The sequence below is a fragment of the Streptomyces sp. NEAU-sy36 genome, from assembly GCF_013423905.1.
GTDB lineage: Bacteria > Actinomycetota > Actinomycetes > Streptomycetales > Streptomycetaceae > Streptomyces > Streptomyces misionensis.
In genome coordinates, this window is record NZ_CP058977.1 from 3,707,746 (window position 1) to 3,821,741 (window position 113,996).

Below are 113,996 nucleotides of genomic sequence, written 5' to 3' on the forward strand. Positions count from 1 at the left end.
GGTCAGGGCTCGAAGCGCCGGGTCGAGAGCGACACCCCGGGACGCGGCCTCCGCGACGGAGGCCCCGGTGCCGGCAGCCGGGGCCGGCTCGCTGACGGCGGTCTGGCGTCGGCCGAAGATACCCATGATCGTGAGCCCTTTCCCATCCGATTGCTCTGTGCTGTCAAGATGTCGCCGGGGCGCCGCCCCGATCGGTGACCCGGCCCGAGGCGAACGCGGTCGACGGTGGAGCCACGTACGAACGGAACGCGCGTGCCGTTCCGCGCCCGCGTCGGGCGACCCCCGGTGAGGGGTTACTGCGGTGGCGTGGGCGTGTCGTGGGTGCGGTACATCGCCTGTACGTCCAACTCCAGCTGGACGGTCGGTCCGACGACGGCGATACCGCGGGCGAGCATGGAGCGCCAGTTGAGAGTGAAGTCCTCCCGGTGGAGTTCGGCCTTCGCGAGGGCCGCGCAGCGCAGTTCCTGCTCGTAGCCCCCGTTGATCGATCCGAGGTAGGTGGTGTCGAGGCCGACGGAGCGGCTGGTGCCGTGCATGGTGAGGGTGCCGTGCAGGGTCCACTTGGAGCCGCCGCGGTGGGCGAACCGGGTGCTGGTGAAGTCGATGTACGGGTAGCGTTCGACGTCCAGGAAGTCGGCGGAACGCAGGTGGTTGTCGCGGGTGTTGTTGCCCGTCGTGACGCTGGAGGCGTCGATGCGAACCGCCACCTGGGAGTCGGCCATGTTCGGAGCGACGCGGATGCTGCCCTGGAAACGGGTGAACCGCCCGTGGACATGAGCCATGCCCACGTGTTTGGCGATGAACCGGATCGCGGTGTGCGGAGGGTCGAACAGCCAGGTACCGGCTGTCGGGAGTTCCATCTGGCGGGCGGGCTGGAGCGTGATGCGCGCGGCCGGCAGAGCCACCCCGGCCGCGATGTCGAGGTTCTCGCGGGCGGGGGACAGGCCCTCGGCCGCGATCATCACGCTGTAGGAGCCGGGTGGCAGCGTCGCTATGAAGTAGCCGTGGGGGTCGGTGGTGCCACGCGTCGCGACCCGGTGGCTGTCCAGCGCGGTCACGGTGACCTCGGCCCCGCCCATGGGCTGCCCCATGGGATCGAGCACCTCGAAGCCGAAGGCCCCGGCACCGGGCGGCAGGGGGACCGAGATGCTCGACACGCCACCGGAGGCACCACCCGAACGCCGACGACGGAGCAGCCCGAGAGCCATGGAGTTCACCCTTCTTCCCCTGCGTCCCGGTCACGCGACTCGCTCGGAGTTCTTGCATTCGCGGTCGCCAGGAATCGTCGACGACAGGAGGACGGACGCAAAGCCAGTAGTTCGCCGACGATCATAAAGCCCTCCGCGAGCAGTTCACTCGAGTCTGTGTGGAAGCCGCGCAAGCTGCTTGGGGGCGGGTGCGAGGCCACATATCGGTACATCGGCCGGCCATATCGCCACAGCTCGATTGGTTGCTTTGCGGAAAAGCTGTGGTGAAGGACACGGGAATGGGCCCGGATATTCACAAGCGGTCTGCGGTTTCCTCACGGACCTGACACAGAACTCGCCGCGCCGAGCACCAGGGGGAGGGTGGGCAGGTCCCCGCAATTCACACTGCACATCATGTCGCGGAGCCGCAGCGCACAGTCGCGATTTTCTTCTGCCGCCGGCCAGTGCGCGCCGCCTCGACGGGCAAGTCCAACTCCCGCACGTATCCGGTTTCATACTCCGAATTCCACCGAGCGGCCCCGCCGTTGACACCTCATCAGGAGCAGTTAGCGCGGGTGTTCATGCGGCTGCTTGAGGCGAATACGCGCGGATCTGCCACGCCGTTGGTGCGGCGCGGGATTCCCGCGTCGGCGCGCGAGGCCGGAAGCGCGATCTGACGCGGGATGCGCCTGCTCCGGTTCCGTCCCTCGTCTCAGGGGAGGGGCACGCCGCGCGCGGCGACCCACAGCTCGTACCACTCCTCGTGCGTGAGGTCCGGCTCGCGCAGGGCCGCGTCCCGGCAGGCGGCGATGCGTTCGGGCCGGGCCGTGCCGATGACCGGTGCGATGCCCGCCGGGTGGCGTTGCAGCCACCACAGCAGGACGGTCTGCGGTGTGGTCCCCTTGCGCCGGGCGAGATCCGTGACGAGTCGGCACACCGCCGAGTCCGGGTCGGCGGTGAGGCTGCCCCGGGCGAGCGGTCCCCAGGCCTGGAGCCGGATGCCCTGGGCCGCGCAGTGTTCCAGCGTGCCGGCCGCGAAGCCGTGCCCGGCGCCGGCCGGCGTGTTGAACAGGACACCCGCCTCCACCCAGTCCCGCCGGGCAAGGCTCATCTCCAGCTGGTCGACGACCAGCGGAACGCTTAGACGGGCCTGGAGGGACGCGATCTGCGGGCCGCTCATGTTCGAGACGCCGAACTGCCGGACCAGCCCCTGGGCGTGCAGGGACGTCAGGGCCCCGGCGATGTCGTCGGGGTCGGCGAGAGGGTCCGGCCGGTGCAGCAGGAGGACGTCCAGGGCGTCCGTGCGCAACCGGACGAGACTCTCCTCGACCCGCCGCAGGATGCTCGCCCCCCGCAGGTCGTAGTGTCCGGGCCGCTCGCCGTCGGGCAGCCGGATGCCGCATTTTCCCTGGAGGACGATGCGCCGGCGCAGCCCGGGCGTCCGGGCGAGTACCTCGCCGAAGACGGCCTCCGACTTGCCGTACCGGTAGATGTCGGCGTGGTCGAACGCCGTGATCCCGGCGGCCAGGGCCGCCTCGATCGCGGTCTCGGCGTGCCGGATGTCCTCGGACGTGTACGGCCGGCTGTCCCAGCCGCCGCCCAGGCCCATGCAGCCGTACACCAGCCGGTGCGCGCGTATGTCGGTCTCTGCTGCCATCGGAAGTCTCCGCGGAGGTGGGGTGGCGTGGGGTGGGGGCGGTCAGGCGGGAAGGGTGTCGGCCAGCATCCCGGCGACGGCCAGGACCGGCAGCTGGGTGTTGGCGGCGGGGACGGTCGGCAGGACGGAGGCGTCGGCGATCCGGAGGTTCGGCACGCCGTGGACCGCTCCCTGCCCGTCGACCACCGCCCGTGGGTCGTCCGCCGGGCCCACGGCGCAGGTCCCGACGGGGTGCCAGTAGGTGCCCACCCGTCCGCGCAGGTCCGCGTCGGACAGGGTGTGGGCCGGTGTCGCGTCCGTCGGAGCCGCAAGCGGCCGCAGCGCCGCCGCCAGGTCCGCCACCTTCCTGAGCCCCGAGCGCAGCACCGCCACGTCGCGGCCTTCGGGGTCCGTCAGGAACCCGGGGTCGATGACGGGGGGTTCGAGCGGATCGGCCGAGCGCAGCCGGACCTGTCCACGGGAGACCGGCTTCATCAGGAAGGCGGAGATCCCGGCCTCGTACCGCCCCGGCGGCAGCTTGCCGAACAGCGGCGGGCCGGCCGTGGGCAGCAGGTGCAGGTCCCAGGCCCCGTCCGGGCAGTACTCGCTGGCGGCCCGGACCAGCATCCGGCTGACGTACAGCTCTCCGCGCGCTTCCTTGGCCGCCAGGCGCGCGTTCAGCTCGGGCGTGGGGGACAGCGGCACGAAGACACCCGGTTGGTCGGACAGGTTGGCGCCGACGCCCGGCAGGTCCGTCTCGCACCGGACGCCGATCTCCTTCAGGTGCGCGGCCGGACCGATGCCGCTGCGCAGGAGCACGGCGGGGGAGCCGTAGGTGCCGCAGGCCAGTACGTAGGTGCGCGCCACCAGGGTCGTCCGCTCGCCGTCCACGACGACCTGCGCGCCGCGGACCCGGCCCTGGCGCACCACCAGCCGGTCCACCAGGGCGCGGTCGAGGACCGTCAAGTTGGGCCGTGCCCGGGTCGCCGGGTCCAGGTAGGCGAAGGCGGCGTTGAAACGCAGCCCGTCCACCGCGTTGAGCAGGGGGCGCCCGTGGCCGGGCGGACCGGGGGTGCCCATGTCCACTTCCGGATAACCGAGTTCGCCCGCCGCCGTCAGAGCGGCCGAGGCCCACGCGGAGAGTTCCTCGTCGGGCCCGGCGCGCAGGCCCATCCGGTCCACGGCTTCGCGCCGGTACGGCTCCAGTGCCCGGGCCGACCACCGGTCACCTCCCGCGCGCGTCCACTCGGCGTGGTCGGCGAGCGAACCCCAGGTGTTCCAGGCGCCGTTGATGCAGGAGGAACCGCCGAGGACCCGGGCCCTGATGCGGTAGAACGCGGTGTGCCGCTCCCACACGTCGTCCCGCGGCAGGGCGCGCGCGTCGAGCAGTTTCCGCGGCCAGCGCTCCTGCTCCGGCCCGTAGTCGGGGCCTGCCTCCACGAGGCACACCGAACGGCCGGGGTCCTCGCTGAGGCGGGCCGCCAGGACGCACCCGGCCACTCCGCCGCCGAGAACGACGACGTCGTGGCCGGACGGAATGGGTGATCTTGTCATGGTCGCTCCGTTGTGGTGTGGGCGCCCGGGGCGGGCGGGAGGTCCGCGCCCGGCCCCGGGCAGGTCGTGCGGCCGTGACCGCCGTTCGGCGCGGATCGCGGCTCCCGGCGTCCACCGGAATCGGGCCCGGACCCGAGGCCGACGCGGGGCGCGGGGCCGGACACGTCCGGGTGGTCCGGGCCGCGGTGGCCGAGGGGGGCCGGGCGCGGGGTCAGCCGGCCGGGGTGGCTGCGAACGCCGGTGCCAGCAGGCGCGCCCCCTCGCGGACTCCCCGGACGGTGATCTTCTCGACGGCGGGCAGTGCCGCCAGCAACTCACCGGTGAGACAGGCGTTCGTCGGCCGGGAGGCATAGCGCGTGCGCGCCCGCGGTACCGGCGTCACCAGGTCCGCCGGCACCCGCAGCGCCCGCGCGATGACGCCGGCCCACTCGGCCCGGGAGACGCGGTCGGGGCCGCCCAGGTGCAGCACCGGGGGCAGCGGCTCCCCGGCGTGCAGGAGTGCCGTCGTCACCTCCGCGACGTCGTCCACGAGCACCGGTGTCGTCCATTGGTCGTCGGGCGCCTCGACCGGTTCCCCCCGGCGCAGACGGTGGGCGCAGGCGGCGAAGAAGTTCAGCCACTTGCCCGCGTCGGCCGGTTCGTGGCCGTAGACCAGGCTGACCCGCAGGGCCACGGCCCGCGGCGACGCGGCGAGCAGGGCCCGCTCCGCCGCCAGCTTCGCCCGGCCGTAGGCGTTGGCCGGTGACACGGCTGTGTGCTCGGTGTTGTGGGGCGAGCGGCCGTCGAAGACGTTGTCGGTGGAGATCATGACGATCCGCGCGTCCGGCGCCAGGGCGGCGAAGGAGACCGCCACGCCGACATGCGCGGCCCGCGCCTCGTCCGGGTGGTCCTCGCACCAGGTGACGTCGGACGGCCCGTGCACGAGGACGACCCGGTCGGGGCGCAGCCGGCCGAGCAGTCTGCGGCCGGCGCGCGCATCGGTGGCGTCCAGCGCGCACCAGCGGGCCCCGTACGCCTCCACGGGCAGGGCGGGCGGGCGGCGCGAGACGAGCGTGACACGACCGCCCGCCGACGCGAGCCGCCGGGCAATCCCGGTGCCGACCAGTCCGCTGCCCACGACGAGCGTGCCGCCGGCGCTCACGACGCCTCCCGCGCGAAGGGCACCGGCGTGCGCTCCGCCAGCAGCCGGCCCATGCCGATCAACCCGTGGTCGTCGTCGGCGGCCCCGAGCGAGACCATCGCGTCGATCTGTTCCGGACCGAGGCCGAAGCAGCCCAGCCGCGCCAACTCGGCCACCAGCAGCCGCCGGTACGGCTCGCCCACCGCCAGGGCGAACCCGCCCATCAGGATGTAGCGGCACACCCCTATCGACGCGAACACCCCGCCGATCGCCTGGGCGAGCGCGGTCAGGGTGCCGCGCAGCACCTCGGTGGCGAAGGGATCGCCCGCGCGCACCGCCTCGGCGACGGCCCGGTTGTCGATGTGCTCGGCGCGGCCCTCGCACAGGGCGCCCAGGCCGGAGCGGCCGAAGGCGGACGCGTCGGCCCGTGCGGCCCGGCGCGTCGCGGCCAGCACACCCCGGCCGGAGGCGATCGCCCCCAGGTGCCCGCGGCCCCCGCAGTCACACAGCGGCGCGTCGGGGGACGTGTCGCACACCCAGTGGCCCAGCTCGCCGCCGTGGCCGTCGGCGTCGAGGAGGACCTCGCCACCGCGGAACACCTTGTTGCCGATGCCGGAGCTGACGGTGAGCAGACAGAAGTCCCCCGGTTCACCGGCGGCATACCGCCAGGCCGCCGCCGTCAGGTCGTTCACCACGACGGCCGGTGCGCCGGTGCGCTTCGTCAGCAGTTCGCCGAGCGGCAACGGTTCCCCGCGCCGCCCCCAGACGGTGGGGGCGGCCAGCACCAGCCCGGCCGCCGTGATCGGCCCGGCGAACGCCACGCCGAGGGCCCGGGGCGGCCGCCCGCCCGTGTGCGCGGCCGTCTCGCGGACGATCTGCTCCACCACCCGCCGTTGCAGCACGGGCACCGGTGCGCCGGGGTCACGGTGCATGCCGTCGACCGGCATCCTGCGCACCCGGGACAGCGTTCCCGTCGTGGGATCGTAGGTGCCCACCCGCAGCGTGGTGCCGCCCACGTCGAACACGGTGAACCCCTCCTCAGCCGGCACGCCGCTCACCCAGTTCCTCCTCGAACACGAGCAGCCGCAGGTCTTGGTCACCGTCGTTGAGCAGACCGTGCTCGCCGTGGGGGTCGTTGACGACGACGTCGCCCGGGCCCACCCGGAACTCCGCGCCGTCCCGGTACATCAGGCCGGCGCCGTCGAGCACCACGTAGGTCTCGCGGTCGGCTCCGTGCCGGTGCCGGCCGATGGAGGTGCCCGGCGGCAGCACGGCCAGGTCGACGAAGTCCGCGCCAGGGCCGCCGGGCCGGCGGGCGAAGAGGCGGTGGGCGAGGATCGTGCCGAGACCGCCGTGGTCCCGTTCCTTACCGGTCAGCAGGTCACGCAGATTCACCACGGTCTCAGGCATCGCGCCGCTCCCCGTCCGCCGCCAGCGCCCGCAGCGCGGTCCGCAGCACGGCCTCGGGCACGTCCGCCAGCTCCTCCACGAAGGCCGCCTTGCCGATGCCCGTCGGCACGACGAGGTGCAGTTTGCGGCCCCGGCGCTGCCAGGAGGCGCGCAGGGCCTGGGTCATCAGCTCCGGTGTGCACGTGCCGGGGTCGAAGACCGGCAGCCCGATCCGCCGCAGCAGCCGGACGACCCGCTCGCAGGTCTCCTCGTCCGCGAGCCCGAGCAGCCGCGCCAGGTGCGCGGAGAGCGCCATGTCGACGGCGACCGCCTCGCCGTGCTCCAGCCGGTGCCCGCCCGCCGTCTCGACGACCGGGCTGAAGGTGTGGCCGAAGTCGACCAGCCGGGCCAGCTCGTGTTCCTGGAGGTTGGGGCAGAGCTCCTCCATCATCAGCCGCATCGAGGTGCGCAGGATGTACGTCTCCAGCTCCCCGTGCGAGTGGTCCGGACGGTCGCCCCCGGAGCGCCGGAAGGCGTCGGGGTGCCGCTCCAGCGCCGCGAACAGGTCCGCGTCCAGGATCACGGCCATCTTCACGATCTCGGCGAGCCCGCAGCGTATCTCCCGGTGCGGCAGCGTGGAGAGGAACGCCGGGTCGTTCAGGGAGGCGTGCGCCGGGTGGTAGGCGCCGAACATGTTCTTCGTCTGCAGGGCGTTGACGCCGGTCTTGACACCCACACCGACGTCCACCTGGCCCACCAGGGTGGTGTTGACCTTGATGTAGCGGATGCCCCGGGCGTAGATCGACGCGGCGAACCCGACCACGTCGGCGACGATGCCGCCGCCGACGGCGACCATCACCCCGTGCCGGTCCAGCCCGTCCGCCTTGGCGAGCGCGCAGACGTGCTCCACCGCGGCGAGCGTCTTGTGGTGCTCGCCCGTGGGGACGACGTGCAGGGTCCACTGGCCGGGCCGGGTGCGGGCGCTCAGGTAGGCGCGCAGCCGGTCGCCGTGGAGCCGGTCGACGGTCGGGCTGACGAACACCACCGCCCGGCGGCCCTGCACCGCGTTCGCGAGCAGGTCGTTGTGCGGATCGAGCACGCCGGTGGCGAGGTCGACCCGGTAGTGCGTACCGTCCGGTGCCGTCAAGTCGAAGCCGCCGGGGTCCTCGCTGACCCCCGCCGGCAGATGGGCGACCCGATCAAGAACCTGGCCTGACATCTCTCTCCTCAGTCTTGTCACGATGCCGTCGCAGGTCCGCGAACACCCGCGCCAGCGCGGCCACGAGGGGCCGGCCGGGCAGGTCCTCCAGCGGTACGGGACGGCCCTGCGCGTCACTCACGGGCAGCCGCCAGTTGGGGTGCACCGAGGACGTGCCGGGGATGTTCTGGGGTCTGCGGTCGCCGGTCGCGTCCGGCAGCCACACGCCGAGCAGACGCGCCGGGGTGCGGCACAGGAAGCGGTGCAGCGCGACGACGTCACCGTCCGGGTCGGGCAGCAGCCCGAGCCGCTCCAGCTCGGCCAGCCAGCCGTCGCGCTCGGCGGCGACCGCGGCCTTCTCCTCCTCTTCCGGGCGGGTCAACAGGCCCAGCCGGGAGCGGAGTTCGACCTGCTCGCCGCTGAGCCACGCGGCGGTCGTCGGCAGGTCGTGCGTGGTCAGGGTGGCAAGGCAGTCGCGCCGCCACCGGTCCGGCGGCAGCGGCCCGTGCCGGCCGTGCGAGCCGCCGAGGTACTCGAAACGCTGCACCGACGTGCCGAGGACGCCGCGTTCGTCGAGCGCGGTGCGCACGGACTCCTCGACCGTGCCCAGGTCCTCGCCGATGACGGCCGCACCGGCCCGGTGCGCCTCCAGCATCAGCACGCCCAGCATCGCCTCGGCGTCGTAGCGGACATACGTGCCCTCGGACGGCGGCCGCCCCTCGGGCACCCACCACAGGCGGAACAGGCCCATCACGTGGTCGATGCGCAGGGCGCCCGCGTGCCGCAGCCCGGCACGCAGCAGCGCGGCGAGCGGCCGGTAGCCGGACGCGGCGAGCCCGTCGGGGCGCCACGGCGGCTGGTCCCAGTCCTGACCGCGCGGGTTGAAGTCGTCCGGCGGCGCGCCGACGCTCATCCCGAGGGCGAGACAGTCCTGGAGGGCCCAGGTGTCGGCGCCCTCGCGGGCGACCCCGACCGCCAAGTCGTGGATCAGGCCGATCCCCATCCCGGCGTCCCGCGCCGCCGCCTGCGCGGCGGCCAGCTGCTCGTCGGTGATCCAGGCGAGCCAGCGGTGGAAGTCCACCTCGGCGGCCAGTTCCTCGCGGGCGCGGGCCACGGCCGCGGAGCGCGGGTCGCGCAGCCCGGCCGGCCAGGACCGCCAGGCACCGCCGTGCACCCCGGCCAGCGCGCACCAGGTCGCGAAGTCGGTCAGGTCCTGTCCCTCGCGTGCGCTGAACTCGGCGAACGCGGCGGCCCGTCGGGGGGACAGCGGCACCCGGTGCACCGCCCGCAGCGCCTCGTGCTTGAGCGCGCGCACCGTCTCCCGGTCGATGAGCGCCTCGCCGCGCAGCACCCCGTCGTTCAGGGCGCGGGCCCGCCCGGCGCAGTGGTCGGCGGTCCGCCGCTGCTCACCGGTGAGGAAGGCGTACTCCGGGACGGCCTCCACCCGCACGTGCAGGGGGTCCGGGTACCGGCGGGAACTCGGCCGGTACGGCGACGGGTCGGGCAGCGGACCCGGCTCGACGGCGTGCAACGGGCCGAGCTGCACGAAGTCCGCCCCGAGCGCGCGCCCCGACCAGGACGCCAGGTCCACCAGGTCGCCCAGGTCGCCCATGCCCCAGGAACGGCGTGAGAGGACCGAGTACAGCTGGACGAGGAACCCCCAGTGCCGTCCGGGCGGCACGGACAGCCGTTCCGGTACGACGAGCAGGGGCGCGCGGTCGTGGCGTCCCGCGGCCGTGGCGTGCAGGACGTGCCGGCCGATCGGCAGCGAGCCGGACAGGGGAGCGGTGCCGCCCCCTTCCAGTTCCACCTCGCAGCGCGCGCCCCGGGGCACGCCGAGCCGCGGCAGGACGCCCCCGCGCACGACGACGCACTCGGGCAGCAGCCGGTCCGCCGTGCGTGCGCGGTGGGCCGCGAGGGCGGCGCGGGCCGCGGCCTCGCCGGTCGCGTCCACGCCGCACGCGGCGAGCACGGCCACGAGGGTGTCCGGGGCCACCTCGATCCGGTGCCCCCGGTCCGTGGTGTAGGCGGTCGATATCCCGTGGGCGCGGGCCAGTTCCCGCAGGGTCGTGGTCATGGCGTGCGCTCCGCCGTGCCGAAGAGGCGTTCCAGGACGACGGCGACGCCGTCCTCGTCGTTGCCGGGCGCGATCTCGTCGGCCATCGCCCGCAGCGCCGGGTGCGCGTTGCCGACGGCCACGCCGTGCGCGGCCCAGGACAGCAGCGGTATGTCGTTGGGCATGTCGCCGAACGCGATGGTCTCGGCCGCCTCGAACCCGAGGAGCCGCGCCGCCCGTGCCACCCCGGCCGCCTTGGTGGTGCCGGGCGGGAGGACCTCCACCATGCCCTGCACCGAGTGCACGACGGTGACCTCGTCCCCGCACAGCCGCCGTGCGACGGCCTCGACCTCGTCCTCCGGCACGCTCGTGTGGTGCAGGACCAGCTTGTCGATGGGGTCCGTCCACAGCAGCCGGCGGTCGGTGGTGACGTCCCAGCCGTGCCGGACGCGCTCGCCGAACCGGGGAGTGACCTTGAAGCGGCTCTCCGGCGGTGCGGTCACGACGCCCAGTTCCAGGGGGCCCAGCGCGGCCTCGACGCGTTCGACGACCCGGCGCGCCAGGTCCAGGTCGAGCGAGGCCGAACTCAGCAGCCGGTCGGCGCCGGCGTCGTAGAGCTGGGCCCCCTGGCCGCACACCGCGATCCCCCGGTAGCCGAGGGCGGCCAGATACTGCTTGCAGGCGGCGGCGGGCCGGCCGGTGACGACGAGATGGCGGGCCCCTGCCGCGGCCGCCGCGGCCAGGGCGCGCAGGGTGCGCTCGGAGACGGTCGCGTCGCCGCGCAGCAGCGTGCCGTCGAGGTCGGTCGCCACCAGCCGGAACGGGGGCGCCGCGGCCGCGGCGCCGACCGGGACGGTGTCCCAGGTGACGCGGCCGGAGGCCAGGGTCACCATGACGACCAGTCGCTGCCCGACGGGCGGCCCCGCCACGACACCCCGGAAGACGCCCTCGCCCGCCGGGGCCAGGGGCGCCAGCACGATGCCGCTGCCCGTCGGCACGGCCTCGTCCGAGGCGATGGCCTCCGCCGGGGACTCCAGCTCGGACCGGGTGCCGCCGGCACCGGGCACGGCCACCTCCACGTGCCGGGCCGCCGGGTGCCGGTACTCCACGTGCAGGCGGCCGGAGCCGTCCTGACGCGTTCGGCACCGCCCGCGGACGCGTGCGGCCCAGTCGTCCCGCCCGGCCTCGCGCGCGGTCTCCGCGCACCGGGCGAAGTCGGCCCGCGCGTAGGCGGCCTCGAAGAGACGCTCGTAGGCCGCGTCGTCGAGCGGGGCACAGCGGCCGTAGGCCGCCGTGTCGCCCAGCGCCTCGGCGGAGCGGACCACGGCCTGCCGGTGGCGGACCCAGTCGGCGGCGGGCAGGGCGTCGAACCAGCCGTACCGGATCGCGTCCTCGGCGGGGAACGGCGCGGGCCGTCCCCGCAGCAGGCCGGCGAAGGCCGCGAGGCGCCGGCCCGCGCTGCCCGCCCAGGTGAACCCCCGGGCCAGCGCCCGGGAGTTCGCGGACAGCCGGGCGTAGTGGTCGGGGGCCGCGCGCCGCAGGGCCGCGGCCTGGCGTATGCGCTCGGCGAGGGCGCGGGTGAGGTCCTGGTCGTCGTCGCGGAAGGATCCGGGCAGCGAGAACCCGGTGGCCCGCGGGTCGTCCGGTGGCAGGGCGTGCCCGAAGTGCGCCGTGACGCTCTGTGCGGTCGCGATCGGCACCGCGCCGCACGCCATGGCCTCCGCCTGGGCGATGAGGAACCCGTCGAGTTCGAACTTCGAGGGGAAGACGCAGAAGTCGGCGCAGGCGGCCTGCTCGAACAGGGTGTCCTCGTCGGCCAGCCGCCAGTCCAGGTGGATCCGGCCGGGGTGGCGGTCGGCGATGCTCTGGAAGTACGCGTTGCCGACGGGCGCCTGCTGCCCGCCCCCGCTGGTGGAGAGGCGCAGGACGAAGACGGCCTCCGTGCCGCCCGTCAGGACCTCGTCGACGGCGCGGAGCAGCTCCAACTGCCCCTTGTGGTGCACCGCGTAGCGGGCCGCGTGGTAGAAGACGGGCAGGCCGGGGTCGAGATCCAGGGAGCGCAGCACCGCCGTCCGGTCGACGGCCCTCGGATCACGCGCCAGCCAGCTGTCGGATATGCCGCAGCCCCCCACGAACAGCTTGTGCGCCTGCTCGCGCAGCATCCGGGACACGGGCAGCGTCCGGAAGAGGGATTCGAACGGGGTGTCCCGGAAGGTGCTGTAGTGGTCCCGCTGGCCCGGCGAGACGAAGTCCACCAGATCGGCGTGGGCCAGCACGAGCGGCAGGAACGCGACGTGGTCCGGCCCGTACTCCATGTGCATCCGGGTGCCGGCCAGCACCCGGGCCATCATGGCCTGCGGGCTGTCCTCGGCGGGCAGCGGGTCCTCGAACGCGTCCAGGTCCGCCCGCACGCCGAACAGGTCGAGCAGCCGTTCCACCTGGGGGCGGTACACCTTCTGCGTGACAGGCGCGTTGGCCGCGACCGTGCTCACCGTCCGCAGCGAGGGATCGCCCGCGAACAGCGGCGGCAGCAGGTAGTGGTAGTACGGCTCGAAGCCGTGCACCACCGCCTCCTCACCCCGCAGGTACCGCTGGATGAAGTGGGCCCCCGCGACCTGGAACACCAGCGGCTTGAAGTGGCTGAGGTCCCTGCCCTCGGTGCCGGGCGGCGGATACAGCCGGTCCGGCAGCAGGTCCAGGAAGGCGTCGGAGAGGAAGTACACGTCCACGCCGTCCAGCCGCAACCGGTGAGCCCGGGTGGTCAGTTCCAGGGTGATCTCGGCCGGACGGCCGGGCCACACCTTGGGGTCGAGCACCAGGGGAACCCGGTGTTCGTGCGCGTAGGGCAGTTCCTCGATCGGGTGGTCGCGCCGCAGCGCGCCGAGGAGTCCGTGCGCGGGCGTGACCAGCGAGACGCGGTGCCCGCGCGCGGCGTACTCGCGCGACAGGTTCCACACCAGCGGCGAAAGCCCGCCGCGCATCAGGCGGTTGTCGAACCCGCCGCACTCGAAGGCGAAGTGGATGATGTGCATGCGGCTCACCGGACCGGGACGGCGCGCGCAGTGGCCGCGCGCAGTTCCGCCAGATCGATGAACTCGGTGTGGGTGCCCACGCTGCCGCACACGAACGCACCGGCCACCGAGCCGGCCAGCACGCACTCCTCCAGCTCCCGGCCCTCGAACAGGGAGTGCAGGAACGCGGTGACGAACGCGTCACCGGCGCCGTTGGTGTCCACGACCGGCCGCTCGGGGCGTACGGCGGGGAAGTGGCGGATCCGGTCGTCGCCGCGTTCCAGCAGGTGGCAGCCGTCGGCCCCGTCGGTGGCGACCACGAACCGGGCCCGGCCCTCCTCGACGACCGCACGCATGACGGCGGGCAGCCGGTCGTGGACCGCCGCCGCGCTGAGGAAGACGTAGTCGGAGTTCAGCGCGTAGTGCCGGTGGTACGGGTTGCGCCCGTCCCAGTCGTGCAGATCGGTGGAGCTGGTCACGCCGAGACGGTGGATGTCCTCGTACATGTCCTGGTTGTGGCCGGTGATCGACAGGTGGACGTGGCCGGACCGCTCCAGGTGGGGCAGGTAGAAGTCGCGGGGCAGCCGGAGATCGGCCGGGTGCCGGCCGTCGTAGAAGGAGAAGCGGCGGCCCCGCGGGTCCACCAGGTTCGCCGAGCGCGGCGTGCCGTGCGGCGAGACCAGATGGCTGAAGTCGAGGCCGACGCGGGCGTAGTGCTCCAGCACCATGCGGCCCTGCGGGTCGTCGCCGAGGAAGTCGATGAACTTCGTCCGCAGGCCCAGCGCGTGCCAGCCGAGGGCCACGCCGTTGCCGGTGTGGCCGACGTAGTCCCGCAGGGGCTCCACGAAGACGGAGTCGCCCGGTGGTACGCGCAGTTCGTCCACGCGGACGATGGTGTCCACGCCGACCCCGCCGACCACGAGGACGTCGTGGTCGACGGGACGCCCCCCGGTCGCGGGGCGGTGGTGTTCCGTCAGGGTCATGCGCGCACTCCTTCGGCAACCTGCTGGATGTGTCCGTCCTCCAGGACGACCGCCCCGTCGATGTCGGCGCCGGGCGGGATCACCGCACCGGGCAGCACCACGCTGCGCCGGACCCGCGCCCCCGCGCCGACCCGCACACCGGGGAAGAGCACGCTGTCCGCCACCAGCCCGGCGTTGACGAGGTCCGACGGGACCACCGACGCGTGCACCCCGGGAGCGTCACCGACCCAGCGCCGCCCGACCGCGGGCCGCACCGTCCGGGGCATCAGCGCCACGGGCAGCGGCGGCCGCGGGCCCGAGGCGAGGGCCAGGTGCGCCCGGTGGTAGCGCTCGACGGTGCCGATGTCCTCCCAGTGGCCGTGCACCTCGTGGCCGCGGATGTGCTCCCCGGCCGCGAGCATCGCCGGGATCACGTCACGGCTGATGTCGTGCTGCCAGTCGGTGCCGTCCAGTTCGGTCAGACAGCGGCGCAGCACGGCGGCGTCGAAGACGCAGAAGGCGGCGAACACCAGGTCCGAGGTGGGGTTCTCGGGCTTCTCCGTGAACTCGGTGAGCCGGCCGCCGTCGTCGAAGCGGACCATGCCGAACAGGTGCACCCAGCGCGGGTCGATGCGCTGGTAGGCGATCGTCAGGGCCGCGCCCGAGGCCCGGTGCTCCGCGACCAGCGGCCCGTAGTCGTACCGGTAGACGTGGTCGGCGTGCAGGACGAGGACCTGCTCGGTGTCCTCGGTGAAGACGTACTCGGCCTTGCGGATCAGGGCGTCGGCGGTGCCGCGCTCCAGCGGCCAGGTGCGCCGCGGCAGGCTTTCGGGCAGCTCCCGGCCACGGTAGGCGGCGTCGTACGGCCCGAAGTGCACCCGGAAGCCCGGCCCGGTGTTCCACACCCGGTGCAGGTCGTCCATCAGCAGCCGCTCCTCGTACTGGGACAGGAGCAGCACCTCCGGCAGGCCCGACGCGCGGGCGTTGGCCAGGCTGAAGTCGATCAGCCGGCAGGTGCCGCCGTAGGGGACCAGGGGTTTGAGCCGGCCCGTGCCGAGCGGACCCATGCGGCGTCCCTCGCCGCCCGCGAGCAGCACCGCGCGCACGGTACGCAGGTCAGTCATGACGCACCTCGTCCCAGGTCACCCGGCCGGAGGACAGGGTGAGCAGCAGCCGGCCGTCGGCGCTCGGAGCCGCACCCGCGAAGACGCCGGGCCCGGTGCGTTCCAGGGCGCGCACCTCGGGCACGTCCCTGCCCGAGGCGCGCCGTGCCTCGACGACCTCCACCCGTTCGGCGTGCGGCAGCCGGTACTCCAGGCGTCCGTCGGGCAGGAGGCGGGAGCGCTCGCGCAGCCGGGTGCTCTCCTGCTCGGGCACCGCCCCGGGGAGGCGTGCGAGGACCCGCTCGCAGGTGTCGAAGTCTGCTCGCCGCCACGCGGCGCGGAACATCCGCACGGCCGCGTCGGCGTCGAAGGGGGCGCGGCGCTCGAAGGCGGCGATGTCCCCGTGCTCGACCGCGGCGGCGGGCGTGACGCGGTCGTCGTCGAGCAGGTCGAACCAGCCCTGGCGCAGCGCCAGTTCGGTGGACAGGGGCGCGGGGCGGCCCTCCCACAGGCGGGCGAAGGCCGCCAGGTGCAGGTCGGCGCAGTGTTCCCAGGTGAAGGCGCGGGCGACCGCAGCGGCGCGCTCGGACAGTTCGCGGTAGCGGCCGGGATCGTCCGACCACAGGGCCGCCGCCTGCCGGACGCGGTCGGCGAGGGCGGCGGTGAGCAGTTCGTCGTCCTCCGCGAAGGACCGGTTCACCGCGAAACCGGTGGTGGTGCCGGGGCCGTCGGCGTGCCGGAAGTGCTCCATGCCGCGCTGGTCCGTGGCGATCGGCACCGCCCCGACGGCCATGGCCTCGCCCTGGGCGATCAGGAAGGTGTCCATCTCGAACTTGGAGGGGAACAGCGCGAAGTCCGAGGCGGCGGCCAGCGAGAAGACACGCGCCTCCGGCACGCGCTCCCACTCGAAGTGCAGCCGGCCCGGGTGGCGGGCGGCGACCTCGTGGAACCAGGGGTCGTCGATGCCGTTGCCGGAGATGCAGCGGATGACGAAGTTGGCCGCCAGGCCCTCGCTCAGCACCCGGTCCACGGCCCGCATCAGCTCGATCTGGCCCTTGTGGTGCACGGCGTAACGGGCGTTGTGGAAGAACGTCGGCAGCGTCGGGTCGAGTCCGAGGCCGCCGAGCACCTCCGCCCGGTCCACCGCGGCGGGGTCCCAGGCCAGCCACTGGTCCGAGATGGCGCAGCCGCCGACGAACATCTTGTGGGCGTTGCGGCGCACCACGTCGGCGATCGGCAGCCGCCTGAAGAGCGCCTCGAAGGGCGTGTCGCGAAAGCCCGCGTAGAAGTCCAGCTGACCGGGGGAGAGGAAGTCGATCAGGTCGGAGTGGTCGGCGGTCAGCTCGTAGATCGCCACATGGTCGGGCGGATAGGTGTAGTGCAGGTGCGTGCGCTGCTGGTACTGCACGACCGCCGCGGGAACGTCGGGTTCGGGGTCCGGGCCGGGCAGCTCGACGTCCGCGCCGAGCAGCCGGAGCAGCCCCTCGACCTCGGGCGCGTACACCTTCTTGGCGATGGGCATGTTGCTCTGCACGTTGCTGACGACGAGCTTCGTCGGGTCCGCGCGCAGCGCGGCCGGCAGCAGGTAGTGGTAGTACGGCTCGTGCGCGTGGACGACGGCCTTCTCGTCGCCGAACCAGGCGCGCAGGAAGCGCACGCTGTCCGCCTGGAAGACCAGCGGCTTGAAGAAGACCAGGTCCCGGCCCTTGGCGGAGTACGGCGGGTAGAAGGTGTCCGGCAGCCGGTTCAGGTAGTCGTTGGCGAGGAAGTACAGGTCCACGCCCTCCAGGCGGATGCGGTGCGCGGTGGTGCGCAGCGCCAGGTCCACCTGCTCCGGGAAGCCCTGCCAGACGCGGGGGTCGAGGGCCACCGGGAGCGTGTGGACGTCCTCGTAGGGCAGGTCCTCCACCTCGTAGCGCCGGCGCAGGTCGTCGAGCCTGCCGTGCGCGGGGGTGACGATGGAGACGGTGTGGCCGCGGGCGGCGAACGTCCTGGACAGGTTCCACAGGTACACGGACGTGCCACCCTGCAGGAAGGTGTGGTCGAATCCGCAGCATTCGAAGTAGGTCTCGATGATGTGCATGCGGGGCGCGTTCACGACGGTCATGTCCTCGCGGGGGTCGTCGGGGCGGGGGAGGCCAGCGCGAGCGCGTGGCGCAGATCGATCGCGGCGTGGTAGGTGCGGGCGTGGTCGTGGTTGTAGGCCAGCTCGTGCAGGAGGCGGCGCAGGTACAGCAGCCGGCGCAGCGGGCTGTCCGGGGCGGGCCCGAGCAGCAGGCGCAGGACGTGTTCGCGCCAGGCGTCGGCGGTGCCGAAGACCCGTTCCAGCACGGCCCGTCCCGAGGGCGGCAGGCCGGACGCGCCGTCCAGGGAGCCGTTCATGGTCTCGGCCGAGTCGATGCCGAGCCGGCGGGCGCTCTCGAAGGCGGCTTCGTCGGCCGCGAAGTACTCCAGTGCGCGCTGCACGGCGACGAGGTCCTGCAGCGGTGACTGCGCGGCGTAGCCGGGGCCGTCCGCGGGCAGGGCGGGCGTGGACAGGTCGATCACGCTCATCCGCCAGGCGCCGTCGCCCTCTTCGGCGCACAGCAGATGGGACAGGTGCAGGTCACCGTGGCAGGGACCGGCCCCCGCAGCCGTCGGCAGGCCGGCGAACCGGGTCCGCAGATGCAGCAGTTCGCGCTCCAGGGCGTCGAAGGCGGCGCGCCGGGGGGCGTGCGGGCCGGGCGCGTCGGCGCCGGCCAGCGTGTGCAGCCGGGCCGCCGCCGCGGCCAGGGCGTCGGCCACCGGGTAGCCGGCGGCCGGGCCGCCCAGCCGCGCCGCCAGGTCCTGGTGGAAGGCGCGCAGGAAGGCCCCCGCGGCGCTCAGCGCGTCCTCCAGCGGACGCAGGTGCCCGCGTACCAGCCGGTCCGGCACGGTGGCGTCGGTGAGCCTCGGCCACAGCGAGCGCAGGTTCTCCCGCAGCGGCGCGTCGATGCCGTGCCCGGCCGCGTGCCGGTACAGCACGCCCACCGGGTGCCGGGTGCCGTGCACGGGGTCGGTGTACGTCCAGTCGCCCGCCCATTCGGGGGTGCGCCCGGTGCCGGTCATCAGCCGCAGTACCTCGGGCTCGTGGATCGCCTCGTCCAGCCGCCGGTAGGTCTTGTGGACGTACGGCGCGCCGCCGATGCCGACCAGCGACAGCGCGTTGGAGGACCAGCCCTGGTCGAAGGGCAGCCACCGTACTTCTCCGGCCGGTGCGGAGGGCGCCCGCCGGAAGTCGAGGCGGCCGCCGCGCGTGGTGCGCAGCCGGGCACCGGCGAGCACACGGCGTACGGCCGCGAGCCCGAAGGTGCCGTCGCCGCGGGCCTCGGCGAGCGCGCCCGACGGCTCCCGGTGCACGGGGACGAAGATCCGCTCGCCGGCGGCCGGGCCATCGACGGCGGCCACGATCAGCAGCAGTTCGTGCGGGCCCAGTTCGGCGTGGTCGACCGCTTCGTAGCGCCGGGCGGCGCGCAGGTCGCGCGGCAGCCACGACGCGCTGCGCAGCAGGGATTCGAGATGGTCGTCGCGGATCACTGGTGAGATCAACTCCCGGTCATTTCGTAGGCGTTGACGCCGCGCCGCCACACGGTCAGGGCGAGGGCGAGGGCCCCGGCCGTCACCAGCGGCAGCCACACCACCAGCCCCGTGGCACCGGTCAGCAGGTAGACGCAGGGCACGTAGGAGGTGAAGGCGAAGGGCAGCACCCAGGTCAGCAGGGCGCGCAGCGAGGGGTGGTAGATGTCCAGCGGATAGGCGGCGAACTCGGACACCTGGTTCGCCGCGTACATCGACGGCAGACTGGTCACGGTCCAGAACGACAGCGAGGCGAACAGCAGCTTCACCGAGGTGTGGATCAGCGCGCCGCACAGCACCAGCAAGGGGGCGACGGCCCACTGCAACATGGTGGGACGCAGGTGGAGTTCGCTGCCGGACCAGCCCACCAGCACCGCGCCCACGGCCAGTTCGCCGAGTCCGTCGGGGTGGAAGAAGCGCTCGGACAGCAGCGAGAACAGCGGGTTCACGGGCCGGATCAGATAGCGGTAGAACTCGCCGCGCTGGACCAGCTTGCGGCCCAGCTCCCACAACTGGTCGGTGAACAGGTGGTCCAGGCCGCGCGGGAGCAGGGAGAACCCCAGCAGGAACAGCACCTCGTGGTAGCTCCAGCCGCCCACCGAGGGGACCTGCCGGAACACCAGCCCCACCACCGCCGTCTGCAGGCCGACGCGGACCAGGAAGGCCCCCGCGCCGAGCGCGAAGTCCATGCGGTACGCGCTCAGCCGGTGCAGCCCGACCCCGCCGAGGAAGAAGGCCAGCCGCACATGGCGCCACACCGTGCCGGTCATCCGCCGAGCACCTCCAGACGGCTCAGCGAGGCTCGCCACAGCAGGGCGCTCAGCACCGTGAGCCCGGCCACCCAGCCGATCTGCCGGCCGAGCACGTCGGCCGCGCCGGCGAACCCGTCGTAGCGGCCGAGCAGCAGGGTGAGCGGTCCGTCGACCATGCCGCGGAAGGGCAGCGCGGCGGCCAGGGCCGCGAGCGGGCCCGGCATCAGCGCGAGGGGCACCAGCTGCCCCGCGAAGAACGCGACCACGCTCTGCTTCACCATCCGTACCCCCCAGGTGTTCGTGGTGACGAACCCCGTCATCCCGGTCAGCAGGTTCACCAGGAAGGCGAGCAGCACGGAGAGCACGGTGGACACGAGGAACAGCAGGACGTCCACGGGCCGGGGCACGGTGAGCGGCACCACCAGCGCGAACAGGGCCAGTACGGGGACGCCGACCAGGACCGCGTTGGCCGCCACGACCGGCAGGCAGGCGAAGAACCGCACCACCGGGTAGCTGACCGGCCGCACCAGCATGACCGCGACGTCGCCGCGGTAGACCTCGGCCGCGACCTCGTCGTCCACCCGGTTGGCGTGCAGGATCTGCAGCACCTGCGCCATCAGCAGATAGGTGGTGACGCTCTCGGCGGTGAAGCCCCCCGGTCCGCCGCCGGGCGGCGAGCCCGCGTACACGGCCCGCCACAGGAAGACGGTGACCGCGGCACCGGCCGCGGCGGTGATCCCGGTGGTCACGAACGTCGAGCGGTACTGGAGCAGGGACTGCAGGCCGCCGGTGGCGAAGGGCAGGTAGTGCCGGGCGCGCGCGGTCGGCGGCACGCCCCGAAGCCCCCGCGGCGCGGGTCGCCCGCTCATGCCGCGCCCTCCTCGGCCGCGCCGGGGACCCCGGCCGGGGCCGGCTCGCTGCGCCCGACGCCGTAGATCCGGCGCAGGACGTCCTCCAGATCCGGTTCGGGCGCGTAGCAGTCCGCCAGGTCGAAGTGTTCGAGCAGGAAGGCGAGCACCTGCCGCGAGGTGAACCGGTCGACGGGGTACTCGACCCTGATGCGGCCGTCCTCCGCCGCGAAGGCGCCGACGCCGGGCAGCCCCTGCTCGATCCGGGCACAGGCGAGCGCGGGCCCCGCACCGCCCCGGTGGTCGAATACGACGCAGCGCCGCTCGGCGGTGCGCAGCAGGTCGCGGATGCTGCCCTGGTGCACCACCCGTCCCCGGTCCACCACCAGGGCGCTGTCGCAGATCGCGGCGATGTCCGTGATGTCGTGGCTGGTGAGGACGACGGTCGTGCCCAGTTCCCGGTGGACGTGGTTGACCAGGTGCCGTACCGCGTCCTTGAGCACCATGTCCAGGCCGATGGTCGGCTCGTCCCAGAACACGACCGCCGGGTCGTGCAGCAGGCTCGCCGCGATCTCGGCCCGCATCCGCTGTCCCAGGCTCAGCTGGCGCACGGGTGTGGTGCCGAGGGCGTCGATGTCCAGCAGGTCCCGGTACAGGGCGAGGTTGCGCCGGTACACCGCGTCGGGGACGTCGTAGATCCGCCGCAGGATGCGGAAGGAGTCCGGCACCGACAGGTCCCACCACAGCTGGCTGCGCTGGCCGAACACGACGCCGATGCCGCGGGCGTTGGCCTGCCGGTGCCGGTAGGGCTCGATGCCGCGGACGAGACAGCGCCCGCGGGTGGGCGTCATGATGCCGGTGAGCATCTTGATGGTGGTGGACTTGCCCGCCCCGTTGGCGCCGATGTACGCCGTCTTCGAGCCCGCCGGGATCGTGAAGGAGACGTCGTCGACCGCACGGACGATCCGGTGCCGCCGGGTGAACAGGGTGGACAGACTGCCGGCCAGGCCCGGCTTGCGCTCGGTCAGCCGGAACTCCTTGACGAGGTTCTCCGCGACGATCACGCCAGCACCCGCTCCATCGCGCGCTCCAGGAGGCCCACGCCCTCGTCGAGCAGCGGCTCGTCGACGGTGAACGGAGGCGCGAGGCGCAGGATGTGACCGCCGAGGGCCACCCTGAGCCCCATGTCGAGGGCGGTGGCGTACACGGCGCGGGCGAGGTGCGGCGCCGGGGTGCGGCTTCGCCGGTCCGTGACGAACTCCAGCCCGTACAGCAGCCCCAGGCCACGCACGTCACCGAGGTTCTCGAAGCGGGCCGCGAGGGCGGACAGCCGGTCGTGGAGCAGTTCGCCGAGCACGCGGACGCGTTCGACGAGACGGTCGCGTTCGACGACCTCCAGGGTGGCCCGCGCGGCCGCGATGCCGAGCGGATTGCCCGCGTACGTCGACGCGTAGGCCCCGGCCCCCGAGGCCGCCGGATGGTGCAGCAGGTCCGCCCGCCCGGCCAGCACCGCGAAGGGGAACCCGCTGGCCAGTCCCTTCGACAGGGTGACCAGATCGGGCTCGATGCCGAACTGCTCGCTCGCCAGGAACGTTCCCGTCCGGCCGCCGCCGGTGAGCACCTCGTCGGCGACGAGCAGCACCCCGTTGGCGCGGCAGGCGTCGGCTATCTGCTCCCAGTAGCCGGGCGGCGGCACGACGACGCCGGCGGCGCCGAGCACGGGCTCGAAGACCAGGGCGGAGATGTTCGGCTTGTCGGCGATGTGTCTGCGCACCAGCGACGCGCAGCGCAGTCCGCACGAGGGATGGGTGAGCTCCAGCGGACAGCGGTAGCAGTACGCCGAGTACCCGAGGACCGAGTTGCCGGCGAAGGCCTGGTGACCGACGTCCCAGTGCACGAGCATCCGGGCGCCCGTGGTCTTGCCGTGGAAGCCGCCGCGCAGGGCGCCGATCCGGTTGCGGCCCGGCTCGGCGGTCGCCTGCACCACGCGCAGCGCGGCCTCGACGACCTCCGCTCCGGTGGAGAACAGGGCGTAGGTGTCGAGCCGTTCGGGCAGCAGCCGGGCCAGCAGTTCCAGCAGCGCGGCCCGGTCGGGCGTGGCCGAGTCGTGCACGTTCCACAGCCGCCGGGCCTGCGCGGTCAGTGCTTCCACGACCTCGGGGTGCCCGTGGCCCAGGGACTGGGTCAGGGTGCCCGCCGCGAAGTCCAGGTACTGGTTCCCGTCGAGATCGGTGAGGACCGGGCCGCGCCCCGAGGCGAAGACCCGGCGTCCCACGGCCGCTTCCTCCGAGGCGCCCGGCGCCAGATGCCCGGCCTCACGCTCCAGCCGTTCCAGCTGGTGCCGACCTGTCACTGCTGCTCCCCATGCTCGGTGCCGGGCTGCGCCCCCTGCGGGAGAACTCCGGCCAGGACGGCTCCGACCGGGGAACCGCCCGCACTGTGAACTGCCGTGCTGAACGCCGTCGTTGAGCGGCGCCGGAAGCGAGTCAAACATCAACCCGACGGAGTCTGCAAGGAATTGCTGAAACTTTCAGAGTGGTCTTGCGGTTCGGGTGCAGCCTCTGCTTGAGTCGAGATCAGCTCACCCGGTGACACCGCGACTTCCGTTCGAGGAGAGATCCGTGAGACCTCAGCCCCCAACCCCTCCGCGACGCCGGTGGCCGGCGTGAAAGCCCTCGTTCTGGCGGGCGGCACCGGCAGCAGACTGCGGCCGTTCACCCACACCCGCGCCAAACAGCTCCTGCCCCTCGCCAACAGGCCGGTGGTGCACTACGCCCTCCAGGCGATAGCCGACGCCGGCATCGAGGAGGTGGGCGTGGTGGTCGGCTCGCGCGCCGAAGACCTCCGCCAGGCGGTGGGGGACGGGTCCGCCTTCGGGCTGCGCGTCACCTACCTGCACCAGGCGCGGCCCCTGGGCCTCGCGCACGCGGTACTGATCGCCCGCGACTTCCTGGCCGACGACGACTTCCTGCTGTACCTCGGGGACAACTACCTGGAGGACGGCGTGGCCGATTTCGTCCGGCGCGCGCGGGCGGGCCGGGACGCCGCGCGGTTGCTGGTCACCCCGGTGCCCGACCCCACCGCCTTCGGTGTCGCGCAGGTCGACGCCGAAGGCCTGGTGCGCGGCCTGGAGGAGAAACCGGACCGGCCCCGCAGCGACCTCGCCCTGATCGGGGTCTACGCCTTCACCTCCGCGGTGCACGAGGCGGTGCGCGCCATCCGCCCCTCCGCGCGGGGCGAGCTGGAGATCACCCACGCGGTGCAGTGGATGGTCGACCAGGGCCTCGCCGTCCGCGCGCAGACCACCACCCGGCCGTGGCGCGACACCGGCAGCGTGGACGACCTGCTGGAGGCCAACCGGCACGTCCTGGACCGGATGGAGGGGCGCGTCGAGGGCAAGGTCGATCCGCACAGCGTCCTGGTCGGCCGGGTCCAGGTGGCCGAGGGCGCCGTGGTCAGGGGGTCGCGGATCGTCGGCCCCGTCGTCGTCGGAGCGGGTGCCGTCATCAGCAACTCCAGCATCGGCCCGTACACCGCGGTCGCCGAGGACTGCCGGATCGAGGACAGCGCGATCGAGTTCTCGGTGCTTCTGCGGGGCGCGTCCGTGGAGGGCGCCTGCCGCATCGAGGGGTCGCTGATCGGCCGCGAAGCGGTCGTCGCCCCGGCGCCCCGCCTTCCCCACGCCCACCGTCTCGTCATCGGAGACCACAGCAAGGTGCATCTCATCTCATGACGTCCCGCATCCTCGTCACCGGCGGAGCCGGCTTCATCGGCTCCGCCTACGTCCGCGCGCTCCTCGGCCGGTCGGGGCCCCCGGGCGCCACGGTCACCGTCCTGGACAAGCTCACCTACGCGGGCAGCCTCGCCCGCCTGGACCCCGTCCGCGGCCATCCGCGGCTGTCCTTCGTACGCGGCGACGTGTGCGACGCCGCGACGGTGGGACGGCTGGTGGCCGGGCACGACGAGATCGTCCACTTCGCGGCGGAGTCGCACGTGGACCGCTCCATCGAGGACGGCTCGGCGTTCACCCGCACCAATGTGCTGGGCACCCAGACCCTGCTGGACGCGGCCCTGCGGTACGGGGTGCGCACGTTCGTCCAGGTCTCCACCGACGAGGTCTACGGCTCGGTGCCCGAGGGCGCCGCGCGGGAGGAGGACCGGCTCCGGCCCAGCTCGCCGTACGCCGCCTCGAAGGCCGCGGCCGACCTCCTCGCGCTCGCCCAGCACCGCACCCACGGCCTGGACGTGCGGGTGACCCGGTGTTCCAACAACTTCGGTCCCTTCCAGCATCCGGAGAAGGTCGTCCCGCGCTTCGTGGTCACCCTGCTGACCGGCGGTGACCTGCCGGTGTACGGCGACGGGCGGCAGGTGCGCGACTGGTTGCACGTGGACGACCACGTCCGGGCGCTGGAGCTGGTGCGGACGGCGGGACGGCCGGGGGAGACGTACAACATCGGCGGCGGCACCTCGCTGACCAACCTCGACCTCGCGCACCGCCTGCTCGGTCTGTGCGGCGCCGGCCCCGAACGCGTCAGGCACGTCACGGACCGCAAGGGCCACGACCGCCGTTACGCGGTGGACCACGGCAAGATCAGCGCCGAACTCGGGTACCGGCCCGCTGTCGCCTTCGAGGAGGCGCTGGCGGGCACGGTGGACTGGTATCGGCGTCACCGCTCGTGGTGGGAGCCGCTGCTCGTGGCGGCGTGAGCGGTGGCGGGACGCGAAGAGGGGTGGCCCCAACGTCCCGCGGCCGGTCGTGCGGCACTCCGGCCCGTACGGCCGGGCGCGTCGGGATGCGCCCGGCGCATCCCGCGGCCGCGGGCCGGAGTTCGTTGAAGGTAACACCGCTGAAATGCTTGCGAAAGAGCTTTCACACGTTCTTCCCCACCTCTCGCTGGGACAACTCCTGTTCCGACGAGAGGGGTTGACCGAAGGTAAGGGGAGCCGTACGGTCTCGACCGAAAATTCTTGCAGCAAGAATCAGCGAACGGCTGTCTCTGGCACGGCGCGTTGTCAATGAGGCTGTTCTCCGGATCACCCCACTTCCGAACTGGAGACACCAATGGCCAGAAAGACCGTGGCCGCTGCACTCGCCCTCTTGGCGGGAGCCGCTGCGGCCGTCACGGCACCGACGCCGGCGCAGGCGAGCGCGCCCGGCGGCAAGGACGTCACCGCGGTGATGTTCGAGTGGAACTTCGCCTCCGTCGCGAAGGCGTGCACCGACGAACTGGGCCCCGACGGTTACGGGTACGTCCAGGTCTCCCCACCCAACGAGCACATACAGGGCACCTCCTGGTGGACCGCCTACCAGCCCGTCAGCTACAAGATCGGCACCAAGCTGGGCGACCGCTCGGCCTTCAAGAGCATGGTGGACACCTGTCACGCGGCGGGCGTGAAGGTGGTCGCCGACACCGTGATCAACCACATGGCCAACGCCTCCGGCACGGGCACCGCCGGCTCGTCGTTCAGCAAGTACGACTATCCCGGCACGTACTCCGCCGCCGACATGGACGACTGCACGACGACCATCACCGACTACACGAACCGCTGGCAGGTCCAGCACTGTGAGATGGGCGGCCTGCCCGACCTCGACACGGGGGAGGAGTACGTCCGCAAGACCATCGCGGGCTACCTGAACGACCTGCTCTCCCTCGGCGTCGACGGCTTCCGCATCGACGCGGCCAAGCACATCGCCGAGGACGACCTCGCCAACATCAAGTCCCGGCTCACCAACCCGAACGTCTACTGGAAGCAGGAGACCATCGGGGCCGCCGGCGAGGCGGTGCAGCCGCCGGAGTACTACAACACCGGCGACGTCCAGGAGTTCCACTACGCCTACGACCTCAAGCGGGTCTTCACCAGCGAGAAGCTCGCGGAGCTGAGCAACTTCGGCGAGGCGTGGGGCTATGTCTCCAGCGACAAGGCGTCCGTCTTCGTCACCAACCACGACACCGAGCGCAGCGGAGGCACCCTCACCTACAAGGACGGCGCCGCCTACACCCTGGCGCACGTCTTCATGCTGGCCTGGCCCTACGGCTCGCCGGACGTGCACTCCGGCTACGAGTTCACCGACAACAACGCCGGCGGCCCGAACAATGGGCAGGTGAACGCCTGTTACACCGACGGCTGGAAGTGCCAGCACGCCTGGCGCGAGATCGCGAGCATGGTCAAGTTCCGCAACACGGCCGCCGGTACCGCGGTGACCAACTGGTGGGACGACGGCGACAACGCGATCGCCTTCGGCCGCGGCGACAAGGCGTACGTCGTCATCAACCACGAGGGCTCCGCGCTCAGCCACACCTTCCAGACCTCCCTGCCCGCCGGCGGCTACTGCGACGTGCAGAGCGGCAAGAGCGTCACGGTCGACTCCAACGGGCGGTTCACCGCGACGCTGGGCGCCAACTCGGCCCTCGCCCTGTACGTGGGGGCGAAGAGCTGCGACACCACCACACCCCCCGCCAGCCCGGCCCCGGCCACCGGGGCCTCGTTCAACGTCAACGCCACCACACAGTGGGGCCAGAACATCTACGTCGTCGGCGACATCCCCGCCCTCGGCGCCTGGAACACCGCCAACGCCCTGAAGCTGGACCCGGCTTCCTACCCCACCTGGAAGCTCGACGTACCGCTGCCCGCGGGCACGTCGTTCGCGTACAAGTACATCCGCAAGGACGCCTCCGGCAACGTCACCTGGGAGAGCGGGGCCAACCGCACGGCCACCGTTCCCTCCAGCGGCGAGGTCGCGCTGAACGACACCTGGCGCAGCTGACCGCCGTACCGCCCCCGTGACCGCGGCCGCCGACCACAGACCGGCGGCCGCCGTCCGACAGGACCGCCCGGCCCGCATCCCGGTGCCGGGCGGTCGCGTGCCCCGCCGCACGGCGCAGCCCCGTCCTTGCCCGCACCCGAGATCCCGAGGAGATGCGTCAACGTGGTCGGCAGAACCCGGCACCGCCCCACCGTCCTGGCCGTCGCGCTCGCCGCGGCCCTGTTGCCGCCGGCACCCCGGGCCGCGGCCGCGGGACCACCCGCACCGCCCTCGGACCGGCGGCTCGCCCAGGAGCCGGCCCGACCGGCCGCGAGCAGGGAACAGTTCTACCTGCTGCTGCCCGACCGGTTCGCCAACGGCTCACCGGCCGACGACCGGGGCGGGCTGACCGGCGACCGCACGGTCACCGGATACGACCCCACCGACAAGAACTTCTTCCAGGGCGGCGACCTGCGGGGCGTCATCGACCACCTCGACTACATCAAGGGCCTCGGCACCACCGCCATCTGGCTCGCGCCCGTGTTCGAGAACAAGCCGGTGTCGGTCCGCGACGGCAAGGAGACGGCCAACTACCACGGGTACGCCGTCACCGACTTCACCCGGGTGGACCCCCACTTCGGCACCGAGGCCGACCTGTCGGAGCTGATCGACAAGGCCCACGCCAAGGGCATGAAGGTCTTCTTCGACGTCATCACCAACCACACCGCCGACACCATCGACTACGCCGAGAAGCGGTACGGGTACCGCAGCAAGGGCGCCTACCCGTACCTGGACACCGAGGGCCGCCCCTTCGACGACAGCGCCGGCATGCGTCCGACCGACGCCGCGGGCGCCCCCTACACCCCGCGGGTCTCCACCGCCCCGCAGGACCGCAAGGCGCCCGACTGGCTGAACGACCCGGCCATGTACCACAACCGCGGCGACTCCACCTTCGCCGGCGAAAGCGCCCTGTACGGCGACTTCATGGGCATGGACGACCTGTGGACCGAGCGGCCCGAGGTCGTCCACGGCATGGAGCGGATCTACGAGAAGTGGGTCCGCGACTTCGGGGTGGACGGCTTCCGGGTCGACACCGCGAAGAACGTCGACATGCCGTTCTGGACCCAGTGGGCCACCGCCCTCGACCGGTACGCGGCGCGGCACGGACGCCGGCACTTCTTCCTCTTCGCCGAGGCATTCTCGGCCGACGCCTCCGTCACCGCCCCCTACGTCACCCAGGGCCGGCTCGACGCGACGCTCGACTTCCCGTTCCAGGCCGCGGCCCGCAACTTCGCCTCACGCGGCGGCCCCGCCGACGACCTCGCCCACGTCTTCGCGCAGGACTACCGCTACAGCACGGACAAGACCAACGCCTACAGCGAGGTCACCTTCCTCGGCAGCCACGACATGGGCCGCATCGGCGGCTTCGTCGCCCAGGACAACCCCGGCACGAGCGACGCCGGCCTGCTGCGGCGCGACCGCCTGGCCCACGAGGTGCTGTTCCTCTCCCGTGGCAATCCGGTGATCTACTCCGGTGACGAGCAGGGCTTCACCGGCGCCGGCGGGGACGTGGACGCCCGGCAGACCATGTTCGCCTCCAAGGTCCCCGACTACCTCGCCGACGACGAGATCGGCACCGATCGCACGGCGGCCTCCGACGCCTACGACCCGCACCACCCGCTGTACCGCGCGATCGCTGCGCTGTCCCGGCTCACCCGGGACAACCCCGCGCTGCGCGACGGCGTCCAGACCGAGCGCCTCGCCGAGGGTTCCGTCTACGCCTTCTCCCGCACCGACGTCCGCCGAGGACGCGACTACCTGGTGGCGTTCAACAACGCGACCGAGGACAGGACCGTCACCCTGCCCACCGGCTCGACCGGCACGCCGTACCGCGCGCTGTACGGCACCACGGGCGAAGTGCGCAGCGACGCCGACGGCAGGGCCACCGTGACCGTCCCGGCCCTGTCGACGGTCGTGTACCGGGCGACCCGCCCGCTCGCCCCGCCCGCCACCCGGCCCGCCCTCACGCTCCACGCCCCCGACGCGGGCGCCACCGGCACCGTCGAGATCTCCGCCGACGTCACCGGCGGCGGACACAACCGGGTCGTCTTCGCCGCCCAGACGGGCGACGGCGCCTGGCGCACCCTCGGCACCGCCGACCACGCCCCCTACCGGATCACCCAGAACATCGCCGCCTCGGTCCCGGCGGGCACCCCGCTGCGCTACAAGGCGGTCGTCGTCGACAGCGCCGGCCGGACCGCGAGCGACCTCGCCGCGAGCACCTCCGGCCAGGCACCGGTGGCGCCCCGGCCGACGGCGCAGCGCCACTGGGCGGTCGTCCACTACCGGCGCGCGGACGGCGACTACACGGGACTGCGGCTGCGGACGGCCGACGGACGCACCGCCGACTTCGACGGCCGGGACGCCTACGGCGCCTTCGCCTGGTTCACCCCGCCGGCGGGGGCCGGCGACATCTCCTTCACCGTGCAGAAGGACGGCGGCGCCGACGGCCCCGAGCGCACCCTCGACGTCGCCGCGGCACCGGAAGCCTGGACCGAACAGGGCAGCACGAACGTGACCACCACCCGTCCCGCCGACGCCTATCCGGCGCAGGACCCGACGAAGGCGATCATCCACTACCACCGCCCCGACGGCGACTACGACGGCTGGGGGCTGCACGCCTGGACCGGGGCGGCGAACCCGCCGGAGTGGAACGACCCCGTCCAGCCGGTGGGCCGGGACTCCTTCGGCCTGGTCTTCGAGGTGCCGCTCACCGACCGCGCCGATTCCCTCAGCTACATCCTGCACCGCAAGGAGGACAAGGACGTCCCCGCGGACGAGACCCTCGACTTCTCCCTCTACGGCCACGAGGTGTGGCGCGTGGCCGGGGACCCCGCCTACCTCACCCCTTCCCTCGGCGGCGCGTTCGGCCTGGACCTCGGCACCTCCGCCGCGACCTGGCTGGACGACACCACCGTCGTCTGGCGGGGCACCGGCGCCGGAGTCGCCGGCCAGCAGCTCGTGTACGCGCCGGACGGCGGCATCACCCTCCGGCACGGGTCCCTGTCGGACGAGGGACGGTGGCTGCGCCTGGTCCCGGCCCGGCTGACGGACGAACAGCTGGCCGCCCACCCGGAGTTCGCCGGTTTCCAGGCCTACACCGTCGACCCGCGCGACCGCGGCCGGATCGCCGAGGCCCGCGCGAGCCGCCAGGTGATCGCCACCCAGCGCGGCGAGGACGGCGCCCTGCTCGGCGCCACCACCGTGCACCCGGCCCCCACCGAGCCCGCAGCACACCGACCGAAGAGAAAGAGCCGCATGTGACCGCATCACCCACCACCCGGGGCGAGACCGGCCGCCGTCCGAGACGCCCGGCCGCCGTGCCCCGCTCGGCCGGCGTCGCCGTGGCCGCCGCCCTGCTCGCCACGGCCCTGCACATCGCCCAGCCGGCGAACGCGACGGACCGGCCCCCCGCCCCGCCGTCGAACGCCGCGCTGGCGGCGGTGCCGGCCCGGCACGACACGACCCGCGAGCAGTTCTACTTCCTGCTGCCCGACCGGTTCGCCAACGGCTCGACCGCCAACGACCGAGGAGGCCTCACCGGCGACCGCACGGTCACCGGCTACGACCCGACGGACAAGGGCTTCTACCAGGGCGGCGACCTCCAGGGACTGATCAGGAAGCTCGACTACGTCAAGGGCCTCGGCACCACCGCCATCTGGCTGGCCCCGATCTTCAAGAACAAACCCGTGCAGGGCAACGGCGAGAGCGCCGGCTACCACGGCTACTGGATCACCGACTTCACCCGCGTCGACCCGCACTTCGGCACCAACGCCGACCTCGCCGAACTCATCCGCAAGGCCCACGCGAAGGGCATGAAGGTCTTCTTCGACGTCATCACCAACCACACCGCCGACACCATCACCTACGCGGAGAAGACCTTCGGCTACCGCAGCAAGGGCGCCTATCCCTACCTCGACACCGACGGACGGCCCTTCGACGACAGCAAGGGCATGCACAAGGTCGACGCCCGCGGCCTCCCCTACACCCCGCAGATCGCTCCGGCCGAGCGGAACGCCAAGGTCCCGGCGTGGCTGAACGACCCGACGATGTACCACGACCGCGGTGACTCCACCTTCGTCGGCGAGAGCACCGAGTACGGCGACCACACCGGCCTGGACGACCTGTGGACCGAACGGCCCGAGGTCGTCCACGGCATGGAGCGGATCTACGAGAAGTGGGTCCGGGACTTCCGCGTCGACGGGTTCCGCGTCGACACCGTCCGCAACGTCGACATGCCGTTCTGGACCCAGTGGGCGACCGCGCTCGACGCCTACGCCGCGAAACGCGGGCGGAAGAACTTCTTCGTCTTCGGCGAGACCCTGTCCTCCGACCCCGCCGTCACCTCGCCCTACGTACGGCAGGGCCGCCTGGACGCCACGCTGGACTTCCCGCTCCAGGACGCGATCCGCCAGTACGCCTCCCAGGGCGCGGCGGCCGGCCGGCTCGCCGACGTCTTCGCGCAGGACTACCGCTACACCACCGACAAGGCCAACGCCTACGAGGAGGTGACCTTCCTCGGCAACCACGACATGGGCCGCATCGGCGGGTTCCTGCGCAAGGACCACCCGAAGGCCGACGACGCCGAACTGCTGCGCCGGGACCGCTTCGCCCACGAGGTGCTGTTCCTCTCCCGTGGCAACCCGGTGATCTACTCCGGTGACGAGCAGGGCTTCACCGGCGCCGGCGGCGACAAGGACGCCCGGCAGACCATGTTCGCCTCCAAGGTCCCCGACTACCTCGCCGACGACGAGATCGGCACCGACCGCACGGCGGCCTCCGACGCCTACGACCCGCGCCACCCGCTGTACCGCGCGATCGCCGCGCTGTCCCGGCTCACCCGGGACAACCCCGCGCTGCGCGACGGCGTCCAGACCGAGCGCCTCGCCCAGGACTCGGTGTACGCGTTCTCGCGCACGGACACCCGCCGGCGCGGCGACTACCTGGTCGCGTGCAACAACGCCGCCGAGGCAAGGACCGTGACGATCCCGACCGGCTCCGCCGGGATGACCTACCGCGGTCTGTACGGCACCACCGCCACGGTGACCAGCGCGACCGACACCACGGTGACCGTCACCGTCCCCGCGCTCTCCGCCATGGTGCTGAAGGCGGCACGGCGGCTCCCCGCTCCGACCACCTCGCCGGCCCTGACGCTGCGGGCCCCCGCGCCGGGCGCGAGCGGGGACGCCGACGTCGTGGCGGACGTGAGCGGCGGCGGCCTGAACCGCGTCGTCTTCGCGGCCCAGATCGGCAAGGGCCCGTGGCACACCCTCGGCAGCGCCGACCACGCCCCCTACCGCGTCACCCAGCACCTGCCCGACACGGTGCGGGAGGGCACCCGGCTGCGCTACAAGGCCGTCGCGGTCGATCTCGCGGGCCGCACGGCGAGCGCACTCGCCACGACCACGGCGGGCCGGACACCGGTGGCACAACCGCCGAGCGCCGTGCACCGCGACTACGCCGTCGTGCACTACCGGCGCGCCGACGGCGACTACACCGGCTGGAGCCTCGCGACCCCCGGTGGCTCCGCCGAGTTCACCGGGCGCGACGCCTACGGCGCGTTCGCCTGGGTCAAGCCGGACGACGGCGCGAAGAAGGTGGCGTACACGGTCACCCGGAACGGCACCGCCGACGGCCCCCGGCGCACCGTCGACCTGGACAGGACCGGAGAGGTCTGGATCCGGCAGGGCGACGACGGCCAGTCGGACACGGCGCCGCCGGGGACGTACCCGTCCCCCGACCCCGCCAAGGCGGTGATCCACTACCACCGGACCGACGGCGACTACGACGGCTGGGGCCTGCACACCTGGACCGGCGCCAAGAACCCCACCGACTGGTCGGCCCCGCTCCAGCCGGTGGAGAAGGACTCCTTCGGCGTGACCTTCGAGGTACCGCTGGCCGACGGCGCCACGTCGCTCAGCTACATCGTCCACAAGGGGGACGAGAAGGACGTCGCCGCCGACCGGTCCCTGGTCTTCGGCACGTACGGCAAGGAGGTCTGGCTGATCGGCGGTGACACGGACTACCTGCTGCCGACGGTGGGCGGCGCGCCCGAACTGGACCTGGGCACGGCGCACGCGCGGTGGATCGACGCGGACACCGTCGTGTGGAAGGTGAAGGCCACCGACGCCACCAGCCAGCAGCTCGTGTACGCCCCGCGCGGGGGCATCACCGTCCGCGACGGGGCGCTGTCCGATGAGGGCCACTGGCTGCGCCTGGTCCCCACCGCGCTGACGGACGCCCAGAAGGCCGCCCATCCGGAACTCGCGGACCACCCGGCGTTCACCGTCGACCCGCGCGACCGCGACCGCGTCCCCGCCGCACGGAGCAGCGCACAGCTCATCGCCACCCAACGGGCGGACAACGGCGCCCTCCTCGCCGCCACCGGGGTACAGCTGCCCTGACCGGCAACCGACTTGCCGCAACCCGCGCGCAAGTCTCGGCAAGAATCTGCAGAACGGGGGCCGGCCACCGCCCCGCAGCGCGCTCATGACGCCGGGGAGTCTGCCCCACTGCCGCGAAACGGCCCTGCGTCCCGGCACCTCCGGGATGCAGGGCCTTCTCTTTACCGTCGGGTCGCAGACCGTCAAGTCGACTGGTCAAAAGGCCAGTTGACGCCACCGTCAGGCATCGGCACACGCGGGTAACGGGAACATCACACTCGTGGAATCGTGGAGAAAACTGCTTGCAGTGTCTTTCGCAAGATATTTCAGTCTTGTTATCTTCAACTCGCGCCCGGACGCCGTCCGTTGGGACAGACGGCACCTCCGGCCCTCTTCAAGGGTGATCCGGGCTTCCACCTCAAGGAGTTCCTATGCGACGTGGCGTATCGATCGCCGCCGTTGTCACCGTGGTCGCACTCACCGCCTCTGCCTGCGGTGGTTCGAGCGGCGATTCGTCGAGCAAGCCGAAGGACCCCAAGGACATCGCCGGGACGATCACCTACTGGGACACCTCGGACGCGGCGACCGAAGCCCCGACGTACAAGGCCCTGATCAAGCAGTTCGAGGCCAAGTACCCCAAGATCAAGGTGAACTACCAGAACGTCCCGTTCACCGACGTCGAGCAGAAGTTCAAGTCGGCAGCCAAGAGCGGCAAGGGCGCACCCGACGTCGTCCGCACCGACGTGGGGCTGATGGCCGAGTACGCCGAACTGGGCTACATCGCCCCGCTCGACGGCACCCCGGCACTGAAGGACACCGGTGACTTCAGCTCCGTGGCGATGAACACCACCCGGTACAAGGGCAAGACCTACGGCGTTCCGTCGGTCACCGACACCCTGGGCCTGCTGTACAACAAGAAGCTGCTGAAGAAGGCCGGCATCGCCGAACCCCCGGCCACCTGGGACGAGTTCATCGCCGACGCCAAGACCGTCAAGCAGAAGACGGGCGCCTACGGCACCTACCTCAACCCCGACTCCTACTTCCTGCTCCCGCTGCTCTACAGCAACGGCGCCGACCTCGCCGACCCCGCGGCCAAGAAGATCACCATCAGCGACGCGGCCGCCGTCCAGGCGCTCACCACGGCGAAGAAGATCAACGACGAGGCGTCGATGAAGGTCGACTTCGCCAACGCCTACCAGAACATGCAGACCGCCTTCAAGAACGGCAAGGTCGCCATGCTGGTCCAGGGACCGTGGTCGGTGAGCGACGACTTCACCGGCACCGCGTTCAGCGGCGACAAGAACAACCTCGGCTTCGCGCCCGTCCCGGCCGGTGCGGGGGGCAAGGCGCAGTCCCCGACCGGCGGACACGACCTCACGGTCTACCAGGGCTCGTCGAACCTGCCGGCCAGCTACCTGTTCACGCAGTTCATGACGTCCACGCAGAGCCAGATCGCGATCGCCAAGGGCACCGGCACCCTGCCGACCCGCAAGTCGGCGTACACCGCGGAGGTCACCGCGGACGCCAAGATCGCGGGATTCAAGCCGATCCTGGAGCAGACGGCGCGGGCCCGTGTGGCCCTCCCGCAGGTCGGATCGCTCTTCACCCCCCTCGCGCAGAACTACGTGAAGATCCTCCAGGGCGACGAGTCGGTCAAGAACGGCCTGGACGCCACCGCCAAGCAGTTCCAGCAGCTCCTGCCCGGCTACTCCGTCGGCTGAGCCACGGCGCGCGCCGGCCCGGCGGCAACCGAAGGACACGCAGCCCCGGGGACCGATTTCCCCGCTGCCGCCCCGACCGGGGCATCCCCGGGGCTGCGGAACCACCCGACTTCGTCAGCGAAAGAGCCGATGAGTATGACGACCGCAACGAGCACCGGAAAGACCGAAGAGACGGCACCTGGCCACGAGCAACCACGCCGCACACGTGGCACGGCACTCCGGCGTGCGTGGGACAAGTACTGGTACGCGTGGGCCATGGTGGCCCCGGTCGCCATCGTCATCACCCTGCTGGTCCTGTATCCGCTGGGATACGGCTTCTACCAGTCGCTGACCAACGCCAACGAGTCGAACGTCGCCACGACCATCGGCGCCTTCCACCGCCCGGCGACCTACCACTTCGTCGGCCTGCACAACTACACGCACGTCCTGTCGGGCGCGGACGGGGACTTCTACCCGCGGCTGTGGTGGACGGTCGTGTGGACGGTCTCCTGCGTCGTCTTCCAGGTCGGCATAGGGATGGGCCTCGCGGTCCTCCTCAACCGCAAGATGCGCCTGCGCGGCTTCTACCGCGCCATGCTGATCCTGCCCTGGGCCGTGCCCTCCTTCATCGGCGTCTTCGCCTGGCGCCTGATGCTCAACTCCCAGTACGGCGTCTTCAACGACCTCATCCAGGCGGTCGGCCTGCCCGCGCAGAACTGGCTCGGCTCCCCCCTGGCCCAGAAGATCGCCGTCATCATGGTGAACGTCTGGATCGGCATCCCCTTCAACATGGTCGCCCTGCTCGGCGGGCTGCAGTCCATCCCCAAGGAGCTCTACGAGGCGGCCGAGATGGACGGCGCGTCGCCCTTCCAACGCTTCCTCAACGTCACCCTCCCCGGACTGCGACCGGTGTCGAACACCGTGATCCTGCTGGGCTGCATCTGGACGTTCAACATGTTCAACGTCATCTACCTGCTGCTGGGCAACAACACGACCGGCGACACCGACATCCTCGTCACCTTCGCCTTCCACAAGGCGTTCAACGGGATCTCGGACTACGCGGGAGCAGCCACCTACGGCATCCTCATCCTCGCCCTCCTGCTGGCCTTCTCGACCTTCTACCGCCGCAGCACCCTGAAGTCCGAGCAGGCGTAAGGAGCCCCTGCCATGACCGCAGCAACGCATCAGACCACCGCCGCGCCCAGCGGCACCCCCCGCCGCCCCGCCCCGGCCGCCGCCCTGCCCCGCAAGGTGCGCGGCCGTCAGGAGCGCGGCCCCTGGGCCTCCGTGGCCCTGCACGTCACGATGGCCACCGCCACCCTGATCGCGGCCTTCCCCGTCGTGTGGGTCCTGTTCATCTCGCTGGGCCCCAAGAACGCCTGGCAGCAGCCGGGCGACGTGTTCAAGCACCTCAGCCTCCACAACTACGGCGACGTGCTGGCCCACTCGGACCTGCTCACGTGGTTCCTGAACACCGTCATCGTGGCCGCCGGCACCACGGCGCTCGGCGTCTTCCTCGCGGCGACCGCGGGCTACGCCGTCTCCCGGATGACCTTCCCGGGCAGCCGGCAGCTGATGTGGACGTTCCTGGTCACCCAGATGTTCCCGAGCATCGTGCTGATCGTGCCGCTGTACCTGCTCATGTCCGAACTGCACCTGCTCGACAACTACCTCGGGCTGATCCTCGCCTACGCGACCACGGCGGTGCCGTTCTGCGCCTGGATGATGAAGGGCTACTTCGACACCATCCCCAAGGAGATCGACGAGGCCGGCCGGGTGGACGGCCTCACCCCCTTCGGCACCTTCTGGCGGCTGATCGTGCCGCTGGCCAGGCCGGGCCTCGCGGTCACCGCCTTCTACAGCTTCCTCACCGCCTGGGGCGAGGTCGCCTACGCGACGCAGTTCATGCAGTCCGACCACTACACACTCGCCGTCGGCATCCGCACCTTCGCCCAGGACCAGCGGCCCGACTGGGCGTGGACCTCGGCCACCGCGATCATCATCACCATCCCGGCCGCCCTCGTGTTCATGCTCGTGCAGCGCAGTCTCGTCTCCGGACTGACCGCCGGCGGCACCAAGTCGTGACCGGCGCCACACCCCCCGGAGCCCTCACCTCGCCCACCGGGAAAGCGACCCGCCCCCCGCACTCCTCAAGGGAATCCATGACTCAGCACGTCACCGACACAGTCGCCACCCGAACCCCCGCCGACGCCTCCGGGCGCCCGGAGTGGTGGCGCGACGCGGTCATCTACCAGGTGTACCCGCGCAGTTTCGCCGACAGCAACGGCGACGGCATCGGCGACCTGCCCGGCATCCGCGCGCGCCTGCCCTACCTGAAGGAACTCGGCGTCGACGCGGTGTGGCTGTCACCGTTCTACGCCTCCCCGCAGGCCGACGGGGGTTACGACGTCGCCGACTACCGGGCCGTGGACCCGATGTTCGGCACGCTCACCGACGCCGACGACCTGATCCGCGACGCCCACGCGCTGGGCCTCAGGATCATCGTCGACCTCGTGCCCAACCACTGCTCGAACCAGCACGAGTGGTTCCGGCAGGCGCTGCGCGAGGGCCCCGGCTCCCCGCTGCGCGGGCGCTTCCACTTCCGTCCCGGCAAGGGCGCCGACGGCGAACTGCCGCCCAACGACTGGGAGTCCATCTTCGGTGGACCCGCCTGGACCCGGGTCACCGAACCGGACGGTTCCCCCGGCGAGTGGTACCTGCACCTGTTCGCCCCCGAACAGCCCGACTTCAACTGGGACCATCCGGCCGTCCAGGACGAGTTCCGCTCCATCCTGCGCTTCTGGCTCGACATGGGCATCGACGGCTTCCGCGTCGACGTCGCCCACGGCCTGGTCAAGGCGGCCGGGCTGCCGGACGTCGGCCACGACGGACAGGTCAAGCTGCTCGGGACACAGGCCGTGCCGTACTTCGACCAGGACGGCGTCCACGAGATCTACCGCAGCTGGCGGCGCGTCCTCGACGAGTACCCGGGCGAGCGCATCGCCGTCGCCGAGGCGTGGACACCGACCGTGGAGCGCAGCGCCCTGTACCTGCGCCCGGACGAACTGCACCAGGCGTTCAACTTCGACTACCTCGGCACCGGCTGGAACGCGGCCGAGCTGCGCGAGGTCATCGACCGCTCGCTGGGCGCCATGAACGCGGTGCACGCGCCGGCGACCTGGGTGCTGTCCAACCACGACGTGGTACGCCACAGCACGCGTCTGGCGGACGGCGACGCGGCGCGGGGGCTGCGCAGGGCGCGCGCCGCCACCCTGCTGATGCTCGCGCTCCCCGGCTCCGCCTACGTCTACCAGGGCGAGGAACTCGGTCTGCCCGAGGTCGTCGACCTGCCCGACGAGGTCCGCCAGGACCCCGCCTTCTTCCGCAGCTCCGGCCAGGACGGCACCCGCGACGGCTGCCGGGTGCCCCTGCCGTGGTCCGGACAGGCGCCCCCGTTCGGCTTCGGCCCCGCCGAGCACGGGCCCAGCTGGCTGCCGCAACCGGCGGACTGGGGCCGCCTGACCGTGGAGGCCCAGCAGGGCGACGGCACCTCCACCCTGGAGTTCTACCGCAGGGCCCTCGCCGTCCGCCGGGAGCACCCGGCCCTGGGCGCGGGCCGGCGGATCGCCTGGCTGGACGCCCCGGAGGGGGTGCTCGCCTTCCGCCGCGACAGCGGGAGCGGCTCGTTCGTCTGCACGGTCAACCTGACCGGGTCGCCCGTCGCGCTGCCCACCCCGGGCACGCTGCTGCTCGCGTCGGCCGACGTGGAGTCCGGCACACCGACGACCGTCCTGCCCGTCGACTGCGCCGTCTGGTGGTCCCTCTGACATGCGGCCGGTACAGTCCGTTCCCGTGACCATCCGGCTCGCCGACATCGCCGTGCAGGCGGGGGTGAGCGAGGCGACGGTCAGCCGCGTGCTCAACGGAAAGCCCAGTGTCGCCGCCGGCACCCGGCAATCCGTCCTGGCCGCCCTGGACGTCCTCGGATACGAACGCCCGTTACGGCTGCGGCAGCGCAGCGAGGGCCTGGTCGGCCTCATCACCCCGGAACTGGAGAACCCCATCTTCCCGGCGCTCGCCCAGGTCATCGGGCAGGCGCTGACCCGGCAGGGCTACACGCCGGTCCTGGCCACCCAGACTCCTGGCGGGTCCACCGAGGACGAGCTGACGGAGATGCTGGTCGACCGGGCGGTGGCGGGCATCATCTACGTCTCCGGGCTGCACGCGGACACCACCGCCGACATGGAGCGCTACGGGCGCCTGCGAACCGAGGGCGTGCCGTTCGTCCTCGTGGACGGCTTCTCGCCGAAGGTGCAGGCCCCGTTCATCTCGCCCGACGACCGGGCGGCGATGACCCTGGCGGTGGCCCACCTGGTCTCGCTGGGCCACACCCGCGTCGGCCTCGCCGTGGGACCGCAGCGGTTCGTCCCCGTGCAGCGCAAGATCGAGGGCTTCGTACGGGCGATGCAGGAGCAGCTGGGCATGCCGACGGGCGCCGTGCGGTCGGAGCTGATCCAGCACTCCCTGTACAGCCTGGAAGGGGGCCAGGCCGCCGCCACGGCTCTGCTCGGACGCGGTTGCACGGCGGTGGTCTGCGCCAGCGACATGATGGCGCTGGGGGCGGTCCGGGCGGCCCGGCAACACGGCCTGCGCGTTCCCCGGGACTTCTCCGTCGTCGGATTCGACGACTCGACCCTGGTCGCCTTCACCGATCCGCCGCTGACCACCATCCGCAAGCCGGTGCCCGCGATGGGCCAGGCCGCGGTGCGCACGCTGCTGGAGGAGATCAGCGGGACACCGGCGCCGCACAGCGAGTTCGTGTTCATGCCGGAGCTGGTGGTGCGCGGCTCCACGGCCTCGGTTCCCCGGCGGCGCCCCGCACCGGCCGAGCCCCCCACCGGGACATGAGCCAGGTGCCGCTCGGCCGGTCCCATGCCCTCGGCAGGGGCGCGTCCGCCCTGGCGCAGGCCGCGGCAGGCCGGCGCGGCATCGGCCACTCGGGCGGCCGCTCCCCGCACCCGGCCCTGCGGCCCCGACGGCCGGCGCGAGCCGGTGCGGGACGGCGGGCGTCGTCGTCACTTGACGGAACCACCGGTGATGCCGGCGGCGATGTACTTCTGGGCGAGGACGAGCAGGACCGCCGCGGGGATCGCGGCGAGGACGGAGGCGGCCATGACCGAGCCCCAGTCGCCGACGTGCGCGCCGATGTACTGGTAGATGCCGAGGGTGACCGGTTTGACGTGGTCGGTGGTGTTGAGGGTGAGCGCGAACATGAAGTCGCTCCACGCGTACAGGAACGAGAACAGCCCTGCGGTGATCAGCGAGTTGCGGCTCATCGGCAGCACGACCCGGACGAAGGTGCGCATCCGGCCGGCTCCGTCCACCTCGGCCGCCTCGATGACCTCGCGCGGGATGGCCACCATGAAGGACCGCATCAGCACGATCGCGAAGGGGATGCCCAGAGAGGCGTCGGCCAGCATCAGACCGAAGTAGGAGTTGACCAGGCCGAGGTCCACGTACGTGCTGTACAGCGCGTTGGCGATGACGATGCCCGGCACCATCTGTGTGATCAGGGTGCCGAACACCACAGTCCGCGCGCCGCGCAGCCTGAACTGCGCGAGGCCGTAGGCGGCGGGCGCGGAGAACGCCAGACAGATCACGACGGCGCCGAGCGCGACGACGAGCGAGGTCAGCAGATGGCCGCCCTGCTCGGTCAGCGCCGAGGAGAAGCCGGACAGGTCCAGGCCGTGCGGAACCGCGTCCACCTCCAGCAGCCCGGAATCGGGTTGCAGCGCGGTGTTGACCATCCAGTACAGCGGGAACAGCATCACGCACAGGATGAGGAGGCCGACGGCCGTCGTGCCCCAGCGGCGCTTCGGCCTGCCGGCGGCCCCGGTGGCGTGAGGGGTGGTCGCCATGCCCGTCACTTCCCTTCGTTGCGGTTGGCCCGCAGGTAGAACACCGCGAACACGGCGGAGATCAGGACCAGGACGTTGCCGACCACGGCGCCGGCCCCGAAGTCCAGTTGGACGAAGGAGGCCTGGTAGGTCAGCGTGCCCAGGGTCTGTGTGGAGTCGGCGGGACCGCCGTCGGTGAGCGCCAGCACCAGGTCGAGGATCTTGACGGTGGACATGAAGCCCAGCACGAGCACGACGGTGATGACGGGCTTCAGCAGCGGCAGCGTGACCGAGCGGAAGGTGCGCCAGGCCGAGGCTCCGTCGAGCGCGGCGGCCTCGTGGACCTCACGCGGAAGTTCCTGGAGGCCGCCGTAGAGGATCACCGTGTTGAACGGGATGCCGATCCAGATGTTCACCAGGATCACGGCGAGCAGCGCCATGTGGGTACTGGTCAGCCAGGGCGTGTGACCGATGCCGAACAGCCCGAGGAAGGAGTTCAGCACACCGGTGTCCTGGTCCAGGATGCGCCGCCAGACGATGCCCGAGACGACCATGGGCACCAGCCAGGGCAGCAGCATCAGCGCGCGCAGCACACCGCCCAGCGGGAATCTGCGGTTGAAGAACACCGCCAGGCCCAGGCCGATGCAGAACTGCCCGACCAGCGAGCCGATCGTGAAGACGATCGTCTGCCACAGGGCCTTGCCGAACAGGTCGTCGCCGAAGACGGTGCGCCAGTTGTCCAGGCCGTTGAAGGGGGCCTTGCCGGTGAAGAAGGTCGAGGGCGTGTAGTGCTGGAAGCTCATCACGATGTTGCGGACGAGCGGGTAGCCGAAGAACAGCAGCATGAACAGCACGGCGGGGGCCACGAAGCCCCACTGCGCGAGTGTGCGCCGCCGGCGGGCGCGGTCCGGGTCGGGGGCGGCTTCGGCGGTGCTGCCGAGGGCCGCGGGGCCCGCGACGGTGGTGGTGGACACGGTGGTTGCCTCACTTCCCGCTCTCGACGCGCGCCTGCGCGTGCTTCAGTGCCGCCGCGGAGGACTGGCCGGTGAGCGCCGACTGGAACGCGCTCTGCAGGGCGAGGGAGATCGTGGTCCAGCCGGAGCCGGCCTTGGCGGTGCGCGAGCGCGCCACCGCGGCCTGGTCCGCCAGCGAGCTGAGCGAGGGGACCTTCTTGCGCCAGACGGCGGCGGCCTTCCGGTTGGCCGGGATCATCCAGCTGTTGAGCGCGTAGGTCACCTCCTCCTGCTCGCTCGTCAGGCAGTTGACGATCTTCGCGGATGTCTTCTCGCGCGCGGTGTCACCGATGTCCGGGATGGTCAGCTCACCGCCGCCCAGCGGGCCGACGGAGTCGTCCCCGGCCCGGGGGACGGGAATCCGCGCGATGCCCCAGTGCAGGTTCTTCTTGGTGTTGAGGGTCTCGACCTGCCATGGACCATTGATCATCATGGCGGCGTTCCCGGCCATGAACTGGTCGTTGACGTCGGCCTGGGTCCAGTTGATCGTCGACTTCGACAGCGAGCCGTCGGACAGCAGCGACTTCCAGTAGTCGAGCGCCTGGACGACCCGCGGGCCGTCGAGGCGGGTCTCGTCACCGCCGTTGGACCACATGAACGGCGTGAACTGGTAGACGCCGTCCTCCGCCCCGCCCGCGCTCAGGGCGATGCCGTACCGGTGGCCCCGGGTGAGTTTCCTGGCCGTCTCGCGCATCTCGTCCCACGTGGTCGGCACCCTGGCACCGGCCTTTTCGAGGACGTCCTTGTTGTAGAAGAGCGCGAGCGTGTTCACCGTGCGTGCCGCGCCGTAGTACGTGCCCTTGTAGGAGCCGTAGCCGACGATGCCCTGCGGCACGTCGGTGGTGTCGACGCCCAGTTTCCTCAGGTCCATCAGACCGCCGGTCTCCGCGAAGGCTGGCATCTCGGAGCCGTCGAACTGGATGATGTCCGGCAGCGACTTGGAGGACGCCATCCGCAGCGACTTGGTCATGACCTGGTCGGCCGGGACGGACTGCTGCCGGACGGTGACGCCGAGCCGCTTGCCGCAGCGTTCGAGGGCCGCCGCGTCCCAGCTGTGGTACGAGTCGTCCGTCGACGAGTTCAGGACGGTGTACACGCCGGGGTCGCGGGACTGGCCACAGCCGGCCAGCGCGGCGCCGGCCACGACCGCCGAGACGACGGTGAGCGCGACGAGGACGGGTCGGCGGACCCGTCGGCGACGGGGCCACGGTCCGTTCGGTGGGTGTGCTGTCACGATGTTGCCCTTGGGTGGGAGGGGCGCCGGATCCGGTGCACGCCGTGCCTTTCGGGGCGGCGGAGCGCAGGCGGGCCAGAGGCCCTGGACGCGGTTCCGGCGGACGCGCGTCCGTGGGGGTGGGTCGCTCCGTGCCCGGCGCGGTGGCGCGGAACACGGAACGGTCGGTGCGGACAGTCGCCGAGGAGACGGTCCGCGGCGAACCGGTCGAGGTGCTCAGAGGTGGTCCCGCGCGTGGCGGCGTCGACGGGGGAGTGCCTCGACGGCGGAAGCGTCCCCGAACAGCGCCCGCACGCCGTCCACGGCCTGCCGGCCGACGCTCGACAGGCCGTATGAGGGCCTGTCCTCCAGGATGGTGTTGAAGCGCTTCGACAAATTCGACATGTGCGGCTCTTGCTTTCGCGCAGTCCGGAGATGTTGCCGGACGGTTTGTTTGGTGGGATGACTAATACGCCACCAGGTCGCCCGCGCGCTAGACCTCTGCGGTCGCCTCTTGCTTCGCGGCTCGCCGTGCAGCAAGGTGTCGCCTGCACAATCAAGCCTCTTCAGAGCCTTCGTGGCGATGCCTGTGTCCCGGCTCGACAGCCTCCGCACCCCTGGGGAAGATCATGAAGTTCACCGACGGCTTCTGGCGTGTTCGCGATGGCGTACACATCGACTACGCCATCGACGTGCGTGACGTCCGCGTGGAGTCGAAGCGCATCACTGCCCATGCCGCAGTGCAACGCGTGACGCGGAGGGGTGACACGCTCAACGCGCCGCTCATCTCCGTCGACTGCTTCTCGCCCGCCGAGGGCGTCATCGGCGTCCGCCTCACCCACCACTCCGGCAAGCGGCGCACCGGCCCCGACTTCACCCTCGGCGGCGACGAGGGCGGTGCGGGGGAGGTGCGCGCCGAAGGCGATGTCACCGAGCTGATCAGCGGCCCGCTCAGCCTGCGCCTGGACCGCTCCGCCCCGTTCGCGCTGAGCTTTCGCGACGCCGACGGCCGCGAACTGACCCGGGCGGGCGACAAGGGTGCCGCCTTCGCCACCACCGACCGGGGCGAGCACCACATGGTGGCCAAGCTCGCGCTCGGCGTCGGCGAGCAGGTCTACGGCCTCGGCGAACGCTTCACCCCGTTCGTCAAGAACGGACAGGTCGTCGACATGTGGCAGGCCGACGGCGGCACCAGCAGCGAGCAGGCGTACAAGAACATCCCGTTCTACCTCTCCTCACGCGGTTACGGCATCTTCGTCAACCACCCCGGCAGGGTCTCCTTCGAGGTCGGCTCGGAATCCGTCGGCCAGGTCCAGTTCAGCGTCGAGGACCAGAGCCTGGAGTACTACGTCGTCGCCGGTCCCACCCCCAAGGACGTCCTCAGCCGCTACACGGGGCTCACCGGGCGCCCGGCCCTGCCGCCGGCCTGGTCCTTCGGCCTCTGGCTGACCACCTCCTTCACCACCTCCTACGACGAGGCGACGGTGATGTCGTTCGTCGACGGCATGACCGAGCGCGGCATCCCCCTGTCCGTGTTCCATTTCGACTGCTTCTGGATGCGCGAGTACCAGTGGTGCGACTTCCGGTGGGACCCGGACGTCTTCCCCGACCCCGAGGGCATGCTGGCCCGGCTGAAGGCCAAGGGCCTGCGGATCAGCGTGTGGATCAACCCGTACATCGCCCAGAAGTCCCCGCTGTTCGACGAGGCCGCCGAACTGGGGCACCTGGTGCGCCGCGCCGACGGCGACGTGTGGCAGTGGGACCTGTGGCAGGCGGGCATGGCCCTGGTGGACTTCACCAGTCCCGAGGCCCGCGCCTGGTTCCAGTCGAAGCTCAAGCCGCTGCTGGACCAGGGCGTCGACTGCTTCAAGACCGACTTCGGCGAGCGCATCCCCACCGATGTCGTCTGGCACGACGGCTCGGACCCCGAGCGGATGCACAACTACTACACCGAGCTGTACAACAAGACCGTCTTCGACCTCCTGGAGAAGGAACGCGGGCAGGGCGAGGCGGTGCTGTTCGCCCGCTCCGCGACCGCGGGCGGCCAGCAGTACCCCGTGCACTGGGGCGGCGACTGCTGGTCCTCGTTCGAGGCCATGGCCGAGTCACTGCGCGGCGGACTGTCGCTGTCGCTGAGCGGCTTCGGCTTCTGGAGCCACGACATCGGCGGCTTCGAAGGCACCCCCGACGCCTCGGTGTTCAAGCGCTGGCTGGCCTTCGGCCTGCTCTCCTCGCACAGCCGTCTGCACGGCTCCTCCTCCTACCGCGTGCCGTGGGAGTTCGGCGAGGAGGCCGTCGACGTCGCCCGCCGCTTCACCCTGCTCAAGCACCGTCTGATGCCGTACCTGTACGGTGCCGCCGTCGAGGCCCACCGCACGGGCGTGCCGTCGATGCGCCCGATGGTGCTGGAGTTCCCCGGCGACCCGGCCTGCCGCCCGCTGGACCGTCAGTACATGCTCGGCGCCGATCTGCTGGTCGCCCCGGTCTTCACCGAAGACGGCGAGGTCGAGGTCTACTTGCCCGGGGGCGTCTGGACACAACTGCTCACCGGCGAGACGGTCACCGGCCCGGCCTGGCGCATCGAGCGCCACGGTTACGACAGCCTCCCGCTGTACGTCCGCGAGGGAGCCGTCCTGCCGCTGGCCGCCGACGGCCGGCGACCCGACGGCGACTGGCTGGACGGCATCACGCTGCTGGTGCACCCGACCACCGAGCACGGTGACGAGCGAACCGTGACCGTCCCGGACCAGTCCGGCGCCACCAGCGCCACCTTCCGCCTCCGCTGGGAAGGGGACGCCCTGCGCGTCACCGCGGAGGGCACCGACAAGCCCTTCACCGTCCAGGTCGCCGGCGGCCCGAGCGCCACCGGAACCGGCCGGGTCACGGTGTCGCCGGCCTGACGTGACCGGCAGGCTGAAGTAGTCGAAGCGCTTCGACAGTCATGGACACACGCATCTAGCTGGTACTAAGGTGGAATCGTCCTTTCTGTTTCCCCGTCGGATCACGTGTCCTGTCGAAGCGTTTCGTAGAGCCTGGAGAGCCGGTTGGTCACTCTCGCAGAGGTCGCCCAGCACGCCGGGGTTTCGGCGAGCACGGTGAGCTATGTCCTCAGCGGCAAGCGGTCCATCTCCGCGGGGACCCGGGAGAGGGTCGAGCGGAGCATCCGGGCCCTGGGCTACCACCCGAACGCGGGTGCCCGCGCGTTGGCCAGCAACCGGTCGAACATCATCGCCCTCATGATCCCCCTGCGTACGGACATGTACGTCCCGGTGATGATGGAGATCGCCACCGCCGTGGCGACCACCGCCCGGACCCATGGCTACGACATCCTTCTGCTCACCGGCGAGGAGGGCGCCGACGCGGTGCGCCGGGTCACCGGCAGCGGCCTCGCCGACGCGATGATCCTCATGGACGTCGAACTCGACGACGACCGGCTGCCCTTGCTGCGGGCGACCGAGCAGCCCTCCGTGCTGATCGGTATGCCCGCCGACACCGCCGGCGTGACCTGCGTCGATCTCGACTGGAGCGCGACGGGCGCGCTCTGCGTCGAGCACCTGGCGAAGCTCGGCCACCGGGACGTCGCCGTCATCGGCGAGGCCCCCGCCGTCTACGAGCGGCACACCGGCTTCGCCGAACGCACCCTCGACGGCCTCCGCTCGCGGGCACGCGAACTCGGCCTGAAGGTACTGCACCGCCCCTGGGAAGGCGGTTACGACGCCATGGCGGTGACCCTGTCCCGGATCTTCGACGAGCGCCCGCGCACCACGGGCTTCGTCGTGCAGAACGAGTCCGCGGTGGAGCCCCTGCTCGCCGCGCTGAGCCGCCAGGGGCGGGCCGTGCCCGAGGACGTGTCGGTGGTCGCCGTCTGCCCCGAGCAGGTCGCCGTCCAGGCCTCGGTACGGCTCACCTCGGTCGCCGTCCCCGCCCAGGAGATGGGCCGGCACGCGGTCGAGCTCCTGGTGGGCAAACTCGACGGGCGCGAGACGGAGGACGCGGTGCTCATCGCACCCGAGCTGACCGTCCGGGCCAGCTCGGGACCGGCGCCGGCCGCGCCCTGAGCCTTCCACCGGAATCGGCAGGGCGGCGTCCCGGATCGCCTCCAGCGGGAACCCGCCTCCCAGACGGGCCGCTCCTCATGGACGTGGCGACGGCGCGGAGCCGGCGGGACATGGGTCCGGGCAGGGCCATCCCCGACTCCGGGACCGCTGCCCGCGAACCCGCGGCGCGATGCTTCACGGAGGCCCAGCCGGCCTGCGGGCCACCTGTGCAGCGGCGAACAGACCGAAGGACCGCGCCGGTTGAGGTGCGGTCCTTCGACGTGCCCCGCCTCGGCTCAGACAGGGCTCACCCACGTCATGCCAGTGAGAACTTCTGGGCCGCGGAGCCGTTGCAGTCCCAGATCTGGAGGCGGGTGCCGTTCGCGGTGGCACCCGACGGGGAGTCGATGCACCGGCCGGTGGTCGGATTGGACATCGAGCCGTCGGCGTTGGCGACCCAGTTCTGGTAGCCGCCGCCGTTGCAGTTGGCCAACTGGAGCTTCGTACCGGCCGCGTTCACACCGCCCGCGATGTCCAGGCACTTGCCCAGCGTGCGCAGGGTCTGGCCGTTCCAGGTCCACTTCTGGTCGAGCGACGTGGCCTGCTGGCAGTCCCACAGCTGGACCGCGGTGCCGTCGCCGCCGGTGTCGTCACCCGCCACGTCCACGCACTTGCCGCCCGGTCCGTAGATCGGGGTGCCGATGGCGAACTGCTGGGCGGCGGAGCCGTTGCAGTCCCAGATCTGGAGGCGGGTGCCGTTCGCGGTGGCACCCGACGGGGAGTCGATGCACCGGCCGCTGGTCGGGTTCCGCAGCGAACCGTCCGGTTGCCGCACCCAGTTCTGGTAGCCGCCGCCGTTGCAGTTGGCGAGTTGGAGCTTCGTGCCGGCGGCGCTGTTGCCGCCCGCGATGTCCAGGCACTTGCCGAGGGTCTGCAGGGTCTGGCCGCTCCAGGTCCAGTGCTGGTCCTTGGCCGCCGACTGGCAGTCCCAGAGCTGGACCGCGGTGCCGTCGCCGCCGGTGTCGTCGCCCGCCACGTCCACGCACTTGCCGCCGGGTCCGGTGATCGTCTGACCGCTCACCGAGCCGCCGCCGCCACCGCCACCGCCTCCGGAGCCGGGCGCCTTGTTGTAGACGGCCACCGAGTCGATGACCAGCTTGCCGCCGGACACCGTGGACGCGTTCGGGCCCCCGCCGAAGGCGTCCGGGAAGCCGCCGCCGATCGCCAGGTCGTAGATGATGAAGAAGGGGTGGTCGACCGCGTCGGACCAGGTCGTGGCGTCCACCTGGTTGGCGTTGATCGTGTAGAAGTTGTTCCCGTCGAGGTAGAACCTGATCTGCTCCGGCGACATGGAGCGGTCGATCTCCACCGCGTAGTCGTGGAAGCCGGTCTGGCAGCCCGAACAGGCGCGTTCACCCGAGCCGATGCCGGTCGACTCGTTGCACGGCCCACCCGGGTTCACACCGCAGTGCAGGGTGCTGAAGACGGAGCTGCGGCCGTTGATGTCCTCCATGACGTCGATCTCGCCGGACTTCGGCCAGGTCACACCGTCCCGCAGCGGCGCGCCGAGCATCCAGAACGCCGGCCAGTAGCCCGCGCCGTTGGCGGTGGTGACGTTGGGCTGCTGGAGGACGGACTCCATGCGTACGACACCGCCCGCCGGGGCGCCGAAGCTCGCCGACTGTGTCTCCACGCGCCCGGAGGTCCATCCGCTGCGCGCGTCGGAACCCGAGTGCAGGGCCTGGAGCACCAGATGACCCTGACCGTCGTAGTAGACGTTCGAGGTGCTGTTGGTCATCGTCTCGATCTCACCGGTGCCGAAGTTGCTGCCCGGCCCGGTGTCGTACTTCCACAGGTTCTGATCGATGCCGGTGCCGGACGCACCGTTGAAGTCGTCGCTCCAGGTGAGTGTGAAGCCCGACGGTGCCGGGGGCACGGCAGCCTGGGCGTTCAGTGTCGTGCTGACGGTGGCCGCCACCGTCAGCACGACGACGGGAAGCAGAGAGAGCGCTCTCTTCCACCTGCGGCGCGGTGCCCTTCCAGGGGGTGATTGCATAGGTCTGGCCTCCGAGGAATCACATGATCGCGTTCTGTTCGCTGTGTCACCCTGGTGATCTCCATCAACGGTGAGCAGCGCACGCGCCCTTGCGGATCCGGATGACGGCGAACGGGGCGACGGTCGGTGCCTGGGCTGCCGTCGACAGGCAGACCCGCAGCGGACGGCCGGGCTGTCGTCTCCAACCGGCGGATGCATCACCAACTCGGGTGATTTTTAGCGGTGTTGAGCCATGTGGAGTTCTGTGCGAAGCAGACGGTATTGGCCCAGACCAGCACCGTCAAGGCTGCGCAGCGTACTGGGAACGGCTTGGGTGCTTAAGTCCGTGGTTCGCCAAGCGGAGGGGCGTTCGGCCTGTTCGGACGGTGCGGCCGGAAATGGGGACGGCCGCACCGTAAAGCCCGGGAAAGGCGGCGTTGGCGGCTGCTCGCTCGATGCGCGGTCAGTGTCCGGTGAGGCGGGCCGTCAGGCGGGACAGCAGCGCGACGGCCTCGCTGAGCCGCTGCTTCTCGTCAGGGTCGAAGGTCTCGCGAATGGCGGCGCCCAAGGCGCCTGCGCGGGCGGCGCGTTCCCGCCGGAGGCGGGAGCGGCCGGCGTCGGTGACGTGCAGCAGGAGTTTCCGGCCGTCCTCGGGGTGCTGCTCGCCGTGGACCAGGCCGTCGGCGGTGAGGTCCTTGACCGACTTGGCGGCCGACTGGTGCGTGACACCGCGCAGGCGGGCGAGTTCGGCCGTGGTCAAGGGGCCGTCGCGGTCGAGGAATCCGAGAATGGCGGCCTCGCCGGGCGGCATGGTGTCCACGGTCCGCACCGCCCGGACCAGCTCACCGAGTGACCGTCGAAGCTCCTCGGCCAGCGCGTCTTCGTCCATGGGGTCATCGTAGCCGCCTATGCCACACTCAGTTGTACAGTTAAGTTGTACAACCAGGTTCAATAATGAGAGAAGGGCATGCCAGTCATGGAGCTCACCAAGTTCGGTCATGCGTGTGTGCGGCTCGAGAAGGACGGGCGCCGCCTGGTCATCGACCCGGGCGGCCTGACCGATCCGAGGGCGCTGGAAGGCGCCGATGCCGTGCTCGTGACGCACGAGCACTTCGACCACTTCTCGGAGGAGGTGCTGCGCCGGGCCGCCGCGGCGCGTCCGGGTCTGCGTATCTGGGCCAACTCGTCCGTCGCGAAGCGGCTGGACGGCCTGGGCGCGCGGGTCACCGCCACCGGCGAGGGGGACGCCTTCGGCGCGGCGGGCTTCGACGTCACGGTCCACGGGGCCTGGCACGCGGTCATCCACCCGGATGTCCCGCGCGTCCCGAACGTGGGCTTCCTGGTGGACGGTGCCCTCTTCCACCCCGGCGACGCCCTCACCGTCCCCGGGGCCTCGGTCGGCACGCTGCTGCTGCCGGTGCACGCCCCCTGGTCCACCGTCGGCGATCTGATCGACTACCTGCGCGAGGTCGCTCCCCGCGACGCCTACGCCGTACACGACGGCGCCCTCAACGACATCGGCACCACCATGGTCGAGGGCTTCCTCGGTGAGCGGGGTCCCGGGGTCCCGGCCCGCTACCACCGCCTGGCCCCGGACACGAGCGTCCGCATCGACTGAGGGCCGCCGACCGCCACCGGCGACGGCACGGCGCCTGGATGCTTGCGAACGCGGGCATTTTCGGTCTGCGGAAGGATTGGACGGCGGGTTCGGCGCGGTGTTCCCCTCACGGAGCACCGCCCTTGAGGAATCGACTCTGGAGTACGCCATGATCGCCGCTCGTCTGCACGCCTGGGACACCGCACCCGACCTGGAGGAGACCGGGCTTCCGGGGCCGCCGTTGCAGGGCGAGGTGATCGTGGAAGTCGAGGCCGCCGCCGTCACCCACCTGGACCTCACCGTCATGACCGGCACCTTCACGCACCGGCCCGCGCTGCCGTTCACCCCCGGCACCGCGGGTGTCGGAACCGTCGTCGAGGGCGACGCCGCGCTGCTCGGCCGGCGGGTGCTGGTGCGAGGCGGTGGCATCGGCCTGGAGCGGGACGGTACCTGGGCCGAGCGGGTCGGCGTCCCGGTCGACGCGCTCCGCGAGGTCCCCCGGGAGGCCGACGCCGCGCTCGCCGCCACCTGTTACTCGCCGATGACCACCGCGTGGGCCGCCGTGGAGGAGGTGGGCCGGATCGGCGGGGGAGAGCGGGTCCTGGTCACCGGCGCGGCCGGCGCCGTCGGCTCGCTCTGCGTGCAACTGGCCGCCCGGGCCGGGGCGTACGTCGTAGCCGTGGTCCGGGACGAGGACGCGGCCGGTGCCGTACCCGACGCGGCGCACGAGGTGCTGGTCCGCCCGGCCGGGGCAGAGGTCACGGTCGAAGGGGAGGCCGACGTCCTGCTCGACACCGTCGGCGGGGACACCGTCCCGGGCTTTCTGGGAGCCATGCGGCCCGGCGGGCGGGCGGTTCTGATCGGCTATGTGGCCGGTACCACGCTCCGTGTCGACCTGCCCACGCTGATGTCCCGGGACGTCGCCCTGCTGCCGATGAACATGGTGCGCCGCCACGTCCCCGCCGAGGTGTTCGACCGGCTGCTGGGGGACCTGACCGACGGCCGGCTCGCCCTCCGCACCACCGCCCTGCCCTTCGCGCGGATGGCGGATGCGGTGGAGACCCGTCGGAAGGGGGGAGGCCGGGGCACCATCGCGGTGCTGATGTGAAGTCGTCAGGTGGCGGCCGGGAAGGGGCGGTTGCCGGGGCGGGGGGCCGGAACGAACGGCGGCCCGGACACATGCGCGTGTCCGGGCCGTTTCGTCTGGTCGGCACTGGCGCCGAGGTCGTCGTGTCAGGCGGAGGGGGTCGGTGATGTGGTGGGGGCCGGGCCGCCGCCGGGTGCGCCCTGGCCGTCGTTCGTGGCGCTCGGGTCGACCGCCATGGTGAGGTGGCCGATGACGCCGCGCTCGATGTGCTTCTTGTCGTAGACGAGTTCGAGCAGGCCGCCCTGCGTGCCGGTTTTCGGGTAGATCGAGTCCTGGTCGAGGGTGACGCGTGTGACGGTGTTCGCCGAGTAGGGGGCGGTGTCCGAGGTGGCTTTCACCGCGGCCTCGGAGAAGTAGAACTGCCCGGTGTGGCAGGTGCGTCCGCCGGTGTAGCCGTCGGAGGTCCGGGAGCCGCCGGTGTGGACCTTGGTGTGGATGTGGACGGCGCGGCCGGTGTACCAGCCGGGGAAGACGGTCCGGAAGGTGACGAAACCCTGGTGGTCGGTCATCTGGATGCCGCGCAGCCAGGTGAGGTCGTCGGTCGGGGTCGCGTGGCCGCCCCCGCCGCCCGGACCGCCGGGACCGCCCGGGCCGTCCGGAGGCGCCGTCGGCGTGCCGGAGGGCGGCGGACCAGGAGGCGTACCGCCGCCGTTGCCGGTCCGGGTGTAGCCGGAGTAGACGCCGGACGCGTCGCAGTGCCAGATCTCGACGGCCGAGTTGCGGATGGGCTCGCAGGTCGCGCTGTCCACGGCGCGCAGTACGAGGAGGAGCGGGATTCCGGTGCGGTCCTCGACCACGTTCCTCCGGAAGAGTTCGTAGTCGATGTAGTAGGGGCCCTCGATCTGCTCCGTGGTCAGCGACATGCAGGCACTGGACGCGGAAGCGGCCGCCTTCACCGCGCCGAGGGTGTCGGCGCCGGCGGCGCCGCGGTCGGCGGCGCTCGCGACGGCCCCCGCCCCGCTGAGGGCGACGGCGCCGGCCGCACCGCCCAGGACCAGCATGCGGCGGCGGGACACCAACCGGGAGACGAGGGCGTTGTCAGGCTCTTCGGCAGAGGATCTCGACATGCGCATGACGGTAGGAACGCTGTCTGTGAGCCCCATGGGGAACAGTCTGTGAGCCTCATGTGAACCATGCGCCCTAACAGGCCAACCCCTGGCCGGATCGCTGGTAGGCCGGTACTGGTCCGGCCAAGGACCGCGACGGCCGGAAAGTCAGGCGCGTTCCGCCCCGGTCGTCTTCCCGGCGTCCGCGGCCCGGGAGCGACGGCGGTTCAGCAGGGCGCTTCCCCCGATCACCAGACCGATGGCGACGACCTTGGCGGCCCCGTAGTACCCGGTCGCCAACTCCTCCGGCGTGCCGGGCAGTCGCAACCAGACCCATGCCGCCGCGAGAGCACCGAAGACCATCAGTGCGACGGCTCCCCACGCCCCGAGGTCCGCCCACCACGGCACGGGACCATGGCCCTGTTCGTCGTTCCGCTCGACGTCCCTGGCGGTCACGTACGCCCTCCCCTTCTCGTATGGTGACGATCACCGGGGAAGACGTACGGCCGGTGCGGGAGGTTCACCAGGGACGGCGCCGGCCGCCCCGAGGATCACCACCGGTGGCCGTCTCGGCACCATCCCGGCGGGGGGACCGGCTGTTCCGCCCTCGGCCGATACCGTCAAAGGAACCGTCGGAGCGGGGTGACCGCGGCTTCCTTCGCGCGTTGCAGCACTGCCCGCTGTCTCCATCGCGCGGCGTCGATCTCCGCACTCCGCTCCACGTCCGCCTCGTAGTCCCGGTCGAGAGCGGCGGTGAACGTCTCGTCCAGGACCGCGAGCATGACCTCTTCGTCGTGGTCCATGGACCGGCGGTTGAAGTTGGTGGACCCGACGAGCGAGGCGACCGAGTCCACGGTGATGATCTTGGCGTGCATCATGGTCGGCTGGTACTGGCGGATGTGCACACCGGCCCGCAACAGCCGTGTGTAGTGGTGTTGGCCCGCGAGCTGGCAGGCACGCTGGTCGGTGTGGGGCCCGGGCAGCAGGATCTCGACCCGCACCCCGCGCCGAGCGGTGTCGCACAGCAGGTCGACGAAATAGGTGTCGGGGGCGAAGTAGGCGGTGGCCAGCCGGAAGCGTTCCTCGGCGGAGGTGAGCATGACGCGGATGAGGGTCTGCATGTCCTGCCAGCCGATGCTCGCGGAGCCGCGCACCACCTGCACCACCGACGAGCCGGTCTGCGGGTGTTCCGTGAAGCGGTCGCGCTCGTCGAAGAGTTCGTCGTGGCACTCCGCCCAGTTCTGTGCGAACGCCGCCGCGATGCCGTCCACGGCCGGACCGCTCACCTGTACATGGGTGTCGCGCCACTCGGCGGGGTTGCGGGCGTCACCGCACCATTCCTCCGCGATGCCGACCCCGCCGGTGAAGGCGGTCTGCTCGTCGACCACGAGGGCCTTGCGGTGGCAGCGGTGGTTCTGTTTGAACGGTGACAGCCACAGGGGCTTGCGGAACCAGGCCACCTGCACGCCCGCGGTACTCATGAGGTCGAGCAGCCGTCGCTCGATCTCCTTGGCGCCGAAGCCGTCGAGCAGCAGTCGCACGCGCACCCCCGCGCGGGCACGGTCGGCCAGGGCGGCGGCGAAGTCGTGGGCGATCTGACCCCGCCAGTACACGAACGTCATCATGTCGATGGTGTGCCGGGCCGCGCGGATCGCCCCGAGCATCGCGGGGAAGATCTCGTCTCCGTTGCGCAGGGGCGTCAGGGCGTTGCCTTCGGTGGCGGCCACGCCGATCAGCCGTTCCAGCCGGCGGCGCAGCCGCTGCTTGCGCGCCGCCGCGTCGGGTATGGCACAGCGAGCGGAGGGTGCTGCTACATCGTCGACCATCACGCCGGATCCCCTACCAGGCCGTAGAACAGAACGTCAGGGGCTGCCGGACGGAGCCCGACAAGCGGATGCCCGTCCGGCACCGCCTTACTCCAGCGCGGGTACACCAAGCGGTTCAGCCCTGCTTGGGCGCCGTGACGGGCATCAGACGCAGGGTGAAGGAGTGACCGGCCGGGTCGGCGTATCCGCGTTCCTCGTACGGCCCCGCCGGGTCCTTCGTGTCGATCGGTCGGCCCCCGAGTCCCACCACCCGCCGCTCGGCCTCGTCCATGTCCTCGACCAGGAAGACCAGATGGGCCTGGAGGGAGTTCTCCGGGCGCGGCCAGCTGGGCGACGTGGCGTTCACGTCACGGCGGAAGGCCAGCCGTACCCCGTCGGCACCACGGATCTCCACGAGGTTGGCGGAGGCACCCGTCTGCTCGCCTTCCAGCAACTCCCTGTAGAACACCGAGAGTTTCTCGGGCTCGGCGCAGTCGAGGACCACGAAGCCCGCCTTCACCAAAGTCATGCTTCCTCCCGTGGGATGGTCTGCCTCTGCGGATATCCCCGGTTGCCGGATTCAGTCGGCGGCGGGCCCGGGCGCCCTCACGGGTGCCGGATCGTTCCTTGCGCCGAGATCCGCGCGGCGTGCGGGCCGAAGTCCTCTTCCGACATGCCGGAGACGAGGTCGATCGCTTCGCCCCCCGGCTCTGGAGTGCCGGGTGCCACGATCCGGGTCGGACGCAGCTGCCCCGAGACGTAGCCGCCGTCGGCGCGGAGGGTCACCTGGAGCACGCCACTGGTCGACAGCGTGCCGCCGAGCCCGAGCACCCCGTAACCGGTGAAGTTGCCGAGGCTGTAGGCGATCAGCCTGCCTTTGTAGAACTCCATGCCCCGCATCACGTGCGGGCCGCTGCCCACGACGAGGTCGGCCCCGGCGTCGATCACCGCGTGGCTGAAGCGGTAGCCGTCGCCCCGGTTCTCGCCGAGGAAGTACTCGGTGCCGGGCTCCACGTGGGTGCGGTCCGAGCCCTCCGCGCCGGCGTGCATGGTGACGATCACGATGTCCGCCATCTTCGCGGCGCGCGCGGTGAGTTGCCGAGCGGCGGGGATGTCCGTGATGTCGTTCGCCCCGTGGTCGGGCGCGAAGCCGATGAGCGCGACCCTGATCCCGCGCACCCGCTGCACGGTGATCTGGCCCAGGCGGCCGGTGTACAGCAGGTTCGCCGAGCGCAACGCGGCGAACGTCTCGCGCCGACCCTCCGCGCCGAAGTCGTCGATGTGATTGTTCGCCGTGTTCATGGCCGTGAACCCGGCCTTCTTGAGCAGGTGTCCATAGGACGGCGGGACGCGGAACGCGAAGCAGTTCGGGCCCTCGATGGAGTCGCACTTGCTGGAGCCGCCGGTGGTGAGCGTGCCCTCCAGGTTTCCGAGCACCACGTCCCCGGTGAGCAGTTCTTCGACGGGGTCGAAGAACGAGGCGCCGTCGTCCGGCGGCAGGTCGTCCGGCAGCGAACCCATCACGACGTCGCCCACGGCGGCGATCCGCACGTCGCCCGCGGGGCGCGGCGGGGCAGCTGCGCCGAGCGACGTGGTCGCCCGCGTGGGGGCCTGGGGAGAGCGGACGGATGCCGGGTGCCCGGCGCCGCCGCGGGACACGAGGGCCGCGATGACGACCACCGCGGCGGTCCCGGACAGGAAGAGGGTGAACGGGCGGCGTCCCGGCCGCCGCCGTTCGCGCCGCTGTCGAGGGCACTGACCGCCGGACGTGATCACCGGCTCATGCTACGGAGCGGCCACGCGCTCCTGGCGCAGTGTCACCCACCGGCGTGTTTCGGTATGTCCCGATGTCGATACGTCCCAATGAGACAAGTGTCCCACTGGGAAATGTGTCCCACTGGGACACGAGGGGTTATCGTGACGGCATGACGGCAACGGAGCCCCCCACCGCCACCACCGAGGACCGGCGACGGCGCAAGGCGCGGAAGACGCGTGAGGCGCTGGCCACCGCCGCGGTCGAGCTGATCCTCGAACGCGGTCTCGCCGCCACCACGGTGGAGGCCATCGCCGAGCGGGCCGACGTGACCCGCCGGACCTTCAGCCGGTACTTCACCGGCAAGGAGGACGCTGCCCTCGACTTCGTCCGCGGTGACGGCGACCGCATCAACGCCCTCCTGCGGGAGCGCCCCGCCGCCGAACCTCCCCTGCCGGCCTACCGCGCAGCCGTACGCGACTGGCTCGCCGACCGTGAGAACCCCGCCTGGCACGTCCGGCCCCGGATGCGCCGGCTGCTGGCCCTCGTGGACAGCGAACCCGCCCTTTTCGCCGCGTACGAACGCATCCGGGTCGACGCCCAGGAGGAGTCGATCCGCATCATCGCCGAACGGCTCGACACCGATGACGTACGGGACGTACGCCCCGCCGTCGTGGTCGACGCCGCCGCCGGAGTCCTCACCGCCGCGCTGCGCCTGTGGGCGCGGGGCGCGCCGGACGACGACTCCGCCGCCGCAGACCTCGCCGCCCTGGTGGAGCGGGCCTACGACGCCCTGACCTCGGAGGCCGCCCGAGCGGCCGCCGACCGCAACAGCGAAGAGTGAAGGCACCATGAGCACTGTCTCGAACACCGAACACCCGACCGAGTTCGCCGGGCGCCGCGCCCTGGTGACCGGTTCCGCCTCCGGCATCGGCCTGGCCACCGCCCGCCGGCTCGGCGCCGGCGGCGCCGCGGTGGTCATCGCCGACCACAACGAGGAAGGCGCCGCGAAGGCCGCCGCCGAACTGAAGGCCGAGGGCGTCGAGGCCGCCGCCGTCCGGCTGGACGTCACCTCGCCCGAGTCGGTCGCCGCCGCCGTCGCCTTCACCGTCGACACCTTCGGCGGCCTCGACCTGGCCGTGAACAACGCCGGTATCGGCGGCCCGAGCGCGCCCACCGGCGAGTACGACATCGAGGCCTACGACCGCGTCGTACGCACCAACCTCGACGGCGTCTTCTACTCCCTGCGCCACGAACTGCCCGCCATCGAGGCCACCGGCAACGGCGGCGCGATCGTCAACGTCGCCTCCATCCTCGGCTCGGTCGGCTTCGCCGGCTCCGCCGCCTACGTCGCCGCCAAGCACGGCGTGGTCGGTCTGACCAAGACCGCCGCCGCCGAGTACGCGGCCAAGAACATCCGCGTCAACGCCGTGGGCCCCGGCTTCATAGAGACCCCGCTGCTCCAGGGGATGGACCGGACGGCGTACGACGGCCTGGTCGCGCTGCACCCCGCCGGCCGACTCGGCCGCCCCGAGGAGGTCGCGGAACTCGTCGCCTTCCTGCTGTCCGACCGCGCCTCGTTCGTGGCCGGCGGCTACCACCTCGTCGACGGCGCCTACACCGCCCTCTGAGCCCCGGAAAGGAGCCGTACGCCATGAAGGCACTGCAGTACCGCACCGTCGGCGCCGCCCCCGAGGTGGTCACCGTCCCCGACCCCGAGCCCGGCCCCGGCCAGGTCCTCCTGAAGGTCACCGCGGCCGGCGTCTGCCACTCCGACATCGCGGTGATGAGCTGGCCCGCCGAGAACTTCCCCTACCCGCTGCCGCTGACCCTCGGGCACGAGGGCGTGGGCACCGTCGCCGCACTGGGCGCCGGCGTCACCGGGCTCGGCGAGGGCGACGCCGTCGCCGTCTACGGCCCCTGGGGCTGCGGCAACTGCGCCAAGTGCGCGGAGGGCAAGGAGAACTACTGCCTGCGCGCCGCCGAGCTGGGCATCATGCCGCCCGGCCTCGGCTCCCCGGGCTCGATGGCCGAGTACATGATCGTCGACGATCCCCGGCACCTGGTGCCGCTGGAGGGCCTGGACCCGGTGGCGGCCGTACCGCTGACCGACGCGGGCCTCACGCCCTACCACGCGATCAAGCGTTCGCTGCCCAAGCTGGTCGCCGGCTCCACGGCCGTCGTCATCGGCACCGGCGGGCTCGGCCACGTCGCCATCCAGCTGCTGCGCGCCATGACCCCGGCCCGGGTCATCGCCCTGGACGTCACCGAGGACAAGCTCGAACTGGCCCGCTCCGTCGGCGCCCACGAGGCCGTGCTCTCCGACGCCGAGGCCGCGGGGAAGGTCCGCGACCTGACCTCCGGCACCGGCGCGCAGGCGGTCTTCGACTTCGTCGGCGTGGAGCCGACCGTCCGCACCGCGGCCGCCGTCGCCGGTGTCGAGGCGGACGTCACCCTCGTCGGCATCGGCGGTGCCGCGCTGCCCGTCGGCTTCGGCCTGCTGCCCTTCGAGGTCTCGGTCACCGCTCCCTACTGGGGCACCCGCGCCGAACTCATCGAGGTGCTCGCGCTGGCCCGTTCCGGCGCCGTGTCGGTGCACACCGAGACGTTCTCGCTCGACGACGCCCCGATCGCCTACGAGCGGCTGCACGCCGGCACGATCAACGGCCGCGCGGTGATCCTCCCCAACGGCTGACCACCGCGTCCCGGCCCGGCCACCGCATCCGTCCTCACCCGCGGTGGCCGGGCCGGTGTGCGTGCACCCGTGCGGACTCGGGACGGCCGGGAGGCGGCCCACCACGTGCCACGCCGGAGCCGTGGAGCGCCGCTTCCCCGCGGTGCCCGCGTGTGCGAGTGCGTCGCCGAGGATGTCCCGCAGCGCGGGGGAGGGGCAGCGTGACGGCGGTGACGGCGGACCGCCCGTCCGGGCTCGGGGCGATGCGGCGGAAGACGCCGCGCCGGTCGGCAGAGGGTGTCATGTAGGTTCGGTTCGGTGCCGCGCGCTGATCCGCGCACGGTGCTCTCCGGCCGCTGCGGTGCCGGTGTCCGGATGCGAGGGAGGTGCGGCGGTGGCCGAGCAGAAGCAGAACGGTGGCGGGACCGTCGGGGCCGCCGCCGAGCGGACCATCCGCGTACGCAACCCGCGCGGGCAGGGAGAACGGCTGCGCGAGGAGATCCTGCGGGCCGCCGGGGGGCTGCTGGAGCAGGTGGGCAGCGAGGACGCCCTGTCGCTGCGTGCCGTGGCCCGGGAGGTCGGCATCGCCACCCCGAGCATCTACCGCCACTTCTCCGACAAGACGGAACTGGTGTGGGCGGTGCTGGCGGAGCACTACGAGCGGCTGGCCGGGATCATGTCCGAGGCCGACGGCTCGGCGCCCGCGGACGACCAGCTCGCACGGCTGCGCTCCCAGCTGACCGCCTACTGTCGATTCGCTATCGCGAATCCGGCGAAGTACCGCCTGATGTGCGAGACCTGGCAGACGCCGGTGGACGAGGAGCGCCTGCACGGCCACCCCGCGGGGCTGCTCCTGCGCGGCCTGAGCCGGGCGCTCACCGCGTGCGAGGAGGCCGGCTGGCGAGTGCGGGGTACCCGCGCGGACGCCCCGTACATGCTGTGGTGCGCGCTGCACGGCAGGATCACCCTGTGGCAGGTGATGCCGCGCCGCAAGGACCCCGCCCGGCTCGACCGGTTCGTCGACGAACTGCTCGACCTTCTGCTGGAGCGCTGACCGGCACCGCCCCGCACGCCCCTGGCGGGCGTGTGTCCCAGCGGCCGCGTCCCTGGTCGACGCCTGTGCGGGCAGTCACGTCTCCCGGTCGGCGCGCCCCGCAGCGCGCCCCTTGCCGGGCGCGCCTCTGAGGCTGAGCGCACTTCCCTGACCAGTGCTTTCTCCGGCCGTGTATCCGCGGCGGGGCGGTCCTGGCGGCGCCGCACACCGGTCCGCCGGATTTTCTTCACTTTTTCTGACGTCCGGACGGCGCCACACCCTAGGGATACAGCTGTAAGCTAACAACTGTTATCCAACGTGTTCTCCCCCCAAGGAGCGGCATGACCACCGCAGCACTTCCCGCGCTTCCCACTCAGCCGCCCTCCGGTTGCCCCTTCGACCCCCCGGAGGGGCTGGCCCGGCTGCGGATCGAGGAACCCCTGTCGAAGGTCGCCCTGGACGACGGCGGCTGGGCCTGGCTGGCCACGCGCTACGCGGACGTCCGGGCGATCCTCGGCGACGCGCGCTTCAGCTCCGACACCTCCACCCCCGGCTATCCGGTCAGCGGCATGACCGGCGGCGGGCCGCGTCCCGGCGCCACCCGCGGCTTCATCCGCATGGACCCGCCCGAGCACACCAGGCTGCGCCGCATGGTCACCCGCGACTTCATGGTCAAGCGGGTCGAGGCCCTGCGCCCGACCCTGCAGAAGCTCACCGACGAGCTGTGCGACGCCATGGAGCGCACCGACCGTTCCGAGCACCCCGTCGACCTGGTCAAGGCCCTGGCACTGCCGTTGCCGTCGCTCGCCATCAGCCTGCTGCTGGGCGTGCCGTACGAGGACCACGACACCTTCCAGCGGCTGACCGGCGCCCTGCTCGCCCGGGAGATCCCCGAGGAGGAGCGCGGCGCGGCCCGCACCGAGCTGCTCGCCTACATCGACAACCTGGTCGGGACGAAGAAGGCCGAGCCGGGCGACGACATCCTCAGCCGCCTGATCACCGAGCAGTACGACAAGGGCGAGCTGACCCACGAGGACCTCGTCGCGTTCGCCGTGCTGCTGCTGGTCGCCGGACACGAGACGACGGCCAACATGATCGGCCTGAGCGCCCTGACCCTGATGCTCGACCGGGAGACCGCCGACCGGCTGCGCGAGGACCCCTCCCTCATCCGCGGCGCCGTGGAGGAGCTGCTGCGCTTCCACAGCATCATCCGCAACGGTCCGCGCCGCGCGGCCCTGGAGGACGTCGAGGTCGGCGGGCAGCTCATCCGCAAGGGCGAGGGCGTCATCGTCGCCGTGCCCTCCGCCAACCGCGACGAGGACACCTTCCCCGACGCCGGCCGGCTCGACATCAGCCGCCCCAACGCCCAGCACCACGTGGCCTTCGGCTACGGCATCCACCAGTGCCTGGGCCAGGCCCTGGCCCGCGCCGAGTTGCAGGTGGTCATCACCACCCTGCTGCGCCGCTTCCCCGGGATGCGTCCCGCCGTGCCGGTCGAGGAGATCCCCTTCCGCACCGACATGGTCATCTACGGCTGCCACGCGCTGCCGGTCACCTGGTGACCGGATCCCCCGAACCCCCAGGGATCACGACTCCCCCCACACAGAAGGAAACACCGATGAAGATCACCGTCGACGAAGCGAAGTGCTGCGGCGCCGGCCAGTGTGTGCTGGTCGCCCCCGAGGTCTTCGACCAGCGTGACGAGGACGGCATCGTCGTCCTGCTGAACGCCTCTCCGGACGCCGCGCAGCACGCCGCGGTCCGCGAGGCCGCCACCATCTGCCCGGCCGCGGCCATCCAGGTGCGCGAATGAGCACCGCCCGCCCCCGCATCGCCGTCGTCGGCGCCGCCGCGGCCGGGCTGGCCGCGGCGGAGGGGCTGCGACGCCTGGGCTGGGACGGGGAGATCACCCTCGTCGGCGACGAGCCCCACCTGCCCTACGACCGCCCGCCGCTGTCCAAGCAGGTCCTCTCCGGCGCCTGGGAGCCCGAGCGCACCGCGCTGCGGGACACCACGCAGATCACCGACCTGGAACTCGACCTGCGACTGGGCACCCGTGCCAGTGCCTACGACCCGGGACGGCGCACGCTCACCCTGGACGGCGAGGGACAGACGGTCCTGCGGTGTGCCGGCGTCATCGCCGCCACCGGTGTGACACCCCGCGCCCTGCCCGGCACCGCAGGGGTCCGAGGCGTGCACGTCCTGCGCACCCTGGACGACGCGCTCCGCCTGCGCGAGCGCCTGGCCACGCCCGGCCGGCGGCTCGCCGTCGTCGGCAGCGGCGTGCTCGGCGCCGAGGCCGCCGCCGTGGCGCGCACCCTCGGTCACGACGTGGCCCTCGTCGGCACCCAGGACACCCCCATGCGGCGGGTGCTGGGCGCGGAGGTCGCAGGACTCCTCGCCGAGGCCCACCGCGCCCACGGTGTCACCCTGCACACGGGGGCGGTCACCGGCGTCACCGAGCGGTCCGGACGGGTGAGCGGCGTCGTCCTCGCCGACGGCACCGTCGTGGAGGCCGACGACGTCCTCCTCGCCATCGGCTCCGTTCCCGCCGTCGACTGGCTGCGCGGGCCCGGCGCCGAGGCGGCGGGCCTGGACCTGTCCGACGGCCTCGGCTGCGACGAGTTCTGCGCCGCGGCCCCCGGGCTGTACGGCGCGGGCGACGTGGCCCGCTGGTACCACCCCGTGCTGCGGCGGCACCTGCGGATCGAGCACCGCATGAACGCCAGCGAGCAGGGCCTGGCCGCCGCCCGTAATCTGCTGGCCGAGCTGGACCCCGAACGCTTCGGCGAACGCCGCCCGTTCGTTCCGGTGCCCTACTTCTGGTCCGACCAGTACAGCCTGAAGCTCCAGGCGTACGGCGTCCTGGCCGACGCGGAGCGGGTCCAGGTGCTGCGTCTCGACAAGGACCCGCTGCGGCTGGCCGCGCTGTACGGCACGCCCGACCACGCCACCGGAGCCCTGGCCATCGGTCTGCCGCCACGCCGGGCCAGGTCCCTGCGCGCACTGGTCGCCACGCCGTCGCCCTGGCCGGAGGCCACCGCACGGCTGGCCGAGGCAGTGGAGGGATGAGCCCTTGAGCAGGGCTCCGGCTCGGGGCGGCCGTGGAATCGGTCAGACGCTGAGCAGGGAGTCGTCCTGCGGACGGGCGCCGGGCAGACGGTGGCGGGCGGCGATGAGCGCGGCGTCGACATCACGGGTTCCGGTCGCCACGCACAGGGTGTAGGCGACGTCGTCCATGCGCTGGCGCACCTCGGGGCTGCCGTCTTCGGCGTGCAGTATCCGCAGCGTCTCGTACTGCTCGACCAGGTTCTTCAGTACGGCGGGGTGTGCCATGAGCATCGGGGGTCTCCCTCATCACCACGAATCACTTGGTAACTACAGCGACCCTTGTGCCCCCGCTCCCGGCCGCCATTCCCGTGGAATTCGGCAACGGCGGCCGGGGCGTCGTGGCCGGGAAAGCGGAAGCCATCAACGCGGACGGTCAGGGTAAGCGGTAGTGACCCAACCGTTCGCACGAAAGTGGTGCCCTGCCATGGCCGAGACACGTGACGTCGTCGAGCTCATCCTTCAAGACCACCGGCGCATGGAGGACCTGTTCCGCCTGATGCGCAGCGTCGAAGCCGACCGGGCCGCCGCGCTGCGCGAGTTCGCGGACCTGCTGATCGCCCACGCGCTGGCCGAGGAGGCCAAGGTCTATCCCGCCCTGAAGCGCTACAAGGACATCGACGACGAAGAGGTCGAACACGGCGAGCACGAGCACGACGAGGGCAACAAGGCGCTGCTGGACCTCCTGGAGGTGGAGGAGGTCGGCTCGGAGGAGTGGGACTCCAAGCTGGAGGCACTGGTGGAAGCCGTCACCCACCACGCCGACGAGGAGGAACGCACCATCCTCAACGGCGCGCGCGAGAACGTGGCGATGGAGCGGCGCGAGGAACTGGGAGCGGCGTTCACGCAGGAGCGCGAGCGCCAACTGAAGGCCGGCTGCGGCTCGCTCGACAACGTACGCGACATCGTCGGTTCCTGACCAGGCTCGGGGCGAAGGCCAGCTCGTAGCCGAGCCCCTGGGTCCGGTGATTGGGGTCGCCGGGCCGGGGCACCCTGCGTCCATGGAGGACAGCCGGCCGACCCGCGCTTTCGTACTGGGCGGCGGCGGTGCCCTCGGCGCCTACGAGATCGGCATGCTGAAGGCACTGTTCGCCGCCGCCGTGCACCCGGACCTCGTCGTCGGCACCTCCGTCGGCGCGATCAACGGTGCCGCCGTCGCCGCCGATCCGTCACAGGATTCGGTGGCCCGGCTCGCCGACCTGTGGACCGGCCTGGGGCGCGCCGGTGTGTTCTCCGGATCACTGCTCGGGCGGCTGGGCACGGCCGTACGCAGCGGCACCCACCTCTACCAGCCCACGCCGCTGCGCGAACTGCTCGCTTCGCACCTGCCGGTGAGCCGGATCGAGGATCTGGCCCTGCCGTACCAGTGCGCGGCGGCGAGCATCGAACGGGCCGCCGAGCACTGGTTCACCGCCGGCCCGCTGGTGGACGCCGTGCTCGCCTCCTGCGCGGTGCCCGGTCTGCTGCCGCCCGTCCGGCTCGACGGCGAGCACTTCGTCGACGGCGGCCTGGTCGACAGCATCCCCGTCGGTCGTGCGGTGGCCCTCGGCGCGACCGAGGTGTACGTCCTGCAGGTCGGCCGCGTCGAGCGGGCCCTCTCTCCGCCGCGGGCTCCCTGGCAGGTGGCGCTGGTGGCGTTCGAGATCGCTCGCAGGCACCGGTTCGCCCGCGACATGGCGGACCTGCCGCCCGGCGTCACGGTCCGCGTGCTGCCGTCGGGCTCGGGCCCCGACGAGGGCACCGCCGGCCTGCGGCAGTTGCGGTACCGCACCTTCGGCCGGACCGCCGAGCGCATCGAGCGTGCCTACGCGGCCTCCTCCCGGTACCTGGAGACAGTGCTCGGTGCGCCCGACGGCGCGTCGTGATCGGCATACGTCCGCGCAGTCGTCTCCCGGCTCGGCCGGCCGGCGCGATGGTCACCGGACTGCGCCGTACGACCACCATCGTGCTGCTGCTCGCCCTCGTGCCCGTGGTGGCCGCGATCCTCGTCGCCGCGTGCGTGCTGTGCGTGCCGTTCTCCCTCCCCGCGCGCGGCGCCTGGCGGCCCGTGCGGATCACGGCCTTCGCCCTGCTGTACCTCCTGGTGGACGCGGCGGCGCTGGTGGCCGCCGCCGGTCTGTGGGCGAGACGGCTGCCGGGCAGACGGGAGCGCGCTGAGCGGCGCCTCGTGGCCGCCGAGGACGCGTACGCCGCCCTGGAGCGGGTGCTGCGACTGCTGCGGCGCGCGGCCACACGGATCTTCGGGCTCCGGTTGGAGGTGACGCCCCCGCTGCCGGGCCCCGTGCGGCACGCCGCGCCCGTCCTGGTCTTCGTGCGGCACGCGGGCGTCGGCGACTCCTTCCTCCTGCTGCAGACCCTGCTCAGCCAGGCCGGGCTGCGGCCGCACACCGTCCTGAAGCGGGCTCTGCGCGCCGACCCCGCGCTCGACGTCCTCGTCGGACGGGTCCCCCACTGCTTCCTACCGCCCCTCCACGGACGGGCCGAGGACGAGATAGGGGAGCTGGCGGCCGGACTCCGCCCGGGCGACGCGCTCGTGCTCTTCCCGGAGGGCGGCAACTTCACACCGCGCCGCCGCCGGCGCGCCATCGCCTCCCTGCGCCGCCGGGGGCTGCCGCGCCGGGCCTCCCGCGCGGAACGCATGCACCATGTCCTGCCGCCCCGGGACGGCGGGGCCCTCGCCGCGATCGCCGCCGCGCCGACGGCCGACGTGGTCTTCGTCGCACACACGGGGCTCGACGTCCTCCACTCGGCACGCACCGTGTGGAGCCGGCTGCCGCTGCGGGACGCGGTGCGGGCACGCTGGTGGCGCGTACCCGCGAGCCGGATTCCCGAGGGCGAGGACGCCCGCAGCAAGTGGCTGCTCGCGCAGTGGGCCCGTGTGGACCGCTGGATCGCCGATCACGCGGACCCGGAGGCGGCACACGCGTGACCGACCGCCCCGCCGGCCGCGGTGCGAACGGCTTCCGCCACGGCTGCCGGGGCGGGGCCTCGGCAGCCGGCCCGGCACCCGCGGCCGCTGCCACCGGGCCGGGGCGGCGCCCAGGGTGCGGGCGTCGTCGAGGAGGGGAGCGGGCCGGTGAGAGAATTCGGGGTGTGATGACAAGTACCAGTGACATCGAGAAGGCGGCCGGTGTGCTGCGCGCCGGCGGCCTGGTGGCCCTCCCGACCGAAACCGTCTACGGACTGGGCGCCAACGCCGAGGACCCCGCCGCCGTCTCACGCATCTTCCAGGTCAAGGGACGTCCGCCCTCCCATCCGCTGATCGTCCACATCGGCGGCGCGCAGCACCTGGACGACTGGGTACAGGACGTGCCCGCGACGGCACGTCTGCTGGCCGAGCACTTCTGGCCCGGGCCGCTCACGCTGGTCCTGCGGCGCGGTCGGCGGGTGCCCCTGGAAGCCACGGGCGGTCTGGAGACGGTGGCCGTGCGGGTCCCCGACCACCCCGTCGCCCTCGCGCTGCTGTCGGCCTTCGGCGGCGGTGTCACCGCACCGTCCGCCAATCGCTTCGGCTCGGTGAGCCCCACCACGGCCGGTCACGTCCGGGCGGAGCTGGGGGAGGCCGTCGACTTCGTGCTGGACGGCGGTCCCTGCGGGGTCGGCGTCGAGTCGACCATCGTCGACGTCACCGGTGAGACCCCGGCCATCCTCCGGCCCGGCGGAGTGACCCGCGAGGACCTCGAAGCGGTGCTGGGGCATCCGGTCGAGGTCCCGTCCACGAGCCACGTCCGGGTGCCGGGCCAGCACCCGTCGCACTACGCGCCGTCCGCACGGGTCGTCCTGGTCGAGCCGGAGAAGGTCGCCGTCGAGGCGAGGCTCGCGCAGGCGCAGGGGCACCAGGTCGGCGTCCTTCTTCCCCCCTCCCTCGCCGGCACCCCGGTGAAGGCGCACGCCGTGGTGGACGTCCCGGCGTCCCTGGCCGACTACGCGCGTGAGCTGTACGGGTTCCTGCGCGAACTCGACCAGCAGGGGTGCGACCTCATTGTCGCCTCCTTGCCGGCGGAGGAGGGGCTGGGACTGGCGATCGCCAACCGGCTGCGCCGCGCCGCGGGGCCCCGTTCCCTCGCGTGACCGGTACGGGGCCCTCGGGTCCCCCGTCTCCTGAAGGGCGAGTGCGGCAGCTCACGCCGAGGGCCGCGCCGTGGCGCTCAGGATGCCGCGGGCACACCCGCGTCGAGGCCGTGAGCGGCGACGAGGTGGGCACTGCCGTCGGCCAGGCGGTAGCGCAGGCCCACCACGGCGGTCTGGCCGGCGGCGACCTTGTCGGCGAGGACCCGGGAGCGGTCCAGCAGCAGGTCGGCGCTGTGCTTTATGTGCTCGGCGAGGATCTCCTCCGGCTCGACCCGTCCGGCGGCCCGGGCGGCCAGCACGCTGGGGGTCACCCGTTCGACGACGTCCCGGACGTACCCGCCCGGCGTCACGCCGTCCTCCAGCGCGGCGCACGCCGCGCCGACCGCGCCGCACGAGTCGTGCCCGAGGATCACGACCAGCGGGCAGCCCAGCACCTCCACGCCGAACTCGATGCTGCCCAGCACCTCCGGGCCCATGACGTGGCCGGCGGTGCGCACCACGAACAGGTCGCCCAGACCTCGGTCGAAGATGATCTCGGCGGCCAGCCGGGAGTCGGAACACCCGAACAGTACGGCGAAGGGCTGCTGGGACGGTGCGGTCTCGGCGCGGCGGGCGGCGTCCTGGTTCGGGTGCTCCGGGGTGCCTGCGACGAAGCGCTGGTTACCGGCCATCAGCAGCTCGAAGGCGTCGCGGGGCGTCGGGGTCTTGGTCTCGTTCATGGCGGCAGCCTACGAGGCGGCGGCCGCCGTCGCACCGCCTGGTCTCCTTGTCCCGCGCCCAGGGGGAAGGAGGAAGCTGTTCGAACCGCACATTCCGTGACCGTCGGGGTGCGGGTCCTCACTGTGACGTCCGCTGTGGCGGGAAGTCGGCGCCGGCGGTCACCTCCCGCCAGTCGTCGAAGGCGGCCTTGAGGGAGTCGAGTTTGGCGGTGGCGATGTCGTACGCGGCCTTGCCCAGGAGCAGCCGGAGCGGCGGCTTCTCGGCTGTGACGGCGTCGATGACGGCCTGGGCCGCGCGTGCCGGGTCTCCGGGCTGGTGGCCGTAGGTGGCCAGGGTTCGGGTGCGTCGGGTGCCCGCGGTGAGGGCGTAGTCGTCGATGGTCGTGGCGGACCGGCGCATGGAAGGGCCGGACCAGTTGGTGCGGAACGCGGCGGGTTCGACGATCGTCACGTTGATGCCCAGGGGGCCGACCTCGGCGGCCAGGGATTCGGAGAGTCCTTCGACGGCGAACTTGGTGGCGTGGTAGTAACCGGTGGCACCGAAGCCGACGAGGCCGCCGAGGGAGGACATGTTCACGATGTGGCCGCGGCGACGGGCTCGCATGCCGGGCAGGACGGCCTTGGTGGTGTCGACCAGGCCGAAGACGTTGGTGTCGAACAGGGCACGGACCTCGTCGTCCTCACCCTCTTCGATGGCGGCGAGGTATCCGTAACCGGCATTGTTGACCAGGACGTCGATCCGTCCGAACGCTGTCTGTGCCCGGGCGACCGCCCTCGTGATCTGCTCGGCGTCGGTGACGTCCAGCGCCAGGGCGAGGGCGCGTTCCTCGTGCCCGGCGACCACGTCGGCGACCTGGTCGGCGTCCCGGGCGGTGACCACCGCACGCCACCCCTGTTCCAGCACGGTGCGGGCGAGTGCCCGGCCCAGGCCGGAGGAGCAGCCGGTGATGAACCATACGGGGGTGTCAGGGGAGTTCATGGGGGATGTGTCCTTCGTCTTGAGCGTCGTGGATCTCGGTGAGGGCGAGGCTGCCCAGCAGGCTCAGTGACTGTGCCGCGGCGCTGCCGGGTTCGGCCCGGTAGACGACCAGGTGCTGGCCGGGGGCGCTGTGGACGGAGAAGGTCTCGAAGTCCAGGGTGAGGTCGCCGGCCAGCGGATGCCGGAACCGCTTGGCCGAGGCCGTCTTGGCCCGTACGTCGTGACGCGCCCACATGCGTGCGAAGTCGGCGCTGCGTACCGACAGTTCGCCGACTAGTTCCTGGAGCCGCTGGTCGTCGGGGGCGGGGTTGGCGGCCCGCAGCGCGGCCACGCACCCCTGCGCCACGACGGCCCAGTCGCGGTAGAAGTCCCGGGCCGCCGGGTCGAGGAACATGGCCGTGATGAGGCTGGTCCGGTCGCCGAGCCAGGAGAACAGGGCCTCGCCGAGGGAGTTGACGGCCAGCAGGTCGAGGTACCGGCCGTAGACCAGAGCCGGGGTGTCCGCCCAGGCGTCCAGCAAGGACACCAGTTGCGGGCCGGCGTACTCCCGGGCGGACCGGGACCGCGGGCGCTGGGGCGGATCGACCGCCGCGCGCAGGTAGGCGGCTTCCTCGTCCGTCAGCAGGAGTGCGGCCGCCAGGGCCCGCAGGACCTGGGGGAGGGGTTGCGTTCCCGTCCCTGTTCCAACCGTACGTAGTAGTCGGTGCTCACCCCGGCGAGGACGGCGACCTCCTCCCGGCGCAGGCCAGGAGTACGGCGCGCCCCGGCGGGCATTCCGTGGTCCTCGGGGCGCACCAGTGCGCGGCGAGCCCGCAGGAACTCACTCAGCCGGTTGTTGTCCATGCCGCCAACGTATCGGCGGTCAAGGCCGAGTTGGTGGTCCTGTCACACCCACCCGGGATTTGCCGGCGGCCGACCCGGACGAAGCCAGGGCAGTCCCACGTCACGGCGGCCCCGGGCCTTCAGAAAGCCGTTGGCGGTATCCCGTTGAAACCTGTCATTGGTGCCACTGGGCGATCACGGTCACAGCCGGTTGACTTCGGGGCGTTCATGGAAATCGGTCCCGAAGGAACATCGATGCACATCCAGACCGCCCTGTCCGAATGGCAGCGGGTCGACTCGCCACGCTCACCGGCCTCTTCGACCTGCTGTGGGCCGCGGTGACCGCACTGCCGGTCATCCGTCCCGGCTCCACGACGGGGATGTGACCATGCGTCTGCTTCCTCCGCGCCACGTGCGCGTCGCGGCTCACGCCGAGCTGATCTCACTGATCGTCATGCCGGCCAACCTGTTCACCGTCCATCTCAAGCCCGTCTCATCGCTGATGGGCCCCACCCACGGCTGCGCCTACCTGTTCGTCGTGATCGCGACCTGGCGACTGGCGGAGGCGACGACCGCCGCCAAGTTCCTGGCCGCCGTCCCGGGAGCCGGTGGGCTGCTCGCACTGCGACTGCTCGACGCCGCCGATCCGGGCCGGGCCCGGCCGAAGGAAGTCATTCCGTCATGATCTACGTCTCGCCGATCATTGTCGGCATCGTCTACTGCCTGCTGATGTCCCTGATCAAGGAGCCGCACCGGCGCCGCTTCAACGCGATCATGCTGGCGGGGGCCGGAGCCGCCTATCTGAGCGGGGGCGGCTTCGGCCCGTGGGAGGTGCCGTTCACCGCGCTCATGGCCTACGTCGCCTACCGAGGCCTGGAGTCCTGGACCTTCATCGGCATCGGCTGGCTGCTGCACACCGCCTGGGACGTGGCCCACTGGCTCAAGGGACAGCCGATCCTGCACTTCGCACACGACTCGTCCATGGGCTGCGCCATCTGCGACCCCGTCATCGCGCTGTGGTGCCTGCGCGGAGGACCTTCGCTGATCGAGCTCGTCCGCCGATGGCCCGGGGTCGGCCGGACAGCAGATCGCGATCACGTCTCCGCCTCCTCCTGACCGGCCGCTCCGACACCCGCGGTCTCACGAGTGGCCGCGCTCGTCGACACCACGGGGGAACCGGTCGCCTCCGTCGGCGGCGGGCCGGGTGGGCGGAGCGGGGAGTGACCAAGAAGACGCTGTACGACCGGTTCGGCTCGAAGGAGCAGCTCGTCGTGGAGTACTTGGCCCGACGCGACGAACGCTGGCGGGAACTGCTCGGCTCCCACCTGGACGCGGCCGAGGGGCAGACGCCGGTGGCCCTGATCCTGGCCGTCTTCCAGGCCGCGCGCGCATGGGCGGGGGAGTACGGCTCCAGAGGGTGCGGCATGATCAACGCTCATGTGGAGATCGGGGACCCGACGCATCCGGCGTATCCGGTCATCATGGGACAGAAGCAGTGGATGCTCGACCTGTTCACCCGCCTCGCGGCGGGCGTCGACCCGGCGGACGCGGACCGGCTGGCTCAAGCGCTGATGCTGCTGCACGAGGGAGCGGTGGTCGCACACGGGCTGGGCGTCTTCCCCGACCCGTTCGGGCAGGCCCTCGACCGGGCCCGCGAGCTGCTGGAACACGCGGCCGGCGCGGGCCCGGACACGCCGTCGCGGTAAGCCCGCCCACCACGGTCGTTCCGGCGCGGACCCCCGGCCAGGTCTCGTCGCCACATCCTGGACCACTCCGGCCGCCGTTTCCCGCGCGGCGCCCGCACGTTGTCGCCGACGGGCGCGCGCGACGGCCATCGACCGGCTCCGCCTCCGTCACTCCTCAGGTACCGCACCGCCGTTCACGCCACGGCGACCTGCTCCGGTGCGAGACGGGTCGGTGGGCGTCCGTCCGCCGCCGGAGTTCATCCGCTGCCGTGCGGCGGCAGGACCGTCCGGATCGCCCTGTAGTTGGAGGCATGGGCGACGGCCATCTGCTGCCCCAGCATCGGGCAGACGTTCATCGCCTCTTCCCAGTGAGCGGCGGACTCCCATTCCGCCACGTTGACGAGAGAGAACCTGCTCCCCGGAACGGTCGTACGGAACATGTACGTCCGGATGAAACCGGGCTGCGCTGCCATCAGCTCCGCGGCGCCCTGCCAAGCGTCGAGATAGGAGCTTTCCTTCTCCGCGTCGATCTCGATCGGAATGATCACGACATGGCGATCTTCCATCTGCCGCCTCCGTTGCCTGCAAGGGGACCGCGACTCCCGACGCCCCGGGAACCACGACCCGGTCGGTCATGTGCTCCGGGTGCCGGCTCCACGGGGTGAGCCGGCACCGTCCGAACACAGCCTGCGCACCCTTGGCCATGTGCGGCAATCGACCTTGCGGAACCGGCAAACAGAAGCGGCCGGTCGACCAGGCCGTCGGTGGACCGGCTACTCCTCGGGCTCCCAGGCGATCAGCTGCTCGAACACCCGCTGGTCGCCCTCCGTCTGCACGTCGTTCAGCGTGAGGCGGCCCCAGACGAAGAGGAGCAGTTGCTCGGCCGTGCCCGTGGCCGAAGCGGAGGCGGGCGCGGCGTCGTCCGGCAGGGGTGCGGGCCAGGCGCCGGTGTCGTCCAGCGTGAGGAGCCAGGAGCGGCCCTCGGTGGCGTGGTAGTGGATGGTTGCGGCCTCGTGCGGCCAGGCCGCCGGGGTGGAGTTGCAGGTGTCGAGGAACTCGGCCACGCCGTCGATCGCGATGTCCGCCGGCATCGGCTGCACGGCGCCTACGGCGAGTTGGGCGTCGTAGGTGTGCACCAGCACCTCGTGCACCCTGCGCCGGGCCACGCCCCAGGCATTCGCCGGCGACACGCCGGCGCTCCACCATGTCCAGCACGCGCGGTCCGGTCCGGCCTCGCGCAGCGTACTCAGCAGCAGTTCGTTCGACTCCGCGTACCAGGCCAGCAGCGCCTTGAGCTCGCGCGGCGGCTCCGCGGCGTCCTTGGCCGGCGGAGCCTCGGCCGGGCCCGCGGCGACGATCGCGGCCCACCAGCGCTGGCCCGTACCCAGGTGCCGCACCAGGTCGAACAGCGTCCACCCGGGGCAGGACGGCACCGGCGCGTCAAGGCCGGGCGCGGCGGCGACCGCACTGCGGAACGCGGCCGACCGCTCGTCGAGCAGGTGCAGCAGGGCGGGAAACTCAAGTCTCTCTGTCACAGCGCTACCCAACACTCCGGCTCAGCCTCCCGCACCCCCTTTTGGGGCGATGGGGAAGGGGAACACCGTGCCGGGAACTCGGCTCACGCGGTGGGCTACGTGCCGCATGTTGCGGAGAGGGCAGGATTCGAACCTGCGTGGACCCCTGAAGGGATCCGACCTTGAGGCGTGCTCGCTGGTCCCCGATCAACCACTCCGGGCACCTCTCCCTGCTCCCGACCCCTTCTTGTTTCCTTGTTTCCGGGGTCGTTCACGTGAAAGAGAATGGCACGGGCCCCTGACACGCGACTGACACCGGACCGACCGTCACGCGGCGTGCGCGCGCCGCTCGGACGCCTCCACCGCCGCCGGCCGGGAGGGGGAGTCGCTCGCTTCGCCGGGGATCAGCCTCAGATGGCGGCGGCGACGTGTGTGCCGGGGACCGGAGGACGCCGCGGGCAGCCAGTCCTCGACACGGTCCATCACCACCAACAACAGCGCCAGAGCCGGCAGGAGCAGCACCGCTATCACGATCAGCACGTCGCGTCCCTTCCTCCATGGCAGTACCGTCCGGGTGCCCGCCCCGCGGAGTCTCAAGGCGGCCGGGCGAAGGCGCGGTGGGAGTCGGAGCGAGGTGTCGGCCGTCATGCCGGCTTGAGCGGGTGCCGTGCGGTTACCCGCCCGGTATGGCGAATCTGCATCTTCCAGGGCGACGGGACCAGCACAGCGGCGGGCGGGCGCCGGACTTCCGGGCGCCGTCGCCGCAGGAGGCGGGGCCCGGCCCGCAAGTCGAGCGGTCGGCACCGGACGCGCCCACGGAGCTGCCGAAACGGGCCTGGCGTGCCGTACTCAAGGGGACCCTGAAGGAGTTCAAGGACGATGAGCTGACCGACCGGGCGGCGGCGCTCACCTACTACGGCGTGCTGTCCTTGTTCCCGGCCCTGTTGGTGCTGGTCTCCTTGCTGGGCATCACCGGCAGGTCGACGACCGACAAGGTGCTGGCCAACCTCGACCAGCTGGCACCCGGCTCCGCACGGGACATCATCACCCGGGCCGTGGAGCAGTTGCAGGGCAACGCCGGTACCGGATCGGTGATGGCGCTGGTGGGCATCGTGGTGGCGGTGTGGTCGGCGTCGGGGTATGTGGCCGCCTTCATCCGCGCCGCGAACGCCGTGTACGACATACCCGAGGGCCGTCCGGTGTGGAAGATTCTGCCGGTGCGCCTCGGCGTCACGGTCGTGCTGATGGTGCTCGCCGTGGCCAGCGCGTTGATCGTCGTCTTCACCGGCGCCCTGGCCGGCAAGGCGGGGCAGGCGCTCGGGATCGGCGACACGGCGCTGACCGTGTGGTCGATCGCGAAATGGCCGGTCCTCCTCCTGCTGGTCACGGCGATGATCGCTCTCTTGTACTGGGCGAGCCCCAACGCGAAGGTGAAAGGGTTCCGCTGGGTGACACCGGGCAGTTTCCTCGCGCTGGTGATCTGGATGGCCGCCTCCGCCGGGTTCGCCGTCTACGTCGCCGATTTCGCCTCCTACAGCAAGACGTACGGCACGATGGCAGGCGTCATCGTCTTCCTCGTCTGGCTGTGGATCACCAACCTCGCCGTACTGCTGGGCCTGGAGTTCGACGCCGAGACCGTGCGCCAGCGCGCCGTCGCCGGCGGGCACCCGCCCGAGGCCGAGCCGTACACCCAGCCGCGAGACACCAGGACGTGGGACGAGGAGGACGTACGCCGACTGGATGACGCCTGACCAGTCGTGACCTCCGGGCGCGGCGACCACGCCGGTCAGGGGGAGGGCGCGGGACGCAGGCGCATGTCGGCGGGGTCGGTCCCGGGGTGTTGGTGCAGGAGTGACGGCCGGGGGCTTGGTCGGGCTGGAGGCCGGGTCAGACGCCCAGGCGCGCCGGCCGGATCGCTCGTGTACGTGCTCGTCGTGGTTGCCGTGCCCGACGACGCGCTGGTCAAGATCCACCGGGTCACGAGTCTGTCCCAGCCGGTGCCGGCCTCGGACACGCGGTGAGGGGCGGCGCGGCAAGTACCGGCATGCGTTGTGCCACGGGGCGTGTAACAGGCGTGTTCCCAGCGCGAGTTCGGGGGAACGGCTCGCCGGGGCCGAGCAGTCCTGTTGAGCAGAGACGCTCACCGGTACCGAGCCCCACCGACCCATGTGGACGCGTGCAGGACGGTACCGAGCGGCCGACCCCGCAACCGATCCGAGGAAAACGATGCGCGTTCACAAGCTCACCTTCGCCGCTCTGGCCGTCGCCGCGGGCCTCTCGCTCACCGCCTGTCAGAACGACGACGGCGGCACGACGGGACAGAGCGACCCGTCGGCCGCGTCCACCGCCTCCTCCCAGGACGGCGGTACGGGAGCGGGCAGCGGCTCCGGCCAGGGCGGCGGCGCGCAGTCCTCCGACGGCGCGGGCTCGGCCGGGAACGGCTCCGCGGGCAAGGGGTCCTCCGTACAGGGTACGGCCGCGGGCAGCGGATCCGGCGCGGCAGGCGGGACCGGGAAGGCAGCCTGGTGCCGTACCGACGAACTGGAGATCACGGCGGTGGACGACACCATCGACGGCGACCCCGATCGCACCGTCGCGGTGACGATGAAGAACCACGGTGGCCGGGACTGCACGATCTCGGGCTACGCCGGCGTCGACCTGAAGCTCAGGGAAGGCACGCTGTCCGCGCAGCGCACGGGTGAGAAGGCCGCCTCGTCGATCCTGAAGAACGGGCAGTCGATCGCCTTCGGCATCCACTACCCGTCCAACGACACGGGCGGCTCCGGCGTCCGCGTCACCGGGCTGCTGGTGACGCCGCCGAACGAGACCAGGACGGTCACCCTCAAGTGGCCCGGCGCCGCCACGCTGCCCGTCACCGACGAAACCACCTCCCGGGTGACGGTCGGCCCGGTGGGCAGCGCCGGCCAGGGCGGCTGACCGACCACCCGGCCGAAGCCGTGCCCTGCCACTGCGCACCACGACCCGTGGGTCAGGAACCAGGGGGGACGGCGCGGTTCAGGGGTTCCAGGTCGTCGTAGAGGGCAGCGTGGAGTGCGGCGGCGAGTTCGCGAGCCCGTGCCTCGTCCCGCACGCCGTGCATCATGAAGTAGACGGGGCCCGTGTAGGCGCCGAAATCGACCTCGTGGTTGTCGACCAGGCGGAGGATCGCGGCCCGGATGGCTTCGTTGACGGCGTCGCAGACCCCGCGGCCGGAGCCGGCGGTGAGGGTGTCCGCCTTCACGGTCCAGCGCGGACCCTCGGCCTCGATGGCGACGAACACGACGTTGTGCGCCATGGCATTGCGGTAGGCGTCATGGAAGGCGTTGGTACCGGTGGCATCCGGTACGAGGTGGGCGGGGCAGGGGACCGGTAGTGGCTGCACCTGTGCATACTCCCAAGAGGAGCCGTCCGTACGGGCTCGCAACGCGAGGGCGGACAGCGGCCTTCGCGCCTTCTCAAGACCTTGCCGCCCGGCCGGCGACAGTGACTGATCGTCAAGCCGTTGTGATCATGTGTTCCAGGTAGCTGCCGCCTCGGCGGCCCCGGCCGCCGGCGCGGTCTTCCGCCGCCCGGCCGGACGCTCGACGCGATGTTCCGCGAGCCCCATGTGGAGGGCCGAAAGTTTCGGGAACAGGATCACTTGCCGGTCTGCAGCGTGCGCAACTCTGTGGCCTGGCCCGGAGGGTCGCATCGGTGGAGTCCTTGGAATCGGCCGATGACCAGGCAATCCGTCCTCGCGGGCGCATTCTGCCGAGCAGAAAGCTTTCGAAACTTCTACCGAAACTGTTGACACCCGTCGGCCGCCGTCCAGACTGTTCGCCAGGCCGGTGCTCGTCACCGGCGGTCCGGGCCGCACGCTGACCCGGCATCCGGTCGCGGCTCCCACGGCGGCCAAATGTGTCATGCCCATGCCCTATCCGGTCGTTCCCGGCCGGTGACGGCCCGGGGGCCTGGCGCACAGCAGGCCCTCCACACCCGCACAGGGAGGAAACACCCCCATGAGTACGCTGATCCACGGGATGCGCCGCAGACGCGGCCTCGTGGCTGTCGTCCGAGGGCTCGTCGCCGCCGCGGCGGCGGCCGTGCTCGCCTTCGCGCTGCCCGGCGCCGCGCAGGCCGGCACGACCATCACCTCGAACAGCACCGGTACCAACAACGGCTACTTCTACTCGTTCTGGGAGCAGTCCAGCGGGGCCACGATGACCCTGGGGTCGGGCAGCAACTACAGCCTGACCTGGAACTCGGCCGCGCAGAACGTCGTCGCCGGCACCGGCTGGAACCCGGGCAACAGCAACACCGTCTCGTACTCGGGCACGTGGAACTGCAACGGCAACTGCTACCTGTCGCTGTACGGCTGGACCACCAACCCGCTGATCGAGTGGTACATCGTCGACAACTACGGCAACTACAACCCGAGTACGGGCGCCACCAAGCTGGGCTCGGTCAGCAGTGACGGCAGCACGTACGACCTGTACAAGACGACCCGCGTCAACGCGCCGTCCATCGAGGGCACCGCGACGTTCGACCAGTACTGGGCGGTCCGCCAGGCCAAGCGCACCGGCGGCACCATCACCGTCTCGAACATCTTCAACGCCTGGAAGAACCTCGGCCTCAACCTCGGCACCCCGAACTACGAGATCCTGGCCACCGAGGGCTACCAGAGCAGCGGCAGCTCCAACATCACCGTCACCAGCGGCGGCAGCAGCGGCGGTGGCGGCGGCACCACCCCGCCTCCCAGCGGCGGCGGCAGCGGCGGCTGCACCGCGACGCTGTCGGCCGGCCAGCAGTGGAGCGACCGCTACAACCTGAACGTCTCGGTCACCGGCTCCAACAACTGGAAGGTGACGGTCAACGTCCCGACCCCGGAGAAGATCAGCTCCACGTGGAACGTCAACGCCAGCTATCCGAGCAGTCAGGTACTTGAGGCCACACCCAACGGGAGCGGCAACAACTGGGGTATGACGATCATGACGAACGGCACCTGGACATGGCCCACCGTGTCCTGCGCGGTCACCTCCTGATCCGCGTTCCCTGAGCACCACTCGCCGAGTACCACGTCGCGGCGCGGCGGCTTCCGGGCCTCCGCGCCGCTTCGCGTTCCCGCGGGTTCGCGGCGCGTGGTCCTCCCGGCCCCGGCACGGGCGGCCACTGCACCCCCTGCCGTCCTCCATCTGCTGGGCCAGGCGACCGGTGACGCGCCGGTGGGCGACGTACTACTGCGCCACGTCCTCCAGTTGCCGTCCGCTCGTCTCCTCCGCGGCCGCCCCCGCCGTGAGCGAGCCGATCAGGGCCACCACCGCGAGGGTCACGAACACGGTGCCGAGCGCGCCGTCCGCGTAGACCGCGCCGACCACGATCGGGCCGAGGATGACGCCGAGGCGGTTCATGGCGCCGCCGATGCTGGAGCCCAGGGCGCGTATGCGGGTGGGGAAGAGTTCGGGGGTGTACAGGTACAGGCAGATGTTGGAGCCGAAGAGGAAGACACTCGCCAGCGAGGTCCACACCAGCACGCCCGTGGCCGAACCGCCGGAGAAGAAGCCGAGCAGGAGCAGGGCGACGGCGGCGGCGCCCAGGCACCAGGTGACCGTGCGGCGGCGCCCGGCGCGGTCCACGGTCAGCGCCACGAGCAGGCAGCCGACGAGGCCCGCGCAGGAGGTCACCGTCGAGTACCCGAGCGCTTCCGGGAGGGTCAGGCCGAAGCGGGTGCCGTAGATGGTGGGCAGCCAGGACGTGATGCCGTAGTTGACGAAGTAGCCGGTGAACCACAGGACACCGACGACCAGCGTGCGCCTGCGGTAACGGCCGCGGAGCAGTTCTCGCAGTCCGCCGCGGCTCTCGGACCCCCGTGTCGCGGGCGCCGCGGGTGCGGGCTCGGGCAGGGGTGCGCCGGTGGCCCTCTCGACCTTCCGCTCGATCGCCGCCATCGTCTCCAGGGCCTGCGCGTGGCGTCCGCGGTCGGCGAGCCAGCGCGGCGACTCGGGTACGCAGCGGGTGATGAGCAGGCACAGTGCTCCGGGAACCGCCGCGAGGCCGAACATCCAGCGCCAGCCGAGCAGCGGCACCAGCCACGAGGCGAGCAGGGCGCCGGCGGTCAGGCCCGCCGGGAAGACCAGCTCGTACAGGAGGACGAAGCGGCCCCGCTGGTGGGTGCGGGTGATCTCGGCGATGAAGGTGGCCGCGACCGGCACCTCGCCGCCGATGGCCAGGCCCTGGACGAAGCGGGCGGCCATGAACGGCGCGGGTGAAGTGCACAGGGTGAGCGCCAGGTTGCACAGACTGGACAGCGCGATGCAGGCCGCGATGACCTTCACCCGGCCGAGGCGGTCGGCCAGGCGGCCCGACAGCAGCGCCCCGGCGAGCATGCCCACCGAGCCGACGGTCATCAGCGTGGTGGTCTGCCCGGTGCCCAGCTGCCATTCGGCCCGTAGCTGGGGCAGCGCGTAGGCGATGAGCAACTGGTCGAAGGCCTCGAAGAAGGTCACCGCGCCGATGACGAGGCGGACGGTGACGTGCCAACGGCACAGAGGCAGGCGTTCGAAGCGGGCGCCGATGGCGGCGGCGAGTGCGGCGGCGTCGGGGTGGCGGCCCGCGGTGGGAGCGTCGATGGTCATGGAGGGGGCCTCCGGCTTCCGCGCGGGATGTCGGAACGCGCGGCAGTGGTAGGGCCGGGCGGGAGGGGCCTGAGCGGCCCTGCGTACGCGCGGCGGTGAGAGACGGGAGGGCTCGGCGGGTCGGGGACAGTGCCTGAGGGCGCGCCGGCAGATCTCCCCGGCGACCGTTGCGTAAGGGCTGAATGTTTTAGCGCTTAGGTTGTACCCCTGATGCGACGGGGGTCGTCAAGGGTTCGCCGCCGGGGAAAAAACATCGGACCCAGCCTCTTGCGGTCGGAATATTTAAGCCCTTAGATTTCAAGCGCTTCGCCGATCGGCTTCGGCTCCGTGAGTGGGCCGCCCGCGAGGCTTCCCCTGCCACTCCTGTCCGGAGGTTCTGCCATGCCGCGCATCCCACCCGACGAGATCCTCATCGCGGGCGTGTTCCGGCGCGGCGCGGGCGCACCGATCGAGACGGCGGACCCGGCCGACGGGACCCTGATCACCACGATCCACGCCGCCTCGCCCGCCGACGTCGACGAGGCGGCCGGCGCCGCCGCGGCGGCGGCCGCCACGCCCGCCTGGCGCGACCTGCTGCCGCACCGGCGCGCCCGCCTCCTGTACCGGATCGGCGACCTGATCGAGGAGCACGCCGCCGAACTGTCCGCGCTCCAGACCGCCGACACCGGCAAGACCCTCACCGAGACCCTCGCCCTGGCCATGAGCGCCGCAGGCACCTTCCGCTACACGGCCGCCGCGCTCGAGACCGCCGAGGACTCGCTCACTCCCGCCCGCGGCCCCTACGTCACGATGAGCGTGTACGAGCCCATCGGAGTGGTCGGCGCCATCAACCCGTGGAACTCGCCGATCGCCTCCGACGCGCAGAAGGTCGCCCCGGCCCTCGCCGGCGGGAACGCCGTCCTGCTCAAGCCCGCCGAGTGGACGCCGCTCGTCTCACTCGCCTTCGGCCGCCTGGTCCACCGGGCGCTCACCGAGGCCGGGATGCCGACCGCGCTGCTCTCCGTCCTGCCGGGCAAGGGCAGCGTCGTGGGGAGCGCGATCGTCACCCATCCGCTCGTCCGCCGGATCGGCTTCACCGGCGGCACCGCCACCGGCCGCACCATCGCGCGCGCCGCCGCCGGCAAACTCGTCCCGGCCTCCCTGGAACTGGGCGGCAAGTCACCGACGATCGTCCGCGAGGACGCCGACATCGAACAGGCCCTCGCCGGTGTGATGTTCGGGATCTTCTCCTCCAGCGGGCAGTCGTGCATCGCCGGGTCGCGGCTCTTCGTGCACCGCTCGCTCCACGACTCCTTCCTCGGCGAACTCGTCGAGCGGGTACGGAAACTGCGGGTCGGACCGGGCACCGATCCCGGCACCCAGGTCGCCCCGCTCGTCCACCACCGCCACCGCGACGCCGTCGCCGCGTACGTGGACCTCGCGCGCGCCGAGGGCGGACGCGTCCTGTGCGGCGGAGCCGCCCCGGACGGCGCGGCCCACGCGGACGGCGCCTACTACCTGCCGACCGTCATCGACGGGCTGCCCAACTCCGCCCGGGTGTGCCAGGAGGAGATCTTCGGTCCGGTCCTCGTCGCACTGCCCTACGAGGACGAGGACGACCTCGTCCGGCAGGCCAACGCCAGCGTGTACGGCCTCGCCTGCGGCATCTGGACCCGCGACGCCCGTGCGGCCTGGCGGCTGGCCCGGCGCATCGAGGCGGGAACCGTCTGGATCAACACCTACAAACAGTTCTCCATCTCCACCCCTTTCGGCGGGATGAAGGACAGCGGCCTCGGCACGGAGAAGGGCCGCGACCTCATCCGCGCCTACCAGCGGCAGAAGTCCCTGTACTGGGGCACCGACGCCACCCCCCTGCCCTGGGCCGGCTGACCCACACCCCGGAGACCCTCACCATGACGCACCCCCCGATCGCCCGGCTGCGCGCCCTGCGCTCCGTGGAACTGCTCACCCCGCACTTCGCCGAGGCCACCGACTTCTACGAGCAGGCCTGGGGACTGGAAGTCGTCGAGGCCGAACACAGCACGAGCTGGCTGCGCGGCACCGGCGAGGAACACCACGCCCTCCAGCTCACCCGTGCCGACCGGATCGGCCTGGGGAAGCTCGCCTTCGCCGTGGGCACCCCCGCCGAGATCGACGAGGCGGCACGCAGACTGGAGGCACGCGGCATCACCCCGGTCAGCGGTCCCGGACCGCTCGACCAGGTGGGCGGCGGCTACGGCCTGCGGTTCCGGGACAACGACGGACGGCTGATCGAACTGTCCGCCGACACCTGGGCGGTGGCGGCCCGCGGACGTGACGCCGCGGTGCCGGTCGGCGTCACGCACGCGGTGCTCAACACCCCCGACATCGACGCGTCGGTGGCCTTCTACCGGGACGTCCTGGGCATGCGCGTCTCGGACTGGTCCGAGCACCAGATGGCGTTCCTGCGCTGCAACAGCGACCACCACTGCGTCGCCTTCAACCAGGCGGCCTGGGTGTCCCTGAACCACGTGGCGTACGAGATGAACTCCGTCGACCACTTCATGCGCGGCCTCGGGCGGCTGAGGCACCACGGCATCACCCCCGAGTGGGGGCCGGGCCGGCACGGGCCCGGCGACAACACCTTCTCCTACTTCACCGACCCCACCGGCCTCGTCTGCGAGTACACCTCGGAGGTCGCCCAGGTCGTCGAGGACGCCTGGATCTGCAAGGTGTGGCGGCGCACCCCCGAACTGTCCGACGTGTGGGGCACCGCCGGACCGCCGTCCCGGCTGATCCGCGCCCACATGGCGGGCACGCCCGACGGCAGCCCCGTCGTCTTGCCCGTCGACGCCGAAGGAGTCCCCGCATGAGCACCCCCACCCCGCGCCGCGTCGGCCTGATCGGCTGGGGCGCCATCGGCCGGGTCGTCGGCGGCGCGCTCGCCGCGGGCGACATCCCGGGTGCCGAACTCGTGTGCGTGGCCGACAACCGGCCCGTCGGGGACTCCGCCCCGGTCCCGCAGTACACCGTCGAACAGGCCCTCGACCACTGCGACCTGATCGTCGAGGCCGCCGGACAGGCCGTGGTGCGCGAGTGGGGCGAGGCGATCCTCGCTTCCGGCACCGACCTGCTCGTCGCCTCGACCGGCGCCCTCACCGACGACGAACTGGCCAAGCGATTGCTGCACACCGGGCCCGGCCGCGTGTACTTCACCGGCGGCGCGGTCGGCGGACTCGACCTGTTGCAGGCCGTCCGCGCCATGGGGCCCCTCGACGAGGTCCGGCTGACCACCACCAAACTGCCGTCCACCCTCGAACAGCCCTGGATGGGCGAGGAGTTGCTCGCCCGCATGCGGTCGGCCACCGGGCCGGTCGAGGTCATGACGGGGACCGCACGGGACGTTCCGGTGAAGTTCCCCAAGTCGACCAACGTCGCGGCCTCCGTCGCCCTCGCCGTCGGAGACCCGGAGACGGTGCGGGTCAGCGTCGTCGCGGACCCGGCGGCCCGGCACACCTCCCATGTGATCGAGGCGTCCGGCGCCCACGGGGACTACCGCTTCGAGGTACGGCACCTGCCGGACGCCACCAACCCGGCGACCAGCCAGGTCGTCCCGTACGCGGTCCTCCGTTCGCTCGCCGCGCTCGCCGGACGGACGGGGCAGATCCTGTGACCGCCTACGACATCCGGGGCCTGCACCTGGAAGCGGCCGGCGGCAGCGGACCGCTGCTGCTGTGCCTGCACGGCATCGGCTCCTCCTCGGCGGCCTTCGCCCCCCAACTCGCTGCACTGGCGGACGGCTTCCGGGTCGTCGCCTGGGACGCACCCGGATACGCGCGGTCGGCCGACCCCGAACACCCGCTCACCATGGACGACTTCGCCGACACCGCCGCCGAGGTGATCCGCGCCCGGGGCGGCGCCGCCCACGTCCTCGGCGTCTCCTGGGGCGGCGTGATCGCACTGCGGCTGGCCGTGCGCCACCCCGAACTGGTCGAGTCGCTGATGATCTGCGACTCCTCACCCGGCTCCGGAACCGACCCCGGGAAGGCCGCCGGGATGCGGGCCCGCGCCGAGGAACTCGCCCGGATCGGCCCGGAGGCCTTCGCCGCCGCCCGCGCCCCGCGCCTGGTGTCCCCCGACGCTCCCACCGACCTGGTGCGGCGGGTGACCGCCACCATGGCCGCCTCCGTCCGCCTGCCGGGCTACGCACACGCGGCCGAGGCCATGGCCGCCACCGACCTGCGCGGTGAACTGCACCGCATCACCGCGCCCACCCTCGTCCTGTGCGGCGACAAGGACCGGATCACCGGTCCCGACGGCTCACAGGTCCTGGCCGGCGGTCTGCACAAGACCGCCTACGTGATCGTCAAGGACGCCGGTCACCTGGCCAACCAGGAGCAGCCCGAGCGCGTCAACGCCTGGCTCGCCTCCCACCTGCACATCGTCACCGACCACCTCGCTCACGCCACGAAGGGCTGACCACCATGCCTTTGACCACCACCGACTACGACAACGGCGGCGACCTCGCCAAGTACACCGACTCCCTGATCGCCACCAAGGACTCCCGCGAGCCCGACTGGGGCACCCTGTCCTTCCAGGAGAAGGCGGGTCCGCAGTACAAGCGGGCACAGATCCGCTACGTCGGCTCCGGAGCCACCGGCAACCACGAGGACGACAACCGGATCATCCCCTCCGGCGGCTTCACCTTCTCCAACATGCTGCTGCCGCCCGGCGCCGAGGGCCCGGCCCACACCCACCACGACGTCGAGGAGGCGTTCTTCGTCCTGGAGGGGAAGGTCCGCGTCGGCATCCACCGCGGTCCCGACGAGGTCGAGTACCGGACCCTCGGTTACCGCGACATGATCGTGGTGCCGGCCGGCGTCACCCGCTCGCTGAAGAACGAGGGCGACACCGAAGCGCTGTTCTGCGTCATCATCGGCACGCGGAAGCCGCAGGTGCCGACGTACCCCGAGTACTCGCCGCTGTACGGCATCACCCGTGACTGAGCCGGCCGCCCGGCGCACCGTCGTCGTGACGGGCGCGGGCCGTGGCCTCGGCGAGGCCATGGCCCGCCGCGCGGCGGCGGACGGGTTCCGGGTGGTGGTCGCCGAGCTGAACACCGCCTGGGGCGAGCGGACCGTCCGGGCGATCCGCTCGGCGGGCGGCGAGGCGGAATGCGTGCCGCTGGACGTCGCGGACCCCGCGTCGGTCGCCGCGCTCGCCGACCGCCTGGCCGGCTCCGGCCCCGTCTACGGACTGGTCAACAACGCCGCGCTGGCCAACGGCGTCGGCGGCAGGGAGTTCCAGGACATCGACATCGAGGTCTGGGACCGGCTGATGGCGGTCAACGCGCGCGGCCCCTGGCTGGTGGCCAAGCACCTGCTGCCCCTGATGAGCCGGCCCGGCCGCATCGTCAACATCGCCTCCGACGCCGCCCTGTACGGCTCGCCCCGGCTCGCCCACTACCTCGCCTCCAAGGGCGCGGTCATCTCCCTCACCCGGGGCATGGCCCGCGAACTGGGCGAGCAGGGCATCACCGTCAACGCGGTCGCCCCGGGCCTCACCGAGGTCGAAGCCACCGAGACCGTCCCGCCCGAGCGGCACGCGCTCTACGCCACCCACCGCGCGATCACCCGCCCGCAGCGGCCCGAGGACCTCACCGGCCTCGTCGCCTATCTGCTCGGCGAGGAGTCCCGCTACGTCACCGGACAGGTGATCGCCGTCAACGGCGGCTTCACCATGCACTGACGTCCACCACTCGACCCCTGCAAGGAGTACGTCATGGATCTCGGCCTCGCCGACCGCACGGTACTCGTCACCGGAGGCAGCTCCGGCGTCGGCCTGGCCACGGTCCGCGCCCTGCTCGACGAAGGCGCCCGCGTCGCCACCTGCGGGCGTGACGGCGAACGCCTCGCCAAGGCCGCCGCCCGGCTCGGCGCCGGACCCGACCGCCTGTTCACCGCCACCTGCGACGTCCGTGACGGCGACGCCGTACGCCGCTTCACCGACGCCGCCGCCGCCCGCTTCGGCGGACACATCGACGGCCTGGTCAACAACGCCGGTCAGTCCCGCATGAAACGCCTGGACGACACCACGGCCGAGGACTGGCGCGACGAACTGGAGCTGAAGTTCGCGGGCGTCCTCAACCCCCTTGCCGCCGCGCGCCGGTACCTGCGCGCCTCGGACGCGGCTTCGGTGGTGAACGTCAACGCCGTGCTGGCGAAGCAGCCCGAGACCCGCCTGATCACCACCAGCGCCGCCCGCGCCGGCATCCTCAACCTCTCCAAGTCTCTTGCGCACGAACTCGCCGCCGAGGGCATCCGGGTCAACTCCGTCTGCCTCGGCCTGATCGACACCGGCCAGTGGACCCGCCGGCACGCCGCCGCCGGCAGCGGCCTCACCTACGACGACTGGCAGGCCGAACTGGCCGCCGACCGCGGCATCGCGCTCGGACGGCTCGGCCGTGCCGACGAAGTGGCGTACGCCGTCGTGGCGCTGCTCGCCCCGCGCGCCTCCTACATCACCGGAACCAGCATCGACGTCTGCGGCGGAGTCGGCCGCGGCATCCTGTGAGGAGCCTCTCCATGCAGTACGACAACGGAGGCGACCTCCTCGTCGCCCATCTGAAGTCCCTCGGCATCGACACCGTCTTCGGCATCGTGTCGGTGCACAACCTGCCGCTCGTCGAAGCGGTCGACCGTGAGCTGCGGTTCGTACCGGTGCGCCACGAGGCCACCGCCGTCAACGCCGCCGACGGATACGGGCGGGCCCGCGGCTCCCTCGGCTGCGCGCTGACCTCCACCGGAACCGGGGCGGGCAACGCGGCCGGCTCGTTGATCGAGGCCCTGGCGGCCGGCACGTCGGTCCTGCACGTCACCGGGCAGATCGAGTCCGCCCACCTGGGCGGCGGGCGCGGATTCATCCACGAGACGAAGGACCAGCTCGGCATGTTGACGGCCGTGTCCGCGTACGCGGCCACCGTCGGCTCCGCACGCGACGCCGGACGACTGCTGCGCGAGGCATCCGCCGCCGCCCTCGGCACACCCGGCGGACCCGCCAGCATCGAGTGGCCCATCGACCTTCAGTACGCGCCCCAGCAGGACACGGGCGAGTCGGTCACCGCCGCCCCGGCCCCGCTGCCCACCCCAGCCGCCCTCGCCGCCGCGCGCGAACTGCTGGCCTCCGCCCGCCGCCCGTTGATCTGGGCGGGCGGCGGCGCCACCACCGCGCGCGACGAACTGCTCGCCCTGCTGGAGGCCACCGGCGCCGGCCTGCTCACCTCCAACTCCGGCCGCGGCAGCGTGCCCGAGGACCACCCGCTGGTCATCGGCAACTTCGCCACCACGCCGCCCTGCCGCGCCCTCCTCGCCGAAGCCGACGTACTCCTCACCATCGGCACCCACTTCCGTTCCAACGAGACCGCCGACTACGGACTGGAACTGCCCGCCGCCCACCTCCAGATCGACGTCGACCGGGCCGCCCTCGGCCGGGTGTATCCGGCGCCCCACACCCTGCACGGCACCGCCGCCGCCGTCCTGCCCGCGCTCACCGCGGCCGCCCGCCGCGCGGACGCCGACTGGACGGCCCGCGTGAAAACCGTCCGCGAGGACGTACGCGCCACCCTGCACGACAACATCGGCCCCCAGGCCGCCGTCTGCGACGCCCTCGCCGCCGCCCTGCCGCGCGGCGCCGTCGTCGCCCGGGACGTCACCATCCCCTCGTCCTCCTGGGGCAACCGGCTGCTGCCCATCCACGATCCGCGCGCCAACGTCTTCCCCCGCGGCGGTGGCATCGGCCAGGGCCTCGGCATGGGCATCGGCGCCGCGCTCGCCCGGCCGGAGCAGCCGACCGTCGTCATCGCAGGCGACGGCGGCCTCGCCGTCCACCTCGGCGAACTCCTCACCGTCGCACAGGAACGCCCCCGCCTGACCCTGATCGTCTTCAACGACGGCGGATACGGGGTGCTGCGCAACATGCAGGACACGTACGGCGAACGCCGCTCCGGCGTCGACCTGTTCACCCCGGACTTCGCCGCGCTCGCCGCCGCGTGCGCCCTTCCCTACGCGCGCATCGCGTCGGAGGCGGACGCCGCCCCCGTCCTGCGGGCGGCCCTCGCCTCCGACGGCCCGACCCTCGTCGAGGTCGACCTCGACGCGCTCGGCCCGATGAAGAACCCGTTCACCCCACCCGTCACGATCCCCGCCGCGTAGGGAGGCCACCGCCATGACCGCTGACCGCGAGTACGAACTCGACCTCCTCGTCCGCCGGATGACCTGGGAGGCGGAAGGCGTCCTCTCCGTCGACCTGGTCCACCCCGACGGCAAGCCGCTGCCCGCCTGGACCCCGGGCGCCCACCTCGACCTGCACGTCGGCGGGCACGTCCGCCAGTACAGCCTGTGCGGCGACCCCGCCGACCTCACGGCCTACCGCCTGGGCGTCCTCGACGAACCGTCCTCGCGCGGCGGTTCACGGCACGTGCACAGCAAGCTGCGCCCGGGCCAGAGCGTGCGGGTGGCCGGCCCGCGCAACCACTTCGCCCTGGAACCCGCCGCCTTCTACGTCTTCCTCGCCGGCGGCATCGGCATCACCCCGATCCTCGCGATGGCCCGCCAGGCCGGGCGGGACGGGGTGCCCTACCGGCTCGTCCACGGCGGCAGGACCCGCGCCACCATGGCCTTCGGCGCCGAACTGACCGCGCTGACCGGCGGCGAGGTGACCCTCGTACCGCAGGACGAGCAGGGCCACATCGACCTCGCGGCCGCCCTGCGGGACCTGCCGGACGACGCCCTCGTGTACTGCTGCGGACCCGAACCGCTGCTGAAGGCGGCCGAAGAGGCCTGCCCCGCGGGCCGACTGCGCATCGAACGGTTCGCCGCGCCCGCCACCGTGGCACCCGACGGCGACGACACGGCCTTCGAGGTCGAATGCCGCACCTCGGGTGTGACCCTGACCGTCGACGCCACCACCTCCATCCTCGAAGCCGCCGAGAACGCGGGCCTGACCGTCACCTCCTCCTGCCGCGACGGCATCTGCGGCTCCTGCGAGACCCGCGTCCTCGCCGGCACCCCCGACCACCGCGACCACCTGCTCAGCGAGGCCGAACGCGCTGCCGGCGAGACGATGATGATCTGCGTCTCCCGCTGCGCCTCCGCCCGCCTCGTCCTGGACCTGTGACCCGTACGGAGAGCGAGACATCCATGACCACCGACACCTGGCCGTACCTGGACCCGCACCAGAGCCGGGACCACGAGCCCACCCCGTACGAGCTGAAGCTCGCCCGCACCCTGGAGGAGATCTTCACCCGCGACGGCCACGACCTGGCCGACGTCGTGGCCGGGCTCAACGCCCGCCAGGTCCGCACCCCCGCCGGTGAACCGTGGACCGAGGAGACCTTCCGCACCGAGATGCACCGCCTGGGAGCCTGACATGACCCTCTCCACGCACGACACCGCAGCCCACATCCACGCCCACGGCCTGCGCAACCAGTGGCATCCCGTGGTCCCCTCCCACTTCGTGCGGCCCGGCGGACTGCGCAAGGTCACCGCGCTCGGCGAGAACTGGCTGCTGTTCCGCAAGGCGGACGGCACCCTGTCGATGCTCGCCGACCGCTGCCCCCACCGCGGCGCCCCGCTCTCCCTCGGCAAACACCTGGGCGACCGCGTCGCCTGCTGGTACCACGGCGTCGAGGTCGACGGCTCCGGCACGGTCACCTCCGTGCCCGGACTGCCCGGCTGCAACCTGGAGGGCAGGACGCTCGTCACCTCCCTGCCCGTGCGCGAGGTCGGCGGCGCCATCCTCGCCTACTTCGGCGACGAGGAGCACCCCGAGCCGGTGGACCTCACCCTCCCCGAACCGCTCACCGACCCCGATGTCTCCTCCTTCCTCTGCTACGCCGAGTGGAACGTCCCGTGGCGCTTCGCCATGGAGAACCTTCTCGACCCGATGCACGGCGCGTTCCTGCACCACGAGTCGCACACCATGTACGACGGCGACACCACGGCCAAGTTCCGCATCCGCGAGACCGAGCGGGGCTACTTCTTCGAGAAGACCGACCAGCGCGGTGTCAACTTCGACTGGGTGGAGCTGTGCCGCACCGGCGTCGACTGGGTCGACCTGTCCATCCCGTACCCGCCGTCCGCCGGACCCGGCGGCCCCTTCGGCATCGTCGGCATGGCCTGCCCGGTGGACGCGGGCCGCACCGGCGTCTTCTTCTGGCGCTACCGCGAGGTCTCCGGCTGGCAGCGCGACACCTGGCGCTTCCTCTACCGGACCCTCATCGAGGAGCGCCACTGGCAGGTGCTGGAGCAGGACCGCGTCATGCTGGAGGCCATGCCCGCCGACGCGGACCAGCAGGAGAACCTCTACCAGCACGATCTCGGGGTGGTCAGGCTGCGCCGCATCTACCGGACCCAGGCCGAACAGCAGTCGAAGGCACCCGCGGCGGCTCCGGCCCGATGACCGGGAGGCCGCCGGAACCCAGGGCCCGGCGTGCGGACGGGAGAAGGCGGGGCAGCCCCCGGGCTCGCGCGGCCCGCGCTGCCTCCCATGCCGGCGGACGGTCAGTCCGCCGGCTCCTCCTCCGGCCCCGCCCCGTCCGAGTCGACGATGGAGCATTCCAATTTGGCGAGCAGGCGGGCCAGCTGACGCCGCTCGGCGGGGGAGACGCCGCCGAGCATCCTCCGTTCGTTCTCCACGTGCTCGGCGAAGACCTCGTCCACCTTGCGCAGTCCGGAGTCGGTGAGCCGTGAGTAGACGACACGCCGGTCGTCGGCGTCCCGCTCCCGGACCAGCAGGCCGTCCTTCTCAAGACGGTCGAGGCGGAGCGTGACCCCCGCCGAGGAGATCAGCCCGGAGGCCGCCAACTGCCCGGCGGTGAGCCGGTACGGGGCGCCGGAGCGGCGCAGCGCCGTGAGCACGTCGAAGCCGGCGACGGACAGGCCGTGCCGCTCGATCTGCGAGGTGAGCCGCGCGTGGTACTGCAGGTAGGCGCGGTGCAGCCGGGCCAGCACCTCCAGCGGCGACGTGTCCAGGCCGGGGCGTTCGCGCGCCCAGTCCTCGACGATCCCCGCCACGGCGTCCGGTCGTCTCGCCGTTCTGCGCTGAGCCATGCCACACCCCTCGCGGCTCGTCCTCTCGCGAGGCGCGCGTTCCACCGTCACGCGCCCCGGAGAAATCTTAGCCCTAAGACGTTGCCGTTGTGACGTATGCCTGTTCGAGGTCAGCTCTCCGGGTGTGGTGCGGGCATGCCGGGGAAGTCCGGCTCGGGGGGTTCCTCACCGGCCAGGGTGGCGTCGACGCTCGAGCGGATGTAGGCACCCGTCACGGGACAGCTCAGCGGGTGGTCCGCCGGGCATCGGAGCATGTGCCGCAAGATGGCGGCGGCGCGAGCGAGCCGGTCGATCCGGTCCTGCACGGCGTCGTGCCGGGCGGCGATGAGAGCGTGGCGCTCGGGCGCCTGTTCGCTGGTCATGATGGCGGCGGTGTCGGCGAGAGACATCATGCCGTCGCGATGCCACAGCTGGGCGTAGGCGAGCCGTTCCAGGGCGCCGCGGTCGTACTGGCGCACCCGGCCGCGCCGCGCGGTGGGCTGGATCAGTCCGCATTCCTCGTAGTAGCGCAGGGTCGGTACCGACACCCCGAAGAGGCGGGCGACCTCGCTGATCGAGTAGAGCCGCTCCATGGGGTCCTCCCGGTCCGGACACTTGCGCTCAAGCGGACTTTAGCGCGCAGAGTGGAGCCGGTCCCAACCGCCCAGTGCCTGGAGAGTCCTGCCATGTCAGTGTCCCCGCCGCCGACGGCGAACGCTGCCGTCACCCGTGACCGCACCGCACCACCCCATGTCCCGGGCGCCGGCGTGCTGCTCGTCGTCGGCTTCGTCCTGGTGAGCCTGAACACCCGGGTCTCCTTCGGGCAGATCGGGCCGCTGGCGCCGGTCGCGGGCTTCAGTCCCGCCGTGGTCTCGCTGCTGGGGCTGCTGCCGCCGCTGTGCATGGGCGCCTTCGCGCCACTCGCGGCCGTGGCGCGGCGACGGCTGGGCGAGGAACGCGGGCTGTGGTGGGCCGGCCTGGTCCTGGTCGCCGGCGCCGTGCTGCGCATGCTCGGCATGCCCGGCCTGATCACTGGCACCGTCGTGGTCAGCGCGGCCACCGCCGTGGTCAACGTGCTCATCCCCGTGCTGGTCCGCAAGCGGTTCCCGCGGGAGCGTGTCGGCACGATGATGGGCGTCTACGCCTTGTCGATGGGGGCCGGCTCGGCACTGATCGCGGCCGCGGTCGTCCCCGTCGCCCAGGACACGGGGGACTGGCGGCCGGCCATCGGCCTGGCGGTCGTCCCCGCCGTCCTCGCTGCCGTCGGGACGACCCCGCAACTGCGCGTGCGGCCGCCGCGGACCGCCCCGGTCTCCGGCACCGAGCGGTCCGGGCGCCCGCACGTGGCCCGCACCGCGGTCGCTTGGAGCCTCACCGTCTTCTTCGGCGTCCAGACCCTCGCCTTCTACACCGTGCTCGCCTGGCTGCCCTCGATCCTCGTCCAATCCGGTCACGGCCGCGGCGCCGCCGGTACCGGCCAGGCCCTGCTCATCTGCGGCGTCGCCGCCGGCGGATTCATCGCGCCGGTCCTCGCCGCGAAAGGCCCCGACCAGCGCCCGCACATCCTGAGCGCCGTCCTGGTCTGCGTCGCCGGCCTCACCGGGCTCATGCTCGCCCCGAGTACCACCGCGACGCTGTGGGTCGTCGTCCTCGGTCTCGGCCTGGGGGCCGGTCAGGCCCTCCCCGGGGTGCTCTACGCCCACCGGGGGAGCGACCACGCCCACGTGACCGCCCTCTCCACCATGGCTCAGACCTGCGGCTTCCTCCTCGCGGCCACCGGCCCCGTCCTGGCCGCCGCGCTGCACACCGCCACCGGCACCTGGAGCGCGCCACTGGCCGCCCTCGCCGCGGCCCTGCTCGTCAGCGCGGCAGCCGGCATGCGGGCCGGCCACGACCCCGAGTGATCGGCCACGGGCCCCGGCCGCAGCGCACCCGGCGCAGGGACGCCGCCGCGGGGGCGCGGGCAAACGGCCATGACCGGCACCGACTTACCGCCCGGTGGCCATCGCCCGGTCACCGTCGCCGGGGCCCGCAGCAGGCCGCGGTCACGAGGCCGGGGGAGCCTTGACGATGGCACCGTGTTCGTCGAGGGTGTGCGTCTGCCAGTAGCGGTCCCATTTGTCGTCCACGTGCTTCGGGGTCTTGTCCTTGGGGTAGCGGAAGGTGCCCTTCGGGACTTTGTGGCCGTCGTCGACGCAATCGCCGCCGGTCGCGCCGACGTACTGCACGGGATACTGCCCGTCCTGGCAGATCGCGTCGGCGGTCGTGCAACCGGTCAGCAGCGCGGCGAGGGTGGCGGTGGAACAGGCTATGAGGAACACGGCGGTTCCGGGAGCCCGCCGCATGTGGCGCGTGGTCATGTCTCTCCTTGCACGGGATCTGTCTTCAACGCTTCGAGCTTCCACGCGGGGGAGGCGACGCGTATATCGGCTCGCGTACTCATTCGCGCGGACCACGGCGTGGGTACCTGCACACAGGAGCAGCGGAGGCGAGGTGTGCGCCAGGAAATGTCCGCGAAGCCGATCGAGGGGCCGTTTGACGCGCACGACTGATTCGATGGGCAGGTGGAGGAGTCGTTCGGCGAAGCACGACCGTGGTCGTGGCCTGCCGTGCGGCCGTCGGCCGGCCGGTGCCATGCCATGACGCTGCTGGTGGATCCTGGGTTTGTTGCGTGGGTCCCGTGAGCCGTGTTTGGCTCGCCGGATGAACTTTCTGTTGACGGCGAGTGGTCTGCGTAACGAGACGCTGCGGGATGCGCTGCGGGACATGCTCGGCAGGCCGTTCGGATCGGCGAACGCCGTGTATGTTCCTACGGCATCGGTCGCCGAGGCCGGGGATCACGGGTGGTTCGTCGCGGACATGAACCGGCTGTACGGCCTCGGATGGCGGGAGTTCGACGTCCTGGAGCTGAATGGACTGCCCCGGCAGATGGTGCTCGACCGGCTGCTCCGGGCCGACGTCGTCTACGTCGGCGGCGGCAGCCACTACCACCTCGCGCGCAGCATCACCGGCAACGGCCTGGCCGACGGCTTCCTGGAGGCGCTGCAGAGCCGGGTCTATGTGGGGTTCAGCGCCGGCTCGATGATCTTCAGCCGTCATCTCACCGAACACTCTGCCGACGTCATCGGGGACACCACGGACCTTCACGTGCTCGGCGCGACGACCGTGGAGCCGCCGTTCGGCCTCTTCGACTGGTATCTCAAGCCTCACCTGTACTCACCGGATTTCCCGGAGCGCGACGACGCCTGGGCTGATCGGATCACCGAGCGGGCGGATTTCCCGATCTACTTCATCGACGACGAGACGGCCGTTCGCGTCAGGGACGGCGAGGTGGATGTCGTTTCCGAAGGCCGGTGGCGGTTCCATCCGTGACCTGACACTCGCGGCGGGGAGCCGAGGAGAGGGCGGGGTGGCGCCCGGGGGTGCGCTGGGAAGCACGCCGTCCTTCTCGGCGGAAGTCGACGGTTGATACCGCTGAAGGGGCAGGCCGCGGACGGACGACCGCGGCCGGCGGACCACCCGCCGCAACGGCTTTACGCGTGGGCCGGCTCGGCGTGGGCTCTGAGGAGTCCTTCGACGCCGTGCAGGAAGGTCTCGCACACGAGTTCCGGGTCGGAGAGGCAGCCCTCGGCCATGGCGCCGTCGCGCAGCATCACGAAGTGGCGGGCGGCGGGTTCCGCGGACTGCTCCCTGACCTCGGTCAGGAGCGCGGTGATGGTGTCGAGGAACCACTGGCGGTGGGCAAGGACGGCCTGGTGCACCGGGTGTTCGGGGTCGGGGTACTCGGCGACGGCGTTGAGGAAGGCGCACCCGCGGAAGCCGGAGGACCGGATGTGCTGGGCGATGGAGGTGCTGATGGCCCGGATGGCGTCGGCGGCGGGGAGCCCGGCGGCGACGGCTGCCTCGGCCTGGCCGCGGATGGCGAGGTCGGCCTCGTTCAGGTAGGCGACGACGAGGCTTTCCTTGCTCGGGAAGTGGCGGTAGAAGGTGGCCCGTGTCACCTGTGCCTCCGCGACGAGGCGGTCGACGCCGACGGAGTGGATCCCTTCCGCGTAGAACACCTGGCCGGCCGTCCTGAGCAGCCGGGACCGCGCTTCGGACGGCCGTCCTTCGGTTTCGCTGCGCACCATGGGGCCCAGGCTAGCAGGTAGAACGTTCGGTCTTGACAAGGTGCGACGACCGCTGCCAGGCTCACGAGATAGAACGTTCGGTCTCGTGGAAGGTCGGCGCGGAAGCCCTGACCTTCCTTCTTCTTCGCATGCCTTCCGAAAGGATCACCGTGACCACCATCGCTGAACCGTCCCAGACCACCGGGACGGCCTTCGCCCTGCGGCGGCTGTACTTCGTCCGGTTCGCGTTCGCCATCGTCTGGGCCATCGTGATGTTCACGATGGCCAAGGAGATCACCCCGGTCGCGGCCGCGCTGCTGGTGCTGTATCCGCTGTTCGACGTGGGTGCGGCCGTCGTCGACGCGAAGGCGTCGCGCAGCACCCAGTCGCCGACGCTCCTCTACGTCAACATGGCCGTCAGCCTCGCCGCAGCCGTCGGTGTGGGTGTCGCCGCCACGTCCGGCATCCCCGCCGTCCTGCGCGTCTGGGGCGCCTGGGCCATCGTGTCCGGCCTGGTCCAGCTGGTCGTCGCCGTTCCCCGCCGCACGATGGGCGGCCAGTGGCCGATGATCCCCAGCGGCGGCATCTCCGTCCTGGCCGGAGCCTCGTTCGTCGCAGCCGCCGGCGCCGACGACCCCGCACTGACCAACGCCATCGGCTACGCCATCCCCGGCGGCGTCTTCTTCCTCGTCTCGGCCCTGCGCCTCGGCCGTGGCACCCAGGAGGTCTGACGGCGACGCCGTCGCCTGCCCGCGGGCGCGGGCGAAGGCGTTCGGGCGGCGACGAGGATGAGAGGTCTACCGCGGCGCTGGACTGCGCATGGAGGAAGGCCGGTCAGGCACCTCCGACGCGGCTCTGGGCCGCGGGCACCACTTTGCCGATCGTCGCGGCGAGCGTGGCTCCGAGGGCACCGACGCCTGCCAGGGTCAGCCAGATCGAGGCCGCCCCGTGGGACAGCAACCCGGAGAGCGCGGCCGGAGCGACCGCTCCCGCGACAGTCACGGCGAGCTGGTTGAGGGCCAAGTACCGGCCGCGGAGAGCGTCTGGGGCGCTTTCCGCGGCGACAGTCGACGTGATGGGGCCGCCGAGGATCTCACCGAAGGTGTAACAGCCCGCACCGAGCAACACGACGCCGACCGCGAGGGCGGGTGGTGCCACGCGGTCGGCGGCCAGGAAGAGGAGGTAGCCGGCCGCGAAGCAGGCGTGTCCGGCGACGAGGACACGGCTGCGGATCCGCCCGTTGAGCCGCCCGACGACGATGCCCTGGCCGAAGCCGACCATCAGGGTGTTGAGCGTGAAGACCGCGCCGGCGGTCCAGCCGGGCAGTCCCAGCACGTCCACGGCGTAGACCGGTATCGCGATGTTGAGGGCGAACAACGAGACCGCGAAACACAGTTGATGCGCGACCAGTGACAGGTACCGCCGGTCCCGGAGCACGCGCCCCCAGCCGCCGGCAGCGTCCCGGCCCGCCTCGGGGCGGGCATTGGGCACGGCCCGCACCAGGGCGAACGCGGCGACATAGGACAAGGCGTTGACGACCACGATCGCGGCGTAGGCACCGTGAGTACCGACGGTGACCGCGACGGCGGAGAGGAGCCCGCCGAGTGCGTAGCCGAGGTTGCGTACCGACCCCAGGAGACCGAACCAGTGCTCGCGTTGGCCGGGCGCGGCCAGCGCCGTGACGGTCACGCCGTAGCAGCTGAAGAACACTGCCCGCCCGGCACTGTTCAACCAGGCGCAGACGGCGATCTGCCATGTCTGGCCCACGACGAGATACCCGGCGAAACCGAGCGCCTGGGCCAGGTTCGCCGCCTGCAGTACCGGCTTGGCGCCGTACCGGTCGACCAGTCCTCCGACCAGAGGACCCGCTGGGAGCGCCAGCAAACCGGCCGTCGTCAGTGCCGCGCCTATCTGCACCAGCGTCAGCGACGTCGTGGCCAGGAAATACAGCATCGAAACGGGGACGAAGACTCCGGTGCCGAGCGAGTCGATGACGATCGCTGCGACGAAACGACCGTGCCGGGCTATCGAAGGACGGACCGTGCAATCGGAAACAGACACAAGCCGGACGGTATAGATTCTATACCGGTATCCACAACGCTACCGGGAGTCATGCATGGGCAAGGCGTACAACATCATGGCCGCGACCTGTCCCAGTCGCACCGTTCTGCACCGGATCGGGGCGCGCTGGACGGTGTTCGTCGTCAACGCGCTGGACAACAGGCCGATGCGATTCACCGAACTCAAGGCACACATCCGGGGCATCACATCGAAGGCGCTCACCGAGACGCTTCGCGCGATGGAGTACGACGGCCTGATCTCTCGTACGGAGATCCCCGCACATCCCCCGCATGTCGAATACGCCCTCACCGACCTCGGCCGGTCACTGCTGACACCCCTGCGTGCCGTCCGGGAATGGGCCGAGAGCCACGTCCCCGACATCGAACGCGCCCGCGCGCGAGCCGACGCGCGACGGTAGCCCCCGTTTCTCGCTCACCCGGCCGTCGTGGTGCCGGACGGTGGCCTGAAGCCCCGGAGGCGTTCGTGGCCCCGGCTCCGCGGCCGCCGGCCTGGATCAGGCGAAGTGGGTGGGAGGTGACGGCGTACCGGCGGCAAGAGCGCCGAGGGCCGCGCGGGCATCGTCCAGCACGGGGGAGGGGACGAGGTCCGCCATGGTGAGCACGGCGCGGTACTCCGTCTCCGCCTCGGCGAGCCGACCTAGGTGGACGAGTGCGTGAGCCATGTACAGACGGGCGGTGCCCGCCCGTTCGTGCCAGCCGTGGGCCTCCAGCCGCCCCCGCGCCGTACGCAGGGCGTCGACGGCCTCCTGCCAGCGCCCCTGGTTGAAATGGGCGAACGACACGTAGAACGTGGCGAACGTGATCGTGGTGTCCCGCACGTTGGGCGGAGTGCGGTCGCGGTACTCGGAAGCGGCGAGGAGCTCCATCACCTCGTCGTGGGCGGCGACGGCCTGCTCCGGGCGTCCGGCCTTCTCCGCCACCCTGATGACCATGGTCGACGCCGCCAGATACCCGTTGACCTCGTCGGACCGCGCGAACAGCTCCTTGGCGCGCTGATAGTGGTCGGCGGCGGGCGGCAGGTCGTCGACCAGAGCGTGCAGCCCGCCGAGATGGTGGTGAGCCCACGCCTGCTGAGTCGCGTCCCCGCACTTCTCGGCGATGGCGAGCGCGTGCCTGGCTTCGCCGACCGCCTTGTCGTGATCGCGTTCGCCGACCCAGTAGGCCCCTGCCAGGCTGTTGCGGTGGCCGGCCTCCCGTACGGGGTCGCCCAGGGCTGCCGCGGCCTCGGCGGCGCGTCCGTACACCTCGACCCAGTGCCCCCAGGACACCCAGTGGTCGGAGAACCACATCGTGGCGTCCGCGACCTCGACGACCTTGGCGTGTTCGCCGGCCTCCGCGGCCTCGCGGAAGGCGGCGAGCCAGTTGTCGCCTTCCGTCTTCAACCACCGCATCGCCTGCTCGCGGTCGTCGAGGTCGACCAGCCTGCCGGGGGCCGGCGGCGGTGCACCGTGGTCCGGCTCGTACCAGCGGCCCGCGAGGACGGTCGTGTCCAGCAGCCACGCCCGCAGGCGGGCCTTCGCGGCGGCCGACGCCTCGTCGCCGTCCTCGGCACGCCGGCGGGCCCCCGCGTACAGCCGCAGCAGATCGTGGAAGCGGTAGCGGTCCCCGTGGGAGGCCGTCAGCAGGCCCGCGTCGAGGAGTTCCTCCAGCAGGTCCTCGGCCGCCGGCAGGGACGTGTCCGCGAGCACGGCCGCCGACGGGGCGCCGAATTCCACCCCGGGCAGCAGTGACAGCGACCGGAACATGCGGGCGGTGTCAGGGGTCAGACGCGAGTAGGAGAGGGCGAAGGCGGTGTTGACACGGAGGTCCCCGGCGCTCAGAGCGTCGAGCCTGCGCTCCTCGTCGGTGAGGCGGTCGGCGAGCCGTTGCAGGCTCCAGTTGGTGCGGGTGGCCGCCCAGTTCGCGGCCACCCGCAGGGCCAGGGGAAGGTGGCCGCACAACTCGGTCACGGCGAGGACCGCCGCGGGCTCCGCGTCCGTACGGTCGGCGCCGACCACGGCCCGCAGGAGCGAGGCGGAGTCCTCCCGGGTCAGTGCGCCGAGTTCCACACGGTGCACTCCCTCCAGGCCGGCGAGCGTGCGCCGGCTGGTCACCACGAGGAAGAGCCCGCCCGCGTGCGGCAGCAACGGTCTGACCTGTGCCTCGCTGCCGACGTTGTCGAGGACGACGACCGCGCGGAGAGTGGACGCGGTCGCGTGGTACCGGGCGAGGCGCTCCTCGGCGGTCTGCCGGCCCAGTTCGGCGTCGGCCACGCCCCAGGCGCCCAGCAGGCGCAGCACGGCCTGATCCGCCGAGAGCGGCTGTACGTCGAGGCCCCGCATGTCGATCAGGAACGTGCCATCCGGAGCGGACGGAGCGGACTCCTCGGCCAGCCTGACCGCCAAGGTGGTCTTGCCGCTGCCGGGCGGCCCGCACACCACCGCCACCGGCGCCGGTGGGGACACCGCCTCGTTCTCCGTCCGGGACTCCGTGACGGTCGGCTGTACGAGGGCGCGCAACGCGGTCAGCTCCGCATGCCGGCCCACGAAGTCCCGAACGCCTCTGGGCAGCGTGTAGGGCGACGCCGGCGGGACGGAAGGCTTCGCCGCGGGACGCCCGGCGCGCAGGGTCGCCAGCAGTTCGGAGTGTGCCGCCTCGTCCAGTTCCAGACCCTGGGCCAGTGCGGTGACCGTGCCGCGCTGGGGACGAAGACTCCGGCCCCGTTCCATGTCACCGATCGCGCGCACGGAAACACCGGACGCCTCGGCGAGTTCCTCGATCGTCCAGCTGTGGGCCAGCCGCAGTGCTCGCAACAGCCGGCCGAACGGTGTCCCTATGACGCTTGCCCCACCCGCACTCACGGCGCCGATTCTACGCACGACGTACGCGCCGGGCCCCGGCGGAGGCCGTGGTCCTCACCCCTCCCTCGCCCGCGTGTCACGTCCAGGCGAGTGCCTGCCGTGATGACCTGTCTCCTCGTTCCCGCCCAGGCCACTGTCCGGCGGCCCTCCGTGCGTCGGTAGATTGACCGGCAGGGAATGCAGGGCCAGTGACGGGGATGTGGCATGGCGGCGAGGAGCGGAGTCCACACTCTGGGCGGCAGGCGGCTCGCCGCGCTGGTGACCCAGGTCGCCGGGGAGCGGCCCGGCTACCGGGCGCTCGCGCAGGGCGTACGCACCCTGCTGCTCGACGGCCGGATCGCGCTGCGCGCCCGGCTGCCCGCCGAGCGCGAGCTCGCGGTGGCGCTCGGCATCAGCAGAGCCACCGTGACCGCCGCGTACGACCTGCTCAGGGAGAGCGGTTACGCGGTCAGCCGGCGCGGTGCGGGAACGTGGACGGAACTGCCGGAGGGCGCGCGGCCGACCAGTGTGCGCACCCCGCTCGCCGGGGAGGACGTGATCGACCTGGCCATCGCGGCGCCCGGCGCCCTGGCCGACGAGCTGTCCGCCGCGTACGCGGCGGCCGCCGACGACCTGGCCCGGCACGCGACGACGCCGGGCTACCACCCTTACGGTCTGCCGGAGCTGCGCGCGGCGATCGCCGAGCGGTACACGGGGCGCGGGCTGCCGACGCTGCCCGAGCAGATCCTCGTCACATCGGGCGCGCAGCAGGCGATGGCGCTCACGCTCACCCTGCTCGGGCGGCCCGGCGACCGCATCGCCGTGGAGAACCCGTCGTACGCCAACGCTCTGTCCGTCATCAGGCAGTTGGGGCTTCGCGCGGCGCCGGTACCGGTGACGGAGGACGGCTGGGACGCGGAGCTGTTCGGGGCGACGCTGCGGCAGTCGGCGCCCCGGCTCGCGTATCTGATCCCGGACTTCCAGAACCCGACGGGCCAGCTCATGCCGCGCGAGCAGCGGCAGCGGATCATCGCGGACGCGCGGGCGACCGGCACATGGCTGGTCGTCGACGAGACGATCGCGGACATCGCGCTCGACGTGGCCACGCCCCCGCCGTTCGCGTCGCTGGTCGCGGGGCGCGGCGCCGAACAGATCGTCACCGTCGGCTCGCTCAGCAAGGGGCACTGGTCGGGTCTGCGGGTGGGCTGGGTGCGGGCGGGCACCCGGCTGATCACGGAGCTGACGGCGCAGCGGGTCACGGCGGACATGTCGGGGTCGGTCCTCGACCAGCTGGTGGCGCTGCGGCTGCTCGCCCGGGAGCCACAGATCCTGCGGCGGCGGCTGCCGCTCCTGCGCGCGCAGCGCGACCACCTGGCCGCGCAACTGCGCCGTGAGTTCCCCGACTGGCGCTGGCAGACGCCGCAGGGCGGCATGTGTCTGTGGATCGACCTGGGCCGCCCGATCGCCGGTTCGCTGACGCGGGCCGCGCTGCGGCACGGGGTGCGGATCGAGGGTGGGTCCCGGTTCGGCGCGGACCCCGGCACGTTCGAGCACCGGTTGCGCTGGCCCTACACGCAGCCCGCCGAGGTCGCCGACGAGGCGGTACGCCGCATCGCCGCGGCCCTCGACGCGGGCCTCGACGGCGCGGACGATGAGCCGGGGCGGCCGTACTGGGTGGCCTAGGTTCTGTCGTCACATCTCATTCCCGCACCGGCAGGGCTGCGCGAGCTAGCTTCCGACCTCCTGGTACTGGCCCAGGAAGAGCGGCGTCCCGTGCTCCACCCGCCACAGGAACAGCCCGGGTTCCTGGTCCACCTCCGCAATGCCGTCCCGGAAGGCGAAGGCCCGGGTGATGCCCCGGTACGACACGGCCCGCAGCCGGTGCGTGAGGTCACCACGGTCCACAGGGCCCGTCCCCATGGCGGCGAGGACGTGCGCGACGAGACCGAGGGCGTCGTAGGCCTCGGCCGCGCCCCGGCCGACGCTCCGGACGCCGTACCGCTTCTTGAACGCCCGTACGAAAGAGGCCGCGGACGTCAGCCGGGACGGGTCCACGAACGTCGCCGAGAAGACCCATCCCTCGGCCGCCGGTCCGGCCGCGTGCAGGAACTCGGGTGTGAGGACGGCTTCGGTCGCCGCGGGGGTGCCGGCGAACCCAGCCGCCCGCAGCGCCCGTGCGCAGGAGGCGGCGCGCCGCGAGGAGTCACCACAGTAGACGACGGCCTGCGCGCGCGCCGCGAGGGCGGCGGCGATGGCGGGGCCGAAGTCACCGGCGTCGGCGGCGACCTGGTGGCGGACGACCGTGCCGTTGGACGGGGGGTGCGCGATCAGGTCCTGGGCGATCAGCCAGCTGTAGTCGCGGGCCGCCAGGTCCTCGACGAGGAAGGTGCGGCGGGCCGGGCGCACGCTGGTGAGATAGCGGACCAGCGGCGCGCCGATCGCGGTGTCGGAGGGCCGCAGCTGGAACACGGACGACGTGGGGTTCTTCATGTCCACCGCGGCGTACAGGGAGTCCGAGCCCGCCCACGCCGTCACCATCGGCAGGAACGCCTTCTTGTACCGGTCCGCGGCCGCGAGGGCCGTGGCGTCGGACGTCGGCCCGATCACCGCGCACACCCGGCCGTCGCTGACGAGGCGTCGGGCCGCCTCCTCGGCCCGGTCCGCGTCGCCCGCGTCGTCGAGGACCGTGAGCGCCAGGCCGAAGGGACGGTCCGCGCGCGCGTTGTGCTGTTCCACCGCCAGCCGGACGCCGTGCTCTACCGAGGTGCCGAGCGCCCTGCCGGGACCGGAGAGGTCGGCCTGCACGGCGACGGTACGGCGTGGGCGGGAGACGGCGGTGGACGGCGGAGCGCCGCGGCCGGTCAGCCAGGCGGCCGCGGAGCCGCCGGCGGCCGCCACGACGGCCGCCGTACCGCCCAGCACCAGCACGCGCCGCCGGCTCGGCGCGGGCGGCTCGTCCACCGGCGTCCCGGGTGCCGTGGGCCGCTCGGGCTCGGGCAGGTGCAGCACCTGGGCCGAGCGTTCGGCGATCACTGCGGGCAGGCCGGGCGGCAGCCAGTCGTCGGTGCCGAAGTCGCCGAGTTCCGCACGCAGTTCGGGCACGGTCGGGCGGGCGGCCGGGTCCTTGGCGAGACAGCGGGCGATCAGTGTCCGCAGCCCGTCCTCCCTGATGCCGTCGAGGCGGGGCTCCTCGTGCACGGTCCGGAAGACGACGGCCGGCACCGTGCCGCCACCGAAGGGCGGCCGGCCGGTCGCCGCGTAGGCGAGGACGCAGCCCAGGGAGAAGACGTCGCTGGGCGGGCCGACTTCCTCCACGCGGGCGCGGGCCTGTTCCGGCGAGAGGTAACCGGGCGTGCCGATCATCACGTCGGTCGCGGTCAGGGCAGTGGCGCCGCCGACGCGGGCGATGCCGAAGTCGATGAGGCGGGGCCCGTCGAGGGCGAGCAGCACATTGCCCGGCTTGATGTCGCGGTGCACCAGCCCGGCCGCGTGGACGGCGGCCAGCGCCTCGGCGAGCCGCGCCCCCAGCGCCCGAACGGTGTCCGGGGGCAGCGGCCCGTGCCCGGCGACGGTTTCGGCGAGCGAGGGCCCGGGGACGAAGGCGGTGGCGATCCAGGGTTCGGCCGCCTCCGGGTCGGCGGCGGTGACGGGCGCGGTCCAGCGGCCGTCGACCCGCGCGGCGGCCCGCGCCTCACGACGGAAACGGGCCCGGAACCCCGGATCGGCGGCGTGCTCGGCGCGGATCACCTTCAGGGCGGCCAGCGCGCCGCCCTCGGACCGGGCGAGATAGACGACGCCCATGCCGCCCGCGCCGATCCGCGCGAGCAGGCGGTGCCCGCCGACCGACTCCGGGTCCTGAGCGGTGAGCGGACGCACCGTCACGTCTCCTTGGGCTGCGGCGCCTTGTCCGGGGCGGGCCCGAGGTACCGGAAGGCCCCGTCGCGCACCTGGTGGACGAAGCTCGCGGGGGTGCTGAGCTGGAGCATCTTCGGGTCGAAGGCGAAGTCCCGGGTGATGCCCCGGTACGTGGCCGCCCGTAGCGGGGCGATCAGCGCCTTGCGCGCCGGGCGCTCGCCCCGAGTGGCGGTGAGCCGGCGTATCAGCAGGTTCGCCGCATCGTAGCCCTCCGCGGCCCAGAACCCGGGTGCGTGGCCGTACCGCACGCGGAACGCCTGGGCGAAGGAGCGGACCGGGGCCGCGTCGGGCCCGATCGCCGTGGCCACGACCGTCCAGCCCGTCGCGCTCTCCTCGGCGGCGAACCGGGGATCGAGCGCGGGTTCGGCCGCGTACTTCGGCCCCTCGAAGCCGGCCAGCCCCCTGGCCGCCCGGATCGCCCCCTCCAGCGGCCCGGCGTAGACGAACGCCTTGATGCCGGCGCCACGCATGTCCTTCAGGACGGGCCCGAAGTCGGTCGTGCCGGCCGGGACGACGCGGGGGTGGGTGGCGTCGCCGTACTTGCGGACGATGAAGTTGACCATCTGGACGGTCTGCCAGGACACGTCGCCCGCGGTGCGGTCCAGCAGGACGCCGACGGGGGTGGCCGCGCTGGTCGCCTCCAGGTGGAAGGCCAGTTTCATGGCGACCGTGCCGTGCAGGGGGCGGCCGCGGACGAAGGAGCGGATGTTCTGGTACAGGTTCTGCCCGGCGGACATGCTGATCACGGGCAGCAGGGCCGCGTCGTAGACGGGCAGCGCCGCCTGGGTCGTCACGTCGGTACTCGAACCGAGCACGGCCAGCACGTCCGGGTCGTCGGCGAGCAGCTGGGCCGCGGCGGCGGCACGGTCGGCCCGGCCCGCGTCGTCGGAGGTCTTCAGCTCCAGCGTGAACGGCTTGTCGCGGCGGGCGTTGAACTCCTCCACCGCGAGCCGTGCGCCCTGCATCTGGGCCTGCCCGGCCGCCCGGCCGGCGCCGCTGAGGTCGGCCTGCACACCGAGCGCCCAACCGGGCGCCGCCCGCTTCTTGCCGCTGCCTCCGTTGTGGCGCCGCGCTGCCCAGGCGGCCACGCCGCCGCCCGCCGCGAGCACGGCGGCACCGCCCGAGGCAACGGCGAGGAACCTGCGGCGCGACGGGGCGGGCTCGGGCGGCGCCTCGGCGAGCGTGGCCTGGATCTCGGGCAGGGCCAGCATCGCGGCCGACCGTTCGGCGACCATGCGGACGACGTCGGCGGGCAGCCACTCGGCGGTGCCCGGGGACATGTCCTCCACCAGCGCGGCGTCCAACTCGGCCGCGGTGGGCCGGTCGGCGGGGTCCTTGGCCAGACAGCGCAGCAGGACGGCGGCCGTCTCCTCGTCCACTCCGTCGAGGTCGGGGCTGTCGTGGACGGCGCGGTAGAGCAGGGCGTCGACGGCGCCGCTGCCGAAGGGCGGCCGGCCGGTCGCCGCGTAGGCCAGCACACAGCCCAGCGAGAACACGTCGCTCGCAGGACCGAGGCGCTCGCCGCCGGCCGTGGCCTGCTCCGGGGAGAGGAAACCGGGGCTGCCGACGACGAGGTCCGCGGAGGTGATCGCGGTGTCTTCCAGGGAGCGGGCGATCCCGAAGTCGATGAGGCGGGGGCCGTCGGCGGCGAGCAGGATGTTGCCCGGCTTGACGTCCCGGTGCACCAGACCGGCCTCGTGCACGGCCGCGAGCGCGCGGGCCAGCATCTTGCCGAGCAACCGTACCGTCCGCGGGGGCAGCGGGCCGTGCCGGCCGACCGCGTCGGCGAGGGACGGGCCGGGCTCGAACGCCGTGGCCAGCCACGGCTGTTCGGCGTCGGGGTCGGCGCCGGTGACCTTGACCACCCACGGGCTGTCCACGCGCCGCGCGGCGTTCGCCTCGCGGCGGAAACGGGCCCGGAAGGCGTCGTCGTGCGCGAACTCGGCCTGGATCACCTTGACGGCGGCGAGCGCACCCGACTCCGTACGGCCGAGGTAGACGACGCCCATGCCGCCCTCGCCGAGCCGGGCGAGCAGGCGGTGGCCGCCGATGAACGACGGGTCGGAGGGGCCGAGGGAGCGGTCGGTCACTTCTGAGCCCCCAGTTCGCCGCGCACCTTGGTCTCCATCCCGGCCACCGCCCGTGCCTGGACGGTCAGCAGATCGCTCTGGTCGAAGCCCTTGCCGCCCTCGACGACGACGGCGATCGTCACCGGGCCGATCCGGACCTGGTTCCAGATGTAGTACGTCGACCCTTTGCCGAGGGCCGGGTTGTCGTACGTGCCCATTTCGATGAGATAGTCGTCGGCGGAGGTGTTGCCGTTCGTGCCGTAGCCGGAACCCATCGAGTTCAGGCCGATGATCCGCTCGGTGGCGCGCAGTTGCTGGTCGGGGCAGCGCAGCGCCTCCTCCAGCGTCTCGGCCATCTCCCAGTCCGCCTGCGCGACGGTGCGGTGCAGGGTGACGGTGGCGGCGGTGCGGACCTCGCCCTTCGCGCCGGCCGCGGGCAGCCGGCTGTAGCGGGTGAAGGTGGCGAGGACGTCGTCGGGCAGCGACTCCTGCCGCCAGACGCAGTCGGTGCCGAGGACGGGCCAGTCGGCCGGGTCGCTCTGGTACGGGGGACGCTTGACGTAGCCCGGCCCGTAGCTGTCCGGGCCCGCGGTGATGGCGCGGACCAGGTCAAGGGCGGCGGCCCGTGTGGTGGGGACGCGCGCGGGGTCGACCGTCAGGCGCGCGGTGGCGGCATCCGTCTCGCGCTGTGCGGCCGGTGCGGACGCGGCGGCTGAGGAGGCGCTCGGACCGGTCCGGTGTCCGCCGTCGCCCACGCCGGAACAGCCCGCGAGCAGCAGGCCGCACACGGCCAGCACCGCGTGCCCCCGCCTCGTACGTCCTTGCCTTGCAGCGCACGCCATGAAGCCCCCGATCACCATGCGTCTGTGCCAGTGCGTGACCGGAGCGAGTGTAGGGGACGCCGATCAACTCACTGTGCTGGACGCCCTGTTGGCGGGACCGTGTGACGGCCCCGGCGGGCGCCGGTGAGTCGGCCGACGGTCCGCGCCATGCCGAGCCCGGTGACGGCCGGGAGCCGACGACCCCTGAACGCAGGACGCGAAGCCCGTGCGCCCCGGTTCCGGGGCCGGGCGCGGGACGTGTCCCCCGTGAGAGCTACGCGCAGGTGTCCACCGTGAGGTGACGATTCCCGATCGCCGTTTCCCTAGCGTTCGGTTCAGCCGCGGCGCCCCGGCCGTGGACCGGACAGGGAACCGGAAGCGGAACCGAAGAAGGAGCTCGACGTGAAGCTGGTGTGGCAGATCCTGGCCGTGGTCGCGGTCGGTGCGGTCGGCGGTCAGAGCGTCACCGCGGTGCAGGGCAACCCGTGGCTGTCGCTCCTCCTGGCCGGCCTGACGGTCGTGCTCTCTGTGTGCGTCTACCGGTGGGTCGTAGGGCGAACCGAGCGGCGACCGGTCACGGAGCTCGCCCGGCAGGGAGCGCGGGGGGCGCTCTTGCGGGGCCTGGCCATAGGCGTCGCGATGTTCGGGTGCGTCATCGCGAACATCTACCTCCTCGGGGACTACAAAGTCCACGGCTTCGGCTCGCTGACCGGAGCGGTCGCGCTGTTCGGCTTCATGGCCGGCGCCGCCGTCACGGAGGAACTGATGTTCCGCGGCCTGCTCTTCCGGCTCGTGGAGCGAGGTCTGGGCACGTACATCGCGCTGGCGCTGTCCGCCGCGGTGTTCGGGGCGGTCCATCTGCTCAACAAGGACGCCACCGTGCTGGGCGGCGTCGCCATCGCGATCGAGGCCGGCGGCATGCTCGCCGCCGCGTATGCCGCCACCCGCTCCCTGTGGCTCCCGATCGGCCTGCACTTCGGCTGGAACTTCGCGGAGTCCGGCATCTTCGGCACCGAGGTCTCGGGCAACGGCGACACGCACGGGCTCCTGGACGCCTCGACGTCCGGCGCAAAGCTGATCACGGGCGGCGAGTTCGGCCCGGAGGCCAGTGTGTACTCGGTGCTGTTCGGCGCGTTGCTGACGGTCGCCTTCCTGTGGCTGGCCCACCGGCGCGGCCACATCGTTCCCCGGCAGCGCGCCGAGCGGGTGAACGCCCTCGCTACACTCGCCCGGTGATGAGCCTTCAGGGGGCCGGACGGATGTGGCGCCGGCTCGACGTCACCGTCCGCGACCTTCCGCTCGCGGTGCTGTTCCTGGTCGCCTCGTTCCTGCCGGGACTGCGCGGCCACGGGACGGAGGTCGGGGATCTGCCGACCCGCCCGTTCGACGTGCTCTCCGTCGTCGCCCTGGGGCTCGAATGCCTTCCGCTGATGGTGCGACGACGGTGGCCCGCCGTCTGTCTCGCCCTGGTGACGTGCGGCTTCGCACTCGACCAGCTCCGCGGCTATCACTCGACCGCCGGCACCACCCTGCCCGTCGTGCTGATCAGCGCGGGATCCCATCTGGAACGCCGCCGGCGCACCACCGCCCTCCTTCTCTCCGCGGCGTACGTGCCGCTGGCCACAGCGCTCTCCCGGCTCGGTTCGGGCGGCGAGACGCCGACGGAGTTCGTGACGTTCTACCTGGTGCTCACCCTGGCCTGGGGCGCCGGGGCCTGGCTGCGGTCCACTCGGGCCGCGGAGGCCGAACGCCGCGAGCGGGCGGCGGCGAAGGCCCGTACCGCCGAACGCGCGCGCATCGCCCGCGAACTGCACGACGTGGTGACCCATCACGTGACCGCGATGGTCGTCCAGGCCGAGGCCGCCCGCTACCTGACCGCCGCACCCGAGCGGCTGGAGCAGTCCCTGACCGCTGTCAGTGACACCGGCCGTCGCGCCATCACCGACCTGCGCCACCTGCTCGAACTGCTCAACCCCGACCACGGCACCGGCACGACGGAGCCCACGGAGCCCAGGACACCGGCCGTCGGCAGGGTCCTCACCCTCGTCGAGCAGACCCGCCGGGCCGGACAGCCGGTGGACTTCACCGAGCAGGGCACACCACCGGCAACGACCGGCAGCGCCGACCTCGTCGCCTACCGGGTGGTGCAGGAAGCACTGACCAATGCCCTCAAGTACGCGCACGGCAGCCGGACTTCCGTACAGGTGCGGCACAGCGACAGGGAGATCAGCGTGGAGGTCAGCACGGACGGAGCCGGCTCGAACAGCGCGGCGGCCGTCGGCGGCGGACGGGGCCTGGCCGGCCTGCGCGAACGCGTCGACGTCCTGGGCGGCGACTTCCACGCCGGCGGCAGCACGGACGGCGGCTTCACCGTACGGGCGCGCATCCCCGCCGGTGGCACCTCGTGAGCGCACCGATCCGGGTCCTGGTCTGCGACGACCAGATGCTGATCCGCACCGGCCTGGTCACCATCATCGACGCCCAGCCCGACATGGAGGTGGCGGGTGAGTGCGGCGACGGGCGAACCGGAGTCGAACTCGCCCGCGAGGTACGGCCGGACGTCGTCCTGATGGACATCCGCATGCCGGTCCTCGACGGTCTGGAGGCCACCCGCCTGCTGGCCGGCGCCGGAGTTCCCCACCCCGTCAAGGTCCTCGTGGTGACCACGTTCAACCTGGACGAATACGTCTACGAGGCACTGCGCGCCGGCGCCAGCGGCTTCCTCCTTAAGGACGCGCCCCCGGACCGGCTGCTCCACGGCATCCGGACCGTGGCCACCGGCGCGGCCCTGCTGGATCCCGATGTGACACGCCGGCTCGTCGGCCGCTACGCGGCCCGCATCCGCCCCGCCGAGAACGCCTCCCGCGACATTCCGCTCACCCCCCGGGAGCTGGAAGTCCTCCGGCTCATCGCGGACGGCCTCTCCAACAGCGAGATCGCCGCGGCCCTCGTCATCAGCCCGGAGACCGTCAAGACCTTCGTCTCCCGCATCCTCGGCAAACTCCAGCTCCGCGACCGCGTCCAGGCCGTCGTCTACGCCTACCGCCACGGCCTGGCGACCTGACACCGGGCAGGCGGCGGCCCAGGACACGGACACCGGTGGCCTGGCCCGCCCGTGGCCGGACGTGCTGAACCGGCCCGCTCACGGCGCCGTTTCGTGTCGGCCGGCCGCGCCCGGCGCGAAGCCCGTGGACGGGACCTGACGCAGTGTCCGGGCCTCACCCGGCAGCAGGCGCGGCCCGGGGACGGTCAGCACGGCGCAGCCCGCCGTGGCCAGGACGTACCGGCGCACCGGGGCGCGGTGGATCCGTGCCCGAACGCCGTTGGGGCGCGCCGCTCCGATGAGCAGGAGGTCGTCGGAGCGGCACGCGACGGCGCACAGGGCCGGGCCGGGGGAGTTCCTGATGACCAGACAGGTGACGCGAAGATCAGCCGGGAGCCCGCCGAGGGCCTCGTCGAAGGCGCGGTACAGCCGCAGCCGGGCCTCGTCCTCCCACATCCCGGCCCAGTCGCGGTCGGGCCATCTGGCGTGGAGGGTCTCGCCCTCCGGCGGCTCCCAGGCCGCCACCGCCACGAGCGCTCTGCCATCGCGGCGAGCCTCCCGGACCCCGCGCCGCAGCGCGGCGAGGCTGGCCAGCGAGCCGCTGACCCCGACGACGACTCGTCCGGTTCCCGTCGTCATGCGGGCCTGCCGTCCCGGCGCGGCGCGTGGTGCCGCGGCCTTTCCGGACGTCGGCGGCACAGGTGCCGCCGTATGGCTGCGAGCGGGCTCCGGAGCCACGCGCCTACCGGCAGGGGATCCACGACGCGTTGTTCGTGGCGTCGCTGTATCTCGCGCTCCTCGCGGTCGGTCATACCTTGAGCCATGCCAATCCCTCCGCCCTCCACGGGGTTACCTGCCAGGCCAGTGCCCTCTGACGGAGATTCTTCAGGCTCATTGGCCGGTGGAGCAGGGCCAATGGAGAGGGATTGGTATGGCGGACGCGTGAACGGTCCACGCTGTGGACCGCACCCTGGGCCGGGGTCAGACGGTGCAGACGGGGCGGGACCGGGCGAGGGGGAGGTAGCGGGCGCGCTCCCGGGGCGTGAGGTCCCGGTGCAGGGAGTGGCAGATCTTGGTGACGGCCGCGGCCCGATCGGGGGAGGCGACGGGCCAGAGCCACACCGTGCTTCCGTCGTCGGTGGCCAGGGTGTGCCCGTCGGGACTGAAGAAGACCATCGGGGACCGGCCGGGACCGGTGAAGCTCCGCTGAACCTGGCCGGTGGCGGTGTCCCACAGGCGTACGGTGCCGTCGTCGTCGGCGGCGGCGACAAGGCCGCCGCGGGGGCGGAAGGCGAGGGACACGATCGCCCTGGTACCGCTCAGCGTGGTCCGCGGAGCGCCGGTGGCCGTGTCCCCGAGATGCACGGCGCCGTCGTCGCCGCCGGTGGCCAGGGTGTGTCCGTCCGGGCTGAAACTCATCGAACCGGTGCCGGGTGGCTCGGTCATGGCGGCGGCCAAGCGGCCGGTGGCGGTGTCCCACACGCGTACGCTGCCGTCGTCCGTGGCCACAAGGCGCGCGTCGGCGCTGAGGACCGCAATGCCGTCGAGGGCTGTCCGGCGCTCCCAGAGTTCGCGGGGTGTGCCGGTGGCGATGTTCCACAGCCGTACCGGCTGCGTCAGGGGCTGCGTCATGTCGTCGATGTCCTCGGGTGCGCCGGCCGTGACCATCAGGCGTCCGTCGCGGCTGAAGGACGTGGCCCAGTTGCCGGGCACGGTGAAGGCGGCGCTCGGCCGGCCGGTGGTGGTGTCCCATCGGCGTACGGTGCCGTTCTCACCGCCCATGAGCAGTGTGCGTCCGTGGTCGACGAACGCCAGTGCCGTCACGGCCCCGTGGAAACGGGCAGGGGTGGCGCGCAGGCGGCCGGTGGCGGTGCCCCGCACGCGTACGGTGCCGTCCTCGCCGCCGGTGGCCAGCAGACTCCCGTCCGGACTGAAGGCCGGCGGGCAGGTCCCGCCGGGGTCGGGCAGCGCCAGCCGGGGCCGTACGGCGGTCATGTCCCACAGGCGTACGGTGCCGTCGTTGCTTCCGGTGGCCAGCAGACGCCCGTCCGGACTGAAGGCGGCGGACGTGGTCCAGTCGACGCGGCCGGGAAGCGCGGTGCTCCACCCGGTCGGCGCGTCCACCACGCGGGCGGTGTGGTCGTCCCTCACGACGGCCGTGGTGCGCCGGTCCGGGCCGATGGCCAGGGCCGTGACCGTTGTGTCCGGGCCGGGAGCGGCCGGGAGCGCGGCCCTCGGGCGCCCGGCGGCGTTGTTCCGCAGGTCCACGGCTCCGTCGGCGTGACCGGTGGCGAGAGTGCCGCCGTCCGCGCTGAGCGCGATGGCCTCGATGCCGCCACCGGACAGGACGGGCCCGGGGACGGGGCGCCCGGCGGCGATGTCCCACCGCCGCAGTGTGCCGTTCAGCCGGTCCAGGACGTCGGCGGTGCTGCCGTCGGCGCTGAACACCACTTTCACCCCGCCGGATGCCGCCGGGCCGCCGTCGGACGGCGCGGACCCGGCGGGCAGGTTGAAGGAGGCGCGAGTGCGGCCGGTGGCGGTGTCCCGCAGCTGTACGGTGCCGTCGGCGTCGGCGGTGACCAGGGTGCGGTGGTCGGGGCTGAAGACGACCGGCACCGAGCTTTCCTCGTGGTCGTTGACGCCGTTGCCCGTGAGCACTTCGCCGGTGGACCAGGTCCGCAGGCCGTGGCCGGTGGCGGCGTTCCACAGGCGGACCGTGCGGTCGGCTCCACCGGTGGCCAGCAGCCGCCCGTCGGGACTGAAGGCCACCGAGAGCACGGCGCCGTGGTGTCCGGGCAGCGTCGCGCGGGTGCGGCCGGTGGCGGTGTCCCACAGGCGTACGGTCCGGTCGTCGCTCGCGGTGGCCAGGGTGCGTCCGTCGGGACTGAAGGCCAGCGCCTCGACCACACCCGTGTGGCCGGCCAGTCGCAGCGCGAGGGGGGAGGAGGCCGCCGCGTAGAGACCGGCTGTCGCCTCGGCCGTGGGGCTGGTGCGGTAGGCGTGCACGGCGAGCAGCGCCGCCAGGTCCGGATCCGTGGCGGACAGGGCGGCCGACTGCGCCGCGAGCTGGCGGGACAGCGCGGTCCGCCGGGCCGCTTCGGCCGCGCGCTGCTGCTCCCGGCTGGCGCGGCTCTGCTGCCAGGCGATCAGGCCGGCCGTGGTGGCCAGAACCAGGAGCACGGCCAGTGTCGCGGTCAGCAGCCGCTGACGGCGGGCGGTGCGCGCCGCGGCACGGAGCTCCTGGTCGCGAACGGCGAGGGAGGCGTCGAGGAACGACCGTTCCACAGGGCTGAGGTCGGCCTGCCGCTCGGGTCCGGCGAAGGCTTCCTCGGCCGTGGCCAGGCGGACGCCGCGGTAGAGGGCGCCGGGATCACGGCCCAGGTCGTGCCAGCCGCGGGCGGCCTCGGTCAGCCGGCGGTGCGTGCGCAGCCGTTCACGGCTCTCGTCGATCCAGGCGCGGTAGCGGGGCCACGCGGTGACGAGTACCTCGTGGGCGAGGTCGACGACGTCGCCGTCCAAGGTGAGCAGGCGGGCCCCGGCCAGGAGTTCGCGTACCCGGCGGTCCGCCGGCCGGCCGGTGTCGAGTTCGGCGCGGGGTACGGGGCGGCGGGTGTCGGGCGTGCCGTCGCCAGGAGCCACCAGGCGCAGCAGGATGCGCCGGGCGGCCGCGGCCTCGTCCGGTGTGAGACGGCGGTACAGCTCCTCGGCGCTCCGGGTGACGGCCTGCTCGACACCGCCCGCGGCCTCGTACATCTCCAGGGTCAGCGTGCGGCTGCGGCGGCGGCGCCAGGTCTCCAGCAGGGCGTGCGAGACCAGCGGGAGGCTCCCGGGCCGGCCCTCGGCCTCGGCGACGATCCTGGCGGTCAGCTCCCGCTCGACCACCAGCCCGGCCGCCGACGCGGGCCTGACGACGGCCTCGCGCAGCTCCGCGGACGACATCGGGCCCACCAGCAGTGTGGCTTCACGCAGTGCGTGCGCCAGGGCGGGGTGTTCGGCGCAGCGGCCGAAGAAGTCCGCCCGCACGGCGATCACCGCCC

General features: G+C 72.2%; 96 protein-coding genes and 4 pseudogenes (2 of these 100 only partly in view). 50 read left to right on the plus strand and 50 right to left on the minus strand.

Annotated features, from left to right (window positions below):
- From HZZ00_RS17145 to HZZ00_RS17230, 18 genes are all read right to left on the minus strand, one after another.
- On the minus strand, positions 1-126 hold the 5' portion of the coding sequence (locus HZZ00_RS17145) for a YceI family protein (RefSeq protein WP_180333003.1). 528 nt of this gene lie to the left of the window's left edge; the window shows 126 of its 654 coding nt (coding positions 1-126); its start codon is at positions 124-126; its stop codon lies off the left edge, out of view.
- A gap of 167 nt (positions 127-293) precedes the next feature.
- Complete coding sequence (locus HZZ00_RS17150) at positions 294-1,208, minus strand: YceI family protein (protein ID WP_180333004.1); 915 nt, start codon at positions 1,206-1,208, stop codon at positions 294-296.
- Between the two features lie 691 nt (positions 1,209-1,899).
- On the minus strand, positions 1,900-2,844 hold the full coding sequence (locus tag HZZ00_RS17155) for an aldo/keto reductase family oxidoreductase (RefSeq protein WP_257585848.1): 945 nt from the start codon (positions 2,842-2,844) through the stop codon (positions 1,900-1,902).
- Between the two features lie 42 nt (positions 2,845-2,886).
- Entirely contained in the window at positions 2,887-4,377 is a 1,491-nt protein-coding gene (locus HZZ00_RS17160) for a GMC family oxidoreductase (RefSeq protein WP_180333005.1), read from the minus strand.
- A 211-nt stretch (positions 4,378-4,588) separates the two neighbouring features.
- Complete coding sequence (locus tag HZZ00_RS17165; RefSeq protein WP_180333006.1) at positions 4,589-5,518, minus strand: sugar nucleotide-binding protein; 930 nt, start codon at positions 5,516-5,518, stop codon at positions 4,589-4,591.
- On the minus strand, positions 5,515-6,555 hold the full coding sequence (locus tag HZZ00_RS17170) for an ROK family protein (protein WP_180333007.1): 1,041 nt from the start codon (positions 6,553-6,555) through the stop codon (positions 5,515-5,517). The genes HZZ00_RS17165 and HZZ00_RS17170 overlap by 4 nt, the downstream gene beginning before the upstream one ends.
- A complete protein-coding gene (locus HZZ00_RS17175; protein WP_180333008.1) occupies positions 6,536-6,907 on the minus strand; it encodes a cupin domain-containing protein in 372 nt (123 codons plus the stop codon). The genes HZZ00_RS17170 and HZZ00_RS17175 overlap by 20 nt, the downstream gene beginning before the upstream one ends.
- A complete protein-coding gene (locus HZZ00_RS17180) occupies positions 6,900-8,105 on the minus strand; it encodes a sedoheptulose 7-phosphate cyclase (RefSeq protein ID WP_180333009.1) in 1,206 nt (401 codons plus the stop codon). The genes HZZ00_RS17175 and HZZ00_RS17180 overlap by 8 nt, the downstream gene beginning before the upstream one ends.
- Entirely contained in the window at positions 8,086-10,161 is a 2,076-nt protein-coding gene (gene malQ / locus HZZ00_RS17185) for a 4-alpha-glucanotransferase (RefSeq protein WP_180333010.1), read from the minus strand. Before malQ ends, HZZ00_RS17180 begins: the two co-directional genes overlap by 20 nt.
- On the minus strand, positions 10,158-13,172 hold the full coding sequence (locus HZZ00_RS39065; RefSeq protein WP_219014032.1) for a Cof-type HAD-IIB family hydrolase: 3,015 nt from the start codon (positions 13,170-13,172) through the stop codon (positions 10,158-10,160). Before HZZ00_RS39065 ends, malQ begins: the two co-directional genes overlap by 4 nt.
- Positions 13,173-13,177: 5 nt before the next feature.
- Positions 13,178-14,134 carry a carbohydrate kinase family protein gene (locus tag HZZ00_RS17195; RefSeq protein WP_180333011.1) on the minus strand — a complete coding sequence of 319 codons (957 nt, stop codon included), beginning with the start codon at positions 14,132-14,134 and terminating at the stop codon, positions 13,178-13,180.
- Positions 14,131-15,237: a sugar phosphate nucleotidyltransferase gene (locus HZZ00_RS17200; RefSeq protein ID WP_257585849.1), complete on the minus strand. Its 1,107-nt coding sequence runs from the start codon at positions 15,235-15,237 to the stop codon at positions 14,131-14,133. The genes HZZ00_RS17195 and HZZ00_RS17200 overlap by 4 nt, the downstream gene beginning before the upstream one ends.
- On the minus strand, positions 15,230-17,323 hold the full coding sequence (locus HZZ00_RS17205) for a glycosyltransferase (RefSeq protein WP_257585850.1): 2,094 nt from the start codon (positions 17,321-17,323) through the stop codon (positions 15,230-15,232). The genes HZZ00_RS17200 and HZZ00_RS17205 overlap by 8 nt, the downstream gene beginning before the upstream one ends.
- Positions 17,320-18,783, minus strand: coding sequence for a hypothetical protein (locus HZZ00_RS17210; protein ID WP_180333012.1), 1,464 nt, complete (start codon positions 18,781-18,783; stop codon positions 17,320-17,322). The genes HZZ00_RS17205 and HZZ00_RS17210 overlap by 4 nt, the downstream gene beginning before the upstream one ends.
- The gene (locus tag HZZ00_RS17215; RefSeq protein WP_180333013.1) at positions 18,780-19,580 is read right to left on the minus strand and encodes an ABC transporter permease; all 801 of its coding nucleotides are present in this window, start codon (positions 19,578-19,580) and stop codon (positions 18,780-18,782) included. Before HZZ00_RS17215 ends, HZZ00_RS17210 begins: the two co-directional genes overlap by 4 nt.
- Positions 19,577-20,431, minus strand: a complete 855-nt coding sequence (locus tag HZZ00_RS17220; protein ID WP_180333014.1) for an ABC-2 family transporter protein — start codon at positions 20,429-20,431, stop codon at positions 19,577-19,579. Before HZZ00_RS17220 ends, HZZ00_RS17215 begins: the two co-directional genes overlap by 4 nt.
- On the minus strand, positions 20,428-21,474 hold the full coding sequence (locus tag HZZ00_RS17225) for an ATP-binding cassette domain-containing protein (RefSeq protein ID WP_180333015.1): 1,047 nt from the start codon (positions 21,472-21,474) through the stop codon (positions 20,428-20,430). Before HZZ00_RS17225 ends, HZZ00_RS17220 begins: the two co-directional genes overlap by 4 nt.
- Positions 21,471-22,763, minus strand: coding sequence for an aspartate aminotransferase family protein (locus tag HZZ00_RS17230; protein WP_257585851.1), 1,293 nt, complete (start codon positions 22,761-22,763; stop codon positions 21,471-21,473). Before HZZ00_RS17230 ends, HZZ00_RS17225 begins: the two co-directional genes overlap by 4 nt.
- 312 nt (positions 22,764-23,075) lie before the next feature.
- On the opposite strand from HZZ00_RS17230, the gene HZZ00_RS17235 reads away from it, so the two are divergent.
- From HZZ00_RS17235 to HZZ00_RS17280, 10 genes and pseudogenes are all read left to right on the plus strand, one after another.
- Entirely contained in the window at positions 23,076-24,143 is a 1,068-nt protein-coding gene (locus HZZ00_RS17235) for a glucose-1-phosphate thymidylyltransferase (protein WP_180333017.1), read from the plus strand.
- On the plus strand, positions 24,140-25,117 hold the full coding sequence (gene rfbB / locus HZZ00_RS17240; RefSeq protein ID WP_180333018.1) for a dTDP-glucose 4,6-dehydratase: 978 nt from the start codon (positions 24,140-24,142) through the stop codon (positions 25,115-25,117). The genes HZZ00_RS17235 and rfbB overlap by 4 nt, the downstream gene beginning before the upstream one ends.
- Before the next feature lie 355 nt (positions 25,118-25,472).
- Positions 25,473-27,176: a carbohydrate-binding module family 20 domain-containing protein gene (locus HZZ00_RS17245; RefSeq protein WP_180333019.1), complete on the plus strand. Its 1,704-nt coding sequence runs from the start codon at positions 25,473-25,475 to the stop codon at positions 27,174-27,176.
- Between the two features lie 162 nt (positions 27,177-27,338).
- Positions 27,339-30,431, plus strand: a pseudogene (locus tag HZZ00_RS17250) (alpha-amylase family glycosyl hydrolase); the annotation flags it as partial.
- Between the two features lie 104 nt (positions 30,432-30,535).
- Positions 30,536-33,610, plus strand: a pseudogene (locus tag HZZ00_RS17255) (alpha-amylase family glycosyl hydrolase); the annotation flags it as partial.
- Positions 33,611-34,029: 419 nt separating this feature from the next.
- A complete protein-coding gene (locus HZZ00_RS17260; protein WP_180333020.1) occupies positions 34,030-35,319 on the plus strand; it encodes an extracellular solute-binding protein in 1,290 nt (429 codons plus the stop codon).
- Between the two features lie 129 nt (positions 35,320-35,448).
- Positions 35,449-36,453, plus strand: a complete 1,005-nt coding sequence (locus tag HZZ00_RS17265) for a carbohydrate ABC transporter permease (protein ID WP_219014034.1) — start codon at positions 35,449-35,451, stop codon at positions 36,451-36,453.
- 12 nt (positions 36,454-36,465) lie between these two features.
- Positions 36,466-37,383, plus strand: coding sequence for a sugar ABC transporter permease (locus tag HZZ00_RS17270; protein WP_180333022.1), 918 nt, complete (start codon positions 36,466-36,468; stop codon positions 37,381-37,383).
- A 77-nt stretch (positions 37,384-37,460) separates the two neighbouring features.
- A complete protein-coding gene (locus HZZ00_RS17275) occupies positions 37,461-39,125 on the plus strand; it encodes a glycoside hydrolase family 13 protein (protein ID WP_180333023.1) in 1,665 nt (554 codons plus the stop codon).
- A gap of 25 nt (positions 39,126-39,150) precedes the next feature.
- Positions 39,151-40,206: a LacI family DNA-binding transcriptional regulator gene (locus HZZ00_RS17280; protein WP_265537084.1), complete on the plus strand. Its 1,056-nt coding sequence runs from the start codon at positions 39,151-39,153 to the stop codon at positions 40,204-40,206.
- 167 nt (positions 40,207-40,373) lie between these two features.
- On the opposite strand, the gene HZZ00_RS17285 is transcribed toward HZZ00_RS17280, so the two are convergent.
- The 4 genes from HZZ00_RS17285 to HZZ00_RS17300 form a co-directional block, all read right to left on the minus strand.
- On the minus strand, positions 40,374-41,216 hold the full coding sequence (locus HZZ00_RS17285) for a carbohydrate ABC transporter permease (protein WP_180333025.1): 843 nt from the start codon (positions 41,214-41,216) through the stop codon (positions 40,374-40,376).
- Positions 41,217-41,221: 5 nt separating this feature from the next.
- Positions 41,222-42,169 (minus strand): carbohydrate ABC transporter permease, encoded by a 948-nt coding sequence (locus HZZ00_RS17290; protein WP_180333026.1) that lies wholly within the window; start codon positions 42,167-42,169, stop codon positions 41,222-41,224.
- A 10-nt stretch (positions 42,170-42,179) separates the two neighbouring features.
- Positions 42,180-43,442, minus strand: coding sequence for a sugar ABC transporter substrate-binding protein (locus HZZ00_RS17295; RefSeq protein WP_180333027.1), 1,263 nt, complete (start codon positions 43,440-43,442; stop codon positions 42,180-42,182).
- A 216-nt stretch (positions 43,443-43,658) separates the two neighbouring features.
- Entirely contained in the window at positions 43,659-43,826 is a 168-nt protein-coding gene (locus tag HZZ00_RS17300) for a hypothetical protein (protein WP_180333028.1), read from the minus strand.
- 224 nt (positions 43,827-44,050) lie between these two features.
- On the opposite strand from HZZ00_RS17300, the gene yicI reads away from it, so the two are divergent.
- Both yicI and HZZ00_RS17310 read left to right on the plus strand, forming a co-directional pair.
- The gene (gene yicI, locus HZZ00_RS17305) at positions 44,051-46,321 is read left to right on the plus strand and encodes an alpha-xylosidase (RefSeq protein WP_180333029.1); all 2,271 of its coding nucleotides are present in this window, start codon (positions 44,051-44,053) and stop codon (positions 46,319-46,321) included.
- A 144-nt stretch (positions 46,322-46,465) separates the two neighbouring features.
- Complete coding sequence (locus tag HZZ00_RS17310) at positions 46,466-47,479, plus strand: LacI family DNA-binding transcriptional regulator (RefSeq protein WP_180333030.1); 1,014 nt, start codon at positions 46,466-46,468, stop codon at positions 47,477-47,479.
- A 295-nt stretch (positions 47,480-47,774) separates the two neighbouring features.
- Here HZZ00_RS17310 and HZZ00_RS17315 read toward each other — a convergent pair whose 3' ends face one another.
- Together HZZ00_RS17315 and HZZ00_RS17320 are read right to left on the minus strand one after the other, a co-directional pair.
- Entirely contained in the window at positions 47,775-49,445 is a 1,671-nt protein-coding gene (locus HZZ00_RS17315) for a ricin-type beta-trefoil lectin domain protein (protein WP_257585853.1), read from the minus strand.
- A 511-nt stretch (positions 49,446-49,956) separates the two neighbouring features.
- Positions 49,957-50,382: a MarR family winged helix-turn-helix transcriptional regulator gene (locus HZZ00_RS17320; RefSeq protein ID WP_180333032.1), complete on the minus strand. Its 426-nt coding sequence runs from the start codon at positions 50,380-50,382 to the stop codon at positions 49,957-49,959.
- Positions 50,383-50,469: 87 nt separating this feature from the next.
- Between HZZ00_RS17320 and HZZ00_RS17325 the strand changes: the two genes are divergently transcribed.
- Positions 50,470-51,111, plus strand: coding sequence for an MBL fold metallo-hydrolase (locus HZZ00_RS17325; protein WP_180333566.1), 642 nt, complete (start codon positions 50,470-50,472; stop codon positions 51,109-51,111).
- Between the two features lie 148 nt (positions 51,112-51,259).
- Positions 51,260-52,198 carry a zinc-binding alcohol dehydrogenase family protein gene (locus HZZ00_RS17330; RefSeq protein ID WP_180333033.1) on the plus strand — a complete coding sequence of 313 codons (939 nt, stop codon included), beginning with the start codon at positions 51,260-51,262 and terminating at the stop codon, positions 52,196-52,198.
- 125 nt (positions 52,199-52,323) lie between these two features.
- Here the strand turns inward: HZZ00_RS17330 and HZZ00_RS17335 are convergent, their stop codons facing one another.
- The 5 genes from HZZ00_RS17335 to HZZ00_RS17355 form a co-directional block, all read right to left on the minus strand.
- A complete protein-coding gene (locus tag HZZ00_RS17335; RefSeq protein ID WP_180333034.1) occupies positions 52,324-53,310 on the minus strand; it encodes an intradiol ring-cleavage dioxygenase in 987 nt (328 codons plus the stop codon).
- A 141-nt stretch (positions 53,311-53,451) separates the two neighbouring features.
- On the minus strand, positions 53,452-53,739 hold the full coding sequence (locus HZZ00_RS17340) for a hypothetical protein (protein ID WP_180333035.1): 288 nt from the start codon (positions 53,737-53,739) through the stop codon (positions 53,452-53,454).
- Between the two features lie 164 nt (positions 53,740-53,903).
- A complete protein-coding gene (locus tag HZZ00_RS17345; RefSeq protein WP_180333036.1) occupies positions 53,904-55,109 on the minus strand; it encodes a phosphatidylserine/phosphatidylglycerophosphate/cardiolipin synthase family protein in 1,206 nt (401 codons plus the stop codon).
- 115 nt (positions 55,110-55,224) lie between these two features.
- The gene (locus tag HZZ00_RS17350; RefSeq protein ID WP_180333037.1) at positions 55,225-55,617 is read right to left on the minus strand and encodes a VOC family protein; all 393 of its coding nucleotides are present in this window, start codon (positions 55,615-55,617) and stop codon (positions 55,225-55,227) included.
- Positions 55,618-55,694: 77 nt separating this feature from the next.
- Positions 55,695-56,864 (minus strand): CapA family protein, encoded by a 1,170-nt coding sequence (locus tag HZZ00_RS17355; RefSeq protein WP_219014036.1) that lies wholly within the window; start codon positions 56,862-56,864, stop codon positions 55,695-55,697.
- A gap of 149 nt (positions 56,865-57,013) precedes the next feature.
- Here HZZ00_RS17355 and HZZ00_RS17360 point away from each other — a divergent pair, with 149 nt between their 5' ends.
- The 7 genes from HZZ00_RS17360 (at position 57,014) to HZZ00_RS17390 (ending at position 63,620) form a co-directional block, all read left to right on the plus strand.
- Positions 57,014-57,685, plus strand: a complete 672-nt coding sequence (locus tag HZZ00_RS17360; RefSeq protein ID WP_180333038.1) for a TetR family transcriptional regulator — start codon at positions 57,014-57,016, stop codon at positions 57,683-57,685.
- A gap of 7 nt (positions 57,686-57,692) precedes the next feature.
- On the plus strand, positions 57,693-58,472 hold the full coding sequence (locus HZZ00_RS17365; protein WP_180333039.1) for an SDR family NAD(P)-dependent oxidoreductase: 780 nt from the start codon (positions 57,693-57,695) through the stop codon (positions 58,470-58,472).
- Between the two features lie 23 nt (positions 58,473-58,495).
- Positions 58,496-59,536, plus strand: a complete 1,041-nt coding sequence (locus HZZ00_RS17370; protein WP_180333040.1) for an NAD(P)-dependent alcohol dehydrogenase — start codon at positions 58,496-58,498, stop codon at positions 59,534-59,536.
- Between the two features lie 373 nt (positions 59,537-59,909).
- Positions 59,910-60,569 carry a TetR/AcrR family transcriptional regulator gene (locus HZZ00_RS17375; protein ID WP_257585857.1) on the plus strand — a complete coding sequence of 220 codons (660 nt, stop codon included), beginning with the start codon at positions 59,910-59,912 and terminating at the stop codon, positions 60,567-60,569.
- A gap of 320 nt (positions 60,570-60,889) precedes the next feature.
- A complete protein-coding gene (locus HZZ00_RS17380; RefSeq protein ID WP_180333042.1) occupies positions 60,890-62,110 on the plus strand; it encodes a cytochrome P450 in 1,221 nt (406 codons plus the stop codon).
- Between the two features lie 56 nt (positions 62,111-62,166).
- Positions 62,167-62,361 (plus strand): ferredoxin, encoded by a 195-nt coding sequence (locus HZZ00_RS17385; RefSeq protein ID WP_070029219.1) that lies wholly within the window; start codon positions 62,167-62,169, stop codon positions 62,359-62,361.
- The gene (locus HZZ00_RS17390; protein WP_180333043.1) at positions 62,358-63,620 is read left to right on the plus strand and encodes an NAD(P)/FAD-dependent oxidoreductase; all 1,263 of its coding nucleotides are present in this window, start codon (positions 62,358-62,360) and stop codon (positions 63,618-63,620) included. Before HZZ00_RS17385 ends, HZZ00_RS17390 begins: the two co-directional genes overlap by 4 nt.
- Before the next feature lie 42 nt (positions 63,621-63,662).
- On the opposite strand, the gene HZZ00_RS17395 is transcribed toward HZZ00_RS17390, so the two are convergent.
- On the minus strand, positions 63,663-63,890 hold the full coding sequence (locus tag HZZ00_RS17395; RefSeq protein WP_180333044.1) for a DUF5133 domain-containing protein: 228 nt from the start codon (positions 63,888-63,890) through the stop codon (positions 63,663-63,665).
- A 193-nt stretch (positions 63,891-64,083) separates the two neighbouring features.
- Between HZZ00_RS17395 and HZZ00_RS17400 the strand changes: the two genes are divergently transcribed.
- The 4 genes from HZZ00_RS17400 to HZZ00_RS17415 all read left to right on the plus strand — a co-directional run bounded on the left by HZZ00_RS17400 (position 64,084) and on the right by HZZ00_RS17415 (position 67,727).
- Entirely contained in the window at positions 64,084-64,575 is a 492-nt protein-coding gene (locus HZZ00_RS17400) for a hemerythrin domain-containing protein (protein WP_180333045.1), read from the plus strand.
- 82 nt (positions 64,576-64,657) lie between these two features.
- On the plus strand, positions 64,658-65,521 hold the full coding sequence (locus HZZ00_RS17405) for a patatin-like phospholipase family protein (protein ID WP_180333046.1): 864 nt from the start codon (positions 64,658-64,660) through the stop codon (positions 65,519-65,521).
- Positions 65,518-66,585: a 1-acyl-sn-glycerol-3-phosphate acyltransferase gene (locus HZZ00_RS17410; RefSeq protein WP_180333047.1), complete on the plus strand. Its 1,068-nt coding sequence runs from the start codon at positions 65,518-65,520 to the stop codon at positions 66,583-66,585. Before HZZ00_RS17405 ends, HZZ00_RS17410 begins: the two co-directional genes overlap by 4 nt.
- Before the next feature lie 167 nt (positions 66,586-66,752).
- Positions 66,753-67,727 (plus strand): L-threonylcarbamoyladenylate synthase, encoded by a 975-nt coding sequence (locus HZZ00_RS17415; RefSeq protein WP_180333048.1) that lies wholly within the window; start codon positions 66,753-66,755, stop codon positions 67,725-67,727.
- 77 nt (positions 67,728-67,804) lie between these two features.
- Here the strand turns inward: HZZ00_RS17415 and HZZ00_RS17420 are convergent, their stop codons facing one another.
- The 3 genes and pseudogenes from HZZ00_RS17420 to HZZ00_RS17430 form a co-directional block, all read right to left on the minus strand.
- Complete coding sequence (locus HZZ00_RS17420) at positions 67,805-68,446, minus strand: carbonic anhydrase (RefSeq protein ID WP_180333049.1); 642 nt, start codon at positions 68,444-68,446, stop codon at positions 67,805-67,807.
- A 118-nt stretch (positions 68,447-68,564) separates the two neighbouring features.
- Entirely contained in the window at positions 68,565-69,425 is an 861-nt protein-coding gene (locus tag HZZ00_RS17425) for an oxidoreductase (RefSeq protein WP_180333050.1), read from the minus strand.
- Positions 69,412-70,268, minus strand: a pseudogene (locus tag HZZ00_RS17430) (helix-turn-helix domain-containing protein). Before HZZ00_RS17430 ends, HZZ00_RS17425 begins: the two are co-directional and overlap by 14 nt.
- Before the next feature lie 367 nt (positions 70,269-70,635).
- Here HZZ00_RS17430 and HZZ00_RS17435 point away from each other — a divergent pair.
- Genes HZZ00_RS17435 through HZZ00_RS17445 form a run of 3 tightly spaced genes read left to right on the plus strand, consistent with a single transcriptional unit; the run spans position 70,636 to position 71,953 of the window.
- Positions 70,636-70,932, plus strand: coding sequence for a DUF3817 domain-containing protein (locus HZZ00_RS17435; protein WP_180333051.1), 297 nt, complete (start codon positions 70,636-70,638; stop codon positions 70,930-70,932).
- Positions 70,929-71,363, plus strand: a complete 435-nt coding sequence (locus tag HZZ00_RS17440) for a DUF6010 family protein (protein ID WP_180333052.1) — start codon at positions 70,929-70,931, stop codon at positions 71,361-71,363. The genes HZZ00_RS17435 and HZZ00_RS17440 overlap by 4 nt, the downstream gene beginning before the upstream one ends.
- Positions 71,309-71,953, plus strand: coding sequence for a TetR/AcrR family transcriptional regulator (locus HZZ00_RS17445; RefSeq protein WP_374028534.1), 645 nt, complete (start codon positions 71,309-71,311; stop codon positions 71,951-71,953). The genes HZZ00_RS17440 and HZZ00_RS17445 overlap by 55 nt, the downstream gene beginning before the upstream one ends.
- 236 nt (positions 71,954-72,189) lie before the next feature.
- On the opposite strand, the gene HZZ00_RS17450 is transcribed toward HZZ00_RS17445, so the two are convergent.
- From HZZ00_RS17450 to HZZ00_RS17465, 4 genes and pseudogenes are all read right to left on the minus strand, one after another.
- Positions 72,190-72,498, minus strand: a complete 309-nt coding sequence (locus HZZ00_RS17450; RefSeq protein ID WP_257585860.1) for an antibiotic biosynthesis monooxygenase — start codon at positions 72,496-72,498, stop codon at positions 72,190-72,192.
- A gap of 207 nt (positions 72,499-72,705) precedes the next feature.
- Positions 72,706-73,467, minus strand: a complete 762-nt coding sequence (locus HZZ00_RS17455) for a maleylpyruvate isomerase family mycothiol-dependent enzyme (protein ID WP_180333054.1) — start codon at positions 73,465-73,467, stop codon at positions 72,706-72,708.
- Between the two features lie 112 nt (positions 73,468-73,579).
- Positions 73,580-73,676 (minus strand): annotated as a pseudogene (locus HZZ00_RS17460).
- A gap of 97 nt (positions 73,677-73,773) precedes the next feature.
- Positions 73,774-73,986 carry a hypothetical protein gene (locus HZZ00_RS17465; RefSeq protein ID WP_257585861.1) on the minus strand — a complete coding sequence of 71 codons (213 nt, stop codon included), beginning with the start codon at positions 73,984-73,986 and terminating at the stop codon, positions 73,774-73,776.
- A gap of 146 nt (positions 73,987-74,132) precedes the next feature.
- On the opposite strand from HZZ00_RS17465, the gene HZZ00_RS17470 reads away from it, so the two are divergent.
- Positions 74,133-75,197 (plus strand): YihY/virulence factor BrkB family protein, encoded by a 1,065-nt coding sequence (locus HZZ00_RS17470; protein WP_180333055.1) that lies wholly within the window; start codon positions 74,133-74,135, stop codon positions 75,195-75,197.
- A gap of 475 nt (positions 75,198-75,672) precedes the next feature.
- Positions 75,673-76,383 (plus strand): DUF4232 domain-containing protein, encoded by a 711-nt coding sequence (locus HZZ00_RS17475; protein WP_180333056.1) that lies wholly within the window; start codon positions 75,673-75,675, stop codon positions 76,381-76,383.
- A gap of 52 nt (positions 76,384-76,435) precedes the next feature.
- Here the strand turns inward: HZZ00_RS17475 and HZZ00_RS17480 are convergent, their stop codons facing one another.
- A complete protein-coding gene (locus HZZ00_RS17480; RefSeq protein WP_180333057.1) occupies positions 76,436-76,828 on the minus strand; it encodes a hypothetical protein in 393 nt (130 codons plus the stop codon).
- 616 nt (positions 76,829-77,444) lie between these two features.
- On the opposite strand from HZZ00_RS17480, the gene HZZ00_RS17485 reads away from it, so the two are divergent.
- Complete coding sequence (locus HZZ00_RS17485; RefSeq protein WP_180333058.1) at positions 77,445-78,467, plus strand: glycoside hydrolase family 11 protein; 1,023 nt, start codon at positions 77,445-77,447, stop codon at positions 78,465-78,467.
- Between the two features lie 192 nt (positions 78,468-78,659).
- Here the strand turns inward: HZZ00_RS17485 and HZZ00_RS17490 are convergent, their stop codons facing one another.
- Entirely contained in the window at positions 78,660-80,057 is a 1,398-nt protein-coding gene (locus tag HZZ00_RS17490; RefSeq protein WP_180333059.1) for an MFS transporter, read from the minus strand.
- Positions 80,058-80,438: 381 nt separating this feature from the next.
- Here HZZ00_RS17490 and HZZ00_RS17495 point away from each other — a divergent pair, with 381 nt between their 5' ends.
- Genes HZZ00_RS17495 through HZZ00_RS17545 form a run of 11 tightly spaced genes read left to right on the plus strand, consistent with a single transcriptional unit; the run spans position 80,439 to position 90,473 of the window.
- On the plus strand, positions 80,439-81,926 hold the full coding sequence (locus tag HZZ00_RS17495) for an aldehyde dehydrogenase (RefSeq protein ID WP_180333060.1): 1,488 nt from the start codon (positions 80,439-80,441) through the stop codon (positions 81,924-81,926).
- 23 nt (positions 81,927-81,949) lie between these two features.
- Positions 81,950-82,888, plus strand: coding sequence for a VOC family protein (locus tag HZZ00_RS17500; protein WP_180333061.1), 939 nt, complete (start codon positions 81,950-81,952; stop codon positions 82,886-82,888).
- A complete protein-coding gene (locus HZZ00_RS17505; protein WP_180333062.1) occupies positions 82,885-83,688 on the plus strand; it encodes an aspartate dehydrogenase domain-containing protein in 804 nt (267 codons plus the stop codon). Before HZZ00_RS17500 ends, HZZ00_RS17505 begins: the two co-directional genes overlap by 4 nt.
- Positions 83,685-84,494 (plus strand): alpha/beta fold hydrolase, encoded by an 810-nt coding sequence (locus tag HZZ00_RS17510; RefSeq protein WP_180333063.1) that lies wholly within the window; start codon positions 83,685-83,687, stop codon positions 84,492-84,494. The genes HZZ00_RS17505 and HZZ00_RS17510 overlap by 4 nt, the downstream gene beginning before the upstream one ends.
- Positions 84,495-84,499: 5 nt before the next feature.
- Positions 84,500-85,021, plus strand: a complete 522-nt coding sequence (locus tag HZZ00_RS17515) for a cupin domain-containing protein (RefSeq protein WP_180333064.1) — start codon at positions 84,500-84,502, stop codon at positions 85,019-85,021.
- A 58-nt stretch (positions 85,022-85,079) separates the two neighbouring features.
- Entirely contained in the window at positions 85,080-85,763 is a 684-nt protein-coding gene (locus HZZ00_RS17520) for an SDR family oxidoreductase (protein ID WP_257585959.1), read from the plus strand.
- Between the two features lie 33 nt (positions 85,764-85,796).
- Positions 85,797-86,588, plus strand: coding sequence for an SDR family oxidoreductase (locus HZZ00_RS17525; protein ID WP_180333066.1), 792 nt, complete (start codon positions 85,797-85,799; stop codon positions 86,586-86,588).
- An 11-nt stretch (positions 86,589-86,599) separates the two neighbouring features.
- Positions 86,600-88,225: a thiamine pyrophosphate-binding protein gene (locus HZZ00_RS17530; RefSeq protein ID WP_180333067.1), complete on the plus strand. Its 1,626-nt coding sequence runs from the start codon at positions 86,600-86,602 to the stop codon at positions 88,223-88,225.
- A 13-nt stretch (positions 88,226-88,238) separates the two neighbouring features.
- Entirely contained in the window at positions 88,239-89,189 is a 951-nt protein-coding gene (locus HZZ00_RS17535; RefSeq protein WP_180333068.1) for a PDR/VanB family oxidoreductase, read from the plus strand.
- Between the two features lie 23 nt (positions 89,190-89,212).
- The gene (locus HZZ00_RS17540) at positions 89,213-89,440 is read left to right on the plus strand and encodes a recombinase-like helix-turn-helix domain-containing protein (protein ID WP_180333069.1); all 228 of its coding nucleotides are present in this window, start codon (positions 89,213-89,215) and stop codon (positions 89,438-89,440) included.
- A 1-nt stretch (position 89,441) separates the two neighbouring features.
- Positions 89,442-90,473 (plus strand): aromatic ring-hydroxylating dioxygenase subunit alpha, encoded by a 1,032-nt coding sequence (locus HZZ00_RS17545; RefSeq protein ID WP_180333070.1) that lies wholly within the window; start codon positions 89,442-89,444, stop codon positions 90,471-90,473.
- Between the two features lie 101 nt (positions 90,474-90,574).
- Here the strand turns inward: HZZ00_RS17545 and HZZ00_RS17550 are convergent, their stop codons facing one another.
- Both HZZ00_RS17550 and HZZ00_RS17555 read right to left on the minus strand, forming a co-directional pair.
- Complete coding sequence (locus tag HZZ00_RS17550) at positions 90,575-91,123, minus strand: MarR family winged helix-turn-helix transcriptional regulator (protein WP_180333071.1); 549 nt, start codon at positions 91,121-91,123, stop codon at positions 90,575-90,577.
- A 110-nt stretch (positions 91,124-91,233) separates the two neighbouring features.
- Positions 91,234-91,695 (minus strand): MerR family transcriptional regulator, encoded by a 462-nt coding sequence (locus HZZ00_RS17555; protein WP_180333072.1) that lies wholly within the window; start codon positions 91,693-91,695, stop codon positions 91,234-91,236.
- Positions 91,696-91,788: 93 nt separating this feature from the next.
- Between HZZ00_RS17555 and HZZ00_RS17560 the strand changes: the two genes are divergently transcribed.
- Positions 91,789-93,006: an MFS transporter gene (locus HZZ00_RS17560; RefSeq protein WP_180333073.1), complete on the plus strand. Its 1,218-nt coding sequence runs from the start codon at positions 91,789-91,791 to the stop codon at positions 93,004-93,006.
- A gap of 141 nt (positions 93,007-93,147) precedes the next feature.
- On the opposite strand, the gene HZZ00_RS17565 is transcribed toward HZZ00_RS17560, so the two are convergent.
- Positions 93,148-93,462, minus strand: coding sequence for an SCO0607 family lipoprotein (locus tag HZZ00_RS17565; RefSeq protein ID WP_257585862.1), 315 nt, complete (start codon positions 93,460-93,462; stop codon positions 93,148-93,150).
- Between the two features lie 343 nt (positions 93,463-93,805).
- Here HZZ00_RS17565 and HZZ00_RS17570 point away from each other — a divergent pair, with 343 nt between their 5' ends.
- Positions 93,806-94,474, plus strand: a complete 669-nt coding sequence (locus HZZ00_RS17570) for a Type 1 glutamine amidotransferase-like domain-containing protein (RefSeq protein ID WP_180333074.1) — start codon at positions 93,806-93,808, stop codon at positions 94,472-94,474.
- A 161-nt stretch (positions 94,475-94,635) separates the two neighbouring features.
- Here the strand turns inward: HZZ00_RS17570 and HZZ00_RS17575 are convergent, their stop codons facing one another.
- Complete coding sequence (locus HZZ00_RS17575; protein WP_180333075.1) at positions 94,636-95,232, minus strand: TetR/AcrR family transcriptional regulator; 597 nt, start codon at positions 95,230-95,232, stop codon at positions 94,636-94,638.
- A 149-nt stretch (positions 95,233-95,381) separates the two neighbouring features.
- Here HZZ00_RS17575 and HZZ00_RS17580 point away from each other — a divergent pair, with 149 nt between their 5' ends.
- Entirely contained in the window at positions 95,382-95,942 is a 561-nt protein-coding gene (locus HZZ00_RS17580; protein WP_180333076.1) for a hypothetical protein, read from the plus strand.
- A 103-nt stretch (positions 95,943-96,045) separates the two neighbouring features.
- Here HZZ00_RS17580 and HZZ00_RS17585 read toward each other — a convergent pair whose 3' ends face one another.
- Positions 96,046-97,272, minus strand: coding sequence for an MFS transporter (locus HZZ00_RS17585; RefSeq protein WP_257585863.1), 1,227 nt, complete (start codon positions 97,270-97,272; stop codon positions 96,046-96,048).
- A gap of 55 nt (positions 97,273-97,327) precedes the next feature.
- On the opposite strand from HZZ00_RS17585, the gene HZZ00_RS17590 reads away from it, so the two are divergent.
- Complete coding sequence (locus HZZ00_RS17590; protein WP_180333077.1) at positions 97,328-97,690, plus strand: helix-turn-helix domain-containing protein; 363 nt, start codon at positions 97,328-97,330, stop codon at positions 97,688-97,690.
- A 96-nt stretch (positions 97,691-97,786) separates the two neighbouring features.
- Here HZZ00_RS17590 and HZZ00_RS17595 read toward each other — a convergent pair whose 3' ends face one another.
- On the minus strand, positions 97,787-100,132 hold the full coding sequence (locus HZZ00_RS17595) for a helix-turn-helix domain-containing protein (protein WP_180333078.1): 2,346 nt from the start codon (positions 100,130-100,132) through the stop codon (positions 97,787-97,789).
- Positions 100,133-100,336: 204 nt separating this feature from the next.
- Between HZZ00_RS17595 and HZZ00_RS17600 the strand changes: the two genes are divergently transcribed.
- A complete protein-coding gene (locus HZZ00_RS17600) occupies positions 100,337-101,794 on the plus strand; it encodes a PLP-dependent aminotransferase family protein (RefSeq protein ID WP_180333079.1) in 1,458 nt (485 codons plus the stop codon).
- Between the two features lie 45 nt (positions 101,795-101,839).
- On the opposite strand, the gene HZZ00_RS17605 is transcribed toward HZZ00_RS17600, so the two are convergent.
- From HZZ00_RS17605 to HZZ00_RS17615, 3 genes are read right to left on the minus strand one after another with little or no spacing between them, the layout of a single operon-like run.
- A complete protein-coding gene (locus tag HZZ00_RS17605; protein ID WP_180333571.1) occupies positions 101,840-103,987 on the minus strand; it encodes a bifunctional serine/threonine-protein kinase/ABC transporter substrate-binding protein in 2,148 nt (715 codons plus the stop codon).
- A 2-nt stretch (positions 103,988-103,989) separates the two neighbouring features.
- The gene (locus tag HZZ00_RS17610) at positions 103,990-106,116 is read right to left on the minus strand and encodes a bifunctional serine/threonine-protein kinase/ABC transporter substrate-binding protein (RefSeq protein ID WP_180333080.1); all 2,127 of its coding nucleotides are present in this window, start codon (positions 106,114-106,116) and stop codon (positions 103,990-103,992) included.
- Complete coding sequence (locus tag HZZ00_RS17615) at positions 106,113-106,892, minus strand: hypothetical protein (RefSeq protein WP_180333081.1); 780 nt, start codon at positions 106,890-106,892, stop codon at positions 106,113-106,115. The genes HZZ00_RS17610 and HZZ00_RS17615 overlap by 4 nt, the downstream gene beginning before the upstream one ends.
- A 426-nt stretch (positions 106,893-107,318) precedes the next feature.
- Between HZZ00_RS17615 and HZZ00_RS17620 the strand changes: the two genes are divergently transcribed.
- From HZZ00_RS17620 to HZZ00_RS17630, 3 genes are read left to right on the plus strand one after another with little or no spacing between them, the layout of a single operon-like run.
- Positions 107,319-108,152 carry a CPBP family intramembrane glutamic endopeptidase gene (locus HZZ00_RS17620; protein ID WP_180333082.1) on the plus strand — a complete coding sequence of 278 codons (834 nt, stop codon included), beginning with the start codon at positions 107,319-107,321 and terminating at the stop codon, positions 108,150-108,152.
- Complete coding sequence (locus HZZ00_RS17625; protein ID WP_180333083.1) at positions 108,152-109,324, plus strand: sensor histidine kinase; 1,173 nt, start codon at positions 108,152-108,154, stop codon at positions 109,322-109,324. The genes HZZ00_RS17620 and HZZ00_RS17625 overlap by 1 nt, the downstream gene beginning before the upstream one ends.
- A complete protein-coding gene (locus tag HZZ00_RS17630; protein WP_180333084.1) occupies positions 109,321-109,980 on the plus strand; it encodes a response regulator transcription factor in 660 nt (219 codons plus the stop codon). Before HZZ00_RS17625 ends, HZZ00_RS17630 begins: the two co-directional genes overlap by 4 nt.
- 78 nt (positions 109,981-110,058) lie before the next feature.
- On the opposite strand, the gene HZZ00_RS17635 is transcribed toward HZZ00_RS17630, so the two are convergent.
- Together HZZ00_RS17635 and HZZ00_RS17640 are read right to left on the minus strand one after the other, a co-directional pair.
- The gene (locus HZZ00_RS17635) at positions 110,059-110,598 is read right to left on the minus strand and encodes a universal stress protein (RefSeq protein ID WP_180333085.1); all 540 of its coding nucleotides are present in this window, start codon (positions 110,596-110,598) and stop codon (positions 110,059-110,061) included.
- A gap of 342 nt (positions 110,599-110,940) precedes the next feature.
- On the minus strand, positions 110,941-113,996 hold the 3' portion of the coding sequence (locus tag HZZ00_RS17640; protein WP_180333086.1) for a hypothetical protein. It continues 706 nt past the right edge of the window; 3,056 of the gene's 3,762 nt are visible here — the last part of the coding sequence; its start codon lies beyond the right edge, outside the window; it ends in the stop codon at positions 110,941-110,943.

What these genes read in the sequence shown, in the direction of transcription:
- HZZ00_RS17370 (WP_180333040.1), top strand. Translation starts at nt 58,496, where the DNA reads ATGAAGGCACTGCAGTACCGCACCGTCGGCGCCGCCCCCGAGGTGGTC.
- rfbB (WP_180333018.1), top strand. Translation starts at nt 24,140, where the DNA reads ATGACGTCCCGCATCCTCGTCACCGGCGGAGCCGGCTTCATCGGCTCC.
- HZZ00_RS17560 (WP_180333073.1), top strand. Translation starts at nt 91,789, where the DNA reads ATGTCAGTGTCCCCGCCGCCGACGGCGAACGCTGCCGTCACCCGTGAC.
- HZZ00_RS17245 (WP_180333019.1), top strand. Translation starts at nt 25,473, where the DNA reads ATGGCCAGAAAGACCGTGGCCGCTGCACTCGCCCTCTTGGCGGGAGCC.
- HZZ00_RS17625 (WP_180333083.1), top strand. Translation starts at nt 108,152, where the DNA reads ATGAGCCTTCAGGGGGCCGGACGGATGTGGCGCCGGCTCGACGTCACC.
- HZZ00_RS17360 (WP_180333038.1), top strand. Translation starts at nt 57,014, where the DNA reads ATGACGGCAACGGAGCCCCCCACCGCCACCACCGAGGACCGGCGACGG.
- HZZ00_RS17160 (WP_180333005.1), bottom strand. Translation starts at nt 4,377, where the DNA reads ATGACAAGATCACCCATTCCGTCCGGCCACGACGTCGTCGTTCTCGGC.
- HZZ00_RS17400 (WP_180333045.1), top strand. Translation starts at nt 64,084, where the DNA reads ATGGCCGAGACACGTGACGTCGTCGAGCTCATCCTTCAAGACCACCGG.
- HZZ00_RS17320 (WP_180333032.1), bottom strand. Translation starts at nt 50,382, where the DNA reads ATGGACGAAGACGCGCTGGCCGAGGAGCTTCGACGGTCACTCGGTGAG.
- HZZ00_RS17425 (WP_180333050.1), bottom strand. Translation starts at nt 69,425, where the DNA reads ATGAACTCCCCTGACACCCCCGTATGGTTCATCACCGGCTGCTCCTCC.
- HZZ00_RS17515 (WP_180333064.1), top strand. Translation starts at nt 84,500, where the DNA reads ATGCCTTTGACCACCACCGACTACGACAACGGCGGCGACCTCGCCAAG.
- HZZ00_RS17420 (WP_180333049.1), bottom strand. Translation starts at nt 68,446, where the DNA reads ATGAACGAGACCAAGACCCCGACGCCCCGCGACGCCTTCGAGCTGCTG.
- HZZ00_RS17285 (WP_180333025.1), bottom strand. Translation starts at nt 41,216, where the DNA reads ATGGCGACCACCCCTCACGCCACCGGGGCCGCCGGCAGGCCGAAGCGC.
- HZZ00_RS17530 (WP_180333067.1), top strand. Translation starts at nt 86,600, where the DNA reads ATGCAGTACGACAACGGAGGCGACCTCCTCGTCGCCCATCTGAAGTCC.
- HZZ00_RS17600 (WP_180333079.1), top strand. Translation starts at nt 100,337, where the DNA reads ATGGCGGCGAGGAGCGGAGTCCACACTCTGGGCGGCAGGCGGCTCGCC.
- HZZ00_RS17485 (WP_180333058.1), top strand. Translation starts at nt 77,445, where the DNA reads ATGAGTACGCTGATCCACGGGATGCGCCGCAGACGCGGCCTCGTGGCT.
- HZZ00_RS17575 (WP_180333075.1), bottom strand. Translation starts at nt 95,232, where the DNA reads ATGGTGCGCAGCGAAACCGAAGGACGGCCGTCCGAAGCGCGGTCCCGG.
- HZZ00_RS17555 (WP_180333072.1), bottom strand. Translation starts at nt 91,695, where the DNA reads ATGGAGCGGCTCTACTCGATCAGCGAGGTCGCCCGCCTCTTCGGGGTG.
- HZZ00_RS17330 (WP_180333033.1), top strand. Translation starts at nt 51,260, where the DNA reads ATGATCGCCGCTCGTCTGCACGCCTGGGACACCGCACCCGACCTGGAG.
- HZZ00_RS17405 (WP_180333046.1), top strand. Translation starts at nt 64,658, where the DNA reads ATGGAGGACAGCCGGCCGACCCGCGCTTTCGTACTGGGCGGCGGCGGT.
- HZZ00_RS17390 (WP_180333043.1), top strand. Translation starts at nt 62,358, where the DNA reads ATGAGCACCGCCCGCCCCCGCATCGCCGTCGTCGGCGCCGCCGCGGCC.
- HZZ00_RS17345 (WP_180333036.1), bottom strand. Translation starts at nt 55,109, where the DNA reads ATGGTCGACGATGTAGCAGCACCCTCCGCTCGCTGTGCCATACCCGAC.
- HZZ00_RS17520 (WP_257585959.1), top strand. Translation starts at nt 85,080, where the DNA reads ATGGCCCGCCGCGCGGCGGCGGACGGGTTCCGGGTGGTGGTCGCCGAG.
- HZZ00_RS17260 (WP_180333020.1), top strand. Translation starts at nt 34,030, where the DNA reads ATGCGACGTGGCGTATCGATCGCCGCCGTTGTCACCGTGGTCGCACTC.
- HZZ00_RS17150 (WP_180333004.1), bottom strand. Translation starts at nt 1,208, where the DNA reads ATGGCTCTCGGGCTGCTCCGTCGTCGGCGTTCGGGTGGTGCCTCCGGT.
- HZZ00_RS17545 (WP_180333070.1), top strand. Translation starts at nt 89,442, where the DNA reads ATGACCCTCTCCACGCACGACACCGCAGCCCACATCCACGCCCACGGC.
- HZZ00_RS17525 (WP_180333066.1), top strand. Translation starts at nt 85,797, where the DNA reads ATGGATCTCGGCCTCGCCGACCGCACGGTACTCGTCACCGGAGGCAGC.
- HZZ00_RS17450 (WP_257585860.1), bottom strand. Translation starts at nt 72,498, where the DNA reads ATGGAAGATCGCCATGTCGTGATCATTCCGATCGAGATCGACGCGGAG.
- HZZ00_RS17335 (WP_180333034.1), bottom strand. Translation starts at nt 53,310, where the DNA reads ATGCGCATGTCGAGATCCTCTGCCGAAGAGCCTGACAACGCCCTCGTC.
- HZZ00_RS17395 (WP_180333044.1), bottom strand. Translation starts at nt 63,890, where the DNA reads ATGCTCATGGCACACCCCGCCGTACTGAAGAACCTGGTCGAGCAGTAC.
- HZZ00_RS17505 (WP_180333062.1), top strand. Translation starts at nt 82,885, where the DNA reads ATGAGCACCCCCACCCCGCGCCGCGTCGGCCTGATCGGCTGGGGCGCC.
- HZZ00_RS17200 (WP_257585849.1), bottom strand. Translation starts at nt 15,237, where the DNA reads ATGACTGACCTGCGTACCGTGCGCGCGGTGCTGCTCGCGGGCGGCGAG.
- HZZ00_RS17495 (WP_180333060.1), top strand. Translation starts at nt 80,439, where the DNA reads ATGCCGCGCATCCCACCCGACGAGATCCTCATCGCGGGCGTGTTCCGG.
- HZZ00_RS17565 (WP_257585862.1), bottom strand. Translation starts at nt 93,462, where the DNA reads ATGACCACGCGCCACATGCGGCGGGCTCCCGGAACCGCCGTGTTCCTC.
- HZZ00_RS17195 (WP_180333011.1), bottom strand. Translation starts at nt 14,134, where the DNA reads ATGACCCTGACGGAACACCACCGCCCCGCGACCGGGGGGCGTCCCGTC.
- HZZ00_RS17470 (WP_180333055.1), top strand. Translation starts at nt 74,133, where the DNA reads ATGGCGAATCTGCATCTTCCAGGGCGACGGGACCAGCACAGCGGCGGG.
- HZZ00_RS17275 (WP_180333023.1), top strand. Translation starts at nt 37,461, where the DNA reads ATGACTCAGCACGTCACCGACACAGTCGCCACCCGAACCCCCGCCGAC.
- HZZ00_RS17205 (WP_257585850.1), bottom strand. Translation starts at nt 17,323, where the DNA reads ATGACCGTCGTGAACGCGCCCCGCATGCACATCATCGAGACCTACTTC.
- HZZ00_RS17415 (WP_180333048.1), top strand. Translation starts at nt 66,753, where the DNA reads ATGACAAGTACCAGTGACATCGAGAAGGCGGCCGGTGTGCTGCGCGCC.
- HZZ00_RS17490 (WP_180333059.1), bottom strand. Translation starts at nt 80,057, where the DNA reads ATGACCATCGACGCTCCCACCGCGGGCCGCCACCCCGACGCCGCCGCA.
- HZZ00_RS17385 (WP_070029219.1), top strand. Translation starts at nt 62,167, where the DNA reads ATGAAGATCACCGTCGACGAAGCGAAGTGCTGCGGCGCCGGCCAGTGT.
- HZZ00_RS17445 (WP_374028534.1), top strand. Translation starts at nt 71,309, where the DNA reads ATGGCCCGGGGTCGGCCGGACAGCAGATCGCGATCACGTCTCCGCCTC.
- HZZ00_RS17300 (WP_180333028.1), bottom strand. Translation starts at nt 43,826, where the DNA reads ATGTCGAATTTGTCGAAGCGCTTCAACACCATCCTGGAGGACAGGCCC.
- HZZ00_RS17540 (WP_180333069.1), top strand. Translation starts at nt 89,213, where the DNA reads ATGACCACCGACACCTGGCCGTACCTGGACCCGCACCAGAGCCGGGAC.
- HZZ00_RS17570 (WP_180333074.1), top strand. Translation starts at nt 93,806, where the DNA reads ATGAACTTTCTGTTGACGGCGAGTGGTCTGCGTAACGAGACGCTGCGG.
- HZZ00_RS17590 (WP_180333077.1), top strand. Translation starts at nt 97,328, where the DNA reads ATGGGCAAGGCGTACAACATCATGGCCGCGACCTGTCCCAGTCGCACC.
- HZZ00_RS17535 (WP_180333068.1), top strand. Translation starts at nt 88,239, where the DNA reads ATGACCGCTGACCGCGAGTACGAACTCGACCTCCTCGTCCGCCGGATG.
- HZZ00_RS17635 (WP_180333085.1), bottom strand. Translation starts at nt 110,598, where the DNA reads ATGACGACGGGAACCGGACGAGTCGTCGTCGGGGTCAGCGGCTCGCTG.
- HZZ00_RS17550 (WP_180333071.1), bottom strand. Translation starts at nt 91,123, where the DNA reads ATGGCTCAGCGCAGAACGGCGAGACGACCGGACGCCGTGGCGGGGATC.
- malQ (WP_180333010.1), bottom strand. Translation starts at nt 10,161, where the DNA reads ATGACCACGACCCTGCGGGAACTGGCCCGCGCCCACGGGATATCGACC.
- HZZ00_RS17350 (WP_180333037.1), bottom strand. Translation starts at nt 55,617, where the DNA reads ATGACTTTGGTGAAGGCGGGCTTCGTGGTCCTCGACTGCGCCGAGCCC.
- HZZ00_RS17380 (WP_180333042.1), top strand. Translation starts at nt 60,890, where the DNA reads ATGACCACCGCAGCACTTCCCGCGCTTCCCACTCAGCCGCCCTCCGGT.
- HZZ00_RS17325 (WP_180333566.1), top strand. Translation starts at nt 50,470, where the DNA reads ATGGAGCTCACCAAGTTCGGTCATGCGTGTGTGCGGCTCGAGAAGGAC.
- HZZ00_RS17435 (WP_180333051.1), top strand. Translation starts at nt 70,636, where the DNA reads ATGCGTCTGCTTCCTCCGCGCCACGTGCGCGTCGCGGCTCACGCCGAG.
- HZZ00_RS17220 (WP_180333014.1), bottom strand. Translation starts at nt 20,431, where the DNA reads ATGAGCGGGCGACCCGCGCCGCGGGGGCTTCGGGGCGTGCCGCCGACC.
- HZZ00_RS17155 (WP_257585848.1), bottom strand. Translation starts at nt 2,844, where the DNA reads ATGGCAGCAGAGACCGACATACGCGCGCACCGGCTGGTGTACGGCTGC.
- HZZ00_RS17365 (WP_180333039.1), top strand. Translation starts at nt 57,693, where the DNA reads ATGAGCACTGTCTCGAACACCGAACACCCGACCGAGTTCGCCGGGCGC.
- HZZ00_RS17175 (WP_180333008.1), bottom strand. Translation starts at nt 6,907, where the DNA reads ATGCCTGAGACCGTGGTGAATCTGCGTGACCTGCTGACCGGTAAGGAA.
- HZZ00_RS39065 (WP_219014032.1), bottom strand. Translation starts at nt 13,172, where the DNA reads ATGCACATCATCCACTTCGCCTTCGAGTGCGGCGGGTTCGACAACCGC.
- HZZ00_RS17215 (WP_180333013.1), bottom strand. Translation starts at nt 19,580, where the DNA reads ATGACCGGCACGGTGTGGCGCCATGTGCGGCTGGCCTTCTTCCTCGGC.
- HZZ00_RS17475 (WP_180333056.1), top strand. Translation starts at nt 75,673, where the DNA reads ATGCGCGTTCACAAGCTCACCTTCGCCGCTCTGGCCGTCGCCGCGGGC.
- yicI (WP_180333029.1), top strand. Translation starts at nt 44,051, where the DNA reads ATGAAGTTCACCGACGGCTTCTGGCGTGTTCGCGATGGCGTACACATC.
- HZZ00_RS17180 (WP_180333009.1), bottom strand. Translation starts at nt 8,105, where the DNA reads ATGTCAGGCCAGGTTCTTGATCGGGTCGCCCATCTGCCGGCGGGGGTC.
- HZZ00_RS17270 (WP_180333022.1), top strand. Translation starts at nt 36,466, where the DNA reads ATGACCGCAGCAACGCATCAGACCACCGCCGCGCCCAGCGGCACCCCC.
- HZZ00_RS17440 (WP_180333052.1), top strand. Translation starts at nt 70,929, where the DNA reads ATGATCTACGTCTCGCCGATCATTGTCGGCATCGTCTACTGCCTGCTG.
- HZZ00_RS17265 (WP_219014034.1), top strand. Translation starts at nt 35,449, where the DNA reads ATGAGTATGACGACCGCAACGAGCACCGGAAAGACCGAAGAGACGGCA.
- HZZ00_RS17500 (WP_180333061.1), top strand. Translation starts at nt 81,950, where the DNA reads ATGACGCACCCCCCGATCGCCCGGCTGCGCGCCCTGCGCTCCGTGGAA.